The 112394-nt window shown below is 67.4% G+C and carries 96 protein-coding genes, 2 tRNA genes, 1 other RNA gene and 1 riboswitch (1 of these 100 only partly in view); of the genes, 52 read left to right on the forward strand and 47 right to left on the reverse strand.

The genetic code is table 11. From position 1 onward, the window contains the following. Positions 1-1096: the 5' portion of an aldehyde dehydrogenase gene (locus CHC02_RS03865; RefSeq protein ID WP_089390195.1), read on the reverse strand. Its footprint begins 398 nt before the window's first position; the window shows 1096 of its 1494 coding nt (coding positions 1-1096); the start codon lies at positions 1094-1096; the stop codon falls past the left edge of the window. A gap of 231 nt (positions 1097-1327) precedes the next feature. Here CHC02_RS03865 and CHC02_RS03870 point away from each other — a divergent pair, with 231 nt between their 5' ends. Together CHC02_RS03870 and CHC02_RS03875 are read left to right on the forward strand one after the other, a co-directional pair. Beyond that, positions 1328-2005 (forward strand): YceH family protein, encoded by a 678-nt coding sequence (locus CHC02_RS03870; protein ID WP_089390196.1) that lies wholly within the window; start codon positions 1328-1330, stop codon positions 2003-2005. Between the two features lie 97 nt (positions 2006-2102). After that, on the forward strand, positions 2103-2405 hold the full coding sequence (locus CHC02_RS03875) for a hypothetical protein (RefSeq protein WP_089390197.1): 303 nt from the start codon (positions 2103-2105) through the stop codon (positions 2403-2405). Positions 2406-2421: 16 nt separating this feature from the next. On the opposite strand, the gene CHC02_RS03880 is transcribed toward CHC02_RS03875, so the two are convergent. From CHC02_RS03880 to CHC02_RS03895, 3 genes are all read right to left on the reverse strand, one after another. Next, positions 2422-4041 (reverse strand): NADP-dependent glyceraldehyde-3-phosphate dehydrogenase, encoded by a 1620-nt coding sequence (locus CHC02_RS03880; RefSeq protein ID WP_089390198.1) that lies wholly within the window; start codon positions 4039-4041, stop codon positions 2422-2424. 297 nt (positions 4042-4338) lie between these two features. Then, on the reverse strand, positions 4339-5691 hold the full coding sequence (locus tag CHC02_RS03890) for a GntP family permease (RefSeq protein WP_089390200.1): 1353 nt from the start codon (positions 5689-5691) through the stop codon (positions 4339-4341). A gap of 74 nt (positions 5692-5765) precedes the next feature. Further along, a complete protein-coding gene (locus tag CHC02_RS03895) occupies positions 5766-6287 on the reverse strand; it encodes a gluconokinase (protein ID WP_089390201.1) in 522 nt (173 codons plus the stop codon). 204 nt (positions 6288-6491) lie between these two features. Here CHC02_RS03895 and gntR point away from each other — a divergent pair, with 204 nt between their 5' ends. The 3 genes from gntR to CHC02_RS03910 all read left to right on the forward strand — a co-directional run bounded on the left by gntR (position 6492) and on the right by CHC02_RS03910 (position 12048). Further along, the gene (gntR, locus tag CHC02_RS03900) at positions 6492-7526 is read left to right on the forward strand and encodes an HTH-type transcriptional regulator GntR (protein WP_089390202.1); all 1035 of its coding nucleotides are present in this window, start codon (positions 6492-6494) and stop codon (positions 7524-7526) included. A gap of 248 nt (positions 7527-7774) precedes the next feature. Then, complete coding sequence (locus CHC02_RS03905) at positions 7775-10432, forward strand: bifunctional diguanylate cyclase/phosphodiesterase (RefSeq protein ID WP_167364768.1); 2658 nt, start codon at positions 7775-7777, stop codon at positions 10430-10432. 284 nt (positions 10433-10716) lie between these two features. Then, positions 10717-12048: an OprD family porin gene (locus CHC02_RS03910; RefSeq protein ID WP_089390204.1), complete on the forward strand. Its 1332-nt coding sequence runs from the start codon at positions 10717-10719 to the stop codon at positions 12046-12048. 668 nt (positions 12049-12716) lie between these two features. Here CHC02_RS03910 and CHC02_RS03915 read toward each other — a convergent pair. The 14 genes from CHC02_RS03915 to CHC02_RS03980 all read right to left on the reverse strand — a co-directional run bounded on the left by CHC02_RS03915 (position 12717) and on the right by CHC02_RS03980 (position 29992). Beyond that, positions 12717-13184 carry a hypothetical protein gene (locus CHC02_RS03915; protein WP_139210167.1) on the reverse strand — a complete coding sequence of 156 codons (468 nt, stop codon included), beginning with the start codon at positions 13182-13184 and terminating at the stop codon, positions 12717-12719. Positions 13185-13670: 486 nt separating this feature from the next. Further along, a complete protein-coding gene (locus CHC02_RS29835) occupies positions 13671-14126 on the reverse strand; it encodes a hypothetical protein (RefSeq protein WP_139210166.1) in 456 nt (151 codons plus the stop codon). A 119-nt stretch (positions 14127-14245) separates the two neighbouring features. Further along, positions 14246-14677, reverse strand: coding sequence for a WapI family immunity protein (locus tag CHC02_RS29840; RefSeq protein ID WP_139210165.1), 432 nt, complete (start codon positions 14675-14677; stop codon positions 14246-14248). Between the two features lie 91 nt (positions 14678-14768). Further along, entirely contained in the window at positions 14769-15023 is a 255-nt protein-coding gene (locus tag CHC02_RS30470; protein ID WP_089390207.1) for a hypothetical protein, read from the reverse strand. A gap of 476 nt (positions 15024-15499) precedes the next feature. Next, positions 15500-15855, reverse strand: a transfer-messenger RNA (tmRNA) gene (ssrA, locus tag CHC02_RS03935). A 73-nt stretch (positions 15856-15928) separates the two neighbouring features. Further along, positions 15929-16606 carry a type 1 glutamine amidotransferase domain-containing protein gene (locus CHC02_RS03940; RefSeq protein ID WP_089390209.1) on the reverse strand — a complete coding sequence of 226 codons (678 nt, stop codon included), beginning with the start codon at positions 16604-16606 and terminating at the stop codon, positions 15929-15931. A gap of 105 nt (positions 16607-16711) precedes the next feature. Then, positions 16712-17722 (reverse strand): sodium:calcium antiporter, encoded by a 1011-nt coding sequence (locus CHC02_RS03945; protein WP_089390210.1) that lies wholly within the window; start codon positions 17720-17722, stop codon positions 16712-16714. 58 nt (positions 17723-17780) lie between these two features. After that, a riboswitch (yybP-ykoY riboswitch) is annotated at positions 17781-17956 on the reverse strand. 38 nt (positions 17957-17994) lie between these two features. Next, positions 17995-21270, reverse strand: coding sequence for an acetyl-CoA carboxylase family protein (locus tag CHC02_RS03950; RefSeq protein ID WP_089390211.1), 3276 nt, complete (start codon positions 21268-21270; stop codon positions 17995-17997). A gap of 139 nt (positions 21271-21409) precedes the next feature. Further along, positions 21410-21661 (reverse strand): hypothetical protein, encoded by a 252-nt coding sequence (locus tag CHC02_RS03955; RefSeq protein WP_009613086.1) that lies wholly within the window; start codon positions 21659-21661, stop codon positions 21410-21412. Between the two features lie 91 nt (positions 21662-21752). Then, complete coding sequence (locus CHC02_RS03960; protein WP_089390212.1) at positions 21753-23138, reverse strand: sensor histidine kinase; 1386 nt, start codon at positions 23136-23138, stop codon at positions 21753-21755. Next, complete coding sequence (locus tag CHC02_RS03965) at positions 23135-23809, reverse strand: response regulator (protein WP_089390213.1); 675 nt, start codon at positions 23807-23809, stop codon at positions 23135-23137. Before CHC02_RS03965 ends, CHC02_RS03960 begins: the two co-directional genes overlap by 4 nt. A gap of 304 nt (positions 23810-24113) precedes the next feature. Further along, positions 24114-26927 carry an FAD-binding and (Fe-S)-binding domain-containing protein gene (locus tag CHC02_RS03970; protein ID WP_089390214.1) on the reverse strand — a complete coding sequence of 938 codons (2814 nt, stop codon included), beginning with the start codon at positions 26925-26927 and terminating at the stop codon, positions 24114-24116. Between the two features lie 172 nt (positions 26928-27099). After that, positions 27100-28245, reverse strand: a complete 1146-nt coding sequence (gene lldD / locus CHC02_RS03975; RefSeq protein WP_089390215.1) for an FMN-dependent L-lactate dehydrogenase LldD — start codon at positions 28243-28245, stop codon at positions 27100-27102. Positions 28246-28315: 70 nt separating this feature from the next. Next, entirely contained in the window at positions 28316-29992 is a 1677-nt protein-coding gene (locus CHC02_RS03980; protein ID WP_089390216.1) for a lactate permease LctP family transporter, read from the reverse strand. 317 nt (positions 29993-30309) lie between these two features. Between CHC02_RS03980 and CHC02_RS03985 the strand changes: the two genes are divergently transcribed. Beyond that, positions 30310-31074: an FCD domain-containing protein gene (locus CHC02_RS03985; protein ID WP_089390217.1), complete on the forward strand. Its 765-nt coding sequence runs from the start codon at positions 30310-30312 to the stop codon at positions 31072-31074. Positions 31075-31164: 90 nt separating this feature from the next. Here the strand turns inward: CHC02_RS03985 and smpB are convergent, their stop codons facing one another. Continuing rightward, positions 31165-31644, reverse strand: coding sequence for an SsrA-binding protein SmpB (gene smpB / locus CHC02_RS03990; protein WP_089390218.1), 480 nt, complete (start codon positions 31642-31644; stop codon positions 31165-31167). A 232-nt stretch (positions 31645-31876) separates the two neighbouring features. Between smpB and CHC02_RS03995 the strand changes: the two genes are divergently transcribed. Further along, positions 31877-32311 carry a type II toxin-antitoxin system RatA family toxin gene (locus tag CHC02_RS03995; protein WP_058488394.1) on the forward strand — a complete coding sequence of 145 codons (435 nt, stop codon included), beginning with the start codon at positions 31877-31879 and terminating at the stop codon, positions 32309-32311. Then, on the forward strand, positions 32304-32612 hold the full coding sequence (locus CHC02_RS04000; RefSeq protein ID WP_089390219.1) for an RnfH family protein: 309 nt from the start codon (positions 32304-32306) through the stop codon (positions 32610-32612). The genes CHC02_RS03995 and CHC02_RS04000 overlap by 8 nt, the downstream gene beginning before the upstream one ends. Positions 32613-32673: 61 nt before the next feature. On the opposite strand, the gene CHC02_RS04005 is transcribed toward CHC02_RS04000, so the two are convergent. Next, complete coding sequence (locus CHC02_RS04005) at positions 32674-33207, reverse strand: outer membrane protein assembly factor BamE (RefSeq protein ID WP_089390220.1); 534 nt, start codon at positions 33205-33207, stop codon at positions 32674-32676. A 96-nt stretch (positions 33208-33303) separates the two neighbouring features. On the opposite strand from CHC02_RS04005, the gene fur reads away from it, so the two are divergent. After that, the gene (gene fur, locus CHC02_RS04010; RefSeq protein WP_009613072.1) at positions 33304-33708 is read left to right on the forward strand and encodes a ferric iron uptake transcriptional regulator; all 405 of its coding nucleotides are present in this window, start codon (positions 33304-33306) and stop codon (positions 33706-33708) included. A gap of 290 nt (positions 33709-33998) precedes the next feature. Here the strand turns inward: fur and recN are convergent, their stop codons facing one another. After that, on the reverse strand, positions 33999-35675 hold the full coding sequence (recN, locus tag CHC02_RS04015; protein ID WP_089390221.1) for a DNA repair protein RecN: 1677 nt from the start codon (positions 35673-35675) through the stop codon (positions 33999-34001). 170 nt (positions 35676-35845) lie between these two features. Here recN and grpE point away from each other — a divergent pair, with 170 nt between their 5' ends. The 9 genes from grpE (at position 35846) to CHC02_RS04060 (ending at position 46742) form a co-directional block, all read left to right on the forward strand. Continuing rightward, positions 35846-36409: a nucleotide exchange factor GrpE gene (grpE, locus tag CHC02_RS04020; RefSeq protein ID WP_089390222.1), complete on the forward strand. Its 564-nt coding sequence runs from the start codon at positions 35846-35848 to the stop codon at positions 36407-36409. 89 nt (positions 36410-36498) lie between these two features. Then, positions 36499-38415, forward strand: a complete 1917-nt coding sequence (dnaK, locus tag CHC02_RS04025) for a molecular chaperone DnaK (protein WP_089390223.1) — start codon at positions 36499-36501, stop codon at positions 38413-38415. Between the two features lie 122 nt (positions 38416-38537). Then, entirely contained in the window at positions 38538-39671 is a 1134-nt protein-coding gene (gene dnaJ, locus CHC02_RS04030) for a molecular chaperone DnaJ (RefSeq protein ID WP_089390224.1), read from the forward strand. An 80-nt stretch (positions 39672-39751) separates the two neighbouring features. Further along, on the forward strand, positions 39752-40558 hold the full coding sequence (gene dapB / locus CHC02_RS04035; RefSeq protein ID WP_089390225.1) for a 4-hydroxy-tetrahydrodipicolinate reductase: 807 nt from the start codon (positions 39752-39754) through the stop codon (positions 40556-40558). Positions 40559-40799: 241 nt separating this feature from the next. Further along, complete coding sequence (gene carA, locus CHC02_RS04040; protein WP_089390226.1) at positions 40800-41936, forward strand: glutamine-hydrolyzing carbamoyl-phosphate synthase small subunit; 1137 nt, start codon at positions 40800-40802, stop codon at positions 41934-41936. A gap of 26 nt (positions 41937-41962) precedes the next feature. Next, the gene (leuE, locus tag CHC02_RS04045; RefSeq protein WP_089390286.1) at positions 41963-42613 is read left to right on the forward strand and encodes a leucine efflux protein LeuE; all 651 of its coding nucleotides are present in this window, start codon (positions 41963-41965) and stop codon (positions 42611-42613) included. Between the two features lie 19 nt (positions 42614-42632). Then, positions 42633-45854, forward strand: a complete 3222-nt coding sequence (gene carB / locus CHC02_RS04050; RefSeq protein ID WP_089390227.1) for a carbamoyl-phosphate synthase large subunit — start codon at positions 42633-42635, stop codon at positions 45852-45854. Continuing rightward, positions 45851-46327 carry a transcription elongation factor GreA gene (gene greA, locus CHC02_RS04055; protein WP_089390228.1) on the forward strand — a complete coding sequence of 159 codons (477 nt, stop codon included), beginning with the start codon at positions 45851-45853 and terminating at the stop codon, positions 46325-46327. The genes carB and greA overlap by 4 nt, the downstream gene beginning before the upstream one ends. A gap of 10 nt (positions 46328-46337) precedes the next feature. Continuing rightward, positions 46338-46742 carry a DUF4149 domain-containing protein gene (locus CHC02_RS04060; protein WP_089390287.1) on the forward strand — a complete coding sequence of 135 codons (405 nt, stop codon included), beginning with the start codon at positions 46338-46340 and terminating at the stop codon, positions 46740-46742. A gap of 52 nt (positions 46743-46794) precedes the next feature. On the opposite strand, the gene CHC02_RS04065 is transcribed toward CHC02_RS04060, so the two are convergent. Beyond that, positions 46795-47109 (reverse strand): YhbY family RNA-binding protein, encoded by a 315-nt coding sequence (locus CHC02_RS04065; RefSeq protein WP_089390229.1) that lies wholly within the window; start codon positions 47107-47109, stop codon positions 46795-46797. Between the two features lie 79 nt (positions 47110-47188). On the opposite strand from CHC02_RS04065, the gene rlmE reads away from it, so the two are divergent. The 18 genes from rlmE to CHC02_RS04155 all read left to right on the forward strand — a co-directional run bounded on the left by rlmE (position 47189) and on the right by CHC02_RS04155 (position 64659). Next, positions 47189-47812, forward strand: a complete 624-nt coding sequence (rlmE, locus tag CHC02_RS04070; protein ID WP_089390230.1) for a 23S rRNA (uridine(2552)-2'-O)-methyltransferase RlmE — start codon at positions 47189-47191, stop codon at positions 47810-47812. Between the two features lie 198 nt (positions 47813-48010). Continuing rightward, a complete protein-coding gene (ftsH, locus tag CHC02_RS04075) occupies positions 48011-49930 on the forward strand; it encodes an ATP-dependent zinc metalloprotease FtsH (protein WP_024128095.1) in 1920 nt (639 codons plus the stop codon). Between the two features lie 9 nt (positions 49931-49939). Beyond that, positions 49940-50809 (forward strand): dihydropteroate synthase, encoded by an 870-nt coding sequence (folP, locus tag CHC02_RS04080; protein ID WP_089390231.1) that lies wholly within the window; start codon positions 49940-49942, stop codon positions 50807-50809. Continuing rightward, positions 50806-52146, forward strand: a complete 1341-nt coding sequence (gene glmM / locus CHC02_RS04085; protein ID WP_089390232.1) for a phosphoglucosamine mutase — start codon at positions 50806-50808, stop codon at positions 52144-52146. Before folP ends, glmM begins: the two co-directional genes overlap by 4 nt. A 65-nt stretch (positions 52147-52211) precedes the next feature. After that, the gene (tpiA, locus tag CHC02_RS04090) at positions 52212-52967 is read left to right on the forward strand and encodes a triose-phosphate isomerase (RefSeq protein ID WP_089390233.1); all 756 of its coding nucleotides are present in this window, start codon (positions 52212-52214) and stop codon (positions 52965-52967) included. Between the two features lie 2 nt (positions 52968-52969). Continuing rightward, on the forward strand, positions 52970-53362 hold the full coding sequence (gene secG, locus CHC02_RS04095) for a preprotein translocase subunit SecG (protein ID WP_074981335.1): 393 nt from the start codon (positions 52970-52972) through the stop codon (positions 53360-53362). 13 nt (positions 53363-53375) lie between these two features. Further along, positions 53376-53461 (forward strand) — tRNA-Leu (locus CHC02_RS04100). 89 nt (positions 53462-53550) lie between these two features. Continuing rightward, positions 53551-53627, forward strand: a tRNA-Met gene (locus tag CHC02_RS04105). A gap of 128 nt (positions 53628-53755) precedes the next feature. Continuing rightward, positions 53756-54214: a ribosome maturation factor RimP gene (rimP, locus tag CHC02_RS04110; RefSeq protein ID WP_089390234.1), complete on the forward strand. Its 459-nt coding sequence runs from the start codon at positions 53756-53758 to the stop codon at positions 54212-54214. A gap of 46 nt (positions 54215-54260) precedes the next feature. After that, the gene (gene nusA / locus CHC02_RS04115) at positions 54261-55742 is read left to right on the forward strand and encodes a transcription termination factor NusA (protein WP_089390235.1); all 1482 of its coding nucleotides are present in this window, start codon (positions 54261-54263) and stop codon (positions 55740-55742) included. Between the two features lie 27 nt (positions 55743-55769). Further along, the gene (infB, locus tag CHC02_RS04120; protein WP_089390236.1) at positions 55770-58301 is read left to right on the forward strand and encodes a translation initiation factor IF-2; all 2532 of its coding nucleotides are present in this window, start codon (positions 55770-55772) and stop codon (positions 58299-58301) included. A gap of 105 nt (positions 58302-58406) precedes the next feature. Continuing rightward, positions 58407-58796 (forward strand): 30S ribosome-binding factor RbfA, encoded by a 390-nt coding sequence (rbfA, locus tag CHC02_RS04125; protein WP_089390237.1) that lies wholly within the window; start codon positions 58407-58409, stop codon positions 58794-58796. A gap of 3 nt (positions 58797-58799) precedes the next feature. Next, on the forward strand, positions 58800-59714 hold the full coding sequence (gene truB / locus CHC02_RS04130; protein ID WP_089390238.1) for a tRNA pseudouridine(55) synthase TruB: 915 nt from the start codon (positions 58800-58802) through the stop codon (positions 59712-59714). A gap of 99 nt (positions 59715-59813) precedes the next feature. Next, positions 59814-60083 carry a 30S ribosomal protein S15 gene (gene rpsO / locus CHC02_RS04135; protein ID WP_009613036.1) on the forward strand — a complete coding sequence of 90 codons (270 nt, stop codon included), beginning with the start codon at positions 59814-59816 and terminating at the stop codon, positions 60081-60083. Between the two features lie 167 nt (positions 60084-60250). After that, positions 60251-62356: a polyribonucleotide nucleotidyltransferase gene (gene pnp, locus CHC02_RS04140; RefSeq protein ID WP_089390239.1), complete on the forward strand. Its 2106-nt coding sequence runs from the start codon at positions 60251-60253 to the stop codon at positions 62354-62356. A gap of 91 nt (positions 62357-62447) precedes the next feature. Further along, a complete protein-coding gene (locus tag CHC02_RS04145) occupies positions 62448-63866 on the forward strand; it encodes a hypothetical protein (RefSeq protein ID WP_089390240.1) in 1419 nt (472 codons plus the stop codon). 195 nt (positions 63867-64061) lie between these two features. Then, positions 64062-64412, forward strand: a complete 351-nt coding sequence (locus CHC02_RS04150) for a BON domain-containing protein (RefSeq protein WP_089390241.1) — start codon at positions 64062-64064, stop codon at positions 64410-64412. A gap of 49 nt (positions 64413-64461) precedes the next feature. Next, positions 64462-64659, forward strand: a complete 198-nt coding sequence (locus CHC02_RS04155) for a CsbD family protein (protein ID WP_089390242.1) — start codon at positions 64462-64464, stop codon at positions 64657-64659. A gap of 55 nt (positions 64660-64714) precedes the next feature. Here the strand turns inward: CHC02_RS04155 and CHC02_RS04160 are convergent, their stop codons facing one another. The 19 genes from CHC02_RS04160 to dksA all read right to left on the reverse strand — a co-directional run bounded on the left by CHC02_RS04160 (position 64715) and on the right by dksA (position 88234). Continuing rightward, a complete protein-coding gene (locus tag CHC02_RS04160; protein WP_089390243.1) occupies positions 64715-66166 on the reverse strand; it encodes a rhomboid family intramembrane serine protease in 1452 nt (483 codons plus the stop codon). 59 nt (positions 66167-66225) lie between these two features. Next, positions 66226-66525 (reverse strand): DUF2845 domain-containing protein, encoded by a 300-nt coding sequence (locus CHC02_RS04165; RefSeq protein WP_089390244.1) that lies wholly within the window; start codon positions 66523-66525, stop codon positions 66226-66228. Between the two features lie 14 nt (positions 66526-66539). Continuing rightward, positions 66540-66830: a DUF2845 domain-containing protein gene (locus tag CHC02_RS04170; protein ID WP_089390245.1), complete on the reverse strand. Its 291-nt coding sequence runs from the start codon at positions 66828-66830 to the stop codon at positions 66540-66542. Between the two features lie 11 nt (positions 66831-66841). Continuing rightward, the gene (locus CHC02_RS04175; protein ID WP_089390246.1) at positions 66842-70060 is read right to left on the reverse strand and encodes a DUF748 domain-containing protein; all 3219 of its coding nucleotides are present in this window, start codon (positions 70058-70060) and stop codon (positions 66842-66844) included. Between the two features lie 91 nt (positions 70061-70151). Continuing rightward, entirely contained in the window at positions 70152-70772 is a 621-nt protein-coding gene (locus CHC02_RS04180; RefSeq protein ID WP_089390247.1) for a response regulator transcription factor, read from the reverse strand. A gap of 77 nt (positions 70773-70849) precedes the next feature. After that, positions 70850-72028 carry an acetyl-CoA C-acetyltransferase gene (locus tag CHC02_RS04185; RefSeq protein ID WP_089390248.1) on the reverse strand — a complete coding sequence of 393 codons (1179 nt, stop codon included), beginning with the start codon at positions 72026-72028 and terminating at the stop codon, positions 70850-70852. 117 nt (positions 72029-72145) lie between these two features. Next, positions 72146-73024, reverse strand: coding sequence for an oxygenase MpaB family protein (locus CHC02_RS04190; protein WP_089390249.1), 879 nt, complete (start codon positions 73022-73024; stop codon positions 72146-72148). 94 nt (positions 73025-73118) lie between these two features. After that, positions 73119-75056: an acetate--CoA ligase gene (acs, locus tag CHC02_RS04195; protein WP_089390250.1), complete on the reverse strand. Its 1938-nt coding sequence runs from the start codon at positions 75054-75056 to the stop codon at positions 73119-73121. 465 nt (positions 75057-75521) lie between these two features. After that, complete coding sequence (gene pgi / locus CHC02_RS04200; protein ID WP_089390251.1) at positions 75522-77186, reverse strand: glucose-6-phosphate isomerase; 1665 nt, start codon at positions 77184-77186, stop codon at positions 75522-75524. Between the two features lie 68 nt (positions 77187-77254). Next, a complete protein-coding gene (gene panD, locus CHC02_RS04205) occupies positions 77255-77635 on the reverse strand; it encodes an aspartate 1-decarboxylase (protein ID WP_009613020.1) in 381 nt (126 codons plus the stop codon). A gap of 111 nt (positions 77636-77746) precedes the next feature. Next, entirely contained in the window at positions 77747-78598 is an 852-nt protein-coding gene (panC, locus tag CHC02_RS04210; RefSeq protein WP_089390252.1) for a pantoate--beta-alanine ligase, read from the reverse strand. Continuing rightward, positions 78595-79395, reverse strand: a complete 801-nt coding sequence (gene panB, locus CHC02_RS04215; protein ID WP_089390253.1) for a 3-methyl-2-oxobutanoate hydroxymethyltransferase — start codon at positions 79393-79395, stop codon at positions 78595-78597. Before panB ends, panC begins: the two co-directional genes overlap by 4 nt. A gap of 124 nt (positions 79396-79519) precedes the next feature. Further along, complete coding sequence (gene folK / locus CHC02_RS04220; protein ID WP_089390254.1) at positions 79520-80005, reverse strand: 2-amino-4-hydroxy-6-hydroxymethyldihydropteridine diphosphokinase; 486 nt, start codon at positions 80003-80005, stop codon at positions 79520-79522. Beyond that, positions 80002-81402: a polynucleotide adenylyltransferase PcnB gene (locus tag CHC02_RS04225; RefSeq protein WP_089390255.1), complete on the reverse strand. Its 1401-nt coding sequence runs from the start codon at positions 81400-81402 to the stop codon at positions 80002-80004. Before CHC02_RS04225 ends, folK begins: the two co-directional genes overlap by 4 nt. 757 nt (positions 81403-82159) lie before the next feature. Beyond that, positions 82160-83596, reverse strand: coding sequence for a sigma-54-dependent transcriptional regulator (locus CHC02_RS04230; RefSeq protein WP_089390256.1), 1437 nt, complete (start codon positions 83594-83596; stop codon positions 82160-82162). Positions 83597-83622: 26 nt separating this feature from the next. Next, complete coding sequence (locus tag CHC02_RS04235) at positions 83623-86574, reverse strand: sensor histidine kinase (RefSeq protein ID WP_089390257.1); 2952 nt, start codon at positions 86572-86574, stop codon at positions 83623-83625. Further along, positions 86558-86734, reverse strand: coding sequence for a hypothetical protein (locus CHC02_RS04240; RefSeq protein WP_003095129.1), 177 nt, complete (start codon positions 86732-86734; stop codon positions 86558-86560). Before CHC02_RS04240 ends, CHC02_RS04235 begins: the two co-directional genes overlap by 17 nt. 84 nt (positions 86735-86818) lie before the next feature. Then, positions 86819-87706: a tRNA glutamyl-Q(34) synthetase GluQRS gene (gene gluQRS / locus CHC02_RS04245; RefSeq protein WP_089390258.1), complete on the reverse strand. Its 888-nt coding sequence runs from the start codon at positions 87704-87706 to the stop codon at positions 86819-86821. A gap of 84 nt (positions 87707-87790) precedes the next feature. Further along, a complete protein-coding gene (gene dksA / locus CHC02_RS04250) occupies positions 87791-88234 on the reverse strand; it encodes an RNA polymerase-binding protein DksA (protein ID WP_089390259.1) in 444 nt (147 codons plus the stop codon). 190 nt (positions 88235-88424) lie between these two features. On the opposite strand from dksA, the gene CHC02_RS04255 reads away from it, so the two are divergent. Further along, entirely contained in the window at positions 88425-89597 is a 1173-nt protein-coding gene (locus CHC02_RS04255) for a pyridoxal phosphate-dependent aminotransferase (protein ID WP_089390260.1), read from the forward strand. After that, the gene (gene sfsA, locus CHC02_RS04260) at positions 89597-90304 is read left to right on the forward strand and encodes a DNA/RNA nuclease SfsA (protein ID WP_089390261.1); all 708 of its coding nucleotides are present in this window, start codon (positions 89597-89599) and stop codon (positions 90302-90304) included. The genes CHC02_RS04255 and sfsA overlap by 1 nt, the downstream gene beginning before the upstream one ends. Positions 90305-90309: 5 nt before the next feature. Here the strand turns inward: sfsA and CHC02_RS04265 are convergent, their stop codons facing one another. Both CHC02_RS04265 and CHC02_RS04270 read right to left on the reverse strand, forming a co-directional pair. After that, complete coding sequence (locus CHC02_RS04265) at positions 90310-90639, reverse strand: Rieske (2Fe-2S) protein (RefSeq protein ID WP_089390262.1); 330 nt, start codon at positions 90637-90639, stop codon at positions 90310-90312. A gap of 82 nt (positions 90640-90721) precedes the next feature. Beyond that, positions 90722-92932: a TonB-dependent hemoglobin/transferrin/lactoferrin family receptor gene (locus CHC02_RS04270; RefSeq protein ID WP_089390263.1), complete on the reverse strand. Its 2211-nt coding sequence runs from the start codon at positions 92930-92932 to the stop codon at positions 90722-90724. A gap of 187 nt (positions 92933-93119) precedes the next feature. Between CHC02_RS04270 and CHC02_RS04275 the strand changes: the two genes are divergently transcribed. The 5 genes from CHC02_RS04275 to CHC02_RS04295 are packed head-to-tail and all read left to right on the forward strand — an operon-like array spanning position 93120 to position 97776. Further along, positions 93120-94175 (forward strand): hemin-degrading factor, encoded by a 1056-nt coding sequence (locus CHC02_RS04275; protein WP_089390264.1) that lies wholly within the window; start codon positions 93120-93122, stop codon positions 94173-94175. Positions 94176-94185: 10 nt separating this feature from the next. Then, the gene (locus CHC02_RS04280) at positions 94186-95079 is read left to right on the forward strand and encodes a heme/hemin ABC transporter substrate-binding protein (RefSeq protein ID WP_089390265.1); all 894 of its coding nucleotides are present in this window, start codon (positions 94186-94188) and stop codon (positions 95077-95079) included. A 50-nt stretch (positions 95080-95129) separates the two neighbouring features. Continuing rightward, positions 95130-96113: a FecCD family ABC transporter permease gene (locus tag CHC02_RS04285; RefSeq protein WP_089390288.1), complete on the forward strand. Its 984-nt coding sequence runs from the start codon at positions 95130-95132 to the stop codon at positions 96111-96113. Beyond that, positions 96113-96880, forward strand: a complete 768-nt coding sequence (locus CHC02_RS04290) for a heme ABC transporter ATP-binding protein (RefSeq protein WP_089390266.1) — start codon at positions 96113-96115, stop codon at positions 96878-96880. Before CHC02_RS04285 ends, CHC02_RS04290 begins: the two co-directional genes overlap by 1 nt. Positions 96881-96891: 11 nt before the next feature. Continuing rightward, complete coding sequence (locus CHC02_RS04295) at positions 96892-97776, forward strand: ChaN family lipoprotein (protein WP_089390267.1); 885 nt, start codon at positions 96892-96894, stop codon at positions 97774-97776. 685 nt (positions 97777-98461) lie between these two features. Here CHC02_RS04295 and CHC02_RS04300 read toward each other — a convergent pair. The 3 genes from CHC02_RS04300 to CHC02_RS04310 all read right to left on the reverse strand — a co-directional run bounded on the left by CHC02_RS04300 (position 98462) and on the right by CHC02_RS04310 (position 101413). Next, positions 98462-99262, reverse strand: coding sequence for a Crp/Fnr family transcriptional regulator (locus tag CHC02_RS04300; protein ID WP_089390268.1), 801 nt, complete (start codon positions 99260-99262; stop codon positions 98462-98464). A 107-nt stretch (positions 99263-99369) separates the two neighbouring features. After that, entirely contained in the window at positions 99370-99642 is a 273-nt protein-coding gene (locus tag CHC02_RS04305; RefSeq protein WP_089390269.1) for a TfoX/Sxy family protein, read from the reverse strand. Between the two features lie 208 nt (positions 99643-99850). Next, positions 99851-101413 carry a bifunctional aminoglycoside phosphotransferase/ATP-binding protein gene (locus tag CHC02_RS04310; RefSeq protein ID WP_089390270.1) on the reverse strand — a complete coding sequence of 521 codons (1563 nt, stop codon included), beginning with the start codon at positions 101411-101413 and terminating at the stop codon, positions 99851-99853. A 219-nt stretch (positions 101414-101632) separates the two neighbouring features. On the opposite strand from CHC02_RS04310, the gene mrcB reads away from it, so the two are divergent. From mrcB to CHC02_RS04325, 3 genes are read left to right on the forward strand one after another with little or no spacing between them, the layout of a single operon-like run. Next, positions 101633-103954, forward strand: coding sequence for a penicillin-binding protein 1B (mrcB, locus tag CHC02_RS04315; protein ID WP_089390271.1), 2322 nt, complete (start codon positions 101633-101635; stop codon positions 103952-103954). 16 nt (positions 103955-103970) lie between these two features. Then, entirely contained in the window at positions 103971-104801 is an 831-nt protein-coding gene (locus CHC02_RS04320) for a tetratricopeptide repeat protein (RefSeq protein ID WP_089390272.1), read from the forward strand. Next, positions 104801-105130: a YqcC family protein gene (locus tag CHC02_RS04325; protein WP_089390273.1), complete on the forward strand. Its 330-nt coding sequence runs from the start codon at positions 104801-104803 to the stop codon at positions 105128-105130. The genes CHC02_RS04320 and CHC02_RS04325 overlap by 1 nt, the downstream gene beginning before the upstream one ends. A 10-nt stretch (positions 105131-105140) precedes the next feature. Here the strand turns inward: CHC02_RS04325 and CHC02_RS04330 are convergent, their stop codons facing one another. Next, the gene (locus CHC02_RS04330) at positions 105141-105587 is read right to left on the reverse strand and encodes a DUF4124 domain-containing protein (RefSeq protein WP_089390274.1); all 447 of its coding nucleotides are present in this window, start codon (positions 105585-105587) and stop codon (positions 105141-105143) included. Between the two features lie 402 nt (positions 105588-105989). Here CHC02_RS04330 and CHC02_RS04335 point away from each other — a divergent pair, with 402 nt between their 5' ends. From CHC02_RS04335 to msrQ, 6 genes are all read left to right on the forward strand, one after another. Then, positions 105990-107720: an acetolactate synthase 3 large subunit gene (locus CHC02_RS04335; RefSeq protein WP_089390275.1), complete on the forward strand. Its 1731-nt coding sequence runs from the start codon at positions 105990-105992 to the stop codon at positions 107718-107720. Positions 107721-107722: 2 nt separating this feature from the next. After that, on the forward strand, positions 107723-108214 hold the full coding sequence (gene ilvN, locus CHC02_RS04340) for an acetolactate synthase small subunit (protein WP_009612939.1): 492 nt from the start codon (positions 107723-107725) through the stop codon (positions 108212-108214). A gap of 47 nt (positions 108215-108261) precedes the next feature. After that, positions 108262-109278 (forward strand): ketol-acid reductoisomerase, encoded by a 1017-nt coding sequence (ilvC, locus tag CHC02_RS04345; RefSeq protein ID WP_089390276.1) that lies wholly within the window; start codon positions 108262-108264, stop codon positions 109276-109278. Positions 109279-109418: 140 nt separating this feature from the next. Continuing rightward, positions 109419-110237, forward strand: coding sequence for a CDP-diacylglycerol--serine O-phosphatidyltransferase (gene pssA / locus CHC02_RS04350; RefSeq protein ID WP_089390277.1), 819 nt, complete (start codon positions 109419-109421; stop codon positions 110235-110237). A 62-nt stretch (positions 110238-110299) separates the two neighbouring features. Further along, positions 110300-111313, forward strand: a complete 1014-nt coding sequence (gene msrP, locus CHC02_RS04355) for a protein-methionine-sulfoxide reductase catalytic subunit MsrP (protein ID WP_089390278.1) — start codon at positions 110300-110302, stop codon at positions 111311-111313. A gap of 5 nt (positions 111314-111318) precedes the next feature. Further along, complete coding sequence (gene msrQ, locus CHC02_RS04360; protein ID WP_089390289.1) at positions 111319-111927, forward strand: protein-methionine-sulfoxide reductase heme-binding subunit MsrQ; 609 nt, start codon at positions 111319-111321, stop codon at positions 111925-111927. The last annotated feature ends 467 nt before the right edge of the window (positions 111928-112394 follow it).

A 112394-nucleotide genomic window follows, 5' to 3' on the forward strand; every position in this document is an offset into this window, starting at 1 on the left:
GGGCGCCCTCGGCCTTGCCGGCCTCGATGTAGCCCAGCACCTGCTCCAGCTGGCGGCCGTCCACCAGGGCGCCGACGTTGGTCTGCGGGTCCAGCGGGTGGCCGGCCTTCCAGCCCTTCAGGGCCTCCACCACCAGGGGCACGAACTGCGCCTTGATGGACTTCTCCACCAGCAGGCGCGAGCCCGCGGTGCACACCTCGCCCTGGTTGAAGGCGATGGCCGCGGCGGCGGCTTCGGCGGCGGCCTGCAGGTCCGGGGCGTCGGCGAAGACGATGTTCGGGCTCTTGCCGCCGGCCTCCAGCCACACGCGCTTCATGTTCGACTCGCCGGCGTAGACCAGCAGTTGCTTGGCGATCCTGGTCGAGCCGGTGAACACCACGGTATCCACGTCCATATGCAGCGCCAGGGCCTTGCCCACGGTGTGGCCGTAGCCCGGCAGCACGTTGAGCACGCCCCTGGGCAGGCCGGCGTCCAGCGCCAGCTGGGCGATGCGGATGGCGGTCAGCGGCGAGCGCTCGGAGGGCTTGAGGATCACCGAGTTGCCGGTGGCCAGGGCCGGGCCGAGTTTCCAGCTGGCCATCATCAGCGGGAAGTTCCACGGCACGATGGCGGCGACCACGCCCACCGCCTCGCGGGTGACCAGGCCCAGTTGGTCGCGGGGGGTGGCGGCGACCTCGTCGTAGACCTTGTCGATGGCCTCGCCGCTCCAGCGGATGCTGTCCACCGCGCCGGGCAGGTCGACGTTCAGCGAGTCGCCGATGGGCTTGCCCATGTCCAGGGTTTCCAGCAGCGCCAGTTCCTCGGCGTGCGCTTCCAGCAGCTCGGCGAAGCGCACCAGCACGGCCTTGCGCGCGGCCGGCGCCTGCTGCGACCACGCGCCGGATTCGAAGGCGGCGCGGGCGCTCTGCACGGCGCGCTCGGCGTCGGCGGCGTCGCAGCTGGCGACCTTGGCCAGCAGGCGCCCGTCCACCGGGCTGATGCAGTCGAAGGTGGCGCCGTCGGCGGCGTCGAGGTACTGGCCGTCGATGAAGGCGCGGCCTTCGATGCGCAGTTGGCTGGCGCGGGCTTCCCAGTCGGCTCGGGTCGCTTGGGTCATGGCTTGGTTGCTCCTGCTCGTTGTTGTGGTGTGGGTGGCCGCCGGGTGGGCGAGCCGAATAATACATATGAGACCATATCTTAAGCGCTCGCCAGTGCCAATGGTCGCCTGCGACTCGCTGCCGGCCAGCTGCCTGTGGACCGGCCCGGCGTGAGGCCCGACGCCGCGGAAGGTGCCAAAGCCGTCGTGGGCGGCTAGGCTAGTGCCCTCCAAGCGATCTCTGGAAACGACATGAACGACGAAGCCACAAGCCTGCCCGAGCGCGAGCCCCTCGGCGCGGTGGACATCCGCGTGCTCGGCAGCCTGATCGAAAAGCAGCTGACCACCCCGGAAGCCTACCCGCTGACCCTCAACGCCCTGGTCACCGCCTGCAACCAGAAGACCAGCCGCGAGCCGGTGATGGACCTCAACCCCGGCCAGGTCGGCCAGGCCCTGCGCCGCCTGGAGGGCCTGGAGATGGTGCGCCTGGTGATGGGCAGCCGCGCCGACCGCTGGGAGCAGCGCCTGGACAAGGCGCTGGAACTGGTCAAGCCGCAGTGGGTGCTGCTCGGCCTGCTGTTCCTGCGCGGCCCGCAGACGCTCAACGAACTGCTCACCCGCAGCATGCGCATGCACGACTTCGACGACACCGAGGAAGTCCGCCACCAGCTGGAACGCCTGGCCGCGCGCGGTTTCGCCATGCAGCTGGAACGCCAGAGCGGCCAGCGCGAGGACCGCTACATGCACCTGCTGGGCAGCGCCGCCGACCGCGAGGCCGCCATCGCCGCCAGCGGCCGTGGCGCCTCGGCGCCGCGCGGCGAGCACAGCGTGCAGGACGAGGCGCGCATCCTCGAGCTGGAAGCCCGCGTGGCCGCCCTGGAGGAACGCCTGGCGCGCCTGGAGCAGGACCGCGACAACGGTCTGGATTGACACGCACCGCGGCCATGGAGACGGCCGGATAAGGATTCTTTAAGAATTCGTCCGCATAGTGCCAGGACCGTTTTCATGGCTGCACAGGGGAGCTTCCATGGGGCCTAGACCTTCGCAGGCGCTGCTGGTGTCGGTGCTGTGCCAGCTGTCCGAAAGCCAGCCGCGCTCGCTCGCCGAGCTGAGCGGCCAGCGCGAGAACAACCTGCTAGCGATCCGCGAGCTGTTCCGCCAGGGGCGCATCAGCGGCGTGCTGCGCGACGATCCCCTGGGCCTTGAGGACGACCAGGGCCCGCTGCTCTGCGATGCCGAGCGCCTGCGCCTGCGCCGCCCCTATGCGCTGCAGGTGGAGGAACTGAAGGAGCAGGCGGCGCCGCCGGTGGATGGCTTGATCCGCATCTGACGGCGCCTGCCTGGCTTCAGAAGATGTAGTCGGTGGTCAGGAAGTTCGACTCGCGGCCCTGGATGATCTCGCTGATCAGCGCCTTGTTGGCGGCGTTGAAGCGCGTCGCCACCAGGGTGCGGATGGAGAAGGTGCGCAGCGCGTCGTGCACCGACAGGGTGCCCTCGGCGGAGTTCTTGCGGCCGTTGAACGGGTAGGTGTCCGGGCCGCGCTGGCACTGGGCGTTGAGGTTGATGCGGCCGACCTGGTTGGCGAAGGCGTCCACCAGCCGGCCGACCTGCCCGGGGTCGTCGCCGAACAGGCTCAGCTGCTGGCCGTAGTCGGACTGCAGCACGTAGTCGATCACTTCCTCGAGTTCGCGGTAGGGCACCACCGGCACCAGCGGGCCGAACTGCTCCTCGTGGTACAGGCGCATCTGCGCCGTCACCGGGCTGAGCAGGGCGGGGTAGAAGAAGCTCTCGCGGGACTCGCCGCCGCCGGCGTTGATCACCTTGGCGCCTTTCTCCAGGGCGTCTGCCAGCAGGCCGTTCAGGTAGTCCACCTTGCCCGGCTCGGGCAGCGGCGTCAGCGCCACGCCCGGCTCCCAGGGCATGCCCGGCCTGAGCTGGGCCAGGCGCGCGCTGAACTTGTCGAGGAAGCCCTGCAGCACGCTTTCGTGGACGAACAGGATCTTCAGCGCGGTGCAGCGCTGGCCGTTGAACGACAGGGCGCCGGTGATGGCTTCCTCCACGGCGTTGTCCAGGTCCACCTGCGGCAGCACGATGCCGGGGTTCTTCGCGTCCAGGCCCAGGGCCGCGCGCAGGCGGTGCGGGCGCGGGTGCAGGCGCTTGAGGTCGGCGGCGCCCTTGTGCGTGCCGATGAAGGCGAACACGTCCACCTTGCCGCTGGCCATCAGCGCCGAGACGGTCTCGCGGCCTCGGCCGTAGATGATGTTGATCACCCCCGGCGGGAAGCTGTCGCGGAAGGCCTCCAGCAGCGGGCGCACCAGCAGCACGCCGAACTTGGCCGGCTTGAACACCACGGTGTTGCCCATGATCAGCGCCGGGATCAGGGTGGTGAAGGTCTCGTTCAGCGGGTAGTTGTAGGGGCCCATGCATAGCGCCACGCCCAGCGGCACGCGGCGGATCTGGCCGAGGGTGCCCTGTTCCAGCTCGAAGCGGCTGGAGCGGCGGTCCAGCTCCTTGAGCGCGTCTATGGTGTCGACGATGTAGTCGCAGGTGCGGTCGAATTCCTTCTCCGAATCCTTGAGGTTCTTGCCGATCTCCCACATCAGCAGGCGCACCACCGCCTCGCGCTGCTCGCGCATGCGCGCCAGGAAGGTCTCCACGTGCTGGATGCGCTCGGCCACCCGCAGGTTGGGCCACAGGCCCTGGCCATTGTCGTAGGCGGCCACCGCGGCGTCGAGGGCGCCCAGCGCGGCCTCGGCGTCCAGCAGCGGGGTGCTGCCGAGGATCACCTGCCGTTCGCCTTCGGCGGTCTTCAGGAAGATCGGGCTGCGCACCGGCGCCAGCGGGCCGTCCCAGCGGCGCAGCTCGCCGTTCACCAGGTAGTCGCGCTGCTCCACCGGCGCGTCGGGGCGCCAGGTCTCGGGGATGTCGTCGATGGCGGGGAACAGGGTGTCGAGGTTGTGGCTCATGGTTCCTCCCTCGGGGTGGGGCGCCAGGGCGCCCGAACTGAGGTTCCAGTGCGTCGCGCTGAAGGTGAATCGTTTCAGCTTGCACATGTCGGCAAGCCCGGTAAAGGGTTTTTCAGCGGGTCGGGACGTTCGGTCGCAGCGGCGCCAGGGGCGCGCCGAGCAACTCCTGCTGCTCGGCGTAGCGCTCGCGCACGTCGAAGTCGCGCGGCCAGTCGCGCGGTTCGGCGGGGCGGGGGCGGGCTGGGGTTGCGTGGCGGACATCGGCGGTACTCCTTTCACGGGGGAAGCCGGTGGTCCTCAGACCACCAGCGAAAGCAGCAGGATGAACACCAGGCCGACCACGGAGAGGATGGTCTCCATGGCCGTCCAGGTCTTGAAGGTCTCGGCGACGCTCATGTTGAAGTACTGCTTGACCAGCCAGAACCCGGCGTCGTTGACGTGGGAGAGGATCAGCGAGCCGGCGCCGGTGGCCAGCACCAGCAGCTCGCGGTTCACCCCGGGGATCATCCCCACCACCGGCACCACGATGCCGGCGCCGGTGATGGTGGCGACCGTGGCCGAGCCGGTGGCGATGCGGATCACCGCCGCCACCAGCCAGGCCAGCAGGATCGGCGAGATCTGCGCCTGCACGGCCAGGTGGCCGATCACGTCGCCCACGCCGCTGGCCACCAGCATCTGCTTGAAGCCGCCGCCGGCGCCGATGATCATCACGATGGCCGCGGTGGGCGCCAGGCTCTGGTCGAGCAGCTTGAGGATCTTCTGCGAGCCGAAGCCGCGGGCGTAGCCAAAGGTGTACAGGGCCAGCAGCAGCGCCAGGAGCAGGGCGGTGATGGGGTGGCCGATCATGTCCATCCAGGCGCGGAAGGCGTGGCCGTCGGGCAGCAGCACGTCGGCGAAGGTCTTCAGCAGCATCAGGAACACCGGCAGCAGCACGGTCAGCAGGGTGATGCCGAAGCTGGGCAGGTTGCCGGTCTCCGGCTCGTGGGCGATCTGCGCCACCAGCTCCTCGGAGGGGCTGCCGGGGATCACCCGGGCGATCCAGGCGCCGAACAGCGGGCCGGCGATGGCCGCGGTGGGCAGGGCGACGATCAGGCCGTAGAGGATGGTCTTGCCGATGTCGGCGCCGAACACGCCGATGGCCAGCAGCGGGCCCGGGTGCGGCGGTACCAGGCCGTGCACGGCGGACAGGCCGGCCAGCAGCGGGATGCCGATCTTGATCAGCGACACGCCGCTGCGCCGGGCGACGATGAACACCAGCGGGATCAGCAGGATGAAGCCGATCTCGAAGAACAGCGGGATGCCCACCAGGAAGGCCGCCAGCATCATCGCCCAGTGCACCCGGCGCTCGCCGAAGGCGTCGATCAGGGTGCGGGCGATCTGATCGGCGCCGCCGGACTCGGCCATCATCTTGCCGAGCATGGTGCCCAGGGCGAGGATGATGCCGACGAAGCCGAGCACCCCGCCGAAGCCGTCCTGGAAGGCCTTGACGATCTGCGCCACGGGCATGCCCGAGGTCAGGCCGAGGAAGCCGGCGGCGATGATCAGGGCGAGGAAGGGGTGGATCTTGAAGCGGGTGATCAGCAGGATCAGGCCGATGATGGTGACCAGCGCATCCAGCAGCAGGTAGGTGTCGTGGGACAGACCGAACATGGCGGGGCTCCCTTGTCGTTGTTTTTACGGGCGTTTTGGGATAGCGCTGTCTTCAGCGCGCGGCAAAAACTTGCTCAGGCCGGCTCGTGGGCGCGCCACCAGGCCAGGGCCTGTTCGACGATGCGTTCCACCGGCAGGGTGGCATCCACGGCGAGGGTCAGGGGTTCGTCGTGGGGTGGCTCCAGGGCGGCGAACTGGCTGTCCACCAGGGTCGCCGGCATGAAGTGCCCGGGGCGCTCGGCGACGCGGCGCGCGGCTTCGTCGCGGGGCAGTTCGAGGAATACCACGCCCAGGCCCGGCACGGCCTGGCGCAGGCGTTCGCGGTAGGCCAGCTTGAGCGCCGAGCAGGTCAGCACCGGGCGCTGGCCGGCGGCCACGGCCTGGCTCAGCAGCTCGGCCAGGGTGGCCAGCCAGCCGGCGCGGTCGTCGTCGGTCAGGGGGATGCCGGCGCTCATCTTGCGGATGTTCTCGGCCGGGTGGAAGGTGTCGCCCTCGATCTCGTGGGCGCCGCTGGCGCGGCACAGCGCCTGGCTGACGCTGGTCTTCCCGCAGCCGGAGACACCCATGATCAGCAGGGCGTGGATGGGGGGGAGCATATCGCACCTCGGTGGGGAGACAGCGCTGTCTTTGTAAGTCGAAGCCAAAAGCATGGGGCTGCCTCCGCTTTCTTGTCATTCTAGTGCTTGCGCATGGTGTCGGCGGTTTTTCCGCCGCAGCGCGACCCGGGGCTTTCAGGCAATTGCCGGGTTCGCGAGACAGCGCTACCTTAGTGCCTCGATTTTCGTTTGGCAAGCCAGCCGATGCCCTCCCCGAAGAAGAACGACAAGCACTCCCGCGCCAGCGGCCGCCCCACCCTGAACGAAGTGGCGCAGCGCGCCGGCGTCAGCCCCATCACCGCCTCCCGCGCCCTGCGCGGCGTCAGCAGCGTCGCCGAGGCGCTGGTGCTGAAGGTGCGCGAGGCCGCCGCCGAGCTGGGCTACGTGGCCAACCCCGCGGCGCGGGCGCTGGCCTCGGCGCAGAGCCACAGCGTGGTGGTGCTGGTGCCGTCGCTGTCCAACCAGCTGTTCGTCGACACCCTCGAAGCCATCCACGGCGTGCTGCGGCCCCAGGGCCTGGAGGTGCTGATCGGCAACTTCCACTACTCGCGCGACGAGGAGGAAGACCTGATCCGCAACTACCTGGCCTACCAGCCGCGGGGCCTGCTGCTCACCGGCTTCGAGCGCACCGAGAGCGCCCGGCGGATGGTCGAGGCCAGCGGCGTGCCCTGCGTCTACATGATGGACCTGGACCACAGCCCCGGCCTGCACTGCGTGGGCTTCTCGCAGATCGCCGCGGGCATGGCCGCCGCCGAGCACCTGCTGGCCGGCGGGCGCAAGCGCCTGGCCTATGTCGGCGCGCAGCTGGACCAGCGCACCCTGCTGCGTGGCGAGGGCTTCCGCCGCGCCCTGCAGAAGGCCGGCCGCTACGACCCGGCGCTGGAGCTGCTGACCCCGCGGCCGTCCTCGGTGGGCCTGGGCGGCGAGCTGTTCCGCCAGCTGCTGGCCGCGCAGCCGGACGTCGAGGGCATCTTCTTCGGCAACGACGACCTGGCCCAGGGCGCCCTGCTGGAGGCGCTGCGCCAGGGCATCGCGGTGCCGGAGCAGATCGCCGTGGTCGGCTTCAACGACCTGCCCAGCTCGGCCTACATGGTGCCGCGCCTGTCCAGCATCCGCACCCCGCGCGAGGCCATCGGCCGGCGTGCCGCCGAGACACTGCTGGCGCTGATCGCCGGGCGGCCGATCGCCGAGCCGGTGCAGGACCTGGGCTTCGAGCTGATGGTGCGCGAGAGCAGCTGACGAGGGTATTTCTGCCGATCTCGCGGCGTCCGCGGCCGCCGCGCTTCGTTTTCCGGGCCCGGCGGTCGCCTTGCTCCGTGGCCGGCCGGGCGCATCGCAGAGCGCCCCGCCCGTCGTTCGACGGCCGGTACTGGGGAATACCGCCGGTCTGCCGATAAGCATCGGGTACCCGACCGATGGTTGATTGGATGGTGGCTAGATGCCATAACCGGGTTCGATACTCCCGCTGCAGTCACAGACGGATCTACATGACCAGCAACTTCGATGTCTTCACCCACGCCCGGGGAGGCTCGCGCCGACAGCGCATCGGCGTGCTCTTCTATGCCGGCGTGCTGCTGGTGCTCACCCTGCTGGTCGGGCTGAGCGGCTGGAGCGTGTACCGCGACTACCGCAGCAGCACCGACCAGGTGCGGCAGAACCTGTCCGCCCTGGCCCGCTCCCTGGAGGGCTACATCAGCGCGCTGCTGCTGCAGAGCTACGGCAGCATCTACGCGGTGTCGGAGGACCTGCAGGGCCTGGCCGAGCGCGCCGACGCCCGGCAGGTGCGCGACAAGCTGGCGCAGGCGATGCGCTACGACCCGGTGTCGACCTACCTGTTCGTCCTGCGCGACGGCCACCTCTACGCCGTGGACGGCCACGGCCAGCCGGCCGAGGAACACCTGCGCCCGCTGCTCGCCCTGGGCGACCTGCCGGCCAGCGAGCGCCCGGCCTTCGGCCACACGCTGCGCGGCCCCAATGGCGGCTTCCTGTTGCCGATGTACGTCGGCCAGCGCGGCGCCGACGGCCGCACCCAGCGCGTCGGCGCGCTGATCGACACCGCCCGCGTCGGCGACCTGCTGCGCCGCCTGGGCCTGGCCGAGCAGATGAACGCCGGCATGATCGACAACTCCGGCACCGTGCTCTACCGCACCCCCGACGCCCTGAACATGATCGGCCGGCGCCTGCCGGAGTGGTCGCCGCTGTTCCCGCGCCTGGGCCGCCCGGACTTCGCCCTGGTCGAGGGCCTGGGCATCACCGGCGAGCCGTCGCTGTTCGCCGACGCGCCCTCGGCGAGCTTCCCGATCCACGCCGTGGTCGGCCAGGCCTCGGCCAGCTACCTGCTGCCCTGGCTCAAGCGCGCCGGCTTCAGCGCGGTGCTGCTGGCCATCTGCGCCCTGGCCCTGGGCCTGTCGGCCTGGCAGCTGCGCCGGCTGATCGGCGAGATCAGCCAGAACGGGCGCTTCTATCGCCAGCTGTTCACCAACATCAACGACGGCGTGCTGCTGATCGGCGTGGACGGCCGGGTGCGCGCCGCCAATGAGTGCGCCGCGCGCATGTTCGGCGTCGACACGCCGGACCGCCTGGTCGGCCTGCTGCCCTCGGAACTGTCGCCGGAGCGCCAGCCGGACGGGCGCCTGTCGCTGGTCGCCAGCCGCGCCAACCTCGAGGGCCTGCTCAGCGGCGAGCTGCACGAGGTGGACAGCGAGTGGCAGTTCCTGCGCCGCGATACCTACCTGCCGTTCGACTGCGAGGCGCACGCCACGCGCTTCAGCTGGCAGCAGAACACCCTGTTGCTGCTGGTGCTGCACGACATCACCGAACGCAAGCGCTACCTCGCCGAGCAGGAGTACCTGGCCAACCACGACTCGCTCACCGGCCTGCCCAACCGCTACTGGCTCGGCCGCCACATCGAGCAGCGCATCGCCCGCGGCGACGGGCGCTTCGGCATCCTGCTGCTGGACATGAACCGCTTCAAGGAAGTCAACGACACCCTCGGCCACCAGCACGGCGACAGCGTCCTGCAGCAGGTCGGCGCGCGCCTGGGCGCCTGGCTGCGGACCCAGGAGGCGGAGATCGCCCGCCTGGGCGGCGACGAGATGGCGGTGGTCAGCTGCGCCCTGGACGACGAGGGCGGCGTGCCGGGGTTGTGCCAGGGCATCGCGCGCATCCTGCGCCAGCCGCTGTCCGCCGGCGGCATCCAGCTGGAGCTGTCGGCCAGCATCGGCGTGGCCCTCTACCCCGACCACGGCGACACCCCCGGCGACCTGCTGCGCTGCGCCGACATCGCCATGTACCAGGCCAAGCACGGCCGCCGCGACTTCCTCCTGTACCAGCGCTGCGACGACACCTACACCCCCGAACGCCTGGCCCTGCACACCTGGCTGGGGCGGGCGATCCGCGAGGGCGGGCTGCAGCTGCACTACCAGCCCAAGGTGCGCCTGGCCGACGGCCAGGTGGTCGGCTTCGAGGCCCTGCTGCGCTGGCAGCACCCCGAGCGCGGCATGATCCCGCCCGGCGAATTCATCCCCATGGCCGAGTCCACCGAGCTGATCCACCCGCTCACCCGCTGGGTGCTGGACGAGGCCCTGCGCCAGCTACGGGCCTGGAGCGAGCACGGCCTGGAAACCTGCATGGCGGTGAACATCAGCGCCAACAACCTGCGCAACCCGCACTTCGTCAGCGAGCTGCAGGGCCTGCTGGCGCGCCACGGCATCGCCGGCTCCATGGTCGAGCTGGAAGTCACCGAAGGTACCCTGCTGGAGGACCCGGAGCTGGCCCTGCGCAGCCTGCAGGCGATCCGCGACCTGGAGGTGACGCTGTCGATCGACGACTTCGGCACCGGCTACTCGTCCCTGGCCTACCTCAAGCGCCTGCCGGTGCAGGTGCTGAAGATCGACCGCACCTTCGTCTCCGGCATGGCCGACAACTTCTCCGACGCCATGATCGTGCAGTCGACCATCGCCCTGGGCCACAACTTCGGCATGCAGGTGGTGGCCGAGGGCGTCGAGGACGCGGCCACGGCCGCCGCCCTGGCGCGGCTGGGCTGCGACATCGCCCAGGGCTACCACTTCGGCCGCCCGATGGGCGCCGCCCAGGTGATGGACTGGCGCCTGCGGCGGCAACTGGAAGTCTTCGGCCTGGGTTGAGACCGGTCCTCGGTCCTTGCCTCGATGCAGTAGTGCGCTACCACTATTACATTTTTGTTAAAAGACCTTTGCCTATATCCGGATTCAAATAGCCCTTCGATCCGGCATCATGTCCCCACTCCGCCAGGGGAATAGAGCGGGGCGCGGAAGTACTTCCACTACAGAAACATACATTCGCTCGGCCATGACTGTTACGCGTGGCTGAACATTTGTTCCTGCCTACAAGAAAAGCTGGCCATCACGCTTGCCACTGGCCGGCACTCCAAGACTCAAGGGGCAACTCCATGAAGCACCTCAAACGCAGCATGCTCGTGCTCGCCGTTTCCACCGCCGCCATGCAACTGGCCCATGCCGAACCCTTCGTCAGCGACCAGGCCGACGCCAAGGGCTTCCTCGAGGACAGCCACCTCGACCTGCTGCTGCGCAACTTCTACTACAACCATGACGGCAAGAACGGCGACAGCGACCAGCGCGACTGGACCCAGGGCATCTTTGCCACCTACAGCTCCGGCTACACCCAGGGCACCGTCGGCTTCGGCGTCGACGCCTACGGCTACCTGGGCATCAAGCTCGACGGCGGCTCCGGCACCGCCGAAACCGGCAACCTGCCGGTGGACCGCCACGGCAACCCGGAAGACGACTACGGCAAGGCCGGCGGCGCGCTGAAGGTGCGTGTCTCCAAGACCGAGCTGAAATTCGGCGACATGCAGCCCACCGCCCCGGTCTTCGCCGCCGGCGGCACCCGCCTGATGCCGCAGACCGCCAAGGGCTTCGCCCTGATGAGCAGCGAGCTGCAGGGCCTGGACCTGGAGGCCGGCCACTACACCGCCGGCACCAGCCCGGTGACCACCAGCCACACCGGCGGCATCTGGGCCACCTACGCCAACGTCGAGGCCGACAGCGCCGACTTCGTCGGCGGCCGCTACGCCATCACCCCGGACCTGAGCGTGTCGCTCTACGCCGCCGAGCTGGAAGACATCTGGCGCCAGTACTACGGCAACGCCAACTACACCCTGGCGCTGGGCGGCGACCAGTCGCTGGGCTTCGACTTCAACATCTACCGCACCAACGACTACGGCCAGGCCAAGGCCGGCCGCATCGACAACACCGCCTGGTCGTTCGCCACCGCCTACTCGTTCCTGCAGGCGCACACCCTGACCCTGGCCTTCCAGAAGGTGCAGGGCGACACCCCGTTCGACTACGTGGGCTTCGGCGACAACGGCGCGGGCGCCGCCGGCGACTCCATCTTCCTGGCCAACTCGGTGCAGTACTCCGACTTCAACGGCCCGGGCGAGCGCAGCTGGCAGGCGCGCTACGACCTGGCGATGGACACCTACGGCGTACCCGGCCTGAGCTTCATGGCCCGCTACATCAACGGCACCAACATCGACGGCGAGCACATGGCCAGCGACAGCCCGTACCGCGGCTACGGCTACGGCAGCGACGGCAGCCACCACGAGACCGACGTGGAAGCCAAGTACGTGGTCCAGTCCGGCCCGGCCAAGGACCTGTCCTTGCGCCTGCGCCAGGCCTTCCACCGCGGCAACGCCGACCAGGCCGAGGCCGACAACAACGAACTGCGGCTGATCGTCGACTACCCGCTGTCGATTCTCTGACGCGCCGCTCTCTTGGGGAAGTTGCCGCGCGATAAAAGCAGCTTCCCCAAGAGTTCCCCGCAGATTGTTACGTTTTCGCTGAAGGTGTTTCCCAGGACAGGGAATTTATCTGAAGCCGGCTGGTCGTTAACGTATTACCCATCTGATTCGGCCCGCCGTACAGCGGTTATTCCCGAATCCCTGCTCCTGACGTTGATTAAATCGTGATTGCTCAATTCAACGTCCTTCCAGCCGCTCCGCCAGGGGCGGTTTTTTTTTGCCCGAGAAGAACACCGTCCCGCTCCTGCACCACGCCATCCCCGTAGGGCGCATAACGCCTACGGCGTTATCCGCCACCATTCCCGGACACCGGCATCCCGGCCGACGGCGGATAACCGCGAACGGTTACTCGCCCTACGCCACCCCGTCCACGCCATTCCCGTGTAGAAGCGGACTCCGTCCGCGATAGCCGCAGGCCCCGGGTTCCTCTATTCGGCAGGGAAGTCTACTTGCCCGAGACGAGGAGGCCTGGTGCAGGCTGGTCATTGGGGCGAAGAGAGACTGATTGGAAGCCGCATCATGGTGATTCGTGTTCCGGCGCAGAGTCACCGGTGGCTGGAAGGGGGCTCGATGTCGCCAAGGTGGGTCGACAGCGCACAACGTGGAGTCCAGAGCCATCCTTTTTCGTTTCAAGCCGTGGTGTTCACCCCGGTTCCACTAGTGCTGCTGCCAGATTCCGTCAATGCCTCGGAGTAGGCGGCATAGGCGCTTGCCACCGCTGCGCTGGCGGTCGCGACACGCGCCCGGGCAGCTTGCTCCTGCACCTGGCGGGCCTGCTTCTCCTCCTCGGTCTGGTTGCCGCCGCCCTCGCTGACCTTGGCAAGTTCCTGTTCGGCTTCCTGCAGTTCCTTTTGCGCCTGTTCCACCGCCTCCTTGAGCTTCTCCAGCGTGCTGTCGGAGGTGCTGCTGGAAGTGCTGCTCCCTCCAGCACCACCCGCGCCACCGGCCTGCGCCAAACCGCTCGTATTGGTTTGGGACGAACTCGTTGCACTAGAAGCAGTGCTGCTGTCGTCACTCGTCGACGAGGTGGCGGTGGATGAACTGGATGAGGTGGTGAAGCGGAGATTCATGTTGCTGACGGACGAGATGCTGGACATCGGAAGGCTCCGGATCGTGATGGATACCCGACATGGCGGCCTTTGTAGGGAAACCTTTAGCGTGGTTTGTTAGCGGCTTGGTATCGATCTGGATACTTGATTTGGGAAAGGTGCGGATGGTGGAAAAGAGAGTGGAATATAGAAAGTTAATCCCCCTTTTCCGTGCGGCCGTGGCGATGGGTATCGCTTCGCTCAACCCATCCTACGACGGCGTTTCTCCTGCATCTGTGGGAGCAACTGTCTTGCGGCCTGCGCCGAGATGCTCTTCGTAGGAGCGAGCTTGCTCGCGAACAAACGCGGTGCCATGCGGTTCGCGAGCAAGCTCGCTCCTACGAAAATCTACGCCAGCCAGTGGTGTAGGACTTTGTCCGCGATAGCCACAGGCTTCGGCACGATTCGCGCCGTATCTGAGGCAGTTACAGGCTGTCTGTCGTGAATTGAGTGCGGGCTGAAGTTGCAGGCCGGGCCGCTCTAAGTCCGTCCTCTCTATGAGGGGTAAGTGATATCCACCCGGATCAAGGGCAGTTCATTGGCATCGAACGCGCAGTGATAAGAGTCGCCGATAGTGCCATCAGCATTGGCTTCTCGCTTGGGAAGAGGCTCGCATTTGAGTGTGTAGGTGATGCCGCCGTCCACAACGGAATAGCCTTTGGTTGCGTCCTGTGGCGAGAGAGAACCAACGAATCCCTGTGCGCCGGCCAATTCGATCACCGGCCCGCCGAATACATCGTATTTCTGCGTCTTCGAACATAGACGGCCATGGACGAGCCTGTTGCCGATGGTGTTGCTACCGTCGGTGCAGAAGCTGACTTGCAGCCATTTAGTCAGGGTGAACTGCTGCGTTGCCACTTCGGTTTTAGGTGCGGGCGGCGGTCCGCTTTGGCAAGCGGAAAGAAGAAGTGCGGTGGAGAGTATTCCTGTGACTTTCGCGGCGAGATTCATCGGCCATCCTCCATGAGCATTCAGAAATGACCATAGTGCAGCAACGGCCATGGAGGTGGAAGAAGGCCTCTGGGGAGTGACGTCTGAAACCGAACTGAGCACCATGGAGGCGAAGGCGCTTAGGTACGAACAGGGAATGCCTGGATTAAGTTTGAGAGCTCTCCCAGAGCTGAGCACAAATAGGTTTGATCAAGGGAGAATTTGAAGACGAGCCTGTGACCAATCCCGGCTTGGTCCATGGCTTCGCCGTTGATTTGGAAATGGCCCAGATTGTTGCAGGAAATTCGGAGTATCAACTGACCTTCCAACGGCTCAAAGGTGTAGTTCCCTTGAAGGCCGCCATGCAAGATGCGCAGTTCGCGATGCAACTCTTCGAGCTCTGACGTGAGAAGATTCGCTCGGAACTTACCCCGGAAAGCTCCAGCACGGATCGAAACCTCACAAAGCAGCCAGTTGTCATCAAAAAAATCACCCACTGGCGAGCGCTCATAGCCAAGAACTGTGAGGGTGAGCTGTTCGTTGTCGTTTATTCCTATCGTGAAGGAGTTCATGGTGAGGGGGCCGATTGGTTACTTGGCACATGGGGTTGTCATGAGGGAAAAGGGATAGATTTTTTACCTTAGTTCCCGCAGCCCCCATAGCTCAATCACCCCGCCCAAACTCATCGCCATCCGGCCTCGTCTGCCCAACCTCAGGCGCCACCTGCCCACTCGCTAGCCAAAGCGCGTACTGCGGATACAGGCGCACCAGTGCTTCCACCTCCTGGGTGCTGATCCGGGTTCGCTTGTCGTAGCGAACTGTTCGCCAGCGGGTGCCGCTGATCTCGGTGCGCTTCACCAGTTCGTCCAGGCCTGTCCTGTCGACAAGCGCTCTCACTCGGTCGTCTATCGAATCCATGCGAAATGGTATTTTACATTTGTAATATACAAATACCTCTGTGCTTTTCGTATATTACAAAAACGGATGAGGTAAGCCTTCTGGGTTGAGGAGCCCGGCGCCGCTGAATCACGCCCGAATAGTGCAGCAAAAAGCCATGGAGATGGAAGAAAGCCCACAGGGGGGAGTGCTATGAGCCAACCAGACCTGAATCTCGATCTATGCACCATCGAGGCTTTTGGCCGGATGTGCGTTTTGCCTGATGACCTAGTAGCCGAGTGGATCGGGGCTGGCGTACTACCGAGCCGGAGCATTGCCGGTATCTGCCTAGTCGACCTACGTAGGCTTTTCGCTGCGCAGCCTCGCGGCAAGGAGAGAATTTCGGTGTGTGGGAAATAGGCGGGAGACGCTGGGGCGAAGGAGGGGAAGGCTGCCAGCGATCGAGCAGGCACAAAAAAGGCACTTGCGTGAGTCGCCAAGTGCCTGATCTGTCTGTTTGGTGGAGCCGGGGGGATTTGAACCCCCGTCCGCCAGCTCTCCGCTATCGGTTCTACATGCTTAGCCATCTCTACTGAGTTAACTCCGCGCGGCCCGAGTGGCAGGGCGCTTGGAGCGAGCTGTATGAGTTTTAGCCGTTACGTCTACAGCGAACTTGGCGGCGATCCTGTTCTATCTGACAGACCTAATCTTCGGGTTTACAGGCATCCCCTAGGGTCTGCTGGCGCCCTTAGGCGGCCAGAGCGTAGTTGTCGTCGTTGGCAACTATGAATTGTGGCAGCGGATTTACGAGAACTGTCACCTACTCGGCATGCCCCTCAAGTTTTGTTACCGGCGTCGAATCCTAATCGGCCCCAAAACCCGTAAAGGTCGCAGCCAGTGTACGGCAAAGCCCCCGGCGCGTCCACCGGGGGGCTTGCAAGTGCCTGTCAGCCCAGGAGTTTCAGCACGGCTTCGGCCACCGCTTCGCTGGAGGCGGGGTTCTGCCCGGTGATCAGCAGGCGGTCCACTTCCACGTGGCTCTGCCAGTCGTCGGCCTTGCTGTAGCGGCCGCCCTTGGCCTTGAGTTCGGTCTGCACCAGGAAGGGCACCACGGCGGTCAGGCCCACGGCTTCTTCCTCGCTGTTGGAGAAGCCGGTGACGTGGCGGCCCTCGACCAGCGGCTTGCCGTCGCCGTTCCTGGCGTGGCGCAGCACGCCGGGGGCGTGGCAGACGGTGGCCACCGGCTTGCCGGCGTGGGCGAAGGCTTCGATCAGGGCGATGGAGTGCCTGTCCTCGGCCAGGTCCCACAGGGGGCCGTGGCCGCCGGGGTAGAAGATGGCGTCGTAGTCGGCTTCGTTCACCTCGGCCAGCCTGCGGGTGCTGGCCAGGGCGGCCTGGGCCTCGGGGTCCTTGCGGAAGCGCTCGGTGGCCGGGGTCTGGGCGTCGGGCTCGTCGCTCTTGGGGTCCAGCGGCGGCTGGCCGCCCTTGGGCGAGGCGAGCGCCAACTCGGCGCCGGCGTCCTTGAACACGTAGTAGGGCGCGGCGAATTCCTCCAGCCAGAAGCCGGTTTTCTTGCCGGTGTCGCCCAGTTGGTCGTGGGATGTGAGCACTACCAGGATCTTCATGGCCTCTCCTTGCATGCAGCGGTGTGACGGCAGGCGCCGGCCGGGCGCCTGGCGGAACCGTCAGTTTAGGCGCTGCGCCGCGGCTTGCACGCTGCGGCGCGGCGTTCAGCGGCCGAGGGTGATGGCCAGGTAGGCGACGTAGAGCGCGCCGTTGCCCAGCAGCACCCAGGCGGCGATGCCGTCGTGGCGGGCGTTGAGGCGCAGCCAGAGCGCCGCGCCGAGGGTCACCAGCACGCCGGTGAGCACTTCGATGCGCGGCTGCCAGGGCGTCAGCAGGATGCCGATGGCCGGCAGCAGGGTGCCCTGGAAGACCATGGCGCCGGTGATGTTGCCGAAGGCCAGGGTGTCCTTGCCGCGGCGCACCCAGAGGATGCTGTTGACCTTCTCCGGCAGCTCGGTGGCGATGGGGATGATCAGCAGCGAGAGCAGCAGGGCGGAGATGCCGAGCAGGCTGGACAGGCCTTCCACGCCGTGGATGAAGCCCTTGGCGCCGAGCACCAGCAGGGCCAGGCCCAGGGCCAGTTGCGCGACTATGGTGACGATGTTGGTCGGCAGGCCGATGCGCGACAGCCACATGGGGTTTTCCGCCGCGGTGCCGTGGCCGTCCTCCACCAGGTCGCGGGAGGCGCGCAGGGTGAGGGTGATGTAGCCGATGTAGGTGAGCACCAGCAGCACGCTCAGGCCGATGCGGTAGCTGTGCAGCTGCGAGGGCACGAACATCGCCACCGTGGCCAGGCAGAAGGCCAGGAGGAAGAAGTTGAGGTCGCGCAGCAGGCCGCTGCGCTCGGGCACCAGGCGCCCGCGCAGGCCGCGGCCACGGAGGACGAAGCAGGCCATCAGGCAGGTGGACAGGGTGGAGAGCATCAGCGGCGCGCCGAGGATGGCGCCCACGCCCACTTCTTCGTTCAGCGACACGTTGCTGGTGCCGGCGACCAGCGCCAGCAGCGGCACCAGGGTTTCCGGCAGGGCGGTGCCGATGGCGGCGAACAGCGAGCCGGTGACGCCTTCGGAGATGCCCAGGCGCTCGCCCAGGTGTTCCAGGGCGTTGGTGAAGAGTTCGGCGGCGACCAGGATGAGCAGCAGCATGCCGAGCAGTTCGAGGGCGAAGGTCAGCATGGGGCGCGCTCCTCGCGGGTGGAGGGCGACACGGGACGGAGGCGGTGCATCACGGTGGAACTCCCGGCCGGTGTAGTACCCATGACCATGCGCCTCCCCGGCCGTTGCGGAGGTTGCATGGTCAAAGGTCTTGCCAGGCTGTGCGCTGGCCACGCCATGGCCTGCCGGCCAAGGATGTTGACGTGGTCCCCGCCGGTGTTCCCGGACGGGCGGCTACTCCCCAATGACGCCGGGCATTCTAGCGGATTGCCCGGCGCGCTCAAGGGCCTGTTTCACCATGTGTCGATCAAAGGGCGCTTCTTGCCGGCGCGTTTCGCCGCTTTCGGCGTCGACGCCAGGCCACGCAGCAGCCAGCGGCGCGTCTCGGCCGGGTCGATGACGTCGTCGATCTCCAGGAAGCTGGCCATGTTCAGCCCCTTGCCGTGGCGATAGGCCGCAGCGACCATCTTGTCGAACAGCTTCTGCCGCTCCCCGGCGTCCTCCATGGCCGCCAGCTCCTTGGCGTAGCCCAGCCGCACCGCGCCCTCCAGGCCCATGGCGCCGAACTCGCCGCTGGGCCAGGCGATGGTGAACAGCGAGGCGTGGAAGCTGCCGGCGGCCATGGCCATGGCGCCCAGGCCATAGCCCTTGCGCAGCACCACGGTGAAGAAGGGCACGCTCAGGCTGGCGGCGGTGACGAACATGCGCGAGACGTGGCGCACCGTGCCTTGTTTCTCGGCCTCCGGGCCGACCATGAAGCCTGGGGTGTCGCACAGCGACAGCATCGGCAGGTCGAAGGCGTCGCACAGTTGCATGAAGCGCGCGGCCTTGTCGCCGGCCACGGCGTCGATGGCGCCGCCCAGGTGCGCGGGGTTGTTGGCGATCAGGCCGAAGGGCTTGCCTTCGATGCGCACCAGCGCGGTGATCATGCCCGGGGCGAACTGCCGGCGCAGCTCCAGCACCGAGCCTTCGTCGGCCAGGGTGGCGATGACCTGGCGCATGTCGTAGGCGCGCAGGCGGTTCTCCGGCACGGCGTGGCGCAGGTGGCGCTGGTCCGCGCATTGCCAGTCGGCGACCTCGCCCTGGAAGTAGGACAGGTACTGGCGGGCGATGCGCGTGGCCTCGGCCTCGTCCGCCACCAGCACGTCGATCACGCCGTTGGGGCCCTGTACGCTGCTCGGCCCGACTTCCTCGGCGGCGTAGCGGCCCAGGCCGCCGCCCTCGATCATCGCCGGGCCGGCCATGCCGATGCTGCTGTCGCGGGTGGCGATGATCACGTCGCAGCAGCCGAGCAGCGCGGCGTTGCCGGCGAAGCAGCGGCCGGAAACCACGCCCACCAGCGGCACCAGCCCGGAGAGCTTCGCCATGCCCATGAAGGTGGCGCAGTCCAGCCCGGCCACGCCCAGGTAGTCGCTGTCGCCAGGGCGCCCGCCGCCACCTTCGGCGTAGAGCACCAGCGGGATGCGCCACTGCTCGGCGAGTTGCAGCATGCGGTCGCTCTTCTTGTGGTTCATCACCCCCTGGGTGCCGGCGAACACCGTGTAGTCGTAGGCGATGGCCAGGCAGCGCGCGGCCTCCTCGCCGAACTGCGCGGCATTGACGCTGCCCAGGCCGGTGACCAGGCCGTCGGCCGGGCTGATCGCCTGCAGTTCCTCCAGGCTGCGCCGCCGCCGTTGCGCGGCGATGGCCAGGGCGCCGTACTCGATGAAGCTGCCGGCATCCAGCAGGTCGGCGAGGTTTTCCCGGGCGCTGCGCTTGCCGGCGGCGTGGCGCTTGGCGATGGCTTCCGGGCGCCGCTCGTCGAGGCCGATGGCATGGCGTTCGAGGACTTCGGCGAGGTCGGCGCGGATGTGTCCGAGGTCCAGCTCGCTGGCCTGGCCTTCGTCCAGCGCGGCCACTTCCGCCGGCTCGACGAACAGCAGCGGCGCGCCTTCGTCGAGGCTGTCGCCCGGCTCGGCGGCCAGGCTGTGGACGATGCCGCTGGCGCTGGCCTTGACCTCGAATTCCATCTTCATGGCTTCGACGATGGCGATCACCTGGCCGCTGGCCACGGCGTCGCCGGGGGCGGCCAGCAGGCTGACCAGCACGCCGGCGCCGGGGGCGTTCAGGGCGAGGCAGCCGGGCGGTGCCGCGTGGCTGCGCGTGGCCTGTTCGCCGCCGACGCTGCCCAGCCAGCGGTGCGGGTGCTCGCCGCCGGCAAGCAGCTCCGCCAGGTGGCTCTCGATGAAGCGGGTGCTCACCTGGTTGCCCGCCAGTTCCGGGCGGTGCAGCAGGTTGAGCAGCAGCGGGATGTTGTTGGCCACGCCTTCGATGCGGAACTCGCAGAGTGCGCGGTAGGCCTTGCGCAGGGCCTGTGGATAATCCGCCGCCTGGACGATCAGCTTGGCCAGCAGCGAGTCGTAGCCGGCGCCGGTGCGGTAGCCGGGGTAGCCGTAGCCGTCCACCCGCAGGCCGGGGCCGCTGGGCGGCTGGTAGGCGGCCAATACGCCGCTGGCCGGTTGCGGGGTGCCGTCGGCGGCCAGGCTTTCCAGGTTGATCCGCAGTTGCAGGGCGAAGCCGCGCGGGGCGGGGATATCTGCCTGTTGCAAACCCAGTTCGGCCAGGCTGGCGCCGGCGGCGAGGCGCAACTGGGCCTGGACCAGGTCGATGCCGGTGATGGCCTCGGTGATGGTGTGTTCCACCTGCAGGCGCGGATTGGCTTCCATGAACAGGAAGTCGCCGCTGTCCTCGTCGAGGAGGAATTCGAAGGTGCCCAGGCCGCGGTAGCGCACCGCTTCGGCCAGGCGCACCGCGGCGCTGGCGATGGCGCCGCGCAGGCGCGGGTGCAGGCCGGGGCTGGGGGCGATCTCCAGCAGCTTCTGGTTGCGCCGCTGCAGGCTGCAGTCGCGTTCCCACAGGTGGCTCACCTGGCCGCTGCCGTCGCCGATGACCTGGATTTCGATGTGCCGGGCGTGCTCCACCAGGCGCTCGACGTAGAGCGCGTCGTTGCCGAAGGCCGCGCGGGCTTCCGACTGGCAGCGCGCATAGGCTTCGGCGATGTCCTCGCGCCGGCGCACCGCGCGCATGCCGCGCCCGCCGCCGCCGGCCAGGGCCTTGATCATCATGCCGGCGCCGCCGGGCAGCTGGGCGAAGAAGCGCCCGGCTTCCTCCAGGCTGGTGGCGCGGTTGGTGCCGGCGGCCAGGGCCACGCCGTGCTGGCTGGCCAGCTCGCGGGCGCGGGCCTTGTCGCCCAACTGCTCCAGGACTTCGGCGTCGGGGCCGACGAAGCGCAGGCCGGCCGCTTCGCAGCGGCGGGCGAACCCGGCGTTCTCGGAAAGGAAGCCATAGCCGGGGTGCACGGCATCGCAGCCCTGGGCCAGGGCCACTTCGATCAGCTGGGCGATGTCCAGGTAGGCGGCGGCGCCACGCCCGCGCAGGGGCACGGCCTGGTCGGCCTGGCGGGTGTGCAGCGAGGCGGCGTCGTCCTCGGCGAAGACGGCGACGCTGCGGATGCCGAGTTCGGCGGCGGCGCGGGCGATGCGGATGGCGATCTCGCCACGGTTGGCGATCAGCAGGCAGGTGGTGGGCATGGGCGATTCCGCTTGTCGTTCTTCTGGCGTGGAATCGCTCCATCTTAGGGATGAAGCGGGGCCCCGGAACGAACCGGGGCCTCGCGAATGACGGGCCCTCAGCCCGGCTTATGACGCATGGCGCCCCACGCGGGGCGGGTCAGCTGCTGGACGAGGCCTTCAGCAGTTTCAGGGCTTTCTCGGTCATGGCGACGCAGGCCTGGGTATTGCCTTGTTCCTGGGCCTGGGCAGCTTTCTCCTGAAGACGCATGGCCTGCTCCTGCACGCTGTCGCTGCTGTTGGTGCTCTGCATGCTCTCGTCGATCCGCTGCAGGTTGTCGCTGCAGCGGTCGGCGGCGAACACCGGCGACGCGAGCAGCGCGGCACTGATGAACAGGATGGTGGTTTTCATGATGCGGTACCTGTACGGCTGAACATGACGCAGGCGGCGACTCGCCAGGCGAGCGGGGCCTGTACGGTGGACTGCGGTGGCCGTGCCGGGTTCAGGAAAGTTGCGCGGACGGCAGTTCCACCCGCACGCCCAGGCCGCGGCCGTCCAGGCCCGGGTGCAGGCTGATGCGGCCCTGGTGGATTTCCACCACGCGCTTGACGATGGGCAGGCCCAGGCCGCTGCCGCCGCTGCCGGAGGCGACGCCGGGGCTGCGGTAGAAGCGGGTGAAGATGGCGGCCTGCTCGGCGGCGGCCACGCCGGGGCCGGAGTCCAGCACCCACAGCTGCACCTGGGTGCCCTCGGTGCCCAGGCGCACTTCCACGCGGCCGCCCTCGGGGGTGTAGCGCAGGGCGTTGCCCACCAGGTTGCCGAGCATGATGCCCAGCCACACCGCCACGCCCATGACCTCGGCGCCCTGGTTCTCCAGTGTCAGCTCGATGCCCTTGTCGATGGCCTGGGGGGCCAGCTCGGCGATGGTTTCCTCGCTGAGCTGGCCGAGGTCGACGCGGGTGAAGGTTTCGTGCAGTTCCTCGTTGTCCAGGCGCGCCAGCAGGAGGATCTGCTCCATCAGCGTGCCGATGCGCTCGACGCTGCGGCTGACCTGCTGCAGGCCATGGGCGAGCACCGCCGGGTCGGAGGAGCGCAGCGCCACCTGGGCGTGGGTGCGCAGGCTGGCCAGGGGCGTGCGGATTTCGTGGGCGGCGTCGCTGGTGAGGCGGCGCTCGGCCTCCATGGCGGTGCCCAGGCGTTCGAGCAGCAGGTTGAGTTCGTTGACCAGGCTGTGCACTTCCACCGGCGCCCGGTTCAGCGCCAGGGGCTGCAGGCTGTGGGCGCCGCGCTGGTGCAGTTGCGCAGTGAGGATGCGCAGCGGCGCCAGGCCGTTGTTGACGCCGAACCACACCAGCAGGGCCAGCAGCGGCAGGGCCAGCAGCAGCGGGAAGAGCGCGCTGAGCAGCAGCAGGCGCAGGGTGTGGCTGCGGTGGTGGAGGTTCTCCACCACCCAGATGCGCGCGTTCTCGTCGCGGGTGCTCAACTGCAGGACGCGCCAGGTGATGCCGCCGTGGCTGATCTCGGAGAAGCCGGTCTCCAGGGCCTCCAGGCCGGAGGGCAGGCCCGCCGTGGCGAACAGCGGCTGGCCCTGGTACCAGAGGCTGTAGCCCAGGGCGGATTCGCGCCTGACCAGCGGCAGCCCCTCGATGGCCTTGCGGCTGCGGGCGATCAGCTCGCCCTGGCCGCCGGCGACGTCCACCAGGCGCAGGGCGGCCTCGCCGAAGTCGATCATGTCCTCGTCGTAGAGGCGGTCCACCTGCCGCGAGGCGAGGTGGTAGGTGAGGGTGCCGGCCAGCACCCAGCACAGGCTCACGCCGCCGATCAGCAGCAGCAGCAGGCGCCGGCTCAGCGAGCCGGCGCGGCGCGTGCGCCCGGGCGTGGCGCTCAAGGCGCGTCCTTGGCCGGGCGGTCGATGCCGTAGCCGATGCCGCGCACGGTGCGGATCAGCTCGTTGCCCAGCTTGCGCCGCAGGTGGTGCACGTGGACTTCGATGGCGTTGCTTTCCAGCTCGCCGTCCCAGCCGTACAGGGCTTCCACCAGCCGGGTGCGCGAGAGCACCTTGCCGCGCTGTTCCAGCAGCAGGCGCAGCAGGGCGTATTCGCGCGGGGCCAGCTCCACCGCCTCGCCGCCCAGGCTGACCTGGTGGGTGGCCGGGTCCAGGCGCAGCTCGCCGTGTTCCAGCACCGGCTGGGCGCGGCCGGTGTGGCGGCGGGTGAGGGCGCGCACGCGGGCCAGCAGTTCGTCGAGGTCGAAGGGCTTGCTCAGGTAGTCGTCGGCGCCGGCGTCCAGGCCGGCCACGCGGTCGGCGACCTTGTCGCGGGCGGTGAGGATCAGCACCGGCGTCATGTCGCCGCGCCGGCGCAGGCCGCGCAGCACCTCCATGCCGTCGCGGCGCGGCAGGCCGAGGTCGAGCACCAGCAGGTCGAATTCGTCGGTGGCCAGGGCCTGGTCGGCGGCCACGCCGTCGGTCACCCAGTCCACGGTATCGCCTTCCAGGCCCAGCCCGGCGCGGATGCCGTCGCCCAGCAGCGGGTCGTCTTCAGCCAGCAGGATTCTCATGTTCGCCCCCTTTTCGCGTGGTGCCGCCGCGGCCATCCGCAGCAGGATAGCCGCAGCGGCGGTTTCGCGGCAGAGGCTGGCAGGGCTCGCTTAACGTGGGGTTAAGGCGAGGGGAGGTGTTTCCTGTAGGAGCGGAAAGGTGGCAGGGGCGGTTAGTGGTGGCGATGGGTATCGCTTCGCTCAACCCATCCTACGGGAGCTCGCCGGGTTGTTGTGTGCCGGGGCAACGGCGGATAACCGCGAACGGTTATTCGCCCTACGTGAATCGCGGGCGGAGTCCGCTGTTTTCAATAGACAGTTGCTCCTATGCCTGTGCGCGAGGTCGGGTTACCCGGTCCACCAGGTAGACCACCCCGTGGTAGTCGATGCCGCCGTGGGCGCTCAGGCCTATCTCGCAGGTACGGCTGGTGGACACGCCTTCGTCGCAGTACTGCACCGCGTCCTTCAGGCTGCGCAGCGAGTGGGCGTTGAGTTCCGGGGTGGTGAAGCCCTTGTCGCCGGCGAAGCCGCAGCAGTGGATGCCCTCGGGGACCACCACTTCCCGGGCGCAGCGGCGCACCAGGTCGATCAGCGCCTGGCTTTCGCCCAGGTGCTGGGTGCTGCAGGTGACGTGCACCGCCACCGGCTTGTCCAGCGGCTGGAAGTCCAGGCGGTCGACCAGGTGGGTGCGGATGAACTTCACCGGGTCGTAGATCCGCAGCCGGCTGTCGGCCAGGTCCTGGACCAGGCGCAGGGTGCAGGGGCTGGTGTCGCAGTAGATCGGGTCGAGCCCGCCGCGGCTGGCCTGCAACAGCGCGGCCAGCAATTCGTCGCGCTTGTCATCGGCCTGCTGTTTGTAGCCCTTTGAGGCGAACGGCTGGCCGCAGCAGAGGTTGTCGGCGTTGTCCGGGAACACCACCTGGTAGCCGGCCTTCTCCAGCAGCTGGCGGGTCTTGTCGATCAGCGGCACCTGCTCCTCGTCGCCGGCCGCCGGGCCCATGGCGCGGGACACGCAGGCGGTCAGGTAGACCACCCGCGGTTTGTCGATATCGGCGGCCGCCTGCGGCGCGGTGAAGCGCACTGGCTGCGGCATGGCCGGCGTCCACTGGGGCACGCGGCTCTTGCTGGCGTGGCTGATGGACGCGCTGAGGCTGGCCAGGCGCGGCGCGCCAAGCAGCATGCGCGCGCCGTTGGCCGCGTGGAGCATGAAGCGCGTGCCCTTCATCGCCGTGGCGAAGTTGCGCGCCAGCCAGGTGGCGGTGCCGGCGTGGCGGGCCTGCTCGCCGCGCAGTTTCTTCACCAGCTCGCCGGTGTTGATGTTCACCGGGCAGCGCTGGGCGCACAGGCCGGTGGCGGCGCAGGTGTCGATGCCCTGGTACTGGTAGTCGCGCTCCAGTTGCGTGGTGTCGGCGCCGCTGCGGCGCCTGGCCTGGATGTCGCGCCACATGACGATGCGCTGGCGCGGGCTGAGGGTCAGGCCCCTGGACGGGCACACCGGCTCGCAGAAGCCGCATTCGATGCACTTGTCGACGATCGCGTCGGCGGCCGGCAGCGGCTTGAGGTTCTTCAGGTGCAGTTGCGGGTCGTCGGTGAGGATCACCCCGGGGTTGAGGATGCCCTGGGGGTCCAGCAGGCGCTTGAGCTGCCACATCAGCTGGTAGGCGTCGTGGCCCCATTCCAGCTCGACGAAGGGCGCCATGTTGCGCCCGGTGCCGTGCTCGGCCTTCAGCGAGCCGCCGTACTCCACCGCCACCAGGTGCGCCACGTCGTCCATGAAGGCCGAGTAGCGCGCCACCTGCTCGGGCGAGTCGAAGCCCTGGGTGAAGACGAAGTGCAGGTTGCCCTCCAGCGCGTGGCCGAAGAGGATCGCCTCGTCGTAGCCGTGCCTGTCGAACAGCTCGATCAACCGGTTGACGCCCTCGGCCAGCTGTTCGACGGGGAAGGTGACGTCCTCGATTATCACCGTGGTGCCGGTCTCGCGCACCGCGCCCACCGCCGGGAAGGTGTCCTTGCGGATGCGCCAGAGCTGGTTGTAGACCAGCGGGTCTTCGCTGAAGTCGACCTGCTTCTCCACCGGGAATTCGGCGATGGAGGCCATGATCTGCGCCAGTTGTTCGTGCAGCAGCGTCTGGGTGGCCGCGCGGGATTCGATGAGCAGCGCGCAGGCGCCGGCGGACAGGCTCTTCACCCACGCCGGCATGCCCTGCATGTTCTCCACCGAGCGCAGGCTGCGGCGGTCCAGCAGCTCCACGGCGGACACCGGCTGCTGCTTGAGCACCGGCACGGCCTTGCAGCAGGTTTCCACGTCGGGGAAGACGATGAGCGCGCTGGCCTTGTGCGGGTGGTCGGGCACGGTGTCGTAGGTCACTGCGCTGATGAAGCCCAGGGTGCCCTCGGAGCCGACCATCAGGTGGGTAAGGATGTCCAGCGGCTGGTCGTAGTCCACCAGGGCGTTGAGGGAGAAGCCGGTGGTGTTCTTCAGCCGGTACTTGTGGCGGATCTTCGCTGCCAGCTCGGTGTTGGCGCGGGTCTGCCGGCCCAGCTCGGCCAGGCCTTCGAGGATGTCGCCATGGCTGGCCTGGAAGGCCTCGACGCTGGCCGGGTCCTCGCTGTCCAGCAGGCTGCCGTCGGCCAGCACCAGGCGCAGGCCGGCCAGGGTGTTGTAGCTGTTCTGCGCGGTGCCGCAGCACATGCCGCTGGCGTTGTTGGCGACGATGCCGCCGATCTTGCAGGCGTTGATCGAGGCCGGGTCGGGGCCGATCTTGCGGCCGAAGGGCGCCAGCCAGGCGTTGGCCTGGGCGCCGACCACCCCGGGTTGCAGGCGGATCCGCTCGCCGCCGCCACGGATGTCGCGGCCGTTCCAGTTGTCGCCCAGCACCAGCAGCACAGAGTCGCTGACCGCCTGCCCGGAGAGGCTGGTGCCGGCGGCGCGGAAGGTCACCGCCACCTGCTGGGCGTGGGCGGCGCGCAGCAGGGTGCGCACCTCGTCTTCGCTCTCCACGCGGATCACCAGCTTGGGGATCAGCCGGTAGAAGCTGGCGTCGGTGCCGAAGGCCAGGGTCGAGAGCGGGTCGTCGAAGCGGCGCTCGCGGGGGATCAGGTGTTCGACCGTGTCGAGGAACGCGGCGGGCAGGCTCATGGCGGCTCCAGTCATCATCGGTGAGCGTGGACCGCTGGACGGCCCATCGGTGTTCTTTTGGGTCGAACGCGCGGGGGGCACGTTCTTTTGTAGGAGCGAGCTTGCTCGCGAACCCGGCGGGCTCGGCGCTGGGCAGGTTCGCGAGCAAGCTCGCTCCTACAGGGGGGCGCCTTCAGGCGCCGAGTTCGCGCACCAGCGAGTCGCGGGTGATTTCGCTGATCGACTTGGCGCCGGTGAGCACCATGGCCACGCGCATTTCCTTCTCGATCAGCTCCAGCAGGTTGCGCACGCCGGCCTCGCCATCCACCGCCAGGGCGTAGAGGAAGGCGCGGCCGAGCAGCACGCTGTCGGCGCCCAGGGCGATCATGCGGACCACGTCCAGGCCGTTGCGGATGCCGGAGTCGGCGAGGATGGTCAGGTCGCCCTTCACTGCGTCGGCGATGGCCGGCAGGGCGCGGGCGCTGGACAGCACGCCGTCGAGCTGGCGGCCGCCGTGGTTGGACACGACTATGCCGTCGGCGCCGAATTTCACCGCGTCCCTGGCGTCTTCCGGGTCGAGGATGCCCTTGATCACCATCGGGCCTTCCCAGAAGTCGCGGATCCACTCCAGGTCCTTCCAGGAAATCGACGGGTCGAAGTTGGCGCCCAGCCAGCCGATGTAGTCGGCCAGGCCCGTGGGGTTGCCGCGGTACCTGGAGATGTTGCCCAGGTCGTGGGGGCGGCCCAGCAGGCCGACGTCCAGCGCCCACTGCGGGTGGGTCATGGCCTGCCACATGCGCCGCAGCGGCGCGTTCGGGCCGCTCATGCCGGAGTGGGCGTCGCGGTAGCGGGCGCCGGGCACCGGCATGTCCACGGTGAACACCAGGGTCGAGCAGCCGGCGGCCTTGGCCCGCTCCAGGGCGTTCTTCATGAATCCGCGGTCCTTCAGCACATAGAGCTGGAACCACATGGGCCGGTCGATGGCCGGCGCCACTTCCTCGATCGGGCACACCGAGACGGTCGACAGGGTGAAGGGCACGCCCTTGGAGGCCGCGGCGCGCGCCGCCTGCACCTCGCCGCGGCGGGCGTACATGCCGGTCAGGCCGACCGGGGCCAGGGCCACCGGCATCGCCAGGGTCTCGTTGAACAGCCGGGTTTCCAGGCTCAGCTCGGACATGTTCTTCAGCACGCGCTGGCGCAGGGCGATGTCCGAGAGGTCCGCCACGTTGCGGCGCAGCGTGTGCTCGGCGTAGGCGCCGCCGTCGGCGTAGTGGAACAGGAAGGGCGGAATCTTGCGTTGGGCCGCGGCGCGGTAGTCGGTGGAGGCGGAAATGATCATCTGGCAGGGCACCGGTTGAGGTGGACGGTGAAGGCCGGGCCCCGTAGCGCAGGGGCCCGGCAGGTACAGCTTAGTGAACGAGCATGCCGGTGAAGACATAGGCCTGCAGCAGGGTGATCACGCCGATCACCGCGGCGAACAGCAGGCTGTGCTTCAGGGTGAAGCGGAACAGGTCGGATTCCTTGCCGACCATGCCGGTGGCGGCGCAGGCCACGGCGATGGATTGCGGCGAGATCATCTTGCCGGTCACGCCGCCGGTGGTGTTGGCGGCCACCAGCAGGGTGTCGTTGACGCCGATCTGGTGCGCGGTGGTGCCCTGCAGGGCGCCGAACAGCGCGTTGGACGAGGTGTCCGAGCCGGTCAGGAACACGCCCAGCCAGCCGAGGAACGGCGAGAAGAACGGGAAGGCCGCGCCGGTGCCGGCCAGGACCAGGGCCAGGGTGGTGGACATGCCGGAGAAGTTGGTGACGAAGGCGAAGGCCAGCACCATGCCGATGGACAGCACCGGCCACTTCAGCTCGACCAGGGTTTCCTTGAAAGTGGTCAGACCAGTTTTCGCAGCGATGCGCAGGATGAACATGGAGACGATCGCGGAAAGCAGGATCGCGGTGCCGGTGGCGGCCAGCGGGTCGAACTTGAACACCGCCGGCAGGGCGGTGGCGGCCGCGGCGATCGGCGGGCCCTTGAACACCAGCTGGTCAAGGCCGGGGATCGGGAAGTTGAACACCAGGCTGTAGAGCGCGCCGCCGGGCAGGAACATGGCCTTGAACGGCTTCAGCGTCCAGATGGTGACCAGCACGGTGAGCACCAGGAACGGCGACCAGGCCTTGACGATCTCGCCGACGCTGTAGGGCGAGGGCTCGGCGCGCGGGGCACCGCCACCGCCGGCGACGGCGGCGCCGCCGGAAACGCCGACCACTTCAGCGGCGCCGGCCGGCTGCCAGACCTTCAGGAACAGCGTCAGGCACACCAGGCTGATGAGCGCGGAGGTGATGTCCGGCAGTTCCGGGCCGATGAAGTTGGAGGTGAAGTACTGGCTGATGGCGAAGCTGCCGCCGGCGACCAGGGCGGCCGGCCAGGTTTCCTTCACGCCCTTGAGGCCATCCATCATGAACACCAGCCAGAAGGGCACCAGCAGCGACAGCAGCGGCAGCTGGCGGCCGGCCATGGCGCCGATCTTGAAGGCGTCGATGCCCGAGACCTGGCCGGCGACGATGATCGGGATGCCCAGGGCGCCGAAGGCCACCGGCGCGGTGTTGGCGATCAGGCACAGGCCGGCGGCGTACAGCGGGTTGAAGCCCAGGCCGACGAGCAGGGCGGCAGTGATCGCCACCGGGGCGCCGAAGCCGGCCGCGCCTTCGAGGAAGGCGCCGAACGAGAAACCGATCAGCAGCACCTGCAGGCGTTGGTCGGAGGTGATCGACAGGACCGAGCTGCGGATGATCTCGAACTGCCCGCTCTTCACCGTCAGTTTGTACAGGAACACCGCCGCGACGATGATCCAGGCGATCGGCCAGAGGCCGTAGAGGAAGCCGTAGAACGCGGCGCCCAGGGCCTTGCCGACCGGCATGCCGTAGGCGGCGATGGCGACGACGATGGAGAGGATCAGGGTGATGGTGCCGGCGACGTGGCCCTTGAGGCGGAACACGGCGAGGGCGAGGAAGAAGAAGACGATCGGGATCACGGCGACCAGCGCGGACAGGCCGAGGCTGCCGAGCGGGGTATAGATCTGCTGCCAGGTTTGCATGCTGTTTTGGCTCCTAATTGTTTTTTGATTGGAGTCTGGTGTTGCGCCGTGTCGTGGGTTTTGCGCCGCCCCGGCGAGGGTTGGCGGCAGGCGGACGACCGTCTCGGCGTATCTCGCAAAATTGGTAATACCAATTTACAAAAGCGAGCGCTCAGAGTAAAAGCATCCCTGTAGCCTGTCAATTTGCGGGGCTACAACTTTTGTCGGACCGGGCGATCCAGGCGATCGCCGGGCTTGTTGTGGCCGGCGCCGCTGGTTAGGCTGCCGCGCCTGTGGAACGGGGCCTTCCGCCAGGCGGGCAGAGAGGTGGGGAAAAGATGGCTTTCAATCAGGTACGGCAGCGCCGCTTGTCGGACGATATCGTCGAGCGCCTCGAGGCGATGATCCTCGAGGGCACGCTCAAGGCGGGCGAGCGCCTGCCGGCCGAGCGCCTGCTGGCGGAGCAGTTCGGCGTGTCGCGGCCGTCGCTGCGCGAGGCGATCCAGAAACTGGTGGCCAAGGGGCTGCTGGTCAGCCGCCAGGGCGGCGGCAACTACGTCGCGCAGGCCCTGGGCTCGACCTTCAGCGACCCGCTGCTGCACCTGCTGGAGACCAATCCCGAGGCGCAGCGCGACCTGCTGGAGTTCCGCCACACCCTGGAGGGCTCCTGCGCCTACTACGCCGCGCTACGCGCCACCGAGGTGGACCACCAGCGCCTGACCAGCGCCTTCGAGACGCTGCAGGCCTGCTACCAGCACAACGACAAGGTCAGCGACGAGGAGGGGGCGGCCGACGCCAGCTTCCATCTGGCCATCGCCGAGGCCAGCCACAACACCGTGCTGCTGCACACCATCCGCGGCCTGTTCGACCTGCTCAAGCACAACGTGGTGACCAACATCGGCGGCATGTACGCCCAGCGCGCGGAAACCCGCGAGCAGCTGATGAGCCAGCACCGCGAGCTGTACGAGGCGATCATGCAGGGCCGCGCGGAAGAGGCGCGGGAGATATCCCACCGGCACATTTCCTATGTGCGGGAAGTGCTGGAGGAGGCGCAGGACGAGGCGCGACGCCTGCAGCGGGCGCAGCGCAGGTTGGGGGTTTAAGAGCGGCTACAGGCTACAGGCTACAGGCTACAGGCTGCAGGCCACAGGCAAGAGCGGCTCTTACCTGCCGCCTGCCGCCTGCAGCCGCTTTCAGTCTTCCTTGCCGTGCCGCATCGCGCGCTGGATCTCGCGATTGGAATCGCGTTCCTTCTCGGTGTCGCGCTTGTCGTATTCCTTCTTGCCCTTGGCCAGGGCGATCTCGCACTTGATCAGGTGCTTCTTCCAGTACATCGACAGCGCCACGCAGGCGTAGCCCTTCTGCTGCACCGCGCCGAACAGCTTGCCCAGCTCGCGCTTGTGCAGCAGCAGCTTGCGCGTGCGCACCGGGTCGGCGATCACGTGGGTGCTGGCGGTGGTCAGCGGGGTGATGTGGCTGCCCAGCAGCCAGGCCTCGCCATCCTTGAGCAGGACGTAGCTGTCGACCAGTTGGGCCTTGCCGGCGCGCAGGCTCTTGACCTCCCAGCCGGCCAGGGCGATGCCCGCCTCGAAGCGTTGCTCGATGAAGTAGTCGTGCAGAGCCTTCTTGTTCTGCGCGATGGTCCCCTGGGGGTGTTTCTTCTGTTTAGCCATAGGCGGCGCATTATAGGGAGTCGCTCGCCGCGCCGCCATCGGGGGAATGGCTGTCTTTGGATTCCGCGATGCCGAAGTCGGTGTGCGACGCGGACGCATTTGCGGGTGCGGCGGGATGCGCGCTTGAGAGGGCGTGGCTAATCTCGGAGAATGCGCGCTGTTTTTTTGCACAGAGGGACGCCGGATCGCCCTGGAGCCGCTGGCGCCCTTCCACTGAAGAAGCGAGACCTCTATGAGCACGCATATCCAGCGTTCGGCCCTGCTGCCCTATCCCGCGAAGGCGCTGTACGACCTGGTCAACGATGTGGCGCGCTACCCGGAGTTCCTGCCCTGGTGCTCGGCGAGCAAGGTGCTGGAAGCAAGCGAAACGGCGATGCGCGCCGAGCTCAGTGTGGCCAAGGGCAACCTGTCGCAGCGCTTCAGCACGCGCAACGTGCTGGTGCCCGGGCAGAGCATCGAGATGAACCTCGAGGACGGCCCGTTCTCCGAGCTGCATGGCGTGTGGACCTTCAAGGCCCTGGGCGACAAGGCCTGCAAGATCACCCTGGACCTGACCTTCGACTACGCCGGCGCCCTGGTCAAGGCGACCCTCGGCCCACTGTTCACCCAGGCGGCCAACACCATGGTCGACGCCTTCTGCCAGCGCGCCAAGCAGCTGTATGGCTGAAGGGCGCAGCATCGCCATCGAGGTGGTCTGCGCGCTGCCCGAGCGCCAGCGCCTGCTGCGCCTGAGCGTGCCCTGCGGCACGCGGGTGCGCGAGGCGGTGAGGCTGTCCGGCATCGCCGCGCAGTTCCCCGAGCTGGACGTGCTCAACAGCCCGCTGGGCATCTTCGGCAAGGCGGTCGCCGATCCGGACGGGCGGGTGCTGGAAGAGGGCGAGCGGGTGGAAATCTACCGGCCGCTGATCGCCGACCCCAAGGAGGTGCGCAAGCAGCGCGCCGCCCGCGCCAGGGCCAGCAAGGGCTGAGCGAAACACGTGGACATGAAAAAGCCCGGTCGATGCCGGGCTTTTTTCATGGGTACGCGGGTTACTGCGGGTTGGTTTCCAGCGGTTCCGGCGTGGGCACGGCGACCGGCTTGGCCTCGTCGACTTCGCGCTGCAGCTGTTCTTCCACCGAGCCCGGCTTGGCCGGCTCTTCCCTGGGCTGCTCCGGCTTCTGCTGCTGCGGCTGCTCGGGCGAGGCGGGGGTGGTTTCCTTGCCGAGGATGGCCTCGTCGCGGCTGACGCCCGGGCGGAAGTCGCCGTTCAGGCCGATCAGCTGGTCGTTGCCGTTGAACATCAGGCTGACGCGCTCCTGCTGGCGCTGGCCGCCGCCGGGCTGGATGCTGTAGAGGTAGTCCCAGCGGTCGGGGTGGAAGGTATCCACGATCAGCGGGTTGCCCATGATGAAACGCACCTGCCGACGGGTCATTCCCGGCTTCAGTTGGTCTATCATGTCTTGTGTTACGACGTTGCCTTGCTGGATGTCGATCTTGTAGACCCCCGGGAACGAACAACCGGCGAGTGCGGCTAGTCCCATTGCGAATGCGAGACTGGTCAGCATGAGCTTGGTGTTTTGCATCGGGGGGTGACTTCCACTATCTTGGCTGGGCGACGAAACCCCGATCATACCCGCATTGAAGGATGCTGCGAAGCATTCCGCGCCGAGAAAGCACACATGGTTGAAAATAGCGAACTGCGCAAGGCCGGCCTGAAAGTCACCCTGCCGCGCGTCAAGATCCTGCAGATGCTCGATTCCGCCGAGCAACGCCACATGAGCGCCGAGGACGTCTACAAGGCGCTGATGGAGGCTGGCGAGGATGTCGGCCTGGCCACCGTGTACCGCGTGCTGACCCAATTCGAGGCAGCCGGCCTGGTGGTGCGCCACAACTTCGACGGTGGCCACGCCGTGTTCGAGCTGGCCGATAGCGGCCACCACGACCACATGGTCTGCGTGGATACCGGCGAAGTCATCGAGTTCATGGACAGCGAGATCGAGAAGCGCCAGAAGGAAATCGTCAAGGAACGCGGCTTCGAGCTGGTGGACCATAACCTGGTCCTGTACGTGCGCAAGAAGAAATAAAGCCTTGCAACGAACGGAAAACGGCGGCCCCAGGGTCGCCGTTTTCATTTTCAGGGGGATTTCAGGTGAGATTGGCGTGTGGGAGAGGACCTTGTCCGCGATAGCCGGAGGTTCCGGCGCGATTCGCGGATGAGATCCGCTCAGGTTGCCCATACGCCGTGCCCTCGTAGGGCGCATAACGCCTACGGCGTTATCCGCCGTTTTCATCGGGCAGCGGTGCATTGGCCGGCGGCGGATAACCGCGAACGGTTATTCGCCCTACGCCAAGCCATTCCCCGTGTAGGCGCGCGTCAACTGTGCAGCGCCCGGTCCACCATCTTGCGGGCGTGGGCCAGGGATTCCTTGGTCATGTCCACGCCGCCGAGCATGCGGGCGATCTCTTCTATGCGTTCGGCCTTCTTCAGGTTGGCCACCGCGGTGCGGGTTTCGCTGCTGCCGCGTTCCTTGTGCACGAACAGGTGCTGGTGGCCCTGGGCCGCGACCTGCGGCAGGTGGGTGACGGTCAGCACCTGGCCGCCTTCGCCGAGCCGGCGCAGCAGTTGGCCGACCACTTCCGCGGTGGGGCCGCCGATGCCGACGTCGACTTCGTCGAAGACCAGGGTGGGAACGCGCGAGGTCTGCGCGGTGATCACCTGGATGGCCAGGCTGATGCGCGACAGTTCGCCGCCGGAGGCCACCCGCGCCAGGCCCTTGAGCGGCTGCCCGGGGTTGGCGCTGACCAGGAATTCCAGCTGCTCCAGGCCGTTGGCCTGGGGTTCGGCGGCGGGGGTGTCGTCCAGCTCGATGGCGAAGCGCCCGCCGGGCATGCCCAGGCGTTGCATCTCGGTTTCCACCGAGGCGGCCAGCTGCGGGGCGGCCTGGCGGCGCAGGGTGCTCAGTTCCGCCGCCTTTTCCTGGTAGTGCCGCTGGTAGGCGGCCAGCTCCTCGGCCAGGCGCTCGGCGGCTTCGTCGTCGGCATTCAGCGCTTCCAGCTCTTCCAGCAGGCGCTGTTGCAGGGCCTGCAGGTCGTGGGGCTGCACGCGGTGCTTGCGGGCCAGGCCGTAGATGGCGTCCATGCGCTCTTCCAGTTGCTGCAGGCGGCCGGGGTCGGCGTCGAAGTTGTCGACGAAGCGGTTCAGCTCGCCCACCGCTTCCTCCACCTGGATCTGCGCGCTGGACAGCAGGTTGACCGCCTCGGCCAGCGCGGCGGGCTGGCTCTGGAAGGCGGTCAGGCGGTTGAGGCAGGCGGTCAGCACCGACAGCACGTTGCCGGCGTCGCTTTCGCTGCACATGTCCACCACCTGGCGGCAGGCGCCGAGCAGGGCGCCGGCGTTGCTCAGGGTCTTGTGCTCGGCTTCCAGCGCCTCCAGTTCGTTCTCGCCCAGGGCCAGGTTCTCCAGCTCGTCCAGCTGGTAGCTGAGCAACTGGTGGCGGGCGCGCTGCTCGTCGCCGCTGCGCGACAGGCGGTCGAGTTCGTGGCGCGTCTGCTTCCAGCGCTGCGCGGCCAGTTGCACCTGGCGGGCCAGGTCCTGGCTGCCGGCGTATTCGTCGAGCAGGCGGCGGTGGGTGTCGGCCTTGAGCAGCGACTGGTGCTCGTGCTGGCTGTGGATGTCGATCAGCAGCTCGCCCAGGGCCTTGAGGTCGCCCAGGGTGCAGGGCGTACCGTTGATGTAGCCGCGCGAGCGGCCCTCGGCGGTGATCACCCGGCGCAGGATGCACGGGCCGTCCTGCTCCAGGTCGCGCTCGGCGAGCCAGTCGCGGGCCTCGGCGATGGCGCCGACGTCGAAGCTGGCGAGGATGTCGGCCTTGTCCGCGCCGGGGCGCACCACGCCGCTGTCGGCGCGGTCGCCCAGGGCCAGGCCGAGGGCGTCGAGCATGATCGACTTGCCGGCGCCGGTCTCGCCGGTGATCACGGTCATGCCGGCGGCGAGCTCGAGATCGAGGTGCTCGACGATGGCGTAGTTGTGCACGGAGAGATGAACCAGCATGGGAGGCGGCTCCGGTGAAAAGGTCTGTTTATTTATACAGTATTTTTTGCCGCTGGCAATTCACCGCCCGCCCCTTGAACCCGCGCAAATGGCCCCCATATAGCCGGCAGAGCCGCGAGCCATTGGGTTCGCTTTGTTTTCAAAGGCTTTTTCTTTTTTAGGAGAGTGGCATGTCTGACGAGCAACAGACTCAGGATTCGCATCTGAACGAGCAGCCGGAACAGGTTGCCGGCGACGACCTGAACGCCCGCGTGCTGGACCTCGAGGAACAGCTGGCCGCGGCCAAGGACCAGAGCCTGCGCGTCGCCGCCGAGCTGCAGAACGTGCGTCGCCGCGCCGAGCAGGACGTGGAGAAGGCGCACAAGTTCGCCCTGGAGAAGTTCTCCGGCGACCTGCTGCCGGTGGTCGACACCCTGGAGCGCGCGCTGGAGATGTCCAGCCCGGACGACGAGGCGATCAAGCCGATGCGCGAAGGCATCGAGCTGACCCTCAAGATGTTCCACGACACCCTCAAGCGCTACAACCTGGAGCCGGTCGACCCCCACGGCGAGCCGTTCAACCCCGAGCACCATCAGGCGATGGCGATGGAGGAGAGCGTGCACCTGGAGCCCGGCAGCGTGGTCAAGGTGTTCCAGAAGGGCTACCTGCTCAACGGTCGCCTGCTGCGCCCGGCCATGGTCGTGGTCAGCAAGGCGCCGGAGCAAACCCCGCCTTCGATCGACGAGAAGGCTTGAAATCCGCCACCCGGTCCCCATCTGGGTAATCAACCGAGCACAAGGTCCGCAGCGGGATCAGCACGGAATCTAATTTCTGGAGAGTGAATATGGGCAAAATCATCGGTATCGACCTGGGGACCACCAACTCCTGCGTCTCCATCCTGGAAAACGGCAACGTCAAGGTGATCGAGAACGCCGAAGGCGCTCGCACCACCCCGTCGATCATCGGCTACGCCAACGACGGCGAGATCCTGGTCGGCCAGCCGGCCAAGCGCCAGGCGGTCACCAACCCGAAGAACACCCTGTACGCGGTGAAGCGCCTGATCGGCCGTCGCTTCGAAGAAGACGTCGTGCAGAAAGACATCAAGATGGTGCCGTACAGCATCGTCAAGGCTGACAACGGCGACGCCTGGGTCGAGGCCAAGGGCCAGAAGATGGCCCCGCCGCAGGTCTCCGCCGAAGTCCTGAAGAAGATGAAGAAGACCGCCGAGGACTACCTGGGCGAGCCGGTCACCGAAGCGGTCATCACCGTTCCGGCCTACTTCAACGACAGCCAGCGCCAGGCCACCAAGGACGCCGGCCGCATCGCCGGCCTGGACGTCAAGCGCATCATAAACGAGCCGACCGCGGCTGCGCTGGCCTACGGCCTGGACAAGGCCAAGGGTGACCACACCATCATCGTCTACGACCTGGGCGGCGGCACCTTCGACGTCTCGGTGATCGAGATCGCGGAAGTCGATGGCGAGCACCAGTTCGAAGTGCTGGCCACCAACGGCGACACCTTCCTGGGCGGTGAAGACTTCGACCTGCGCCTGATCGACTACCTCGTCGACGAGTTCAAGAAAGAGTCGGGCATCGACCTGAAGGGCGACCCGCTGGCCATGCAGCGCCTGAAGGAAGCTGCCGAGAAGGCCAAGATCGAGCTGTCCTCGACCCAGCAGACCGACGTCAACCTGCCGTACATCACCGCTGACGCCAGCGGCCCGAAACACCTGAACGTCAAGGTGTCCCGCGCCAAGCTGGAGTCCCTGGTGGAAGACCTGGTGACCCGCACCATCGAGCCCTGCCGCGTGGCCCTGAAGGACGCCGGCCTGGACGTGTCGAAGATCGACGAGGTGATCCTGGTCGGCGGCCAGACCCGCATGCCGCTGGTGCAGAAGACCGTCGCCGAGTTCTTCGGCAAGGAAGCGCGCAAGGACGTCAACCCGGACGAAGCCGTGGCCATGGGTGCCGCCATCCAGGGCGCCGTGCTGGCCGGCGATGTCAAGGACGTGCTGCTGCTCGACGTCACCCCGCTGACCCTGGGCATCGAGACCCTGGGTGGCGTGATGACCGCGCTGATCGACAAGAACACCACCATCCCGACCAAGAAGTCCCAGGTGTTCTCCACCGCCGACGACAACCAGGGCGCCGTGACCATCCACGTGCTGCAGGGCGAGCGCAAGCAGGCCGCGCAGAACAAGTCCCTCGGCAAGTTCGACCTGGCCGACATCCCGCCGGCCCCGCGCGGCGTGCCGCAGATCGAAGTTACCTTCGACATCGATGCCAACGGCATCCTGCACGTGGGCGCGAAGGACAAGGCCACCGGCAAGCAGCAGTCCATCGTGATCAAGGCCTCTTCGGGCCTGTCCGAGGACGAGATCCAGCAGATGGTGCGCGACGCCGAGGCCAACGCCGAGGAAGACCGCAAGTTCGAGGAACTGGCCGCCGCCCGCAACCAGGGTGACGCGCTGGTCCACGCGACCCGCAAGATGGTCACCGAGGCTGGCGACAAGGCCACCGCCGAGGAGAAGGCTGCCATCGAGAAGGCGCTGGCCGACCTGGAAGCTGCCGTGAAGGGCGACGACAAGGCCGAGATCGAAGCGAAGATGAACGCGCTGTCCCAGGCGTCCACCCCGCTGGCGCAGAAGATGTACGCCGAACAGCCGCAGCCGGGCGCCGAAGCCCAGTCCGGCGAGGCCGACCACAAGGCCGGCGACGACGTGGTCGACGCCGAGTTCGAAGAGGTCAAGGAGAACAAGTAAGCCTCGTGCAAGCTTGCGCTCCGGCGCACCGACCAGCGTGTCGGTGCGCATGAAACGTCACGCGGGGGCTTGCTCCCGCGTCGGCGTGTCTGGGGGAGAGGTTTTCAAGGTGCAAAGAATTTATGGCCAAACGTGATTTCTATGAGGTACTGGGTGTCGAGCGTGGCGCCAGCGACGCGGACCTGAAGAAGGCCTACCGCCGGCTCGCCATGAAGTACCACCCGGACCGCAATCCCGGCGACAAGGCGGCCGAGGATAAATTCAAGGAGGCCAACGAGGCGTACGAGATCCTGTCCGATGCCAGCAAGCGCGCGGCCTACGACCAGTACGGCCATGCCGGCGTCGACCCGCAGATGGGCGGCGGCGCGGGGGCCGGCTTCGGCGGCGCGAGCTTCTCGGACATCTTCGGCGACGTCTTCAGCGACTTCTTCGGTGGTGGCGGCGGTGGCCGGGGCGGCCGCGGCGGCCCGCAGCGCGGCGCCGACCTGCGCTACACCCTCGACCTGGACCTGGAGGACGCGGTCCGCGGCACCACCGTGACCATCCGCGTGCCGACCCTGGTCGGCTGCAAGACCTGCAGCGGCAGCGGCGCCAAGCCCGGCACCTCGCCGGTGACCTGCACCACCTGCGGCGGCATCGGCCAGGTGCGCATGCAGCAGGGCTTCTTCTCGGTGCAGCAGACCTGCCCGCGCTGCCACGGCAGCGGCAAGATGATCAGCGACCCCTGTGGCACCTGCCACGGCCAGGGCCGCGTGGAAGAGCAGAAGACGCTGTCGGTCAAGGTGCCGGCCGGCGTCGACACCGGCGACCGCATCCGCCTCACCGGCGAGGGCGAGGCCGGGGCCCATGGCGGCCCGGCGGGCGACCTCTACGTGGTGGTCAACGTGCGCGAGCACGACATCTTCCAGCGCGACGGCAAGCACCTGTACTGCGAAGTGCCGATCAGCTTCGCCGATGCCGCCCTGGGCGGCGAGCTGGAAGTGCCGACCCTGGATGGCCGGGTGAAGCTGAAGATCCCCGAGGGCACCCAGACCGGCAAGCTGTTCCGCCTGCGCGGCAAGGGCGTGGCCCCGGTGCGCGGCGGCGGCGCCGGCGACCTGATGTGCCGCGTGGTGGTCGAGACCCCGGTGAACCTGGACAAGCGCCAGCGCGAACTGCTCGAGGAATTCCGCAGCAGCCTGCAGGGCGACACCTCCCACTCGCCCCGCGCCAGTGGCTGGTTCGAAGGCATGAAGCGCTTCTTCGACGATCTATGACGTAGAGCTGCAAGCTGCAAGCCGTAAGCCTCAAGGGGCGGCGCTTGCAGCTTGCGGCTTGCAGCTTGGAGCTTTCAGTTATGCGACGTATAGCCGTAATGGGCGCCGCCGGGCGCATGGGCAAGAACCTGATCGAGGCGGTGCAGCAGACCAACGGCAGTGCCGGCCTGACCGCCGCTATCGACCGTCCCGACAGCACCCTGGTGGGCGCCGACGCCGGTGAGCTGGCCGGCCTGGGCCGCATCGGCGTGCCGTTGTCGGGCGACCTGGCGAAGGTGGTCGACGAGTTCGACGTGCTGATCGACTTCACCCACCCCACCGTGACGCTGAAGAACCTGGAGGTCTGCCGCAAGGCCGGCAAGGCCATGGTCATCGGCACCACCGGTTTCTCCGTGGAGGAGAAGGCCCTGCTGGCCGAGGCCGCGAAGGACATCCCGATCGTCTTCGCCGCCAACTACAGCGTCGGCGTCAACCTCTGCCTGAAGCTGCTGGACACCGCCGCCCGCGTGCTGGGCGACGAAGTGGACATCGAGATCATCGAGGCCCACCACCGGCACAAGGTCGATGCGCCGTCCGGCACCGCCCTGCGCATGGGCGAGGTGGTGGCAAACGCCCTGGGGCGCGACCTGGAGAAGGTGGCGGTCTACGGTCGCGAGGGCCAGACCGGCGCGCGCGAGCGCGAGACCATCGGCTTCGCCACCGTGCGCGCCGGCGACGTGGTGGGCGACCACACCGTGCTGTTCGCCGCCGAGGGCGAGCGCGTGGAAATCACCCACAAGGCCTCCAGCCGCATGACCTTCGCCCGTGGCGCGGTGCGCGCGGCGCTGTGGCTGGAAGGGCAGGGCAACGGCCTGTACGACATGCAGGACGTGCTCGGCCTGCGCTGAGAGCCTGCCGGCGAAATGCTGCGCGTCGGCATGGCGGGGTCCGAAGCGACCCGGCGGTAGCGCCATACGTCGTGCATAAGGTGGACCAATATGTCGCGTTTCTGTAAACTACAGATTTAGTGTGTCCACTAAAAGCAGCGCAGCATGAACCATACAAAAAGCGGGATGACCTCTTCTGATGTCATCCCGCTTTTTTACAACCTGCGCACGCCCAGCCAGGCTTGATTCACGGGAGGTCTTCTTGACTAAGCCAGCCATACTTGCACTTGCCGACGGCAGCATTTTTCGCGGTGAAGCCATCGGTGCCGACGGCCAGACCGTCGGAGAGGTGGTGTTCAACACCGCCATGACCGGCTACCAGGAAATCCTTACCGATCCTTCCTATGCCCAACAGATCGTCACCCTGACCTACCCGCACATCGGCAACACCGGGACCACCCCGGAAGACGCCGAGTCGAACAAGGTCTGGGCCGCCGGCCTGATCATCCGCGACCTGCCGCTGCTGGCCAGCAGCTGGCGCGACAAGCAGTCCCTGCCGGACTACCTGAAAGAGAACGGTACCGTCGCCATCGCCGGCATCGATACCCGCCGCCTGACGCGCATCCTGCGCGAGAAGGGCTCGCAGAACGGCTGCATCCTGGCCGGCGACGACGCCACCGAGGAAAGGGCGCTGGAGCTGGCGCGCTCCTTCCCCGGCCTGAAAGGCATGGACCTGGCCAAGGTGGTGTCCTCCACCGAGCGCTACGAGTGGCGCTCCAGCGTGTGGAACCTGGAAACCGACAGCCACCCGGAAATCCCCGCCGCCGAACTGCCCTACCACGTGGTCGCCTACGACTTCGGCGTCAAGCTGAACATCCTGCGCATGCTGGTCGCCCGCGGCTGCCGCCTGACCGTGGTGCCGGCGCAGACCCCGGCCAGCGAAGTGCTGGCGCTGAACCCGGACGGCATCTTCCTCTCCAACGGCCCCGGCGACCCCGAGCCGTGCGACTACGCCATCCAGGCCATCCGCGAGTTCCTCGACACCGAGATCCCGGTCTTCGGCATCTGCCTCGGCCACCAGTTGCTGGCCCTGGCCTCGGGCGCCAGGACCCTGAAGATGGGCCACGGCCACCACGGCGCCAACCACCCGGTGCAGGACCTGGATTCCGGCGTGGTGATGATCACCAGCCAGAACCATGGCTTCGCAGTGGACGAGGAAACCCTGCCGGGCAACCTGCGCGCCACCCACAAGTCGCTGTTCGACGGTACCCTGCAGGGCATCGAGCGCACCGACAAGGTGGCCTTCAGCTTCCAGGGCCACCCGGAAGCCAGCCCCGGCCCGCACGACGTGGCGCCGCTGTTCGACCGTTTCATCTCGGCCATGGCCGAGCGTCGCTGAGAGCTGCGAAGAGGTAAGCGAAGATGATGCCGACCCTGGGAATCACCGACCTGTGGACCTACGTTCTGGGTACGCTGTTCATCGTCCTGCTGCCGGGCCCGAACTCGCTGTTCGTGCTGGCCACCGCCGCCCAGCGCGGCGTCGCCGGCGGCTACCGGGCGGCCAGCGCGGTGTTCCTGGGCGATGCCATCCTGATGCTGCTGTCGGCCCTGGGCATCGCCTCGCTGCTCAAGGCCGAGCCGATGCTGTTCCTCGGCCTGAAGTACGCCGGCGCCGCCTACCTGTTCTACCTGGGCCTGGGCATGCTCCGCGGCGGCTTGCAGAAGCTGCGCCAGCCGCTGGAGCAGGCCGCCCCGGTGAAGGAGGTGGACGTCGCCCAGCCGTTCCGCAAGGCGCTGCTGCTGAGCCTGTCCAACCCCAAGGCGATCCTCTTCTTCGTGTCCTTCTTCATCCAGTTCGTCGACCCCGGCTATGCCTACCCCGGCGTGTCGTTCCTGGTGCTGGGCACGATCCTCGAGGTCATCAGCGCCCTCTACCTCAGTTTCCTGATCTTTTCCGGTGTGCGCCTGGCGGCCTGGTTCCGCCGCCGGCAGCGGCTGGCGGCCGGCGCCTCGAGCGGCGTCGGCGCCCTGTTCGTCGGCTTCGGCGTGAAGCTGGCCAGCGCAACCCTTTCCTGAATATTGCAACGAGAGTCCCATGCCCAAGCGTACAGACATCAAGAGCATCCTGATCCTCGGTGCCGGCCCCATCGTCATCGGCCAGGCGTGCGAGTTCGACTACTCCGGCGCACAGGCCTGCAAGGCCCTGAAGGAAGAAGGCTTCCGCGTCATCCTGGTGAACTCCAACCCGGCCACCATCATGACCGACCCGGCCATGGCCGACGCCACCTACATCGAGCCGATCAAGTGGCAGACCGTGGCCAAGATCATCGAGAAGGAGCGCCCCGACGCGCTGCTGCCGACCATGGGCGGCCAGACCGCGCTGAACTGCGCGCTGGACCTGGAACGCCACGGCGTGCTGGAGAAGTTCGGCGTCGAGATGATCGGCGCCAACGCCGACACCATCGACAAGGCCGAGGATCGCTCGCGCTTCGACAAGGCCATGAAGGCCATCGGCCTGGCCTGCCCGCGCTCGGGCATCGCCCACAGCATGGAAGAAGCCTACGGCGTGCTGGAGCAGGTCGGCTTCCCCTGCATCATCCGTCCGTCCTTCACCATGGGCGGCACCGGTGGCGGCATCGCCTACAACCGCGAGGAATTCGAAGAGATCTGCGCCCGCGGCCTGGACCTGTCGCCGACCAACGAGCTGCTGATCGACGAATCGCTGATCGGCTGGAAGGAATACGAGATGGAGGTTGTCCGCGACAAGAAGGACAACTGCATCATCGTCTGCTCCATCGAGAACTTCGACCCCATGGGCGTGCACACCGGTGACTCCATCACCGTGGCCCCGGCGCAGACCCTGACCGACAAGGAATACCAGATCATGCGCAACGCCTCCCTGGCGGTGCTGCGCGAGATCGGCGTGGAAACCGGCGGTTCCAACGTGCAGTTCGGCATCTGCCCGAACACCGGGCGCATGGTCGTGATCGAGATGAACCCGCGGGTGTCGCGCTCCTCGGCCCTGGCCTCCAAGGCCACCGGCTTCCCGATCGCCAAGATCGCCGCCAAGCTGGCCGTCGGCTACACCCTCGACGAACTGCAGAACGACATCACCGGCGGCCGTACCCCGGCCTCCTTCGAGCCGGCCATCGACTACGTCGTGACCAAGGTGCCGCGCTTCGCCTTCGAGAAGTTCCCGAAAGCCGATGCCCGCCTGACCACCCAGATGAAGTCCGTGGGCGAGGTCATGGCCATCGGCCGTACCTTCCAGGAGTCGGTGCAGAAAGCCCTGCGCGGCCTGGAAGTGGGCGTTGCCGGCTTCGATCCGAAGCTCGACCTGGCCGACCCGGAAGCCGAGGGCATCCTGCGCCGCGAGCTGACCGTGCCGGGCGCCGAGCGCATCTGGTACGTGGCCGATGCCTTCCGCGCCGGCAAGAGCATCGAGGAAGTCTTCGTCCTGACCAGGATCGACGAGTGGTTCCTGGTGCAGATCGAGGACCTGATCAAGGAAGAAGAGAAGGTCAAGACCCTCGGCCTGTCCGGCATCGACGCCGACCTGATGCGCAAGCTCAAGCGCAAGGGCTTCTCCGACGCGCGCCTGGCCAAGCTGCTCGGCGTGACCGAGAAGAACCTGCGCAGCCACCGCCACAAGCTGAAGGTGCTGCCGGTCTACAAGCGCGTTGACACCTGCGCCGCCGAATTCGCCACCGACACCGCCTACATGTACTCGACCTACGAGGAAGAGTGCGAGGCCAACCCGTCCGGCCGCGACAAGATCATGATCCTCGGCGGCGGTCCGAACCGCATCGGCCAGGGCATCGAGTTCGACTACTGCTGCGTGCACGCCGCGCTGGCGATGCGCGAAGACGGCTACGAGACCATCATGGTCAACTGCAACCCGGAGACCGTCTCCACCGACTACGACACTTCCGACCGCCTGTACTTCGAGCCGGTGACACTGGAAGACGTGCTGGAGATCGTCCGCGTCGAGCAGCCCAAGGGCGTGATCGTCCAGTACGGCGGCCAGACCCCGCTGAAACTCTGCCGCGCCCTGGAAGAAGCCGGCGTGCCGATCATCGGCACCAGCCCCGACGCCATCGATCGCGCCGAGGACCGCGAGCGCTTCCAGCAGATGGTCCAGCGCCTGAACCTGCGCCAGCCGGCCAACGCCACCGCGCGCAGCGAAGACGAGGCCCTGAGCCTGTCGAAGAACATCGGCTACCCGATGGTGGTGCGCCCGTCCTACGTGCTGGGCGGCCGGGCGATGGAAATCGTCTACCAGGAAGAAGAGCTCAAGCGCTACATGCGCGAGGCGGTGAAGGTCTCCAACGACAGCCCGGTGCTGCTGGACCGCTTCCTCAACTGCGCCATCGAAGTCGACATCGACGCGGTCTGCGACGGCGAGAGCGTGGTGATCGGCGCCATCATGCAGCACATCGAGCAGGCCGGCGTGCATTCCGGTGACTCCGCGTGCTCGCTGCCGCCGTACTCGCTGCCCAAGCACATCCAGGACGAGATCCGCGAGCAGGTCAAGAAAATGGCCCTGGAGCTGGGCGTGGTCGGCCTGATGAACGTGCAGATGGCCGTACAGGGCGAGGACATCTACGTCATCGAGGTGAACCCGCGCGCCTCGCGTACCGTGCCGTTCGTCTCCAAGTGCATCGGCGAGTCCCTGGCCAAGATCGCGGCCCGCGTCATGGCCGGCAAGAGCCTTGCCGAAGTCGGCTTCACCGAAGAGGTGATCCCGCCGTACTATAGCGTCAAGGAAGCGGTGTTCCCGTTCGCCAAGTTTCCTGGCGTCGACCCCATCCTCGGCCCGGAGATGAAGTCCACCGGCGAGGTCATGGGCGTGGGCGACAGCTTCGGCGAGGCTTTCGCCAAGGCCCAGCTGGGCGCCAGCGAAATCCTGCCGAACGCCGGTTGCGCCTTCATCAGCGTCCGCGAGGACGACAAGCCGCAGGCCGTCCAGGTCGCCCGTGACCTGGTCGCGCTGGGCTTCGAAGTGGTCGCCACCGCCGGTACCGCCAAGGTGATCGAGGCGGCCGGCCTGCCGGTGCGCCGGGTGAACAAGGTGACCGAAGGCCGTCCGCACGTGGTCGACATGATCAAGAACGACGAAGTCACCCTGATCATCAACACCACCGAAGGTCGCCAGTCGATCGCCGACTCCTATTCGATCCGTCGTAACGCCCTGCAGCACAAGATCTACTGCACCACCACCATCGCGGCGGGGCAGGCGATCTGCGAGGCGCTCAAGTTCGGTCCCGAGAAGACCGTTCGCCGGCTGCAGGATCTGCATGCAGGAATCAACGCATGAGCAAATTCCCGATGACCGTCCAGGGCGCCCGCGCCCTGGAAGAAGAACTGAAACACCTGAAGACCGTTCTGCGCCCGCAGATCACCCAGGCCATCGCCGAGGCGCGTGAGCTGGGCGACCTCAAGGAGAACGCCGAGTACCACGCGGCCCGCGAGCAGCAGGGCATGTCCGAGGCGCGCATCCGCGACATCGAGGCCAAGCTGTCCAACGCGCAGATCATCGACGTGACCACCATCCCGCATACCGGGAAGGTGATCTTCGGGACCACCGTGGACATCGCCAACGTCGAGACCGACGAGACCGTGACCTACCAGATCGTCGGCGACGACGAGGCCGACATCAAGCGCAGCAAGATCTCGGTCAACTCGCCGATCGCCCGCGCACTGATCGGCAAGACCGAGGGTGACGCGGTGCTGGTCAGGACCCCCGGCGGCGACGTCGAGTACGAGATCGTTGAAGTCCGCCACGCCTGAGTCGCGTCCGCTGAAAGCCGCCGCAGCCAGCTGGTTGCTGGCCCAGACCTTCTGGGTCGGCGGCCTCTGGCTGTTGCGTTTCGTGGTCCTGCCGGCGCTGCAGAAGGTCGGCCTGGCGCCGCTGCTGGTGCAGTCGGTGGCCGATGCGCTGACGCCGCTGCTGGTCGGTTTCGCCGGTTTCTGCGCGCTGCTGCAGGCGCTGGTGCTGGTGACGGCGCAGGGCCTGGGCAGCCTCTGGCGCGAGATGCGCGGGCAGCTGCTGCTGACCGTGCTGGCGATGGTGGCGAGCTACCTGCTGGTGAACCAGCTGGCGCCGGATGCCCAGCGCTGGCTGCTGTTCAACTACCTGGTGCTGGCCCTGTGCGGCGTGCTGCTGGTGCTGCAACCGGTGCCGGGGCGGGACGCGGCGCGCTGAGCGCCGGCCGGCGGGGCCTTGGCCAGGGCGCCTGGGCGCCCGGCCTGCGCTGTCACAGGCCGCTGTAGCGGCTGACGTTCGACAGGTTGCGGTTCGGCTTGGGATTGCGGCGGTAGACCAGGGCCATCTTGCCGATGGCCTGGACCAGCTCGCAGCTGCCGTTGCGGCACAGCTCGTCGATCAGCGCGCGGCGGTCGTCGCGCTCGGCGATGCGGAACTGTACCTTGATCAGTTCGTGATCGTTGAGCGCACGCTCGAGCTCGGCCATGACGCCTTCGGTAAGGCCGTTTTCGGCAACGGTCAATACAGGCTTCAGGTGGTGGCCGATAGATTTGAACTGTTTCTTCTGCTCCTGAGTGAGCGCCATAATCAGACCCCTGGGGAAAAAAGGCGGATATCTTACCCGAATTACGGTTCGACCGGGTGCCGCTCAGACGAGGTAATACGTGGCCCGTTCCAAGACTAGCCATCGCTGGCTGAAAGAACACTTCGACGATCCTTACGTGAAGATGGCGCAACGCGACGGCTACCGCTCGCGCGCCAGCTACAAGCTGCTGGAGATCCAGGAGAAGGATCGCATCCTGCGCCCGGGCATGACCGTGGTCGACCTCGGCGCCGCGCCGGGCGGCTGGTCGCAGGTCACCAGCCGGGTGATCGGCGACAAGGGCACGCTGATCGCCTCGGACATCCTGCCGATGGACAGCATCCCGGACGTCACCTTCATCCAGGGCGACTTCACCGAGGATGCGGTGTTCGCCCAGCTGCTCCAGGCCATCGGCGAAAATCCGGTGGACCTTGTGATTTCCGATATGGCCCCCAATATGAGTGGACTGCCCGCCGTGGACATGCCCCGGGCCATGTTCCTCTGCGAGCTGGCGCTGGATCTGTGCACCCGGGTGTTGCGCCCGGGCGGCGATTTCCTGATCAAGATCTTCCAGGGCGAGGGCTTCGACGCTTACCTGAAGATGGTCCGCGAGAATTTCGAGAAGGTGCAGATGCGCAAGCCGCTGTCCTCCCGCGACCGTTCCCGCGAGCAATATCTGCTCGCGCGGGGCTTCCGCGGGGCCTAGACTGCGACGAATGGGCCGTCTGTCCGTCCACTCCACGCAAGTAGGGCTTGTACCGGCTTGCGCCGGGGTTCATAAAGGGTTACAGACGCCTCCTACGTCGCTAGGGGTTGTGTAGTAATTTGGCCGGAAGGAGTCTGGCCGTCGTGTGAAGCGGTTTCCAGGGCGGAGCCGGCTTCAGAGGGTAATCAATTGAACGACATGGCAAAGAACCTGATCCTGTGGTTGATCATCGCGGCGGTGCTGGTCACCGTGATGAACAACTTCTCCAGTCCGAGCGAGCCGCAGACGCTCAACTATTCGGACTTCATCCAGCAGGTGAAGGAAGGCAAGGTCGAGCGGGTTACCGTCGACGGCTACGTGATCACCGGCAAGCGCCAGGACGGGGATACCTTCAAGACCGTCCGCCCGGCGATCCAGGACAACGGCCTGATCGGCGACCTGGTCAACAACAACGTGGTCATCGAGGGCAAGCAGCCCGAGCAGCAGAGCATCTGGACCCAGCTGCTGGTCGCCAGCTTCCCGATCCTGGTGATCATCGCCGTGTTCATGTTCTTCATGCGCCAGATGCAGGGCGGCGGCGGTGGCCGCGGCGGCCCGATGAGCTTCGGCAAGAGCAAGGCGCGCCTGCTGTCCGAGGACCAGGTCAAGACCACCTTCGCTGACGTCGCCGGCTGCGACGAGGCCAAGGAAGAGGTCAGCGAGCTGGTCGAGTTCCTCCGCGATCCGGGCAAGTTCCAGCGCCTGGGCGGCCGTATCCCGCGTGGCGTGCTGATGGTCGGCCCGCCCGGTACCGGCAAGACCCTGCTGGCCAAGGCCATCGCCGGCGAGGCCAAGGTGCCGTTCTTCACCATCTCCGGTTCCGACTTCGTCGAGATGTTCGTCGGCGTGGGCGCCTCCCGCGTGCGCGACATGTTCGACCAGGCCAAGAAACACGCACCCTGCATCATCTTCATCGACGAGATCGACGCCGTCGGCCGCCATCGTGGCGCCGGCCTGGGCGGCGGTCACGACGAGCGCGAGCAGACCCTCAACCAGCTGCTGGTGGAGATGGACGGCTTCGAGATGAACGACGGCATCATCGTCATCGCCGCGACCAACCGTCCGGACGTGCTCGACCCGGCGCTGCTGCGCCCGGGCCGCTTCGACCGCCAGGTGGTGGTTGGCCTGCCGGACATCCGCGGCCGCGAGCAGATCCTCAAGGTGCACATGCGCAAGGTCCCGCTGGGCGACAACGTCGACGCCGCGGTGATCGCCCGCGGCACCCCGGGCTTCTCCGGCGCCGACCTGGCCAACCTGGTCAACGAGGCCTCGCTGTTCGCCGCCCGCGCCAACAAGCGCATCGTCGACATGCGCGAGTTCGAGCTGGCCAAGGACAAGATCATGATGGGCGCCGAGCGCAAGACCATGGTCATGTCCGAGAAGGAGAAGAAGAACACCGCCTTTCACGAGGCCGGCCACGCCATCGTCGGCCGCCTGGTGCCGGAGCACGACCCGGTCTACAAGGTTTCCATCATCCCCCGCGGCCGCGCCCTGGGCGTGACCATGTTCCTCCCCGAGGAGGACCGCTACAGCCTGTCCAAGCGCGCCCTGGAAAGCCAGATCTGCTCGCTGTTCGGCGGCCGTATCGCGGAAGAGATGACCCTCGGCTTCGAAGGCGTCACCACCGGTGCCTCCAACGACATCATGCGTGCCACCCAGCTGGCGCGGAACATGGTCACCAAGTGGGGCCTGTCCGAGAAGCTCGGCCCGCTGATGTACGCCGAAGAGGAGGGCGAGGTGTTCCTCGGCCGCAGCGCCGGCAGCCAGCACGCCAACGTCTCCGGCGAGACCGCCAAGCTGATCGACCAGGAAGTGCGGCGCATCATCGACGACTGCTACGGCACCGCCAAGCGCCTGCTGGAAGAGAACCGCGACAAGCTGGACATGATGGCCGACGCGCTGATGAAGTACGAAACCATCGACGCCGACCAGATCGACGACATCATGGCCGGCCGCGTGCCGCGTGAACCGCGCGACTGGCAGGGCGGCGGTTCCGGCTCCTCCGGCTCGGCGACCGCCAGCCGCGACGAGGGCGGCCGCAAGGAAAACCCCATCGGGGGCCCCGCCGGCGAGCACTGAGAGCACTAGATGAGTTTCGAGCTGTACCCGACCCGGTTGCCTTGCGGCAACCGGGTTCTTGATTTAGGGCGTACCCATGTCATGGGTATCCTCAACGTCACCCCGGACTCCTTCTCCGATGGCGGCCGCTTCAGCCAGCGCGACGTCGCGTTGCGCCATGCCGCCGAGATGGTCGAGGCCGGCGCCAGCCTGATCGACGTGGGTGGCGAGTCGACCCGCCCGGGCGCGCGCCTGGTGTCGCCGACCGAGGAGCTGGAGCGCGTGGCGCCGGTGGTGGAAGCCATCGCCCGCGAACTGGACGTGGTGATTTCCGTCGATACCTCGACGCCCGCCGTGATGCGCGAGACCGCGCGCCTGGGCGCCGGGCTGATCAACGACGTGCGCTCGCTGCAGCGCGACGGCGCGCTGGATGCCGCGGTGGATGCCGGGCTGGCCGTGTGCCTGATGCACATGCGCGGCGAGCCGAGCACCATGCAGAACGACCCGCGCTACCCCGACATCCTGGCCGAGGTGCATGATTTCCTCGCCGAACGCATCGCCGTTTGCGAGGCGGCGGGGATCGCGCGCGAGCGCCTGGTGCTCGACCCCGGCTTCGGCTTCGCCAAGACCCAGGCGCACAACCTGGTGTTGTTCCAGCGCATGGAGCGTCTGCTGGAACTGGGCTGCCCGCTGCTGGTCGGAGTGTCGCGCAAGAGCATGATCGGCCGCGCCCTGGGGCGCGAGGTCGGTGACCGCCTGTATGGCAGCCTGGCGCTGGCGGCGCTGGCCGTGGCCAAGGGCGCGCGGATCATCCGCGTGCACGACGTCGCCGAAACGGTGGATGTGGTCCGCATGATCGATGCGGTGGAACAAGCTAAGGAAGAAGGACAGACAGCATGAGCAGGAAATATTTCGGTACCGATGGCATCCGTGGCCGCGTCGGCACGCCGCCGATCACGCCGGACTTCGTGCTCAAGCTGGGCTGGGCGGTGGGCATGGCCTTCCGCCAGCAGGGCAAGTGCCGCGTGCTGGTGGGCAAGGACACGCGGATTTCCGGCTACATGTTCGAATCGGCCCTGGAGGCCGGCCTGTCGGCCGCCGGCGCCGACGTGATGCTGCTCGGCCCCATGCCGACCCCGGGCATCGCCTACCTGACGCGCACCTTCCATGCCGAGGCGGGCATCGTCATCAGCGCCTCGCACAACCCCCACGACGACAACGGCATCAAGTTCTTCTCCGGCCAGGGCACCAAGCTGCCGGACGAAGTCGAACTGATGATCGAGGAACTCATCGACACCCCCATGACCGTGGTGGATTCCGCGCGCCTGGGTAAGGTCTCGCGGATCAACGACGCCGCCGGCCGCTACATCGAGTTCTGCAAGAGCAGCGTGCCCACCAGCACCGACTTCTCTGGCCTGCGCCTGGTCGTCGACTGCGCCCATGGCGCCACCTACAAGGTCGCGCCCAGCGTGTTCCGCGAGCTGGGTGCCCAGGTCTCGGTGATCGGCGTGCAGCCCAACGGCCTGAACATCAACGACAACTGCGGTTCCACCCACGTCGCCGCGCTGCAGGCGGCGGTCATCGCCGAGCAGGCCGACATGGGCATCGCCTTCGACGGCGACGGCGACCGCGTGATGATGGTCGACCACACCGGCGCGGTGGTGGACGGCGACGAGATTCTCTTCCTGATCGCCCGCGACATGCAGGAGCGCAGCCGCCTGCAGGGCGGCGTGGTCGGCACGCTGATGAGCAACCTGGGCCTGGAGCTGGCCCTGGCCGACCTGCAGATCCCCTTCACCCGCGCCAAGGTCGGCGACCGCTACGTGATGGCGGAAATGCTCGGGCGCGGCTGGCAGCTGGGTGGCGAGAACTCCGGCCACGTGGTCTGCGCCCAGCACACCACCACCGGGGATGCCATCATCGCCGCGCTGCAGGTGCTGATGGCGCTGAAGAGCCGCGGCCAGACCCTGGCCGAGGCGCGCCAGGGCATCCGCAAGTTCCCGCAGGTGCTGATCAACGTGCGCTACCAGGGCAAGGACGTCGATCCCATCGAGCATCCGGCGGTCAAGGAAGCCTGCGCGCGCGTCACCGAGAGCATGGCCGGCCGCGGCCGCGTGCTGCTGCGCAAGTCCGGCACCGAGCCGCTGGTGCGGGTGATGGTCGAGGGCGACGAAGAGAGCAGGGTGCGAGCCTACGCCGAACAGCTGGCGAAGGTCGTTACCGAGGTATGTGCTTGATTTCTCTTGTCAGTCTGCTTTTTGTCGAGTAACATCTGCGCCCACTTTGCTCAGCGAGGTACAGCATGCGTCGACCCTTAGTGGCCGGGAACTGGAAAATGCACGGTACCCGCTCCAGTGTTGCGGAGCTGATCAAAGGCCTGCGACAACTGGCTCTGCCTACAGGTGTCGACGTGGCGGTCCTGCCGCCCTGTCTGTACATCAACCAGGTCCTGCAGGGGCTGGATGGCAAGTCGGTTGCGGTTGGTGCGCAGAATTGCGCAGTCGAGCCGACGCAGGGTGCCCTCACGGGTGAGATTGCTGCCAGTCAGCTGGTCGATGCCGGTTGTTCCCTGGTTCTGGTGGGGCACTCCGAGCGCCGCCAGGTCCTGGGCGAAAGCGACGAGGTCATCGGTCGCAAGTTCGCGGCGGCGCAATCCTGTGGGCTGGTTCCGGTGCTGTGCGTGGGCGAGACCCGCGAGCAGCGCGAAGCCGGCAAGACCCTCGAGGTCGTGGGGCGCCAGCTGGGTTCGGTGATAGAGGATTTGGGCGTCGGGGCTTTCTCCCGCGCCGTAGTGGCTTACGAGCCCGTGTGGGCCATCGGGACGGGGCTGACCGCTTCGCCCGAGCAGGCTCAGGAAGTACATGCGGCCATCCGTGCGCAACTGGCGGCGGAAAATGCCGAGGTCGCCCGCGGGGTTCGCCTGCTGTATGGCGGTAGCGTCAAGGCGGCGAATGCGGTCGAGCTGTTCGGCATGCCGGACATCGATGGGGGGCTGATTGGTGGTGCCTCCCTGAATGCGGATGAGTTCGGTGCGATCTGTCGCGCCGCGGGAAGCTGAAGATGCTGGAAACAGTTGTAATCGTGATTCACCTGCTGATGGCGCTGGGTCTGGTTGTACTGGTCCTGCTTCAGCATGGCAAGGGTGCGGATGCCGGTGCTTCCTTTGGCGCCGGTGCCTCGGGTACCGTTTTCGGTAGCCAGGGCTCCGCGACCTTCCTCAGTCGTTTTACTGCTGTACTGGCTGCAGTTTTTTTCATTACCAGCTTGGGTTTAGCGTATTTCGCTAAAGAAAAAGCTGATATGATACGTCACATCGGACTTCCTGATCCGGCAGTGATGGAGCAGAAGCAGGAGAAGGTCCCGGCAACCTCCGACGTGCCGGCGACCCAGGGGCAGCAACAAGCCCCGGCAGCTGGCAACGGTGACGTGCCGGCAGCTCCTGAGCAGAAGTAAGGCAAAGGTTTTTGCCGAGGTGGTGGAATTGGTAGACACGCTACCTTGAGGTGGTAGTGGCCATAGGCTGTAGGGGTTCGAGTCCCCTCCTCGGTACCATATACGAAGCCCCGCATGCGGGGCTTTCGTTTCCGGTGCTTCGGTTGACCTGGATAAGGTGTAACCGTATAATTTCGCACCAGCTTTGACGCGGGATGGAGCAGTCTGGTAGCTCGTCGGGCTCATAACCCGAAGGTCGTTGGTTCAAATCCAGCTCCCGCAACCAGTTATGGCAGAGCCCCTTTTCAGGGGCTTTTTGCTAGCTGGACAGTCCGCGCCGCCGATGCAGGGCGGCCCTTTAGGGATGGGCGTTTCGCCCATTTTTCGTTTCTACGGCATACGCGAGGCGATCAGGTGTCGAGCAAGCTAGAACAGTTGCAGGCCTTGCTGGCCCCTGTGGTAGAGGCGCTCGGCTACGAGTGCTGGGGCCTCGAGTTCCTGTCCCAGGGACGTCATTCCCTGCTGAGGGTCTATATCGACAAGGCCGACGGCATCCTGATCGAGGACTGCGAAAAGGTCAGTCGTCAGGTCAGCGGCGTACTGGACGTCGAAGACCCGATCAGCGGCGAATACACCCTGGAGGTTTCCTCCCCGGGCATGGACCGTCCGCTGTTCACCCTCGAGCAGTTCGCCCGCTACGTTGGCGAGCAAGTGAAGATCAAGCTGCGCGTGCCCTTCGAGCGGCGGCGCAACTTCCAGGGCATCCTCCGCGGTGTGGAGGAGCAGGACGTGGTGGTCCTGGTGGAGGACCACGAATACCTGCTGCCGATCGATTCGATCGATAAGGCCAACATCATTCCCCGATTTGAGTGAGCCGCGGATCAAGCGGATTCCAATGGATTGAAAGGCGAGGCGTACGATGAGCAAAGAAGTACTGCTGGTTGTTGAGTCGGTGTCCAACGAGAAGGGCGTACCGCCCGGCGTGATTTTCGAAGCGCTGGAACTGGCTCTGGCGACCGCCACCAAGAAACGTTTCGAGGACGAGGTCGACCTGCGCGTGCAGATCAACCGCGCCAACGGCAACTACGACACCTTCCGCCGCTGGACCGTGGTCGAAGACGAGGACTACTCCAACCCGGCCGCCGAGCTGACCGTCGAGGACGTGCAGGAAAGCCATCCGGGCACCAAGGCCGGCGACGTCATCGAAGAGAAGATCGAGTCCATCGAGTTCGGCCGCATCGCCGCCCAGACCGCCAAGCAGGTCATCGTGCAGAAGGTCCGCGAGGCCGAGCGCGCCCAGGTGGTCGACGCCTACCGCGAGAAGGTCGGCGAGATCATCTCCGGCACCGTCAAGAAGGTCACCCGCGACAACGTCATCGTCGACCTGGGCAACAACGCCGAAGCGCTGCTGGCCCGCGACCAGATCATCCCGCGCGAGACCTTCCGCGTCGGCACCCGCGTGCGTGCCCTGCTCAAGGAAATCCGCAGCGAGAACCGCGGCCCGCAACTGGTCCTCTCGCGCACCGCGCCGGAGATGCTGATCGAGCTGTTCCGCATCGAGGTGCCGGAAATCGCCGAGCAGCTGATCGACGTCATGGCCGCCGCCCGGGACCCGGGTTCGCGCGCCAAGATCGCGGTACGCTCCAAGGACAAGCGCATCGACCCGCAGGGCGCCTGCATCGGCATGCGTGGTTCGCGCGTCCAGGCCGTCTCCGGCGAGCTGGGTGGTGAGCGCGTGGATATCGTGCTCTGGGACGACAACCCGGCGCAGTTCGTCATCAACGCGATGGCCCCGGCCGAAGTGGCGGCGATCATCGTCGACGAAGATACCCACACCATGGATATCGCCGTCGCCGAGGACAACCTGGCCCAGGCCATCGGCCGCAGCGGCCAGAACGTCCGCCTGGCCAGCCAGCTGACCGGCTGGACGCTGAACGTGATGACCGAGGCCGACATCCAGGCCAAGCAGCAGGCCGAGACCGGTGACATCCTGCAGCGCTTCGTCGACGAGCTGGATGTCGACGAGGAGCTGGCCCAGGTGCTGGTCGAGGAAGGCTTCACCACCCTGGAAGAAATCGCCTACGTACCGATGGAAGAGATGCTCAACATCGACGGCTTCGACGAGGACATCGTCAACGAGCTGCGCTCGCGCGCCAAGGACCGTCTGTTGACCAAAGCCATCGCGACCGAGGAAAAACTTGCCGACGCGCAACCGGCCGAAGACCTGCTCAGCCTCGATGGCATGACCAAAGAGCTGGCCTTGGACCTGGTGCTGCGTGGCGTAACCACCCGTGAAGATCTTGCCGAGCAGTCGATCGACGACCTGCTCGACATCGACGGCATGGACGAAGAGCGTGCCGGCAAGTTGATCATGGCCGCCCGGGCCCATTGGTTCGAGTAAGCATTCGCGGCCTGAGGAGAGAAATGCATGACGCAAGTCACGGTGAAAGAACTGGCCAAAACGGTCGATACGCCGGTCGAGCGCCTGCTGCAGCAGATGCGCGAGGCGGGCCTGCCGCACAGCAGTGCCGAGCAGGTAGTGACCGACAACGAGAAGCAGGCTCTGCTGGCGCACCTCAAGGGTAGCCATGGCGACCGCCTGGAAGAACCGCGCAAGATCACCCTGCAGCGTAAGACCACTTCCACCCTGCGGGTGGCTGGCAGCAAGACGGTGAGCGTCGAGGTTCGCAAGAAGAAAACCTACGTCAAGCGCAGCCCCGACGAGATCGAGGCCGAGCGTCAGCGCGAGCTGGAAGAGCAGCGCGCCGCCGAAGAGGCCGCTCGCCTGAAGGCAGAGGAAGAGGCCCGTCAGAAGGCCGAGGCCGAAGCCCGTCGCCAGGCCGAGGAAGCGGCCCGTCGCCAGCCTGAACAGGCTCCGCAGCCGGCTGCCCCCGCAGTCGCTGCCGAGGCGCCGGCCGTTGCCGCTGCGGCTGCCGCTCCCGCCGCCGCTCCGGCTGCCGGCGATGAGCGCAAGAAGGAAGCCGAAGTGCGCCGTCCGCCGAAGCGTGGCGAGGAAGACGAGCGTCGTGATCGCAAGCATGCCCAGCATCGCCCGTCGATCAAGGAAAAGGAAAAGACCACTGCTCCGCGCGTTGTCCGCTCCGGCGTGGATGACGATGACAGTTTCGGTCGTCGTGGCGGCGGTCGCGGCAAGTCGAAGCTGAAGAAGCGTAACCAGCACGGGTTCCAGAGCCCGACAGGACCGATTGTGCGCGAAGTGAGTATCGGCGAGACCATCACAGTTGCTGAGCTGGCTCAGCAGATGTCGGTGAAGGGCGCCGAAGTCGTCAAGTTCATGTTCAAGATGGGCACCCCGGTGACCATCAACCAGGTACTCGACCAGGAGACCGCCCAGCTGATCGCCGAGGAACTCGGCCACAAGGTCAAGCTGGTCAGCGAGAACGCCCTGGAAGAGCAACTGGCCGAGTCGCTGAAGTTCGAAGGCGAGGCGGTATCCCGTGCGCCGGTGGTGACCGTGATGGGCCACGTCGACCACGGCAAGACCTCGCTGCTCGACTACATCCGTCGCGCCAAGGTGGCCGCGGGCGAAGCCGGTGGCATCACCCAGCACATCGGCGCCTACCACGTGGAAACCGACCGCGGCATGGTCACCTTCCTCGACACCCCCGGCCACGCCGCGTTCACCGCGATGCGTGCCCGTGGTGCCCAGGCGACCGACATCGTCATCCTGGTGGTGGCGGCCGACGACGGCGTGATGCCGCAGACCCAGGAAGCCGTCCAGCACGCGAAAGCCGCTGGCGTGCCGATCGTGGTCGCGATCAACAAGATCGACAAGCCCGACGCCAACCCGGACAACATCAAGAACGGCCTGGCCGCGCTCGACGTGATCCCGGAAGAGTGGGGCGGCGACGCGCCCTTCGTGCCGGTCTCGGCGAAGATGGGTACCGGCGTCGACGAACTGCTCGAAGCCGTGCTGCTGCAGGCCGAAGTCCTGGAGCTCAAGGCCACCCCGTCGGCCCCCGGCCGTGGCGTGGTGGTCGAGTCGCGCCTGGACAAGGGCCGTGGCCCGGTGGCTACCGTGCTGGTCCAGGACGGTACCCTGCGCCAGGGCGACATGATCCTCTGCGGCGTCAACTATGGCCGCGTGCGCGCCATGCTCGACGAGAACGGCAAGCCGATCAAGGAAGCCGGCCCGTCCATCCCGGTCGAGATCCTCGGCCTGGACGGCACCCCGGATGCCGGTGACGAAGTGACCGTGGTCGCCGACGAGAAGAAGGCCCGCGAAGTCGCGCTGTTCCGCCAGGGCAAGTTCCGCGAGGTCAAGCTGGCGCGCCAGCAGTCGGCGAAGCTGGAAAACATCTTCGAGAGCATGGGCCAGGAAGAGAAGAAGACCCTCAACATCGTCCTCAAGGCCGACGTTCGGGGTTCCCTGGAAGCCCTGCAGGGCTCGCTCAGCGGCCTGGGCAACGAAGAAGTGCAGGTCCGCGTGGTCGGCGGCGGCGTCGGTGGCATCACCGAGTCCGATGCCAACCTGGCGCTGGCCTCCAACGCGGTGCTGTTCGGCTTCAACGTCCGTGCCGACGCCGGTGCGCGCAAGATCGTCGAAGCCGAAGGCCTGGACATGCGTTACTACAACGTGATCTACGACATCATCGAAGACGTCAAGAAAGCCCTCACCGGCATGCTCGGCAGCGATGTCCGCGAGAACATCCTGGGTATCGCCGAAGTGCGTGACGTGTTCCGTTCGCCGAAGTTCGGCGCGGTCGCCGGCTGCATGGTCACCGAGGGCCTGGTGCACCGCAACCGTCCGATCCGCGTACTGCGCGACGACGTGGTGATCTTCGAGGGCGAGCTGGAATCGCTGCGCCGCTTCAAGGACGACGTTGCCGAAGTCCGTGCCGGCATGGAGTGCGGTATCGGCGTGAAGAGCTACAACGACGTCCGCGTCGGCGACAAGATCGAAGTGTTCGAGAAGGTCGAAGTCGCTCGTACCCTGTAAGGGCAGACGAGCGTAATCGCAGCGCCCGGGCCGGCCATCCGCTGTCCCGGGCGTTTGCCGCTTATTCGTCCGGTGCCTTCGGGCTGCCGGAAGCAGGTTAGGAAAATGGCCAAAGAGTACAGCCGTACCCAGCGTATCGGCGATCAGATGCAGCGCGAACTGGCGCTGCTCATCCAGCGCGAGGTCAAGGACCCGCGCCTGGGCCTGGTGACCATCACCGGCGTCGACGTGGCGCGCGACCTGTCCCACGCCAAGGTGTTCATCACCGTGATGGGGCAGGACGACAATGCCGAGGTGATCAAGCAGAATACCTCGATCCTCAACGACGCCGCCGGTTTCCTGCGCATGCACCTGGGCAAGGCGATGAAGCTGCGCACCGTGCCGCAGCTGCATTTCAGCTACGACGCCAGTATCCGTCGCGGTGCCGAGCTGTCGGCGCTGATCGAGCGGGCGGTGGCCGAAGACCGTCGCCACGGTGGCGGTTCCGAGGAGTAAGGCGTGGCCCAGGTGAAACGTATCCGCCGTGCGGTCGACGGCGTGCTGGTGCTCGACAAGCCGCGCGGCATGAGCTCCAACCAGGCCCTGCAGAAGGTGCGCTGGCTGCTCAACGCCGAGAAGGCCGGGCACACCGGCAGCCTCGACCCCCTGGCCACCGGCGTGCTGCCGCTGTGCTTCGGCGAGGCGACCAAGTTCTCCCAGTACCTGCTCGATGCCGACAAGGGCTACGAGACCGTAGCCCGGCTGGGCGTCACCACCACCACCGGCGACGCCGAGGGCGAGGTGCTCGAGGAGCGCCAGGTGACCGTCGGTCGGGAGGCCCTGGAGGCCGTGCTGCCGCGGTTCCGCGGCGAGATAGAGCAGGTGCCGCCGATGTATTCGGCACTGAAGAAGGACGGCCAGCCGCTGTACAAGCTGGCCCGTGCAGGAGAGGTAGTGGAGCGCGAGGCGCGTTCTGTTACTATTGCGCGCCTGGAACTGCTGGCCTTCGAGGCGCCCTGCGCCACCCTGGCCGTTTCCTGCAGCAAGGGCACCTACATCCGCACCCTGGTCGAGGACATCGGCCGCGAGCTGGGCTGCGGTGCCCATGTGGCCGCACTGCGCCGTACCCAGGCGGGCCCCTTCGGCCTGGCCCAGGCGGTGACGCTGGATGAGCTGGTGCAGGCCCACGCCGAGGGCGGCAACGAGGCCCTCGACCGCTTCCTGCTGCCGGTGGATGCCGGCCTGGAACACTGGCCGCTGCTGCAGCTGTCCGAGCACAGCGCCTACTACTGGCTGCATGGGCAGCCGGTACGCGCACCCGAGGCACCGAAGTTCGGCATGCTGCGGGTGCAGGATCACGAGGGTCGCTTCATCGGTATCGGTGAGGTGACCGACGACGGGCGTATCGCGCCGCGTCGACTGATTCGGTCGTAAGGCCGGAAACCCGAGGGTGGCTGTCAACAGGCACGGTCACACCTCCTTTATGAACACAGGGAAAAGTCCCTGGCCTGTTACCTCAGAGGAAAGCCCATCATGGCACTGAGCGTCCAAGAGAAAGCCCAGATCGTAAACGAGTACAAGCAAGCTGAAGGCGACACCGGTTCCCCGGAAGTGCAGGTTGCCCTGCTGTCCGCCAACATCAACAAGCTGCAGGACCACTTCAAGGCCAACGGCAAAGACCACCACTCCCGTCGTGGCCTGATCCGCATGGTCAACCAGCGCCGCAAGCTGCTGGACTACCTGAAGAACAAGGACACTGCTCGTTACAGCGCCCTGATCGGTCGCCTGGGCCTGCGTCGCTAAGACGGCAAGCCTGAAGTGGGAAGCTGGGAGTCTGGAGTTGATGGGCGGTGCGAACCGGCCTTCGGCTTCGGGCTCCCGGCTTCTCGCTTTTTAGGGAATGTAATCGGGTCCGACTCCCGGCATTTCCACGATTTCCCCCAAGGCAACTAAGTGAAGGTAAAGACACCGTGAACCCGGTAACCAAGAAATTCCAGTTCGGTCAATCGACCGTAACCCTCGAGACTGGCCGCATCGCCCGCCAGGCCACCGGCGCCGTGCTGGTCACCATGGACGACGTCACCGTGCTGGTCACCGTCGTGGGCGCCAAGCAGGCCGACCCGAACAAGGGCTTCTTCCCGCTGTCCGTCCACTACCAGGAGAAGACCTACGCAGCCGGCCGCATCCCCGGCGGCTTCTTCAAGCGCGAAGGCCGTCCTTCCGAGAAGGAAACCCTGACCTCGCGCCTGATCGACCGTCCGATCCGCCCGCTGTTCCCCGAAGGCTTCATGAACGAAGTGCAGGTCGTCTGCACCGTCGTTTCCACCGGCAAGAAGACCGATCCGGACATCGCCGCCATGATCGGCACCTCCGCCGCCCTGGCGATCTCCGGCATTCCCTTCGCCGGCCCGATCGGCGCCGCCCGCGTAGGCTTCCACCCGGAAGTCGGCTACATCCTCAACCCGACCTACGAGCAACTGCAGAGCTCCAGCCTCGACATGGTCGTGGCCGGTACCTCCGACGCCGTGCTGATGGTCGAGTCCGAAGCCGACGAGCTGACCGAAGACCAGATGCTGGGTGCGGTGCTGTACGCCCATGAAGAATTCCAGGCGGTCATCCGCGCCGTCGCCGAACTGGCGACCGAAGCCGGCAAGCCGACCTGGAACTGGAGCGCCCCGGCCGAGAACACCGCCCTGGTCAACGCCATCAAGGCCGAGTTCGGCGCTGCGATCTCCGAGGCCTACACCGTCACCATCAAGCAGGACCGCTACGCCGCCCTGGACGCCCTGCGCGAGGAAATCGTCGCCAGGTTCGCCGGCGAAGGCGAAGGCCAGTACCCGGCCAGCGAAGTCAAGGACGTGTTCGGCCTGCTGGAATACCGCACCGTTCGCGAGAACATCGTCAACGGCAAACCGCGTATCGACGGCCGCGACACCCGCACCGTGCGTCCGCTGAAGATCGAAGTCGGCGTGCTCGGCAAGACCCATGGTTCGGCCCTGTTCACCCGCGGCGAAACCCAGGCCCTGGTCGTCGCCACCCTCGGCACCGCCCGTGATGCGCAGCTGCTCGACACCCTCGAAGGCGAGCGCAAGGACCCCTTCATGCTGCACTACAACTTCCCGCCGTTCTCGGTGGGCGAGTGCGGCCGTATGGGCAGCCCGGGCCGTCGCGAAATCGGCCACGGCCGCCTGGCCCGCCGTGGCGTCGCCGCCATGCTGCCGTCGCAGGACGAGTTCCCCTACACCATCCGCGTGGTTTCCGAGATCACCGAATCCAACGGCTCCAGCTCCATGGCTTCCGTGTGCGGCGCTTCCCTGGCGCTGATGGACGCCGGCGTGCCGGTCAAGGCGCCGGTGGCCGGTATCGCCATGGGCCTGGTCAAGGAAGGTGACAAGTTCGCCGTCCTGACCGACATCCTGGGTGACGAAGACCACCTGGGCGACATGGACTTCAAGGTTGCCGGTACCGCCAAGGGCGTCACCGCCCTGCAGATGGACATCAAGATCAACGGCATCACCGAAGAGATCATGGAGATCGCCCTGGAGCAGGCGCTGGAAGCGCGCCTGAACATCCTCGGCCAGATGAACCAGGTCATCGCCCAGCCGCGCGCCGAGCTGTCGGAAAACGCCCCGACCATGCTGTCGATGAAGATCGATCCGGACAAGATCCGCGACGTCATCGGCAAGGGCGGCGCCACCATCCGCGGCATCTGCGAAGAGACCAAGGCCTCGATCGACATCGAGGACGACGGCAGCGTGAAGATCTACGGCGAGACCAAGGAAGCTGCCGAGGCCGCCAAGCAGCGCGTCCTGGGCATCACCGCGGAAGCCGAGATCGGCAAGATCTACGTCGGCAAGGTCGAGCGCATCGTCGACTTCGGCGCCTTCGTCAACATCCTGCCGGGCAAGGACGGCCTGGTGCACATCTCGCAGATCAGCGACAAGCGCATCGACAAGGTCACCGACGTGCTCAAGGAAGGCGAGGAAGTCAAGGTCCTGGTGCTGGACGTGGACAATCGCGGCCGCATCAAGCTGTCCATCAAGGACGTTGCCGCCGCGGAAGCCTCTGGTGTCTAAGCGGTAGCAAAATGAAAAGAGGGCCCCTTGCGGGCCCTCTTTTTTTGCCTGGACAATGGCGCCTCGCCAGCACGCAAGGAAAGCCAGGCCGATGGACAAGCACTACTGCCACTACCACCAGGCACAGCCCGCCACCTGGTTCTGCCTGCCGTGCCAGCGCCACTACGGCGACTGCTGCGTGCCGCTGAACGCCGACGTGCCGGAATACGCCCCGGCCTGCCCGCTGTGCCGCAACGGCCTGCAGTACCTGGGCGCGGCCAACAGCGCCCAGCCGTTCTGGGAGCGCCTGCCGAAGTTCTTCGCCTATGCCCTGCAACCGGGCCCGCTGCTGTTCGCCGCGGCGCTCGCCCTGGCCAGCCTGTTCATGCCCAGCATGCTGCTGCTGTGGCTGGCCCTGCTGAGCGTGGCCACCAAGTACCTGCACAGCGTCATCGAGGCTGTCAGCCTGGGCAGCAACGACGCGCCCGGCCTGGGCGAGGCCTTCGACCTCTCCAGTCTGGGCGCCTTCCTGCGCCAACTGGCGGTGTTCGTCGTGGCCGCGGTGCTGCTCTGGCTGGCCGCGGACTTCGACAATCCCTCGCTGTTCTGGGTGGTGAACGTCGCCCTGGTGCTGGTGCTGCCGGCCAGCGTCATCCGCCTGGCCCTGGACAAGAGCCTGGGCTCGGCGCTCAGCCCGGTGGAAGTCGGCCAGGTGATCGGCGCCATGGGCTGGCGCTACCTGATCCTCTGCGTCTTCCTGTTCATCCTCTGGCAATCGCCGAACTACCTGGCCTGGCTGCTCGGCTTCGGCCTGCCCAAGGTGGTGCTGATGCCGGTGCTGGTGGCGCTGCTCGGCTACTTCGGCGTGGTGATGTGCGCGATGATGGGGTACGCCGTGTTCCAGTACCAGGGCGCGCTGGGCTACGCGGTGGCCGGCGATGACCTCGTGGAAGGCTTCCCCGAGGCCGAATGGCGTCGGCGCCGGGCCCTGGCCGAAGCCGAGGTGCGGGTGAAGGAAGGGCAGGGCGGCGCTGCCATGGAGACCCTGGCGGCGGCCCTGCGTCAGGACCCCGAGGACCTGCGCCTGAACGAGCGCTACCACCAGTTGCTGTACGGGCTGAACGAGCGCGACGCCTGCCTGGCCCACCTGGCCCTCTACCTGCCCCTGGCGACGCGGCTGAACCCGCAGCTGGCGGCCAGCGCCCTGCTCAACGCCCGGCAGTTGCAGGCCGACTACCTGCCGGACGACCCGCTGGTGTGCGAGCGCATCGCCGAGGTGCTGCTGCAACGCCACAAGGCCCGCGAAGCCCTCAGCCTGCTGCGCAACCTGCACCAGCGCTTCCCGCAGTACCCGCAGATTCCGCGGGCCTACCTGATGGCCGCGCGCGGCTTCGCCGAAGGCCTGGGGCAGCTCGAGCCGGCCGGCAAGCTGCTGGCGTTCATCCGCCTGCGCTACCCGGATTCGCCGCTGCTCGCCGAGGTGGCCAGCCTGGAACAGGTGCTGGAGAAGATGGCCCGCCAGGGCGGCTAGGGCCATGCAGTTTGCACGGCCAGGCGGGGCCTACTGTGCAAATTGCCCATGTCCCGGTATCGGTCTTTATATTTAACTTATTGAATAGAAAGGAGTTTATCTTTCCGCAAAAGCTGGCCCGGAGCTTGCGATATCCCTTGTGAAACTGCCGCCAGGCATGGTCGCAGTTCCTTGCAAAGTACAGGAGAGATCGCCATGAAACACCGTTTCAGCAAACTGGCCCTTGCCGCTGCCACCGCTTCCGCCCTGAGCTTCTCGCTCGCCAGCCCGGTGTTCGCGCAACCGACGACCCTCGCTGCGAATGACACCGTGCAGAAGACCGAGGAAGCGGTTTCCGATACCTGGATCACCAGCAAGGTGAAATCCAGCCTGATCGCCAACAAGGACATCAGCGGCACCAGCATCAAGGTGGAAACCAACAAGGGCGTGGTGTCCCTGTCCGGCACGGTCAAGACCGAGGCCGAACGCGACCTGGCGATCCAGACCGCGAAGGGCATCAAGGGCGTCACGGCGGTCTCCGCCGATGGCCTGAAGGCCGTGGACTGATTCATGTGGGCCCGGGTCGCCCCGGGCCCCCCGCGAACGGGAGTCCCCCATGAACACCGATGTGATCAAAGGCAAGTGGAAGCAGCTGTCTGGCACCCTCAGGGAGAAGTGGGGCAAGCTGACCGACGACGACCTGAAGGTGGCGGACGGACATGCCGAATACCTGGTCGGCAAGCTGCAGGAGCGTTACGGCTGGAGCCGTGACCGCGCCGAGCAGGAAGTGCGCGACTTCAGCGACCGCCTGTAACGCCGGGCGGCTTCGCACCAGGCCCCGTCGGCGCAAGCCGGCGGGGCCTTTTTCGTCAGCGCGCCAACTGCTCCTGGTAGAGCGCCAGCTGGCGCGTCTGTTCGGCCTCGGGGTAGCGCTGGCGAAGGAACTGCGCCAGTTCGCGCAGGCCCTGGCTGTCGCGCTGGGCGCCGAGGCGCTTGGCCAGTTGCAGCGTCATCTGCGGCAGTTGCGCCGGGTGCTGGCCGTTCTTCGCCAGGCGCCGCCAGGCCCCCAGGGCCCGTGGCCCGTCCTCCAGCTGCAGGAGCCTCTGCAGCAGGTGCAGTTGCACCACGGGGTGGGCCAGCTGGCGCTGTTTCTCCCCGGCGCTGTCGTCGGCCAGGCGGCGCAGCAGGCCGGCGGCCTCGTTCGGCGGCAGGGCGAACAATTGCTTGAGCACGGCGCCGAGCAGCGCGGCGTCCTGGCGGGACAGGGCCACGCCGTACAGGCGCTCCACCAGCAGCAGGCGCCCGGGGTGGCGCAGCAGCAGCTCCTGGCCGCGGCTCGCCGCCTGGTCCAGGGCGAAGCGGCCGATCAGCGCGTCCAGCGCCGCCAGGTCGCGCTTGAAGGCGGCGTCCGGGTCTTCCTTGGCCAGGTAGGCCTCGTCCACCTCCAGGCGCCCGAAGCGGCGCGGCAGCCACACCAGCAGGAAGCCCGAGGCCAGGCCGCCGAGGTGGGCGTAGTAGTTGACGTGGTCGGCGGCGCGCAGCAGGCCGTAGAGCTCCTTGCCCATCCACAGCGGCAGTATCCACAGCGCCGGCGCGCTGAAGTAGCCGAGCAGCGGCCCCAGCCAGTAGAAGAAGCGGATGCGCCGCAGCCCGTACACGCCGATGTACATGCCCATGAGCCCGGAGATGGCGCCGGAGGCGCCGATGCCGGTGACCCACACCGGGTCCAGCGCCCACCACAGCAGGCCGGAGCAGAGCCCGCTGACCAGGTACAGGGCCAGGTACTTCAGGCGCCCCAGGGCGATTTCCAGGGCGAAGCCGAAGATGAACAGGAACACCATGTTGCCGGCCAGGTGCCAGAAGTCGCCGTGCAGGAACATGGAGCCGAACAGCCCCTGCAGGCTGAACTGCGCGGGGATGAAGCCGAAGCGCAGCGAACTCAGGCGGTCGCGCGCGGCCTCGGCGCTGGCCCGCGCCGATTGCCAGGCCGGGTCCTGCTGGAAGGCCGGCTGGCCGCGCAGCTCATGGCCGAACTCCAGGTCGCGGAGGATCAGCCAGGCCAGGTCCTGGCGGCGCAGGCCCTCGATGGCGCGCTTCTGGTTGTCGTCCAGCTTCTCGCGGCGCGCCAGCGACTCGCCGAACAGCGCGCGCTCGCGGCCCAGCAGGTCCAGCTCCAGGTAGACGCCCACGGCCTGTTCCTGGCGGGCCCGGTCGCCACCCTGGTAGACGAAGAAGATCAGGCAGTTGAGCAGGATCAGCAGCAGCGTCACCAGCGGCGGCTTCTTCCAGTCCAGCGGGTGTTCGGCGGGCACGATGAGCATGGGCGACCTGTCCTTGGCAGTGATGGCGCGAGACTATCACCGGCATCGGGCGCTGTCTGTCAGTTGCTGCGCTTGCTCTGGATGGCGTCGATGCGGTTGCCGCGCAAGCGCACGAAGTACAGCATGCCGTTCCAGGGGCCGTAGATCCATTCCTCCACCCGCACCTCCTCGCGCTGCCCCCAGTCGCCGACGACGATGCGGTTGCCCAGGTAGGCGCGGTCCACTGGCTGGCCACAGCGCTCGAGCACGTCGCTGGCGCTGTCGCCGCTGCTGATCAGCCGGCTGCCGCAGCGCAGGCTGTCGGCCTGCGCCGTGGCGGCGAGCAGCAGCAGGGTGAGGGCGAGGAGGCTGGGGCGCATGCGGGCTCCGCGGGTCAGTCGCGCTTGAATTCGATGCGCTTCAGGCGGTTGGCTTCGAAGGTGAGGATGTAGGTGGCGCCGTTGCGCGGGCCGTACACCCATTCCTCGACCTTGAACTCGCGGCGGTCGTAGCCGCCCAGGGTGTAGCCGACGTCGTCGCGGTGGTCCGGCGCGCCGCACTTCTGCTCCACTTCCCAGGCGCGGTCGCCGACGCTGACCAGGGCGCTGCCGCAGCGCATGCTGTCGGCCCGGGCGGTGGCGCTGGCCAGCAGCAGGGCCGCGGCCAGCAGGGGCAGGAACTTCATCGGGGCGCGCCTCATTCGCTGTCGAGATGGAGCTGGGTGACGACCTCGCCGCCCTTTTCCGCCTCGGCCTGGCTGACGTCGATCAGGTAGATGCGATCATCCCCCAGGCCGCCCTTGGTGACCAGATAGTCCTTGATGTGCGCGCCGCGCTCCTGGGCCAGCTTGCGCAACAGCAACTGGCTGCCGCTCCAGGAGTCGAGCACCGCCTGGCGCAGCTTGGCGGTGCGCTCGTCCTTGTCCAGCTCCTGCCACTGCGCCGGCGGCTGTTTCTTCAGGCGCGTGCGGTAGATGCCTTCGAGCAGGGCCGGCTGCAGGTCTTCCGGCACCTCCAGTTGGCTGGCGTCGCTGGGCACCTTGTCGCCGCGGCGCTGCAGCATCTTGTAGTAGTTGTCGCGGAATTCCTGCTGCAGGCGCCGCTCGGCCAGCAGCGGGCCGTCGGCCGCGGCGGCGCTGACCCCTTCGACTTCCAGTTTCAGCGCCGGGCGCTGCTTGAGGGCGCCGGCGAGCTTGTCGAGGTTGCCCTGGGCGGCGGGCGTCAGCTCGCTGGAGCCGGCGGCGAAGGGCACGTTGCCCAGGTCCTCGTCGCCACCGCCGGCGGCCAGGCCGGCGATGAACTTGAAGGGCGCCTGCACGGCGCGCAGCACCAGGTTGCGCAGGGTCTGCCAGACGATGGGCATGACGCTGAACTGCGGGTTGTTCAGGTCGCCCTCCACCGGCAGCTGGATGTCGATGTTGCCGTTGGTGTCCTTGAGCAGGGCCACCGCCAGCTTCACCGGCAGGTCGACGGCGTCGGGGCTGTCGACCTTCTCGCCCAGCTGCAGGTGTTCCACCAGCACCTTGTTGTCGGCCTTCAGCTGGCCCTTGGTGATCTGGTAGTGCAGGTCGAGGTTGAGCCGGCCCTTGCGGATGCGGTAGCCGGCGAACTTGCCGGAGTAGGGCGTCAGGGTGGTCAGCTCGACACGCTTGAAGCTGGTGGCGATGTCCAGTTTCTCCAGCGGCGAGAAGGGGTTGAGGCTGCCCTTGATGGTCACCGGGGCGTACTTGTCGACCTTGCCCTTGATGTCGACGCTGGCCGGCTGCGGGTTGCGGTTGTCGAGGGTGCCGATCTCGCCGCCCAGTTGCTGGATGGCGGTGGCGAAGTCCGGGCGCAGGGTCAGGTCGGCGAAGTTGGCCGAGCCGTCGTTGATGCGGATGCCGCCGATGTGGATGCCCAGGGGCTTGTCGCTGCCGGCCCTGGCCGGGCTGGCGGCGCCCTTGGCCGCCGGCTGCCCGGGCTGGGTGATGATCAGCTCGCTGACGTTGGTGCTGCGGTCCTCGTTGATGATGAAGCGCGCGTAGGGCTGCTCGAAGGACACGCTCTGGATCACCAGGCTGTCGCCATGCTTGTAGGCCAGCCCGTCGAGGGTGAGCTTCTGCCATTTGACGAAGTCGCGGCTCTTGAGGGTGTCCAGGGTGTGCAACTGGCTGACCTCGGCGCTGCCGCCGACGCTGAAGGCCAGCGGCTCGGTGCTCTTGAGATCGACGTCGAGCTTGCTGGCGAGGAAGCCGCTGCGCAGTTCCAGGCGGATGAAGGGCTCGAGGTAGGACTGCGCCAGGCGCAGGTCGATGTCGCGGGTGGCGACCTTGAGTCTGGCGCTGGCCGGGTTGGGGATGACGCTGCCGCTGGCCTCGATCTGCCCGCGGTTGCCGATGCCGGTCTTCAGGCGCAGCTGCAGGGCCTGGGTCAGCGAGCTGTCGACGTCCTGCAGGTCGAGGTCCAGCGGGCCGACGTCCAGGGCCACCGGCTTGGCCGGCACGCGGTCGGCCAGGTACACCTTGTAGCCGCGCAGCTGGGTGTCGCGCAGCACCACGTGCCAGGGTTTCTGCGGCTCGGCCGGCTTGGCCGGCTCCGGCGGCGGGCTTGCCGGCTTGTCGGCGGCGGCCGCAGCCTGGTCGGCTTGGGCTTGGGCTTGGGCTTGGGCTTGGGCTTGGGCTTGGGCTTGGGCTTGGGCTTGGGCTTGGGCTTGGGTTTGGGCTTGGGCTTCAGGCTTGGCCTCGGGTTTCGCCGCGGCCCGGGTTTCGGTTTTCTCCGTCGGGGCCGTTTCGGCCTTGGCGGGCGCCGGGCTGGCCGCAGCCGCTACGGGCGTGGCGGCCGGGGCGGCGGTGTCGGGTTTCGCCGCGGCATCGGCCGCGGGCGCCGGCGGTTCGGCGGGGGCCGGGCTCGGTGCCGGCTTGCGCGCGGGCTTCTGGAAGTCGGCGAAGAGCTTCTGCCAGTCGAGCTGGCCGTCCTTCTCGCGGGCGGCCCAGGTTTCCAGGCCCTGGCTGCGGATCTGGCCGACCACCACCTCGCGCTTGGCCAGGTCCATGCTGGTATCGGCCACGTCGAGGCTGGCCAGGGTGACCAGCGGCTTGCCGGCCGGGCTCTTCAGGTCGAGGTCGCGCAGGTTGGCGCTGGTCTTCTCCAGCAGCAGCTGGGTGTCCTTGCTCAGATCGAGCTTGTAGTCGGTGGCGACGCTGAGGATGCCTTTCTGCAGTTCCAGCGGAACATTGTCGCGCACGTAGGGCCACCAGGCCTTGAGCGGGATGCCCTGGATCGACAGGTTGCCGCTGGAGGCGAGCGGGGTCAGGCTGAGGTCGCCCTTCCAGTCGACCTTGCCGCCGTGCGGGCCGGTGCCGCTGAGGGTCATCTGCGCGCCGCTGTCGGGCAGGGTGCTGAGGTTGTTCAGCTCGAAGCCCAGCGGGTCGAAGACGAAGTCCACCTGCTCGCTCGGGCGGTTGTCCTGGAAGTGCACGCTGCCCTGGCTCAGGGCGATGCGCTGGATGCGCAGCGGGAAGGGCTTGCTGTCCGGCTGCTCGGGCTTGGGCTCGCTGGGCGGCAGCTTGAACAGGCGGGTGAGGTTGAGGCTGCCGTCCTCGGCGAACACCACTTCGCCATGGGGCTTGTCCAGTTGCACGTCGGCCAGGTGCAGCTGGTGCGTCCACAGGCTGTCCAGTTCGAGGTTGGCGTAGAGCCGCTCGAAGGCCACCTGCTCCTGGCCCGGCGCGCCGATGCGCAGGCCCCAGACGTTCAGCTCCAGGCTGAAGGGGTTCAGTTCGATGCGCTCGATGTGCGCCGGCACGCTGGCGTACTGGGCCAGTTGCTGGTTGGCCACGCGCAGGGCGATGCCGGGGAGTGTCAGGAAGCCCAGCAGGCAATAGAGGAGGAACAGCAGCACCAGGGTGCCGATTGCGCGAATCAATCCTTTGGGCATAGCGGGAGTCGTCTTCCGTCGTGGCGTACCCTCGGAGTATGGCACGCGTGCAAAGTTCAAAATCCTGAGCCGTGGCAGTCGGTCGCGGCGATCAGGCCTGCAGGTTGTGCTGGCGGGCGAACTCCACCAGGTCCACCAGGCTGCTCAGCTGCAGTTTCTCGAGGATGCGCGTCTTGTAGGTGCTGACGGTCTTCTGGCTGAGGAACAGCTCCTCGGCGATCTGCTTGTTGCTCAGGCCGCGCACCAGGCTGCGCAGCACCACCAGCTCGCGCGGGGTGAGCATCGCCACCGGGTCGTCGCCGGGCTGCCCGGGCGCGCCCAGGGGGCGCTCGGGGAAGCAGCGGTAGCCGGCGACCAGCATGCGCGCGGCATTGAGGATGGCCGCGGTGTCCTTGTTCTTGCTGACGAAGCCGTGCCCGCCGGCGGCCTCCACGCGCCCGGCGTAGAGGCGCTCGTCCTGGGAGCTGAGCACCAGCAGGCGGATGTTCTCGTCGAAGATGTGCACCCGTGCCAGCAGGTCCATGCCGTCCATTCCCGGCAGGTTGAGGTCGAGGATGACCAGGTCGGGCTTCTGCTGGCGCACCAGGTTGAGCCCGGCGTTGCCGTCGTCGGCCTCGCCGACGATTTCGAACTGGGGGTCCTGGGCGAGCAGGGAGCGGATCGCCAGGCGCATGGCCGGGTGATCCTCCACCACGATGACGCGTTTGTTCATGGGCAATCCTTGAAGGCGCGATCCGCCCAATGAAGATAGCCCAGTTGGCGCGACCTTGCGGCCGCGCCTGGCGAGGCTCAGCGTTCCAGGGCCAGCGCGACGCCCTGGCCGCCGCCGATGCAGAGGGTGGCCAGGCCCTTCCTGGCATCGCGCCGGAGCATTTCGTGCAGCAGGGTGACCAGCACGCGGCAGCCGGAGGCGCCGATGGGGTGGCCGAGGGCGATGGCGCCGCCGTTGACGTTGACCTTGGCTGCGTCCCAGCCCAGTTCCTGGCCCACCGCCAGGGATTGCGCGGCGAAGGCTTCGTTGGCCTCGATCAGGTCCAGCTCGGCCAGCTGCCAGCCGGCCTTGTCCAGGCAGCGGCGGGTGGCGGACACCGGGCCGATGCCCATGATCGCCGGGTCGACGCCGGCATTGGCGTAGGCGGCGATGCGCGCCAGCACCGGCAGGCCCAGCTCGGCGGCCTTGGCGGCACTCATCAGCAGCACGGCGGCGGCGCCGTCGTTGAGGGTGGAGGCGTTGCCGGCGGTGACGCTGCCGTCCTTCCTGAACGCCGGCTTGAGCTTGGCCAGGGACTCGGCGCTGGTGCCGGCGCGGACCTGCTCGTCGGCGGCGAAGCGCAGCGGCTCGCCCTTGCGCTGGGGAATCTCGATGGGGGTGATTTCCGCCTCGAAGCGCCCGGCGGCGATGGCCTCGGCGGCCTTGCGCTGGGACTCGGCGGCGAAGGCGTCCTGTTCCTCGCGGCTGATGCCGTATTTCTCCACCAGGTTCTCGGCGGTGATGCCCATGTGGTAGTCGTTGAAGGCGTCCCACAGGCCGTCGACGATCATGCTGTCGAGCAGTTGCGCGTGACCCATGCGCAGGCCTGTGCGGGCCTTGGGCAGCACGTAGGGCGACAGGCTCATGCTCTCCTGGCCGCCGGCGACGATCACCTGGGCGTCGCCACAGCGGATGGCCTGGGCTGCCAGGTGCAGGGCCTTGAGGCCCGAGCCGCAGACCTTGTTGACGGTCATCGCCGGTACGCTGTTCGGCAGGCCGGCGGCGATGGCGGCCTGGCGCGCGGGGTTCTGCCCGGCGCCGGCGGTGAGGGTCTGGCCGAGGATGACTTCGTCGACCGCCTCGGGGGCCACGCCGGTCTGCTCGAGCAGGCGGCGGATCACCGCGGCGCCCAGTTCATGGGCCGGCAGGGCCGACAGGGAACCCTGGAAGCTGCCGATGGCGGTGCGGGTGGCAGCGACTATGACGACATCTTGCATGACACGAATCCTCAGCATGGGGCGGCGCGGGCCGCGGCGAACGAACCGGCATGGTTGCACAGCCCGTGCGTGGCGGGCCACTCCTCGAACCGGGTGGTCAGGCGCCGACCCCGAGGGTCAGCGCAGCGGCGGCAGGCCCATGCGCCGGCGCGCGCGGTGCAGCGAGCCGTTGCGCACCGCCCAGCGCAACAGCGGCACGCTGCGCTTCACGCTGGCGCGGATCAGCTGGCGCTGCAGCGGGCGCAGGGAGAAACCGAGCATGTCGGCGGCCCAGTCCGGCAGCAGGTCGATGCCGGCGCGCATCATCAGGGCGCTGAAGGGCCTGGCCAGGGAACTGGGCGCCGGGGCGTCGAGCAGTACCTCGACCACGTCGCGGGTGCGCTCGTTGTAGCGCAACCGGGGGCGCATGCGTTCCAGGTACTCGGCCACCTCCAGGCGCGAGCGCGGCACGTCGCGGGCGCCCAGGCGCTCGGCGACCAGGGCGATCTCGTCGTAGTAGCGGTCCTGCTCGCTGCCGGGCAGGTCGGGGTTCAGGTAGCGCAGGTGCGACTTGAGGAAGCAACTGACCTCGGCGACGTGCACCCAGGTCAGCAGGTCCGGGTCGCTGGCCGAATAGGGCGTGCCGTCGGGCAGGGTGCCGCTGACGCCGTCGTGGATGCGCCGCACCCGGGCGATCAGCTTCTCGGCGTCGGCCACCGAGCCGTAGGTGGTGGTGGAGATGAACTGGCCGGTGCGGCGCAGGCGCCCGAGCATGTCGGCGCGGAAATTGGAATGGTCCCACACCCCGCCGAGGGCGGCGGGGTGGAGCATCTGCAGGAGCAGGGCGCTGATGCCGCCGATGAGCATGGAGCTGAAGTCGCCATGGACCCTCCAGCAGGCCGAATCGGGGCCGAACAGCCCCGGGTCGCCCTTGGGGGATTCGAAGTCGACGCCCCCGAGGGCGAGTCCGGTCAGGCTCAGGACCTGGCTTTCGATATGACGGCGAACGGTTTCCATGGCGACGAGCTGCAAGCCTCAAGCGTCAAGCTACAAGTGGTGCACACCATAAGCTTAACCGCAGGCACCCTGCCTTGCAGCTTGCAGCCGCCCTTCACCTATTGATGCGATTGTCGATCAGCCCCTGGACCACGCCGGGGTCGGCGAGGGTCGAGGTGTCGCCGAGGTTGTCCAGCTCGTTGCAGGCGATCTTGCGCAGGATGCGCCGCATGATCTTGCCTGAACGGGTCTTCGGCAGGCCCGGCGCCCACTGCAGCACCTCCGGCTTGGCGAAGCTGCCGATCTCCTTGCTGACCAGCGCCAGCAGCTCCTGCTTCAATTCGTCGCTGGGCTCGGTGCCGTTCATCGGCGTGACGAAGGCGTAGATGCCCTGGCCCTTGAGGTCGTGGGGGTAGCCCACCACCGCGGCCTCGGCGATGCCGTCGTGCAGCACCAGGGCGCTTTCCACCTCGGCGGTGCCGATGCGGTGGCCGGAGACGTTGATCACGTCGTCGACGCGCCCGGTGATCCAGTAGTAGCCGTCCTCGTCGCGGCGCGCGCCGTCGCCGGTGAAGTAGTAGCCGGGGTAGGGCTTGAAGTAGGTGTCGACCATGCGCTGGTGGTCGCCGTAGATGCTGCGGATCTGGCTCGGCCAACTGGCCTTGATGGCCAGCACGCCGGCGCCGGGGCCGTCGATCTCCTTGCCCTGTTCGTCCAGCAGCACCGGCTGCACGCCGAAGAACGGCAGGGTCGCCGAGCCGGGCTTGAGGGAGGTGGCGCCGGGCAGCGGGGTGATGAGGATGCTGCCGGTCTCGGTCTGCCACCAGGTGTCGACGATCGGGCAGCGGGTCTCGCCGACCACGTGGTAGTACCACTCCCAGGCTTCCGGGTTGATCGGCTCGCCCACCGAGCCGAGCAGGCGCAGGCTGGCGCGCGAGGTTTTCTTCACAGGTTCCTCGCCTTCGCGCATCAGGGCGCGGATGGCGGTGGGCGCGGTGTAGAAGATGTTCACCTGGTGCTTGTCGATCACCTGCCAGAAGCGCGAGGCGTCCGGGTAGCTGGGCACGCCCTCGAACATCAGGGTGGTGGCGCCGTTGGCCAGCGGGCCGTAGACGATGTAGCTGTGCCCGGTGACCCAGCCGACGTCGGCGGTGCACCAGTAGATGTCCCCCTCGTGGTAGTCGAACACGTACTTGTGCGTCATGGCAGCGCCCAGCAGGTAGCCGCCGGTGGTGTGCAGCACGCCCTTGGGCTTGCCGGTGGAGCCGGAGGTGTAGAGGATGAACAGCGGGTCCTCGGCGTCCATGGGCTCCGGCGGGCAGTCCTCGCTGGCGCCGTGCAGGGCCTCGTGGTACCAGAGGTCGCGGCCCTCGACCCAGGGCACCTTGCCCTGGGTGCGCTGCACCACCACCACGCTGGAGACGTTCGGGCAGTCCTGCAGGGCCTTTTCCACGTTCTGCTTGAGCGGGATGTACTTGCCGCCGCGCACGCCCTCGTCGGCGGTGATCACGGTGCGGCAGTCGGCGTCGAGGATGCGGTCGCGCAGCGAATCCGGCGAGAAGCCGCCGAACACCACCGAGTGGATGGCGCCGATGCGCGCGCAGGCCAGCATGGCGTAGGCCGCCTCGGGGATCATCGGCATGTAGATGCACACCCGGTCGCCCTTCTCCACGCCGCGGCTCTTGAGCACGTTGGCCAGGCGGCAGACGTGGCTGTGCAGCTTGCGGTAGGTGATGTGGGCGGACTCGGCGGGGTTGTCGCCTTCCCAGATGATGGCGACCTGTTCGCCGCGCTGTTCCAGGTGGCGGTCGATGCAGTTGTAGGCGACGTTGAGCTGGCCACCCTTGAACCAGCTGGCCTGGCCACGGGCCAGGTCGCCGTGGTGCACGGAGTGCCAGGGCTTGAACCAGTCGAGCAGGGCCCTGGCCTGTTCGCCCCAGAACACGTCCGGTTGTTCGATGGATTGGCGGTAGAGGCGCCGGTAGCCCTCCTCGTCGAGGTAGGCACGCTGGCGAACGGCGTCCGGCACCGGGTGAGCGGTGATTTCGAACATGACGATATCCTTGTTGTTGTGATGTCTTGGTAAGGCGTCTGGCTCAAGACTGGGCCAATGCGCGGCCCGGTTCAAGCCTTGGAGGGATGGCCGGCATTTCGGCCGGGGGGCGTAGGGCGGATAACGCCTACGGCGTTATCCGCCGTTTGGCCTTGGTTCCCGGTGGCCCCGGGGTTGACCTGGGCGTTGGCTGTGGCCTCGGTGCATTGGCGGATAACCGCGAACGGTTATGCGCCCTCATGGTGATGGGTATCGCTTCGCTCCACCCATCCTACGAGAAGCCATGCCTCCCGGCGGATTGTAGGAGCGCGCCCTGCGCGCGAAATCGCGGGCAGGGCCCGCTCCTACAGGGGAATGCCATGCCTCCCAGTAACCTGTAGGAGCGGACTCCGTCCGCGATCCGCGGCGGAAATGAAAACGCCGTTTCCCCCTGCGGAGGAAACGGCGCTTTCCCAAGGCGGGAACTCAGCCGCGGTGACGGCCGCGGAAGTAGTCGATCAGGCCCTGGGTGGAGGCGTCCTCGGCAGGGCTCTCCTCGCTGCCGACCAGGCGCCCGTAGACGGCCTTGCCCAGCTCCTTGCCCAGTTCCACGCCCCACTGGTCGAAGGCGTTGATGCCCCAGAGGATGCTCTGCACGTAGACCTTGTGCTCGTACATGGCGATCAGCGCGCCCAGGCGGCGGGCACTGATGCGTTCCAGCACCAGGGTGTTGCTCGGGCGGTTGCCGGGGATCACCTTGTGCGGCGCCAGGCGCTGCACCTCGGCCTCGTCCAGGCCCTTGGCGCGCAGCTCGGCCTCGGCCTCGGCGCGGGTCTTGCCCTGCATCAGCGCCTGGCTCTGCGACAGGCAGTTGGCGTACAGCCACTGGTGGTGGTCGGCCACCGGGTTGTAACTGGACACCGGGACGATGAAGTCCGCCGGGATCAGCTGGGTGCCCTGGTGCAGCAACTGGTGGTAGGCGTGCTGGCCGTTGCAGCCGACGCCGCCCCAGATCACCGGGCCGGTGCCGGCGCTGACCGGGGTGCCGTCCTGGCGCACGCTCTTGCCGTTGGACTCCATGTCCAGCTGCTGCAGGTGGTCGGTGATGTTCCGCAGGTAGTAGTCGTAGGGGAGGATGGCGTGGCTGCGGGCGCCCCAGAAGTCGCCGTACCAGACGCCGAGCAGGCCCAGCAGCACCGGGATGTTGCGGGCGAAGGGCGCGCTCTGGAAGTGCTGGTCCATGCTGTGGGCGCCGGACAGCAGTTCCTTGAAGTTGTTGATGCCCACCGACATGGCGATCGGCAGGCCGATGGCCGACCACAGCGAGTAGCGCCCGCCGACCCAGTCCCACATGGGGAAGACGTTCTCTTCGCGGATGCCGAAGGCCACCGCCGCTTCCTTGTTGCTGGAAACCGCGATGAAGTGGCGGTACAGCTCCGCCTCGTTGCCGCCCTGGGCCAGGTACCAGGCGCGCGCGGCCTGGGCGTTCTTCAGCGTCTCCAGGGTACCGAAGGACTTGGAGGAGACGATGAACAGGGTGGTCTCGGCGTTCAGCTTGCTGGTCAGCTCGCGGAACTCGCTGCCGTCGATGTTCGCCAGGTAGTGGCAGCGCACGCCCTTCTGGGCGAAGGGCAGCAGGGCCTCGGAGACCAGTTGCGGGCCGAGGAAGGAGCCGCCGATGCCGATGTTCACCACGTCGGTGATGGGCTTCTCGGTGTAGCCGCGCCACAGGCCGTTGTGCACGTAGGCGACCAGCTCGGTCATCTGGTGCAGCACGCGGTGCACTTCCGGCATCACGTCCACGCCGTCCACCAGCACCTTGTCGCCGATCGGCCGGCGCAGCGCGGTGTGCAGCACCGGGCGGCGCTCGGAGGCGTTGATCACCTCGCCGCGGAACATCGACTGGATGGCTTCGCCCAGCTGCGCCTCTTCCGCCAGCTTGACCAGCAGGCCGAGGGTGTCCTCGCGGATCAGGTTCTTCGAGAAGTCGAGGAACAGGCCGCAGGCGCTCAGGGAGAAGCGCTCGAAACGCTTCGGATCGCTGGCGAATGCCTGGCGCATGCTGAAGTCCTGCAGATCCTTGCGGTGCTCGGCCAGTGCCTGCCAGCTCTGCAGGCGGGTGGCATCCAGCGGGGTGAGGTGGTGTTCCATGCTGTACCTTCGGGGGTGTGACGTGCGTTGGAGCGTGAAAAAGCCCGGGGGTTCCGGGCTTTGACGGGTCAGGCGAGCTGCACCGGGATGGCGTTGCTGGTGTGGCTGAGCTGGTTGCCCGGGGCCATGTAGAGCATGCGCGGCTGGTAGTTGGCGAGCTCGGCGTCGCTGTACTGAGCATAAGCGCAGATGATCACCCGGTCACCCACCTTGGCCTTGTGCGCGGCGGCGCCGTTGACCGAGATCATCCGCGAGCCTTCCTCGCCGCGGATGGCGTAGGTGGTGAAGCGCTCGCCGTTGTCGACGTTGTAGATCTGGATCTGTTCGTACTCGCGGATACCGGCGAGGTCCAGCCACTCGCCATCGATGGCGCAGGAGCCTTCGTAGTCGAGGACGGCGTGGGTGACTTCGGCGCGGTGCAGCTTGGCCTTGAGCATGATGCTGTGCATGGCGGGCGCTCCTGTTGTGGTGGGGCTTGGCGCGAACGGCGGCAGAGTATGCCCAACCTGTTACCCGGCCTCAAGCCGCGCGCGGCGCGGCCTGGGGCAGGCAACGGCGGGTCAGTCGAGCTGCAGCGGCAGGTTGTCGATCAGGCGGGTGTTGCCGAGGAAGGCGGCGGCCAGGACCACCACCTGCTTGTCGCCGGCATTGGCCGGGCGCAGGCCCAGGGCCTCGCGGATCTCCAGGTAGTCCACGCGCAGGCCGGCGGCCTCGATCTGCCGGCGGCCTTCCTCCAGCAGCGCCGGGAAGTCGCGCGAGCCGCCGCGCAGGGCCTCGGCGAGCTGCCGGAGGGTGCGCTGGATGACCGGCGCGCGGGCGCGCTCGTCCTCGTTCAGGTAGCCGTTGCGCGAGGACAGCGCCAGGCCGTCCTCGGCGCGCACGGTGGGTTCGCCGAAGATCTGCACGGGGATGTTCAGGTCGCGCACCAGCTTGCGGATCACCGCCAGTTGCTGGAAGTCCTTCTCGCCGAACAGCGCCATGTCCGGCTGCACCATGTTCAGCAGCTTGCAGACCACGGTGGCGACGCCGTCGAAGTGGCCCGGGCGGCTGCCGCCGCACAGCCCCTCGGAAACGCCGGGCACGCTGACCTTGGTCTGGCCTTCCATGCCGTCGGGGTACATCTCTTCCACGCCCGGAGCGAACAGCAGGTGGCAGCCGGCTTCCAGCAGCCTGGCCTGGTCGGCGGCGAGGGTGCGCGGGTACTTGTCCAGGTCCTCGCTGGGGCCGAACTGCAGCGGGTTGACGAAGATGCTGGCGACCACGAAGTCGGCACGCTGGCCGGCCTTGGCCACCAGGGCGGCGTGGCCGGCGTGCAGGTTGCCCATGGTCGGCACCAGGGCGATGCGCTTGCCTTCGCCGCGGGCACGGGCGACGGCGGCGCGCAGTTCGCGGACGGTCTTGACGGTGTTCATGCGGAGAATCCGTGTTCGGGGCCGGGGAAGGAGCCGTCTTTCACGGCCTTGACGTAGGCGGCGAAGGCGCCCTGGATGCCGTCCTGGCCCTGCATGAAGTTCTTCACGAACTTGGGCGCGCGGCCGGACAGCGACAGGCCGAGCATGTCGTGCATCACCAGTACCTGGCCGTCGGTGCCGGGGCCTGCGCCTATGCCGATCACCGGGATCTTCACCGCCTCGCTGATTTCCTGGCCCAGGGCGCTGGGCACGCATTCCAGCAGCAGCATGGCGGCGCCGGCCTGCTCCAGGGCGATGGCGTCGGCGCGCAGCTGGCGGGCCTGGGTTTCCTGGCGGCCCTGGACCTTGAAGCCGCCGAACAGGTTGACCGACTGCGGGGTGAGGCCCAGGTGCGCGCACACCGGCACGCCCATCTGCGCCAGGCGCACGATGGGCTCGGCCAGCCAGGCGCCGCCTTCGAGCTTGACCATGTGGGCGCCGGCCTGCATGACCTTGACCGCGTCGTCCAGCAGGCGCTGCAGCGAGGTGCCGGAGGCGAAGGGCAGGTCGGTGACGATCATCGCGCCCTGGTTGCCGCGTTTCACGCAGGCGGTGTGATAGGCCATTTCCTCGACCGTGACCGGCAGCGTGCTGTCGTGGCCTTGCAGCACCATGCCGAGGGAGTCGCCGATCAGCAGCATCTCCGCTCCCGCGGCGCTGGCCGCCTGGGCGAAGGTGGCATCGTAGGCTGTGAGCATCGCGATCTTCTCGCCGCTTTGCTTCAGGCCTTGCAGGGTGGTCAGGGTGACATCAGGCATGAAAACGGTCCTCGTTGGGCCGGCTGGCGCCGGCGCGGGGCACCTATAGTCCGTATGGGGGGAAGCGAAGTCAATCGCAGGTGTTACCGGACTGTTACGGCGTTACCGCCAACTGGGGTGACGATCAGGATAGCCGTTCGAGGCCCGTGAATGGGCAATCCGCCAGCAGTTCCGACAGGCTGCGGCCGCCGGGCAGGCGCAGCTGCGGCGCCAGGTCCGCCAGGGGGTAGAGGACGAAGGCGCGGGCGTGCATGTGGTAGTGCGGCACGGTCAGGCGCGGCTCGTCGAGCTGGCGCTCGCCGAACAGCAGGATGTCCAGGTCGAGGGTGCGCGGGCCCCAGCGCTCGTCCTTGCGCACGCGGCCCTGTTCCAGCTCGATGGCCTGCAGGGCGTCGAGCAGGGCGAGGGGGGCGAGGTCGGTGTCCAGGGCGGCGACGGCGTTGACGTAGCGCGGCTGGTCCGGCGGGCCCAGCGGGTCGCTGATGTAGAAGGGCGAGACCGCGGCCACCGTGGTCTGCGGGATGGCCCGCAGGGCCTCGATGGCGGCGCGCAGCTGGCCCAGGGGATCGGAGAGGTTGCTGCCCAGGCCGAGGTAGACGCGCTCGCTCACTCGTTGCCAGCCCCCTCGCTGCGCGGGCCACGGCGCCGGCGGTTGCCAGCGCCGCGGCGGCGCTTGCGCGGGGCGGCGCCGTCGTCCTGGCTGGCCGCCAGATTGCGGATCATGCCGCGGCGTTCGCCGTCGCTGGCGTCCTGGTAGTCCGTCCACCAGTCGCCGAGGCCGCCGGTTTCCTCGCCGGCGCTCTCGCGCAGCAGCAGGAAGTCGTAGCCGGCGCGGAAGCGCGGGTTTTCCAGCAGCAGGTCGGCGCGCTTGCCCTGGCGTCGCGGCAGGCGTTCCTGCATGTCCCAGATCTCGCGGATCGGGATGGTGAAGCGCTTGGGCACGGCGGTGCGCTGGCACTGCTCGCTGATCAGTTCGTGGGCGGCTTCCTGCATCGCCGGGATCGGCGGCATGCCTCGCTCCTGCAGTTGCGCCACGCGCGCCGGCAGGGCCGGCCAGAGCAGGGCGGCGAAGAGGAAGGCGGGGGTGACCGGCTTGCCCTGGTGGATGCGCGCATCGGTGTTGGCCAGGGCCTGGCGGATCAGCTTGCCGGTGTAGTCCGGGTCGCGGGCCAGGGCCTTGGCGCTGGCCGGGAACAGCGGGGCGAACAGCTCGTATTCGAGCAGCAGCTCGAAGGTGCGCTCGCCGCGGCCGCTGAGGAACAGCTTGAGCACTTCGTCGAACAGCCGCGCCGAGGGAATCTCGCGCAGCGCCGGCGCCAGCTTGCGGATGGGCGCGGCGCTGTGTTTCTCGATCTCGAAGTCCAGCTTGGCGGCGAAGCGCACCGCGCGCAGCATGCGCACCGGGTCCTCGAGGTAGCGCTGCTCGGGGTCGCCGATCAGGCGCACCAGGCGGTTGCGGATGTCGTGCACGCCGTGGGCGTAGTCGAGGATGCGCTCGTCGCTGCAGTCGAAGTACAGGGCGTTGATGGTGAAGTCGCGGCGCTGGGCGTCGTCTTCCAGGGTGCCGTAGACATTGTCGCGCAGGATGCGCCCGGCCTCGTTGCGCGAGGCCTGGTTGCTGTCGCCTTCGCCTTCTTCCTGCGGGTGGTGGGCACGGAAGGTGGCCACCTCGATGATCTCGCGGCCGAAATGCACGTGCACCAGCTTGAAGCGCCGGCCGATGACCCGCGCGTTGCGGAATTCGGCACGGACCTGCTCGGGGGTGGCGCTGGTGGCCACGTCGAAGTCCTTGGGGGTGATGCCCAGCAACTGGTCGCGGACGCCGCCACCGACGATGTAGGCCTGGTATCCCGCCTTCTGCAGCCGGTCCACCACGCTCACCGCATGCCGGCTGAACTGCTCGCGACGCAGCGGATGCTGGTTGCTGCCGACGATTTCCGGGGTGGTGCGGACTGCGCGCTTGCGGCGCAAGGGAGAGCGAAGGGAGGAGATCAGCTTTTTCAGCATGGAGGCACTATTGACAGGTTGGGGTGGATTGCGTCGCGCAACGCAGCGTGCCCTGGCCGGCGATCGCAGTCGGCGGGCAGCCCATCATGCTTGAAAAGCATGGTCAGCGGAAACAATCGTCAGTAAATCTGATGCGTTGTGTGTCCGAATGGGCTCGGATTCTAGCATCGGGGGGCGGGAGATAGGGAACGGGGAACAGCGAAGGGAGCAGGGGAGAGCGAGGAAAGCTACTGGGGGAGCCGAAGCTCCCCCCCAAGTAGGTGCGTGCTTTGTTCTTGTTATGATGCCGGGCTTGTTGTTTTTGTTTGTAGACCCGTCCTCGAGGCCAGTCGCTTCGAGGTATTCCCATTCGGGATCGACAAGAGCAAACGGATTGCTTTGGTCGCTGAGTGAGCAGTGATCTTTCGATCCAACCGATTCCGCCGCTGCCTCGAGGCAGTTTTATTGTTCTTCGATCGGTTGCGGGATTTCTCCCACCAGCTACTCTCCTCCAAAAGAATCAGTTAGCTGCGCCTCCGCGATTTTGTTTTTGTTGTGCTGGAGTCGTTACGTGTTGTTTTTGTTCTGTGGTTTCGTGCTTGTTATTGTTGTTGTACCAATAACAAAGCAGATGCCGTGCCAACTTTTGAGAATCCTTATTTTTCAAGGGTTTAGCTGTAGGAAGGGGTTTCGGGCAGGCACAAAAAAGCCGGGTTATCGTTACCGATGAACCCGGCTTTTGTTACGCGGGATGTCCGCGGTAACAGCCGCGCCCCACTCAGGAGTCGGCCGAGGCCCCCGATTTGCGCCGCGGAATGCCCAGGCGCTGGCGCCGTTCCCACAGGCATTTGCGGCTGATGCCCAGCTTGCGGGCCAGTTCGGTCTCGGTCATGTGGTCCTGGTGCTCGAGGACGAAATGCTGGAAGTAGTCCTCCAGCGACAGGTCCTCGGTGGGCTCGTGGTTGTTGGCCGCCACGGCGCTGCGCATCTCCGCCTCGTCGACGAAGTCGTCCTCCAGGTCGTCCAGCTCGATGTCGATGCCCAGCAGGTCGGCGGGGATTTCCTGGCCCTCGCTGAGGATCACCGCGCGCTCGATGGCATTCTCCAGCTCGCGCACGTTACCCGGCCACGGGTAGTGGCGGATGGCCTGCTCGGCCTCGTGGGAGAAGCTCAGCGGGACGCGCCCCATCTGCGAGCACTGGCGCGCCAGGAAGGCGCGGGCGATCTCCATCACGTCGGTGCCGCGCTCACGCAGCGGCGGCAGTTTCAGCGAGATGACGTGCAGGCGGTAATAGAGGTCTTCGCGGAACTGGCCGGTCTTGGCCAGCATCTTCAGGTCGCGGTGGGTGGCGGCGATCAGGCGCACGTCGACCTTCTGCGACTGCACCGAGCCGACGCGGCGGATCTCGCCTTCCTGCAGCACGCGCAGCAGGCGGGCCTGGGCCTCCAGCGGCAGTTCGCCGATCTCGTCGAGGAACAGGGTGCCGCCGTCGGCGGCTTCCACCAGGCCGGCGCGGCCGGCGCTGGCACCGGTGAAGGCGCCCTTCTCGTGGCCGAACAGTTCGGATTCGATCAGGGTTTCCGGGATGGCCGCGCAGTTCACCGAGATCAGCGGCGCCTTGGTGCGCTTGGACAGGTTGTGCAGGGCGCGCGCCACCAGTTCCTTGCCGGTGCCCGACTCGCCCTGGATGAGGACGTTGGAGTCGGTGGGGGCGACCTTGCGGATCTTCGAATAGAGCTCGAGCATCGGCGGGCAGGAGCCGATGATGCCGATCTCGCCGTCGGCCGGGGCGGCGTTGCCGTTACCGCGCTCGCCCGCGGGGCGGGCGTTGCCCCGTGCCTCGGCAGTGGCGCCGCGGCCTTCCTGGCGGTCCTTGAGGATACGCGCCACGGCCTGGAGCATCTCGTCGTGGTCGAAGGGCTTGGCGATGTAGTCCACCGCGCCCATCTTCATCGAGTCGACCGCCGAGCGCAGGCTGGCGTAGCTGGTCATGATCAGCACCGGGGTGCCCTGGGCCAGCTTGATCAGTTCGGTGCCGGGGGCGCCGGGCAGGCGCAGGTCGCTGACGATCATGTCGAAGGACGGGATGCTGTAGCGCTCCTGGGCCTCCTGGACCGAGCCGGCCTCGCTGACCTGGTACTGGTTGCGCTCGAGCAACCGTCGCAGGGCGGAACGGATGATGGTTTCGTCTTCGACGATGAGGATATGTGCCATGTATTCAGCTCTCTCGACGTGCTCGTCTACTGCTCGGCCGTCGGGCCAGGATGCCGCGGCAAGGTCACGCGGATGCGGGTGCCGCATTCGCGTTCCGGATCGGCCGGGCTGTCGATGGTGATCTGCCCATAATGCTCTTCCACGATCGAATAGACCAGTGCGAGGCCCAGGCCGGTCCCCTTGCCGGGGTCCTTGGTGGTGAAGAAGGGCTCGAACAGGCGGTCGATGATGGACTTGGGAATGCCGCTGCCCTCGTCTTCGACGATGAGGTCGACGGTGTTCTCCGAGGCTTCGCTGCGCACCCGTATGGCGCCACCGGGGGGGGAGGCGTCGCGGGCGTTGGACAGCAGGTTGATGAGTACCTGGGCCAGGCGCTGGGCATCGCCCTCCACCCAGTGGTCCGGGTCGCACAGGTTGAAGAACTGCACTTCGACGCTGCGCCGGTTCAACGATAGCAAACTGATGGCTTCCTGGGTGACATCGGCCAGGCACACCGGCTCGGCGGCCACCTGCTTGCCGCCGGCGTGGGCGAAGCTCATCAGCGACTGGACGATGCGTGAGACGCGCTTGGTCTGCTCGAGGATCTGCCCGCTGATCTCGGTCAGCTCGCCGTCGCCCTCGCGTTCCTCGCGCAGGTTCTGCGCCAGGCAGGCGATGCCGGTGATGGGGTTGCCGATCTCGTGGGCCACGCCGGCGGCCAGGCGGCCGATGGAGGCCAGGCGCTCGGAGTGGATCAGCTTGTCTTCCAGGGACTGCGTCTCGGTGAGGTCCTCGACCAGCAGGACCAGGCCGCTGTTGCCCGGCGCCAGGGGTTCCTCGATGGCTGCCTTGTGCAGGTTCAGCCAGCGCGTCTGGCCGTCGATCGCCAGGCGCTGCTTGTGCAGGTGCTGGTCGGGGGCCTCGATGAAGCCTTCCAGCAGGCCCTTCCAGGGTTCCGGCAGGGCCGACAGGCGCGAGCCCACCACGCGCTGCGCGGGCACCCCGGTGAGGTCCTCGATGGCGCGGTTCCACATCAGCACTTCCTGGTCCTTGGCCAGCGAGCACACGCCCATCGGCAGGTCCTGCAGGGTCTGGCGGTGGTAGCGGCGCAGGGCGTCCAGCTCGGCGGCCAGGCCGGTGAGCCGCGAGTGGTAGTCCTCCAGGCGGCTCTCGATGAAGTGGATGTCCTCGGTGACGTAGCTCTCGCTGTTGGCCTTGTAGGGCAGGAAGGTCTCGACCATGTCCTGGGCCACGCTTGGGCCCATCAACCCGGAGAGGTTGGCCTCGATGCGGTCGCGCAGGCGGCGCAGGGCGTAGGGGCGGCGCTCGTCGAAGGGCAGGTGCAGGTCGCGCAGGGCCTGTTCCACTTCCTTCTGCGCGGTCTTGGCGCCCAGCGGCCTGGCCAGCTGGCTGGCGAACTCCTGGGGCGAGACGGCGAGCAGTTCGCGGCGCTGCGGGCGGCGCACGTTGTCCACCGCGCAGGCTTCGGCGGCGCCCTTCTCCTCGTCGCTGGGCTCGCTGAACAGCGACACCAGGGTGAACACCAGCACGTTGGCCGCCAGCGAGGCGAGGGCGGCCAGGTGCCAGCTGGCCTCGTCGAGCACGTACAGCGAGTCGAACAGCGGGATGTGCAGGCTCTGCACGTTGCCCATCAGCGGCACCAGCATGGTGGCGCACCACACCAGCATGCCGGCCACCAGCCCGGCGATGAAGCCGCGGCGGTTGGCGGCCGGCCAGTAGAGCACCGAGAGCGCGCCGGGGAGGAACTGCAGGGTGGCGACGAAGGAGACGATGCCCAGGTTCGACAGTTCCTGCTCGGAGCCCAGCAGCAGGTAGAAGCCGTAGCCCAGCAGGATGATGGTGGCGATCAGCGCCCGCCGCGTCCATTTCAGCCAGCGGTAGATGTTGCCCTCGGCCGGCGGCTGGTACAGCGGCAGCACGAGGTGGTTGAGGACCATGCCCGACAGCGCCAGGGTCATCACGATGATCAGCCCGCTGGCCGCCGAGATGCCGCCGATGAAGGCGGCCAGCGCCAGGGCCGGGCTGTCCACCGCCATGCCCAGGCCGAGGGTGAAGTATTCCGGGTTGGTCGAGGCGCCCAGGTGCAGGCCGGCCCAGAGGATCGGCGGCACCGCCAGGCTCATCGGCAGCAGGAACAGCGGCAGGCCCCAGCTGGCGCTGAGCAGGGCGCGCGGGTTGAGGTTCTCGGTGAAGGTCATGTGGTACATGTGCGGCATGACGATGGCCGAGGCGAAGAACACCAGCAGCAGGGTGCGCCAGGGGCCCTCGGCCAGCGGCGTGTGCAGGGTGCTCAGGGCCTCCTGGTTCTGCAGCAGCCAGACCTCCAGGCCGTCGGGGCCGCCGAACACGCCGTAGAGGGCGAACAGGCCGATGGAGCCCAGGGCGACCAGCTTGACCAGCGACTCGAAGGCGATGGCCATCACCAGCCCCTCGTGGCGCTCGCGGGTGGCGATGTGGCGGGCGCCGAAGAGGATGGCGAACAGGGTGATCAGCGCGCAGAACGCCAGCGCCGCGCTGTTGGCGTCGGCGCCGTGGGTCAGCAGGCTGATCGAGTTGGTCACCGCCTCGATCTGCAGGGCCAGCATCGGCAGCACGCCGATCAGCATGAACAGCGTGGTCAGCGCGCCGGCCCAGGTGCTGCGGAAGCGGAAGGCGAACAGGTCGGCCAGCGACGACAGCTGGTAGGCGCGGGTGATGCGCAGGATCGGGTAGAGCAGCACCGGGGCCAGCAGGAAGGCCCCGGACACCCCAAGGTAGATGGCCAGGAAGCCGTAGCCGTACTGGTAGGCCAGGCCGACGGTGCCGTAGAAGGCCCAGGCGCTGGCGTAGACGCCCAGCGACAGGGTGTACACCAGCGGGTGGCGCACCAGGCGGCGCGGCACGTAGCCGCGCTCGGTGATCCAGGCGACACCGAACAGGGTGGTCAGGTAGACGGCGCTGATCAGGATCAGCTGGGTGAGGCTAAAGCTCGTCAGCATCGCGCTGGCTCTGCAGGATGAAGGTCACGACTATGAGAATCAGCCACAGCAGGTAAGGGCGATACCAGGCGCCGTTGGGGTCGATCCACCAGTCCATGATGGCGGGCGAGAACAGGTAGATGCCCACGACCAGGAGCAGCACCAGTCGGTAGATGTACATGTCATGCCTCTCGTTGTGCGGACGGCAGGCTACAGGCAGCCGATGGGCGCCTGCAAGCCGGGGCGCATGGCCCCACCCTCCATCTTAGAGCCGGGCGTCTTCCAGCGTCAGCACGCGGGGGATGCGCGTGGCGTCCCAGTGCGCCACGCCCCAGGCCAGCACCTCGGCCGGGGTGGCGCCGGCCAGTTCCGCCGGCGCGGCGTGGCCCAGGGCCCCGAGGGCGCGCAGCAGCAGCGGTGCGGCCTGCTCGGCGGCCAGCGGCGGCGAGCGATAGGACTTGCCCAGCTTGTGGCCGTCGGGCTGAACGATCAGCGGCACGTGCAGGTAGCGCGTGTGGGCCGCCCCGAGCAACTCCTGCAGGTACAGCTGGCGCGGGGTGTTGTCCAGCAGGTCGGCGCCGCGGACGATGTCGGTCATGCCCTGCCAGGCGTCGTCCAGCACCACCGCCAACTGGTAGGCGTAGAGGCCGTCGCGGCGGCGGATGACGAAGTCGCCCACCTCGCGGCCCAGGTGCTGGCGGAACTCGCCCTGGACGCGGTCGACGAAGGCGTATTCCAGTTCCGGCACGCGGATGCGGATGGCGACGTCGCCGTGCCAGTCGTGCCCGGCGTCGCGGCAGGTGCCGGGGTAGATGCCGCCGCTGCCTTCGAGCTGCTTGCGCGAGCAGGTGCAGGCATAGGCCAGGCCGCTGCGCAGCCACTGCTGGACCACCGCCGCGTAGGCGTCGCCGCGCTCGCTCTGGCGTACGACCGGGCCATCCCACTCGAAGCCGTAGCGTTCCAGTGTCTGCAGGATGGCGGCCTGGGCCCCGGGCATTTCCCGCGGCGGGTCGAGGTCTTCCATGCGCACCAGCCAGCGGCCGCCGGCGGCGCGGGCGTCCAGGTAGGAGGCGACGGCGGCGACCAGCGAGCCGAAGTGCAGGTAGCCGCTGGGGGTGGGGGCGAAACGGCCGATGTAGCGGGAATCGGGCATGGCGCAGGCTGGGGGTCGGGAGGCGGGGCGCCGCACGAACGCGACGGGGCGCCTAGGCGCCCCGTTCGCGAAAAGCCGCAGGCGTCAGGAGCCGAGCTGCTTTTCCTTGATTTCCGCGAGGGTCTTGCAATCGATGCAGAGGGTCGCGGTGGGGCGGGCTTCCAGGCGGCGGATACCGATCTCCACGCCGCAGGAGTCGCACCAGCCGTAGTCGTTGTCTTCGATCAGTTGCAGTGTCTCGTCGATCTTCTTGATCAGCTTGCGTTCGCGGTCGCGGGCGCGCAGTTCGAGGCTGAACTCCTCTTCCTGGCTGGCGCGGTCCGCCGGGTCCGGGAAGTTGGCCGCTTCGTCCTGCATGTGGTGCACGGTGCGATCGACTTCTTCCATCAGCTCAACTTTCCACTTGTTGAGGATGGCGGTGAAGTGGGCGCGCATGCGCTCGCTCATGTACTCCTCGCCCTTGGTTTCCTGGTAGGGCTCGAAGCCACGAATCAGTTGGCTGCTCTGCTGTTTTGCATTGGTGGGCATGTGTGGCCGCCTCTCACTCTCGCTAATCCTGTCGCGGATGGTCCCTCTCCGGCACCGCCGGCCCCGCGCTCGCAAGCGGGCGAACTTACCAGATCGATAATCGTGATGCTACTCCCGGTTGTCGAGCCTGCTGCCACCCGCTGATGGCTTGGTTAGAATCGCCTCTTCGTCGCAAAGTTCGGTATTTCCCATGGTTTCTTCCTTCAGTGCCCGCAGCCGCGCCATCGAACCTTTCCACGTCATGGCGTTGCTGGCGCGAGCCAACGAGCTGCAGGCCGCCGGCCACGACGTCATCCACCTGGAGATCGGCGAGCCGGACTTCAGCACCGCCGCGCCCATCGTCGCCGCCGGCCAGGCCGCACTGGCCGCCGGCCATACCCGCTACACCGCGGCCCGCGGCCTGCCGCAGCTGCGCGAGGCCATCGCCGGGTTCTACGCCTCGCGCTACCGCCTGGCCATCGACCCCGAGCGCATCCTGGTCACCCCGGGCGGTTCCGGCGCCCTGCTGTTGGCCAGCAGCCTGCTGGTCGACCCGGGCCGCCACTGGCTGCTGGCCGATCCCGGCTACCCGTGCAACCGTCACTTCCTGCGCCTGGTGGAGGGCGCCGCGCAACTGGTGCCGGTGGGCCCGCAGAGCCGTTACCAGCTCACCCCGGAGCTGGTGAACGCGCACTGGAATCAGGACAGTGTAGGCGCTTTGCTGGCATCGCCGGCGAATCCTACGGGCACTTTGCTGCACAAGGATGAACTGGCCGCGTTGTCGCAGGCCCTCAAGGCCCGTGGCGGGCACCTGGTGGTGGACGAGATCTACCACGGCCTGACCTACGGCGTGGATGCCAGCAGCGTGCTGGAAGTGGACGACGAGGCCTTCGTCCTCAACAGTTTCTCCAAGTATTTCGGCATGACCGGCTGGCGCCTCGGCTGGCTGGTGGCGCCGCCGGAGGCGGTGGGCGAGCTGGAGAAGCTGGCGCAGAACCTCTATATCAGCGCCCCGAGCATGGCCCAGTACGCCGCGCTGGCCTGCTTCGAGGAGGGCACCCTGGCCATCCTCGAACAACGCCGCGCCGAGTTCGCCCGCCGCCGCGACTACCTGCTGCCGGCCCTGCGCGACCTGGGCTTCGGCATCGCCGTGGAGCCGGAGGGGGCCTTCTACCTGTACGCCGACATCAGCGCCTTCGGCGGCGACGCCTACCGCTTCTGCCAGCACTTCATCGAGACCGAGCACGTGGCCTTCACCCCGGGCGTGGACTTCGGCCGCTACCAGGCCGACCACCACGTGCGCTTCGCCTATACCCAGAGCCTGGAACGCCTGGAGCAGGCGGTGGAGCGGATCGCCCGCGGCCTGAAGAGCTGGCGGCCCTGATGCGCTTCGCTCCGGAACTGGAGGAGGCGCGCCTGCTGCGCCGCTACAAGCGCTTCCTCGCCGATATCGAGACGCCCACCGGCGAGCAGTTGACCATCCACTGCCCGAACACCGGCTCCATGCTCAACTGCATGAGCGAGGGCTGCCGGGTGTGGTTCAGCCGTTCCTCCGACCCCAAGCGCAAGCTGCCCGGCACCTGGGAGCTGAGCGAGACGCCCCAGGGGCGCCTGGCCTGCGTCAACACCGGGCGCGCCAACCGCCTGGTGGAGGAGGCCCTGCTGGCCGGCAGCGTCGCCGAACTGGCCGGTTTCGCCGGGCTGCGCCGGGAAGTCGCCTATGGCGTGGAGAACAGCCGCGCGGACTTCCGCCTGGACTTCGCCGGCGGGCCGGCGTTCGTCGAGGTGAAGAGCGTCACCCTGGGCTTCGACGCCACGCCGGTGGCGGCCTTCCCCGACGCCGTGACCGCCCGCGGGGCCAAGCACCTGCGCGAGCTGGCGGCCCTGGCCCGCGCGGGCACCCGCGCGGTGCTGCTGTATTGCGTGAACCTGTCCGGCATCGAGGCGGTGCGCCCGGCGGAGGAGATCGACCCGGCCTATGCCGCCGCGCTGCGCGAGGCGCGCGACGCCGGCGTGGAGATGCTGGCCTATGGTGCCGATATCGACGTCAGCGAAATCCGCCTGAGCCGGCCGCTGCGCATCGAGTTGTAGGTCTTTCAGTCATCCTCGGGCAGGCTTATCCACAGGCCCCGCTCGTCCTCGCGGCAAGTCAGGCTGTCGAGCGCCTCGCCCAGGCAGGGGCCCTGGATGCATTCGCCGGATTCGACGAGGAAGAGCGCGCCGTGATGGGCGCACTGCAGCAGGCCGCCGCTGGCGTCGAGGAAGCGGTCGGCCTCCCACTCCAGGGGCACGCCGCGGTGCGGGCAGCGGTTGCGGTAGGCGTACACGCGGCCCTGGCGGCGCACGGCGAAGACCTTCAGGCCTTCCACCTGGAAGCCGCGGCTGCGGCCCTCGGCCAGTTCGCCCGGATGGCAGAGCAGGATCACCGCGGCGCTCCCGGCGCCGACAGCAGGGCGCGTGGCGCCCCCTGGCGACGGGATAGGGTGCACGTCCTTGTGCTGAAGCCGGTCAGATCTCCCAGATCAGGTTGGCCGCCGCATAGCGGCCGGGCTGGGTGTAACGGTCCAGGCTGGAGCTGTTCTCGGTGAGGCCGCGTACGTCGCCCCATTGCCAGTACTTCTTGTCGGTGAGGTTGAACAGGCCGGCGTTGAGGGTCACGCCGTCGGTGATCCGCACCCAGCCGCTGAGGTCGAGCAGACCGTAGCCGCCGGGCTTGAATTGGCTGGGGACTTCGTTGTCGTCGATGCGCTGCTTGGCCTGCACCAGGGTCCAGGTCAGCTCGCTGCCGAAACGTCCGCCGGGCGCATCATACCCCAAACCGAACACGCCCTTGAGCGGGTCGACGCTGTTGATCGGTTCGCCGGTTTCCTCGTCCTTGCCCCGTGCATAGGACACGGCGCCACGCAGGCGGGTGCCCTCGGGCAGGCCGGCGGCCAGGTGCAGGTCGAGGTCGCCGCGGGCCTCGGCGCCGCGGATGGTGACCTTGTCCAGGTTGGTGTACTGGTAGGTCAGGCGGCCGTTGCCGGTGGGGTCGTTGGGCAGGGTGACCTGCTCGATGAAGTCGTCGTAGCGGTTGTAGAAGAGGGCGATGCCGAAGCTGCCCATGGCGTACTTGCCGCGCAGGCCGAGTTCATAGCTGTCGCTGGTTTCCGGCTTGAGGTCGGTGTTGGCGATGGTCTGGTAGCCGATGGCGGTGTTGACGAACTCGCCGAAGATGTCCACCGGCTCGGGCGCGCGGAAGCCGGCGGCGTACTGCCCGTAGACGCTGTGGTGGTCGTCGATGCGGTAGGTCACGCCGAACTTGGGCGACAGCGCGTGATCGCTGAAGTTGGACGGGGCGGTGTCCAGCGGGTTGCTGTTGAGGTAGCGCTGGCTGACCTCCGGGCGCATCTCGTAGTAGTCATAGCGCAGGCCCGGCAGCAGGGTCCAGCGGCCGATGTCGATGCTGTCCTGGATGAACGCCGCGTATTCGTGGGTGACCGGATCGGGGAAGTCGCTGAGCGGGAAGGTTTCGCTGCCGAAGGCTGGCGGTACCGGTTGGCCATTGCTCTGGAAGGTCTCGCCGCCCTTGCGCAGGTCGCTGCTTTCCAGGCGCTTGAGGTCGAAGCCGTAGATCAGGTGGTGCTGGGTGTCGGCCAGGGCGAAGCGCTTGTCCAGCTGACTGTTCAGGCCCCAGAGTGTTTCCTGGTATTTCGAATCCCGCACGCGATCGCGCAGGCGGCCGCCGCTGAAGCGTTCCTGGTAGGTCTGCTGGCGGATCTGGCTGTCCTGGTAGTTGAGCTGCCATTGCACCTGGTCGGCCAGCGCGCTGTCGAGCTGGAAGCGGTGCTGCAGGCTGATGCGCTCGCGGTCGGTGCTGTCGGTGGCATCGGAGATGCGGGTGGCGCCGGTGGCGCTGTACTCGTTGAGCAGGCGGGTGTCGGCGTCGTCGGCATAGCGCTCGTAGGCCAGCTGCAGGCGGCTGCCCTCGGCGTAGTCCCAGCCGACCTTGGCCAGCAGGTTGTCGGTGCCGAAGTCCACCGGGTTGGCCTCGCCACGGGTGGCGCCGGTACCGCCCTGGCCGCCGAAGGTCTCGGTGTCGTGGCCGTCGCGGCGGCTGATGGTCAGCAGGCCGTCCAGCGGGCCCTGGCGCCCGGCGAAGGTGGCGCTGCCCAGCCAGCTGTCGTCGGAGCCGTCGTAGCCGGTCTTGAAGCGGGCGTAGAAGTCCTTGCCGTCCTCCAGGTAGTCCGCGGCGTCCTTGGTCAGGAAGCTCACCGCGCCGCCCAGGGCGTCGCTGCCGTACAGCGAGCTGGCCGGGCCGCGGAGTATCTCGACGCGTTTCACGGTGTCCAGATCGATGTAGTTGCGCCGCGCGTCCATGAAGGGGCCGAAGGCGAAGGCGCCGGGCACGCCGACGCCGTCCACCTGGGTCAGCACGCGGTTGCCGCCTATGCCGCGGATGGTGAAGCCCGACAGGCCGAAGCGGCTGCCGCTGCCGCTCACCGACACGCCGGGCTCGTAGCGCACCAGCTGCTTGATGTCGTTGGCGTTGTTGCGGTCGATGTCCTGCTCGGTCTGCACGCTCACGGTGCTGGGCACCGCATCCACGGGTTGCTCGCTGCGCGTCGCGGTGACCGTGGTCTCGCCGAGGGAAACCGCATTGTTCGCGAGGGCGAGTGAGGGGCTCAGCAACAACAGGGCCAGCCAGTGGCGGCGGGCGAACGGGGGCGTGATCGACATGGGGTACCTGTTTTTTTCTTGGAAGTGGCAGATGGCAAATGGCCGTTGGCAGAAGGCGGCGCAGACCATAATGCCTCTCAAATCTAAATGCAAATTATTATCAAATAGATTTATTAAATCCGTTGTGGCACAGTTCGTCGGTGCCGCCGCGATGCGGCAGGTCTCCCTGTGAACGAGGACTTCTGCGATGACTACCCTTTCCGCGCCGGCTTCCGAGCTGTACCGCGCCTGGCAGGCGCTGCGCGCCGAGAAACCGCGTCTGCGCGCCCGTGATGCGGCGCAACGCCTGGATGTGAGCGAGGCCGAACTGACCGCCAGCCGCCTCGGCGTCGATGCCGTGCGCCTGCGCCCGGAGTGGGCCGCGCTGCTGCCGGCCCTCGGCGAGCTGGGCCCGATCATGGCGCTGACGCGCAACGAGCACTGCGTGCACGAGCGCAAGGGGCCGTACCGGGAAGTCACCGTATCGGCCAACGGGCAGATGGGCCTGGTGGTGTCCCCGGACATCGACCTGCGCCTGTTCCTCGGCGGCTGGGACAGCGTGTTCGCCGTCAGCGAGGAAACCGCCCACGGCACCCAGCGCAGCATCCAGGTGTTCGACCGCCAGGGCACCGCGGTGCACAAGGTGTTCCTCACCGAGCACAGCGAAGTCGCCGCCTGGGCGCCGCTGGTGGAACGCTTCCGCGCCGAGGAGCAGAGCGAGCGCCTGGAGCTGCGCCCGGCCGAGGCCAAGGCCGCGCCGCTGGCCGATGACGCGATCGACGTCGCCTCCCTGCGCGAGGGCTGGGCGGCGCTGAAGGACACCCACCACTTCTTCGCCCTGCTGAAGAAGCACAAGGCCGCGCGCACCCAGGCGCTGCGCCTGGCCGGCCGCGAGTGGGCCGAGCCGCTGGACGTGGCCGGGCTGCCGCGCCTGCTGGAGGCGGCCAGCGCATCCCGCCTGCCGATCATGATCTTCGTCGGCAACGCCCACTGCATCCAGATCCACACCGGCACCGTGGACAACCTGAAGTGGCTGGACGACTGGTTCAACGTGCTGGACCCGCAGTTCAACCTGCACCTGAAGACCACCGGCGTGCGCGAGCTGTGGCGCGTGCGCAAGCCGAGCAGCGACGGCATCGTCACCAGCTGGGAGGCCTTCGACGCCGAGGGCGAGCTGGTCCTGCAGGTGTTCGGCGCGCGCAAGCCGGGTGTGCCGGAACTGGAAGAATGGCGTAGCCTCGCCGAATCCTTCACGGCCATCTGAGGAGGCAACCATGACTGCGCGTCCCCTGCTGGCCGGGCTGTTCGCCGGGCTGTGCCTCGCCGCCACCGGCGCCATCGCCGACACCCTGCCCAAGCGCTGGGTGAGCGCCGGCGGCTCGCTGAGCGAGTGGGTGGTGGCCCTGGGCGGCGAGCCCCGCCTGGTCGGCGTCGACACCACCAGCCTGCACCCGGCCAGCCTCAAGGCGCTGCCGAAGATCGGCTACCAGCGCCAACTGGCGGCCGAAGGCATCCTGGCGCTGAAGCCGGACATCCTCCTCGGCAGCGAGGAGATGGGGCCGCCGCCGGTACTGCAACAACTACGCGCCGCCGGGGTGCGGATCGAGACCCTGTCGGCCAAGGCCGATGAGCAGACCGTGCACGACAACCTGCTACGCCTGGGCGAACTGCTGGGTACGCCCGAGCAGGCCGGGAAGATGGCGGCGGACTTCCGGGCGCGCCTGGCGGCGCAGCAGGCCTGGGTGGGCAAGGCCCAGGCCGGCCAGGCCGCGCCGGGCGTGCTGCTGCTGATCGGCAACGCCGGCGGCAGCCTGCTGGTGGCCGGGCAGGACACCGCCGGCGACTGGATGATCCAGCACGCCGGCGGGCGCAACCTGGCCAGCCACAAGGGCTACAAGGCGCTTTCCGGCGAGGCCCTGACCGCCCTCGACCCGCAGGTGGTGGTGCTGGCCGACCGCAGCCTGGACGGCGACAAGGCGCGCGAGGCGCTGATGCGCCAGAACCCCGGGCTGGCCGCCACCCGGGCGGCGCGCGAGGCCCGCGTGCTGCTGCTCGACCCGACGCTGCTGGTCGGCGGCCTCGGCCCGCGTATTCCGGACGCATTGGCCAGCCTCTCCCAAGCCTTTTATCCTTCCGCGCAGGCCCTGAACCCGGAAGGTCGTCCTTGACTGCGAAGCACGCTGCCCGACCGCTGTTCCTGCTCCTTGGTTTCCTCCTGCTGCTGGTCCTCTGGCTGTCACTGGCCCTGGGGCCGGTCAGCCTGCCGCTGGGCGACACGCTGCGGGCGCTGGCGCGCCTGGCCGGGCTGCCGGTGTCCGCCGACGATCTCGGCCAGGCCGAACTGATCGTCGGGCAGATCCGCCTGCCGCGCACCCTGCTGGGCGTCGCCACCGGCGGGGTGCTGGCGCTGGCCGGGGTGGCCATGCAGGGGCTGTTCCGCAACCCGCTGGCCGACCCCGGGCTGATCGGCGTGTCCAGCGGCGCCGCGCTGGGCGCCGCCATCGCCATCGTCTTCGGCGCCTCCCTCGGCGGCCTGCCGGAAGCCTTCGCGCCCTACCTGCTGTCCGCCTGCGCCTTCGCCGGCGGCCTGCTGGTGACCGCGCTGGTCTACCGCCTCGGCCGCCACAACGGCCAGACCAGCGTGGCCACCATGCTGCTAGCCGGCATCGCCCTCACCGCGCTGGCCGGCGCGCTGATCGGCCTGTTCACCTACCTGGCCGACGACGCCACGCTGCGCACCCTGACCTTCTGGAACCTCGGCAGCCTCAATGGCGCCAGCTACCCGCGGCTGTGGCCGCTGCTGCTGGTCACGCTGCTGGTGGCCTGCTGGCTGCCGCGCCGGGTGGACGCGCTCAACGCGCTGCTGCTGGGCGAGTCCGAGGCGCGCCACCTGGGCTTCGACGTCGAGCGCCTGAAGGTCGAACTGATCCTCTGTACGGCACTGGGCGTTGGCGCCGCGGTAGCCGCGGCCGGGCTGATCGGCTTCATCGGCCTGGTGGTGCCGCACCTGCTGCGCCTGATCGTCGGCCCCGATCACCGGGTGCTGCTGCCGGCCTCGATGTTCGGCGGCGCCATCCTGCTGCTGCTCGCCGACCTGGTGGCGCGCCTGGCGCTGGCGCCGGCGGAGCTGCCGATCGGCATCGTCACGGCGCTGATCGGCGCGCCCTTCTTCCTTTACCTGCTGATCCGGGGGCGTTCCTGATGCTGGCGGCGGAAAACCTGACGGTGAAGCGCGGCCAGCAGGTCGTGCTGCAGGGCGTGAGCCTGGCGCTGCAGCCGGGCGAGGTGCTCGGCGTGCTGGGGCCCAACGGCGCGGGCAAGAGCACCCTGCTGGGGGCGCTGAACGGCGAGCTGCCACTGGCCAGCGGTAGCGTGAGCCTCGACGGCCGCGCGCTGGAGCAATGGCAGGGCACGGCGCGGGCACGGCGCTTGGCGGTGCTGCCGCAATCCTCGTCGCTGAATTTCGCCTTCAGCGTCGAATCCGTGGTGGGCTTCGGCCGCCTGCCCCACGACAGCGGCCGCCAGCGCGACGCCGAGATCATCGCCGAGGCCATGGCCGCGGCCGACGCCTCGCACCTGGCCGGGCGCAGCTACCTGGCGCTGTCCGGTGGCGAGCGCCAGCGCGTGCACCTGGCGCGGGTCCTGGCGCAGTTGTGGCCGGGCGGCGCGGAACAGGTGCTGCTGCTGGATGAGCCGACCTCGGCGCTGGACCCCCTGCACCAGCACACCACCCTGCAGGCCGTGCGCGAATTCGCCGGCCGCGGCGCCGCGGTGCTGGTCATCCTGCATGACCTCAACCTCGCGGCGCGCTACTGTGACCGCCTGCTCCTGCTGCACGACGGCCGCCCGCATCTGTTCGGCACGCCGGACGAGGTGCTGCGCGCGGAACCGCTGCGCCAGGTGTTCGGCCTGGACGTGCTGGTGCAGCGCCATCCCGAGCGCGGCCATCCGCTGATCGTTGCCCGTTGAAAGGAGTTCACGTGAAATACCTGCTGATTCCCCTGGTGGCGCTGCTGGCGGCCTGCCAGAGCCTGCCTTCCGCACCGCCCCTGCCGACCTGGCAGAGCCCCGAAGGCCGCGACAATGCCGAGTTGGGTGTCATCCGCGACCTGCGCAGCGGCCAGGCGCTGACTCCGGAACAACTGCTCGAACGCCTGGAGGCTGCGCCCCGCGTACTGGTCGGCGAGCAGCACGACAACCCCGACCACCACGCCCTGGAGCTGTGGCTGGTGCGCGCCCTGGCCCAGCGCCGCGAGCAGGGCAGCGTGCTGCTGGAAATGCTCAACCCCAACCAGCAGCAACGGGCGACGGCGGCCCAGGCGGCCAGCGCCGCCGGCAAGCCGCCGCAGGACCTGTACGCCGCGCTGGCCTGGCAGCCGGGCTGGGACTGGTCGCTCTACGGCCCGCTGGTGTCCTGGCTGGTCAAGCAACCGGCGCCGTTGCTGGCGGCCAACCTGGACCGCGGCGAGATCAAGCGCATCTACGGCGAACAGCCGGCCCTCGCCGGTACCCGCTCGACGGCCGAGGACGTGCGCCGGGTGCTGCTCGACGACATCCGCGAGTCCCACTGCGGCCTGCTGCCGGAAAGCCAGATGCCGGCCATGCTGGCGGTGCAGCAGCAACGCGACCGGCGCATGGCCGAGCGGCTGAAGGCGGCGCCCGCGCCCGCCGTGCTGATCGCCGGCGGCTTCCACGTCCGCCGCGACCTGGGCGTGCCGCTGCACCTGGAAGACCTGGGGGCGGGGGAGGGCACGCAGGTGCTGATGCTGGCCGAGGTGGGCAAGACGGTCTCCGCGCAACAGGCCGACTACGCCTGGTACACGCCGGCGCTGCCGCCGCAGGATCATTGCGCGAAGTTGCGTTGATGCGGGCATAGCCTGAGGTGCGAGCTCCTCTTTTGTAGGAGCGAGCTTGCTCGCGAAGGGTGCTCTACCGGAGGCTTCGGTGCCTGTTCTGAAGAACGCCCTCTCCCCAGCCCTCTCCCTTCAGGGAGAGGGCTGGGGAGAGGGAGCGGAATACCACCGAAACACCAACGCAGCTGGGAGCGCTGTTCGCAAGCAAGCCCGCTCCCACGAAAAGCCACCCAAACGCCAGGCAAAAAAAGACCCGGCGATGAGCCGGGTCGAAACCGTGATTAGCCTGATGAGGAGATAATCTGATCGTCCGACTGCGGTGGCCGCTCAGCTTACCGACTGGCCTCGCGACCAGTTGAGTTAATAATAACAATTATCATTCGCGAGTCAACGCTTTTTTCATCGCTCCGGCATTTCCCGGCGAACGGTCATGGGGAGGGGCGCCTGGAAAAATCGCGGGCAAAAAAAAGACCCGGCGGTGAGCCGGGTCTAAAACCGTGATTAGCCTGATGAGGAGATAATCTGATCGTCCGACTGCGAGTAGGGCTCTCAGCTTACCCGCCGACCTCGCGGCCAGCTGTGGTAATAATAACTATTATCATTTGTGAGTCAACAGCATTTCGCAAAAAAATTCCGCCATGCAGAAACGACGAAGCCCGGCGCATGGCCGGGCTTCGTCCTGGGGCTTCGGCTGGCGCTAGCCGGCGCCGAGCTGCAGGCGCAGCTGGGTGACCTCGCGGTTGAGCAGGTCGATGCGCCGCGCCATGCCCTCGATCAGGCTGTGGGCGATGCGCGGGTTGCTCTGCATCAGGCTGAGGAACTGGTCCTTGGGGATCACCATCACGGTGCAGGGCTCGCTGGCGACCACGCTGGCGCTGCGCTTCTCGCCGGTGAACACGGCCATGGCGCCGAAGATCTCGTCCTTCTGCACGTCGCCGACCTTCTGCCCGTCGACGAAGGCTTCGGCATGGCCCTCGATGATGATGAACACGTGCTCGGCATCATCGCCCTGCTGGATCAACTGGTCGCCGGCGGCGAAGTGGCGGAAGCCGGTGGAGGGGCGGATGTCCGGCTGCTTGAGGTGCGCCAGGGCATCGGAAAGCAGCGCGGTGTGGCCGATCAGGTAGTGCAGGAACAGCTCCTGGCGCTGCTCGTCGGCGTGGATGTGGTGGAACACGTCGCTGCGCGAGTAGGGGATCAGGCACAGCGGCTCGTCGCTGGTGTAGCGGCACGGCGGCAGGTCGATGCCCTGGCGCAGGCCCACCAGGTCGCCCTCCTGCAGGTAGAACAGCGGGCGTTCGTCGACCAGCGCGTGGAGCAGGCCGTTCTCGATCAGGAACAACTGCTGGTTGGGCAGCTCGGCCGCCAGGTCGTCGGTACGTTCCAGGCGGATGGGCTCCGCGCAGGGGGCTAGGCCGGAAAGCAGCTGGGCGGGAATCCCCTGCAGGCGGCTGATCAGCTGGTCGGCGTATGCCGGTTGTTCACCGAGTAGGTACATGGGCCGTGATTCCTTGGACGGACGTTGGCGGTCGAGGCGCACGAAGGGCCCTGAAACGATAGGGTTCTGGCCCGCTGCCGTAAATCATTTCCTGGAAGGCTTGTGAGCTAACTCTGATTCCTTTGGGGGAAAGTTTCCAACTGGCCCAGCAGGTCGGCCTTGTGCGCCGGTGGCAGGTCGTTCCAGTGGACGTCCAGCAGAGCCCCTTCGATGGCATAGAGCAGTACCTTGGAGGCCCTGAAGCCGCGGGCCCGAACGGCGCGGTAGGCGCCGACCGCCCCCAGGCGGCGCAGGTCGGAAACGTTGTGGATGCCCACGGCGTGCAGCCATTGGGCCGAGGTCTTGCCAAGATTCTTCAGGTGCAGCAGTTCGTCGTTCATCGTCGGTCCTTGCGATGCGGCACACGGGGTGGGTCATGCATGGCGGCGACGGCCGTGAACTGCTGGAGACGGCCGGCTCACTTGACGATGAAGTGTAGCGGGCCGCTGGCGGGACAATGTGGCTTTGTGACATCGGCGGGCGCCAAAGCGCCCTCGGCGTGACGAACGGCAGCCCGGGCATACTCGACGCCCGGGCTGGAGCCGGTTCTCAGAGGCCCGGCAGGCGCTGGCGGATGCTACTTACCAGGGTGTCCAGGCTGGCGCTGTCCTGGGTGTCGACGCGCTTGCTGTGGGCCTGCTCGTCGGCGTCCAGGGCCTCGCGCCCGGCCTGCTGGGCCTGCACCACCTCGAGGGTGGCGTCGGACGGGTCGCCGCCCTGCGCCTGGCGCTGGGCCAGCCAGCTGGCGATCACGTTTTCCGGCGCCTGGCAGTCGAGGATCAGGTAGGGCACCCCGGTGTCGTCGGCGATGTGGCGCGCGGCCTGGCGCTGGGCGTGCTTGAGGAAGGTGGCGTCGAGCACCACCGGGTAGCCGGCGCGCAGGATGTCGCCGGCCAGGGCGTTGAGGCGCTCGTAGGTGGCCGCGCTGGATTCGGCGTTGTAGATGCCGCCTTCCAGGGCGCCGCGCTGGGCGTCCTGCTGTTCGCCGAACAGGCGCTTGCGCTCCACGTCCGAGCGCAGGCGGATGGCGCCCAGGGCTTCGACCAGGCGCAGCGCCACCGAGCTCTTGCCCACCGCGGAAACGCCCATGGTCAGGGCCAGGAAGCGCGAGGGGATGGCGCTGTAGCTCTCCGCCAGGTTGGCGTAGTTGCGGTACTGGCGCAGGGTCGCGGCCTTCTGCACGGCGTCGTGCTGGTGGGCCAGGCTGAACAGGGCGATCTTGGCCCGCACCAGGGCGCGGTAGGCCTTGTAGAAGTTGAGGATTTCCAGGGACTGGTAGTCGCCGGTCAGCTCCAGGTACTGGCTGACGAAGCGCCGCGCGTGGCATTTCAGGCCGCGGTCCTCGAGGTCCATGGCGAGGAAGGCGTAGTCGGCGCAGACGTCGGTGAAGCGGAACGGCTCGTTGAACTCGATGCAGTCGAACAGCACCACCTGGCCGTCGATCAGCGCGGCGTTGCCCAGGTGGATGTCGCCGTGGCATTCGCGGACGAGGCCGTTCGCCTTGCGCGCCTGCAGCAGCGGCTCCAGGCGGGCGTAGGAGCTTTCGGCCCAGGCTTCCAGGGCATCCAGCTGCAGCAGGTCGGCCTTGTCGCCGAGCAGCGGGCGGATCTGCTCGAAGTTCTGCCGCACCGGCGCCATCACCGCCTCGGCCGACCCCTGCGGGTTGTCCTGCGGGACCTGCGGGGTGCGCAGGTGGAAGCCGGCGATCTGCTTCGCCAGGGCGTCGATGTGCGCGGAGGTCAGTTCGCCGCGCGCCTGCACTTCGCTGAGCAGCGCGTTCTGCGGGAATTCGCGGCACTTGAGCGCGTATTCGATCGCCGGGCCTTCGCCGCCCAACTGCGGCGCGGCCTCGCTGCCGGTGATCGGCAGCACGTCCAGGTACAGGCCCTCGGTGAGGCGCTGGTTCAGGCGCAGTTCTTCCTCGCAGAAGTGCTTGCGCGCGGCGAGGTCGGTGAAGTCGAGGAAGCCGAAGTTCACCGGCTTCTTGATCTTGTAGGCGTACTGGCCGGTGAGCAGGACCCAGGAGATGTGGGTTTCGATGACCCGCACCTGCTCCACCGGGTGGGGGTACAGGGCAGGGTTCTGCAGGGCAGCGATCAGAGTCTGGCTCACGGGATATTGTCCTTGGCTGTCCGGATTCGGGAGGCAGGCATTATGGCGGCATCGCCGGTGGCTGCAAACTTGCGCGGCGCCGCAGGCAACCAATCGGCCGGGCGCTGGTCGAAGCTGCGTCGCCATGGCCGGGGTTCCGCCGCGTGCCCGCGACAGAGCCCGGACGCCGCCTCGCTCGGCGTCTGTCCCCTGTGGATAAAGTACGTATAATGCGCCGCCATGACGCGTCCCCGATCCCCCCGTTCCCGTAAGAATCAAAAGCCCGCTCCGTCGCGCAAGTGGCTGGGCTGGCTGCTCAAGCTCAGCCTGGTAGGCCTGGTCGTGCTGGCCGGTTTCGCCGTGTACCTCGATGCGGTCGTCCAGGAGAAGTTCTCCGGCAAGCGCTGGACCATCCCGGCCAAGGTCTATGCCCGGCCGCTGGAGCTGTTCGTCGGCCTGAAGCTGAACAAGGACGACTTCCTCCAGGAACTCGGCGCCCTGGGCTACCGTCGCGACGGCGCGGTCAGCGGCCCGGGCATGGTGGCCGTCTCCGGCGGCACCGTCGACCTCAACACCCGCGGCTTCCAGTTCTACGAGGGCGCCGAGCCCGCGCAGCGCATCCGCGTGCGCTTCTCCGGCGACTACGTGGCCGGCCTGTCCCGCGCCGACGGTGCCAAGCTGGACGTGGCGCGCATGGAGCCGCTGCTGATCGGCGGCATGTACCCCTCGCACAACGAGGACCGTATCCTCATCAAGCTGGACGAGGTGCCGCCGTACCTGGTCGACACCCTGGTGGCGGTGGAAGACCGCGACTTCTGGTCCCACCATGGCGTTTCGCTGAAGTCCATCGCCCGCGCCGTCTGGGTCAACGCCAGCGCCGGGCAGCTGCGCCAGGGCGGCAGCACCCTGACCCAGCAGTTGGTGAAGAACTTCTTCCTGACCAACGAGCGCAGCCTCAGCCGCAAGCTCACCGAAGCCATGATGGCGGTGCTGCTGGAGCTGCACTACGACAAGCGCGAGATCCTCGAGGGCTACCTCAACGAGGTGTTCCTCGGCCAGGACGGCCAGCGCTCGGTGAACGGCTTCGGCCTGGCCAGCCAGTACTTCTTCAGCCAGCCGCTGTCCGAGCTCAAGCTGCCGCAGATCGCGCTGCTGGTGGGCATGGTCAAGGGACCGTCCTACTACAACCCGCGGCGCAACCCGGAGCGCGCCATGGAGCGGCGCAACGTGGTGCTCGACGTGCTCGCCGAGCAGGGCGTGATCACCCCCGAGCAGGCCACGGCGGCCAAGCAGGCGCCCCTGGGCGTGACCCGCCAGGGCAGCATGGCCAACAGTTCCTACCCGGCGTTCCTCGACCTGGTGAAGCGCCAACTGCGCCAGGACTACCGCGAGGAGGACCTGACCGAGGAAGGCCTGCGCATCTTCACCAGCTTCGACCCCATCCTGCAGTACAAGGCGGAAACCGCGGTCACCGAGACCTTCAAGCGCTTCGCCGGGCGCAAGGGCCTGGACCAGACGGAAACCGCGATGGTCGTGACCAACCCGGAGACCGGCGAGGTGCAGGCGCTGATCGGCAGCCGCGACTCGCGCTTCGCCGGCTTCAACCGCGCGGTGGACGCCACGCGGCCGATCGGCTCGCTGGTCAAGCCGGCGGTCTACCTGACCGCCCTTGAACGGCCCAGTCAGTACACCCTGACCACCTGGATCCAGGACCGGCCGTTCTCCATCAAGGGCAGGGACGGCCAGGTGTGGACGCCGAAGAACTACGAAGGCGACTCCAACGGCACCATCTTCCTCTACCAGGGGCTGGCGCGTTCGCTGAACCTGTCCACCGCCAAGCTGGGCCTGGACCTGGGCGTGCCCAACGTGCTCAAGACCCTCGAGCGCCTCGGCGTGCCGGTGAACTGGCCGGCCTACCCGTCGATGCTGCTGGGCGCCGGCGCCATGACGCCGATGCAGGTGGCGACCATGTACCAGACCATCGCCAGCGGCGGCTTCAACACCCCGCTGCGCAGCATCCGCAGCGTGGTCGCCGCCGACGGCCAGCCGCTCAAGCGCTATCCGTTCCAGGTCCAGCAGCGTTTCGACTCGGGCTCCATCTACCTGCTGCAGAACGCCATGCAGCGGGTGATGCGCGAGGGCACCGCGCGTTCGGCCTACAACCAGCTGCCGTCGAACCTGACCCTGGCGGGCAAGACCGGCACCACCAACGATTCCCGCGACAGCTGGTTCTCCGGCTTCGGCCAGGACTTGCTGGCGGTGGTCTGGCTGGGCCGCGACGACAACGGCAAGACGCCTTTCACCGGCGCCACCGGCGCGCTGCAGATCTGGACCAGTTTCATGCGCAAGGCCGACCCCCTGCCGCTGGACATGCCGATGCCGGATAATGTCAGCATGGCCTGGGTCGATCCGCGTACCGGCCAGGGCAGCGACGCCAATTGCCCGGGCGCCGTGCAGATGCCCTATATTCGCGGAAGCGAGCCGGCGCCGGGCGCCGGTTGTGGTAACAACCAGACGCCGGCCGGCGAGGTCATGGACTGGGTCCGTGGCTGGCTGAACTGAGGCGAGAGGATTCGAAGTGAGAAACGCATGGTTTGCCGTGGCTGCCGCCACGGCCGTGCTGTCCGGCTGCGCCACCCCGCAGCAGGGCGCCATCCCGGTGCGGGATGCCGGCACCGCGGTGTCCAACCAGGAGCGTGTGGGCTATTCCAATGCCAACCGCCCGGCCAGCGCCAATACCGCGCCGAGTGCGGCGTCGCAGCCGGCCGGTGATTCCGGGGTGACCGTGATGGTGCCCCAGGATGCCGGCATGGCGCCGATCCAGACCTTCCCGGCGCAGACCGGCGCGGCGCCTATCTCCACCGCTCCCGTCACCCCCGGCACGCAATATGGCAGCGCCCCGGCGGCGCCCACCGGCAGCGCGCCGAGCAACATCAGCGCCACCGGCGGCTTCAGCCAGCAGACCTACCAGCAGCCGGTCTACCAGCAGCAACAGCCCGGCTACCAGCAACAGGCCCCGGCCGCGCCGGTGCAGGCGCCGTCCGGCATTCCCTCGCGCAACGCGCCCCTGGCCGCCGACGAGCAGCTCGATGGCCCGGTCCTGGCGCTGCTCACCACCGCCCAGCAACAGCAGGGCAGCGGCGACCTCAACGGCGCCTCGGCCAGCCTGGAGCGCGCCCAGCGCATCGCTCCGCGCGAGCCGCAGGTGCTCTACAAGCTCGCCCAGGTGCGCCTGGCCCAGGGCGACGCCGCCCAGGCCGAGCAGGTGGCCCGCCGCGGCCTGTCGCTGGCCAACGGCCGGCCGACGCTGCAGGCCAGCCTGTGGGACGTGATCGCCAAGGCCCGCGAGGCCCAGGGTGACGCGGCCGGCGCGGCTACCGCGCGGCAGAACGCCAAGGCGACGCTGTGATGGACGGCCGCCTGCCTGCCATCGCCGACCAGCTCCTGCTGATCGAGCGGGAACTGCGCGCGCTGGCCATGTGGGAAGAGCAGCCGCCCTCGGACGAGGCGCTGGCCAGCCAGGAGCCGTTCTGCGTGGATACGCTGGAGCTGGAGCAATGGCTGCAGTGGATCTTCCTGCCGCGGATGAAGCTGATCATCGAGAGCGGCGCGGACCTGCCGCACGCCTCGGGCATCCGCTCCATCGCCGAGGTGGTCTACGCGAACGAGAGCGAGCGCATGCTCGCCCTGTTCGAGGCCCTGGGCGAGTTCGACCGGCTGATCGGCGAGGCGCCCTGAGCCACGCCGGTCAGTTGCAGTTCTTCTGCAGGTCCTGCTCGGTCTGGGTGATGCGGGCCTGCCGTTCTTCTTCCGGGATACGCCGCATCTCGCCGTCGTCGTCGGCCACCCGTACCCGCGGGTTGTTCTTCAGCTGTGCCAGGTTGGTGCGCAGGGTGTCGCAGTAGCGCGCGCGCTCGGCTTCCTGCTGGGCGACTTCCTGGCGCACCTTCTCGTCGGCCGCCTTCTGCTTGTCGCTGGCCGAGGGCGCGGCCGCCGGGGCCGGCCTGGGGGGCAGCGGGAAGCCCGAGGGCGGCGGGGCGACCTTGGTGTCCACGGTGGCGGCTTCGGTGCCCTGCGGCGGCTGCGCGCCGAAATGCGTGACACCCTGGGCGTCGACCCACTTGTATACCTGGGCGGCCATCAGCGGAGCACTCAGGGCGAACATCAGGGCGCCCATCACAATCGTCCGTCGCATGCGGTTTCGGTCCTTGGATGCGGAAACTGCGGGTAACTATAACCAAAAGTGTCGAGGCGTCCGCAGAGAAAGATCACAACCTGAGTCAGACACAAATCCATATATGGCTTGACTTGACGCGGCCGAATCAGAAGAATCCAAGGTTCGCTGCAGTGGGCCGGCCGCAAGCTGGTTTTACTCGGCAGACAAGAGGCGCTACCCGCGCCGCTAAGTTTCACCCTGCTTCGCGTTACCTCGCGCTGGGTGGAGGCCCTCCGTAACACACCAGGTGCGCCTCCAAGTTCTGCTCATTCGGCAGTCGACGTAGCCGGCGATTACATTCGCCCAATTGTCTGCCGGGCAGCCAACCAAGTTTCGGTCCCCCGCCCCTGGGAGATCGTTTAGCGTTCTAGAGGTGACAACGTGGAGCTTTTATCCGGCGCTGAAATGGTCGTCCGCTCGTTGCGTGACGAAGGCGTTAAGTACATCTACGGGTACCCGGGCGGTGCCCTCCTGCACATCTACGACGCTCTCTTCAAAGAGAACGACGTGACCCACATCCTGGTCCGTCACGAGCAGGCCGCCACCCACATGGCCGATGGCTACGCGCGCGCCACCGGCAAGCCCGGCGTGGTCCTGGTGACCTCCGGCCCCGGCGCGACCAACGCCATCACCGGCATCGCCACCGCCTACATGGATTCCATCCCGATGGTGGTGATCTCCGGCCAGGTGTCGAGCAACATGGTCGGCACCGACGCCTTCCAGGAAACCGACATGGTCGGCATTTCCCGGCCGATCGTGAAGCACAGCTTCATCATCAAGCACCCTTCGGAAATCCCCGAGGTCATCAAGAAGGCCTTCTACATCGCCCAGTCCGGCCGTCCGGGCCCGGTGGTGATCGACATTCCGAAGGACATGGGCGACCCGACCCAGAAGTTCGAGTACGCGTACCCGAAGAAGGTCAAGCTGCGCTCCTACAGCCCCGCGGTCCGTGGCCACTCCGGCCAGATCCGCAAGGCCGCCGAGCTGCTGCTGGCCGCCAAGCGCCCGATCATCTATTCCGGTGGCGGCGTCATCATGGGCAACGCTTCCGAGCCGCTGACGGAAGTGGCGCACCTGCTCAACGTCCCGGTGACCAACACCCTGATGGGCCTGGGCGGCTTCCCCGGCAACGACCGCCAGTTCGTCGGCATGCTCGGCATGCACGGCAGCTACACCGCCAACCTGGCGATGCACCACGCGGACGTGATCTTCGCCGTCGGCGCGCGCTTCGATGATCGCGTCATCAACGGCGAGACCGCCGCCAAGTTCTGCCCGAACGCCAAGATCATCCACGTCGACATCGACCCGGCCTCGATCTCCAAGACCGTCAAGGCCGACATCCCGATCGTCGGCCCGGTGGACAGCGTGCTGGCCGAGATGGCCACCATCCTCAAGGAAATCGGCGAGACCCCGAACAAGGAGGCCCTGGCCGCCTGGTGGAAGCAGATCGACGAGTGGCGCGGCAACCGCGGCCTGTTCCCCTACGACAAGGGCGACGGCAGCATCATCAAGCCGCAGAGCGTCATCGAGACCCTCTGGGAAGTCACCGGCGGCGACGCCTTCGTGGCCTCCGACGTGGGCCAGCACCAGATGTTCGCCGCCCAGTACTACCGCTTCAACAAGCCCAACCGCTGGATCAACTCCGGTGGCCTGGGCACCATGGGCTTCGGTTTCCCCGCGGCCATGGGCGTGAAGCTGAACTTCCCGGAGGCCGACGTGGCCTGCGTGACCGGCGAAGGCAGCATCCAGATGAACATCCAGGAGCTGTCGACCTGCCTGCAGTACGACCTGCCGGTGAAGATCGTCAACCTGAACAACGGTGCGCTGGGCATGGTCCGCCAATGGCAGGACATGCAGTACAACAGCCGCTACTCGCACTCCTACATGGAATCCCTGCCGGACTTCGTCAAGCTGGCCGAGGCCTATGGCCACGTCGGTATGCGCATCACCGACCTCAAGGACCTGAAGCCGAAGATGGAAGAGGCGTTCGCCATGAAGAACCGCCTGGTCTTCCTCGACATCCAGGTCGACACCAGCGAGCACGTCTACCCGATGCAGATCCGCGGCGGTGCGATGCGCGACATGTGGCTGAGCAAGACGGAGCGTACCTGATCATGCGACACATCATTTCCCTGCTGCTGGAAAACGAACCCGGCGCGCTGTCCCGCGTGGTCGGCCTGTTCTCCCAGCGCAACTACAACATCGAGACCCTGACCGTGGCGCCGACCGAGGACCCGACCCTGTCGCGCCTCACCCTGACCACGGCCGGCCATGACGAAGTCATCGAGCAGATCACCAAGAACCTCAACAAGCTGATCGAGGTGGTGAAGCTGGTGAACCTGTCGGAAAGCGCCCACATCGAGCGCGAGCTGATGCTGGTGAAGATCAAGGCCACCGGCGCCCAGCGCGCCGAGGTCAAGCGCACCACCGACATCTTCCGCGGGCAGATCGTCGACGTCACCAGCAGCGTCTACACCGTGCAACTGGCCGGCACCAGCGACAAGCTCGACAGCTTCATCCAGGCCATCGGCACCGCTGCGATCATCGAGACGGTGCGGACCGGGGTGACCGGCATCGCCCGTGGCGACAAGACTCTCAGCATCTGAATTTGAAAGACGGCCCACGAGGCCACTAGACCAGGGGAATTACCCAAATGCGCGTTTTCTACGATAAAGACTGTGACCTCTCCATCATCCAGGGCAAGAAAGTTGCCATCATCGGTTACGGTTCCCAGGGCCATGCCCATGCCTGCAACCTGAAGGACTCCGGCGTCGACGTCACCGTCGGCCTGCGTTCGGGCTCGCCGTCCGCCGTCAAGGCGCAGAACCACGGCCTGAAAGTGGCCGACGTGGCCAGCGCCGTCGCTGCCGCCGACCTGGTCATGATCCTGACCCCGGACGAGTTCCAGGGCCGCCTGTACAAGGAAGAGGTCGAGCCGAACCTGAAGAAGGGTGCCACCCTGGCCTTCGCCCACGGTTTCTCCATCCACTACAACCAGGTCGTACCGCGTGCCGACCTCGACGTGATCATGATCGCGCCGAAGGCCCCGGGCCACACCGTGCGCTCCGAGTTCGTCAAGGGCGGCGGCATCCCTGACCTGATCGCCATCTACCAGGACGCTTCCGGCAACGCCAAGAACGTCGCCCTGTCCTACGCCTGCGGCGTCGGCGGCGGCCGTACCGGCATCATCGAAACCACCTTCAAGGACGAGACCGAAACCGACCTGTTCGGCGAGCAGGCCGTTCTGTGCGGCGGTTGCGTCGAGCTGGTCAAGGCCGGTTTCGAAACCCTGGTCGAAGCCGGCTACGCGCCGGAAATGGCCTACTTCGAGTGCCTGCACGAACTGAAGCTGATCGTCGACCTCATGTACGAAGGCGGCATCGCCAACATGAACTACTCGATCTCCAACAACGCCGAGTACGGCGAGTACGTGACCGGCCCGGAAGTCATCAACGCCGAATCCCGCGCTGCCATGCGCAATGCCCTCAAGCGCATCCAGAACGGCGAATACGCCAAGATGTTCATCAGCGAAGGCGCCACCAACTACCCGTCGATGACCGCCTACCGCCGCAACAACGCGGCCCATGGCATCGAAGTCATCGGCGAGCAGCTGCGCGCCATGATGCCCTGGATCGCCGCCAACAAGATCGTCGACAAGTCCAAGAACTAAGGGCTTTCCGACACTCGAGGAAACGCGGCTCCGGCCGCGTTTTTTCGTTCTTGCGCAGGGTTCTGGTATAAAGCCTGTGCGCCCGGGCGTCCGTGCCCCGCGCTCGATCGTATTCCGCTGAGTTCCCTAAGGAAGTCTCCATGAGTGAAGGTCCCGAGGAGCCGAACAAGGCCTCCGAAGAAACCGAAAGCCTGCTGCCCATCGACGAGCACGTTGAGGAAGGGCACGACGCCGACGGCCGCAAGGTCCGCCACCGCGGCATCTACCTGCTGCCCAACCTGTTCACCACCGCGGCGCTGTTCACCGGCCTGTACGCCATCATCAACGCCATGAGCGGCGACTTCTCCAATGCCGCCATCGCCATCTTCGTCGCCATGGTCCTGGATGGCCTGGACGGTCGCGTCGCGCGCCTGACCAACACCCAGAGCGCGTTCGGCGCCGAGTACGACTCGCTGTCGGACATGGTCGCCTTCGGCGTGGCCCCGGCGCTGGTCGCCTTCGAATGGGCGCTGAGCAGCCTGGGCAAGGTCGGCTGGATGGTCGCCTTCATCTACGTGGCCGGTGCCGCGCTGCGCCTGGCGCGCTTCAACACCCAGGTGGGCAAGGCCGACAAGCGCTACTTCATCGGCCTGGCCAGCCCGGCCGCCGCCGCCCTGGTGGCCGGCACCGTGTGGGCTTTCGCCGACTTCGAGATCCAGGGCGCCAAGGTCTCCCTGCTGGTCGCGCTGATGGTCGCCGCCGCCGGCATGCTGATGGTCAGCAACATCAAGTACCACAGCTTCAAGGACCTCGACCTGCGTGGCCGCGTGCCCTTCGTGGCGATCCTGGTGGTGGTGCTGGCCTTCGCCGTGGTCTTCACCGACCCGCCGCGCATCCTGCTGCTGCTGTTCCTCGCTTATGCCGCGTCCGGTCCGGTGCAATACTTGTTGCAACTGCGCCGCCGTCGTCGCCCGAGCTGATGTAATTTCCCCCGGGCTCCGCAGTCTATTGGCGCACACAGCCAGTCGTTGCGGAGCCCGCCATGCTGATCCGTATTGCCCGACCCTCCGATTGCCACGAATCGGAAGTCACTCCCGAAGCCCTCTACCTTTCCCGCCGCCGTTTCCTCGCCGCCAGCGCGGCAGGTGCCGCCCTTGCCGGCCTGCCGGCCATGGGGTTGGCCGAGCCTTCCCGCTATGCCGATGTCGAGGCCGCGGCCAGCACGCCGGGCTGGTTCAGCGAAAAGCTCCCCTCGACCAAATGGGATGCCGTCACCGTGCAGGGGGAGAGCATCACCCCCTTCAAGGATGCGACCACCTACAACAACTTCTATGAGTTCGGCCCGGACAAGGGCGACCCGGCCGCCAACGCCGGCGCGCTGAAGACCGAACCCTGGTCGGTGGTGATCGATGGCGAGGTGGCGAAGCCCGGCAAGTACGCCCTCGAGGACTTCATCAAGCCCTACCGCCTGGAAGAGCGCATCTATCGCCTGCGCTGCGTGGAGGCCTGGTCCATGGTCATCCCCTGGATCGGCTTCCCGCTGTCGGAGCTGATCAAGCGCGTCGAGCCGACGGGCAATGCCAGGTACCTGCGCTTCGAGACCCTGGTCGACCGCGAGCGCATGCCCGGCGTGCAATCCAACTTCGCCCTGATCGACTGGCCCTACGTGGAAGGGTTGCGGATGGATGAGGCCATGCACCCCCTGGCGATTCTGGTCGTGGGCATGTATGGCCGCGTCCTGGCCAACCAGAACGGCGCGCCGCTGCGCCTGATCGTGCCCTGGAAGTACGGCTTCAAGGGCGCCAAGTCGATCATCCGCATCAGCTTCGTCGCCGAGCAGCCGAAGACCACCTGGGAAAGCCTGGCGCCCGACGAGTATGGCTTCTACGCCAACGTCAACCCGACGGTGGACCACCCGCGCTGGAGCCAGGCCCGCGAGCGGCGCCTGCCCAGTGGACTATTCAGCCCCAACGTTCGTCCCACCCTCATGTTCAACGGCTACGCCGACGAAGTGGCCTCGCTGTACGCGGGGATGGACCTGAGGAAGAACTACTGATGCAGATGCGCAATCCCGTGTGGCGCGCCAGCGTATTCCTGCTGGCGCTGTCGCTGCCGCTCTACTGGCTCTACCAGGCCTGGGCCTTCGCCCTGGGGCCGGACCCGGGCAAGGCGCTGGTGGACAACCTGGGGCAGGGCGGCCTGGTCCTGTTGCTGCTGACCCTGGCCATGACCCCGCTGCAGAAGCTGACGCGCTGGAACGGCTGGATCCTGGTGCGCCGGCAGCTCGGCCTGTGGTGCTTCACCTATATATGCCTGCACCTGTGCGCCTATTGCGTGTTCATCCTCGGCCTGGACTGGGCGCAGCTGGGCGTCGAATTGCGCAAGCGGCCCTACATCATCGTCGGCACCCTGGGTCTTCTCTGCCTGCTGCCCCTGGCGCTGACTTCCAACAAATACAGCATGCGCAAACTGGGCAGCGGCTGGAAGAAACTGCACCGGCTGGTCTATCTCATCCTCGCCCTTGGCCTGCTGCATATGCTGTGGGTCGTGCGTTCGGACCTCGAGCGCTGGTCGTTGTATGCCGCCGTGGGCGTATTCCTGCTGTTGCTGCGCCTGCCGCCGGTGGCGCGGCAACTGCCGGCGCTGCGAGCCCGTTTCGCATCGCGCTGAAGATTCTTTCAGAAAAGTGTTGACGGGCCTTCTGAAGTCCCTATAATGCGCACCACTCCCAGCGACGAAGCGCTGAAAGAGCTTGAAAATCAAGCACTTAAGTAGGCTAGAAGTTGGGGGTGGTGGTCAGGCGGGTGATTCACTTGCCGCCTTTGGGTTCGACAACTGCTCCGGCAGCGGGCCGAAAAGGAAGATCGCCGGGGTGCTTGACAGCGAATTTGAACGCTGTAGAATTCGCCTCCCGCTGACGAGAAGCTTCGGCCGATCGAAAGCGCAAGCGGTTGAGTAGGAACGAAAAATTCTGAAAATAACGCTTGACGGAATAAGAGGTTGGCGTAGAATGCGCGGCCTCGGTTGAGACGAAAGAATCAACCAACTGCTCTTTAACAAGTTGAATCAAGCAATTCGTGTGGGTGCTTGTGAGCTAAGACTGGTGATCGCAAGATTATCAGCATCACAAGTAACAC

The organism is Pseudomonas delhiensis, assembly GCF_900187975.1.
Classification (GTDB): domain Bacteria; phylum Pseudomonadota; class Gammaproteobacteria; order Pseudomonadales; family Pseudomonadaceae; genus Pseudomonas; species Pseudomonas delhiensis.

What these genes read in the sequence shown, in the direction of transcription:
- CHC02_RS03870 (WP_089390196.1), top strand. Translation starts at nt 1,328, where the DNA reads ATGAACGACGAAGCCACAAGCCTGCCCGAGCGCGAGCCCCTCGGCGCG.
- CHC02_RS03875 (WP_089390197.1), top strand. Translation starts at nt 2,103, where the DNA reads ATGGGGCCTAGACCTTCGCAGGCGCTGCTGGTGTCGGTGCTGTGCCAG.
- CHC02_RS03880 (WP_089390198.1), bottom strand. Translation starts at nt 4,041, where the DNA reads ATGAGCCACAACCTCGACACCCTGTTCCCCGCCATCGACGACATCCCC.
- CHC02_RS03890 (WP_089390200.1), bottom strand. Translation starts at nt 5,691, where the DNA reads ATGTTCGGTCTGTCCCACGACACCTACCTGCTGCTGGATGCGCTGGTC.
- CHC02_RS03895 (WP_089390201.1), bottom strand. Translation starts at nt 6,287, where the DNA reads ATGCTCCCCCCCATCCACGCCCTGCTGATCATGGGTGTCTCCGGCTGC.
- gntR (WP_089390202.1), top strand. Translation starts at nt 6,492, where the DNA reads ATGCCCTCCCCGAAGAAGAACGACAAGCACTCCCGCGCCAGCGGCCGC.
- CHC02_RS03905 (WP_167364768.1), top strand. Translation starts at nt 7,775, where the DNA reads ATGACCAGCAACTTCGATGTCTTCACCCACGCCCGGGGAGGCTCGCGC.
- CHC02_RS03910 (WP_089390204.1), top strand. Translation starts at nt 10,717, where the DNA reads ATGAAGCACCTCAAACGCAGCATGCTCGTGCTCGCCGTTTCCACCGCC.
- CHC02_RS03915 (WP_139210167.1), bottom strand. Translation starts at nt 13,184, where the DNA reads ATGTCCAGCATCTCGTCCGTCAGCAACATGAATCTCCGCTTCACCACC.
- CHC02_RS29835 (WP_139210166.1), bottom strand. Translation starts at nt 14,126, where the DNA reads ATGAATCTCGCCGCGAAAGTCACAGGAATACTCTCCACCGCACTTCTT.
- CHC02_RS29840 (WP_139210165.1), bottom strand. Translation starts at nt 14,677, where the DNA reads ATGAACTCCTTCACGATAGGAATAAACGACAACGAACAGCTCACCCTC.
- CHC02_RS30470 (WP_089390207.1), bottom strand. Translation starts at nt 15,023, where the DNA reads ATGGATTCGATAGACGACCGAGTGAGAGCGCTTGTCGACAGGACAGGC.
- CHC02_RS03940 (WP_089390209.1), bottom strand. Translation starts at nt 16,606, where the DNA reads ATGAAGATCCTGGTAGTGCTCACATCCCACGACCAACTGGGCGACACC.
- CHC02_RS03945 (WP_089390210.1), bottom strand. Translation starts at nt 17,722, where the DNA reads ATGCTGACCTTCGCCCTCGAACTGCTCGGCATGCTGCTGCTCATCCTG.
- CHC02_RS03950 (WP_089390211.1), bottom strand. Translation starts at nt 21,270, where the DNA reads ATGCCCACCACCTGCCTGCTGATCGCCAACCGTGGCGAGATCGCCATC.
- CHC02_RS03955 (WP_009613086.1), bottom strand. Translation starts at nt 21,661, where the DNA reads ATGAAAACCACCATCCTGTTCATCAGTGCCGCGCTGCTCGCGTCGCCG.
- CHC02_RS03965 (WP_089390213.1), bottom strand. Translation starts at nt 23,809, where the DNA reads ATGAGAATCCTGCTGGCTGAAGACGACCCGCTGCTGGGCGACGGCATC.
- CHC02_RS03970 (WP_089390214.1), bottom strand. Translation starts at nt 26,927, where the DNA reads ATGAGCCTGCCCGCCGCGTTCCTCGACACGGTCGAACACCTGATCCCC.
- lldD (WP_089390215.1), bottom strand. Translation starts at nt 28,245, where the DNA reads ATGATCATTTCCGCCTCCACCGACTACCGCGCCGCGGCCCAACGCAAG.
- CHC02_RS03980 (WP_089390216.1), bottom strand. Translation starts at nt 29,992, where the DNA reads ATGCAAACCTGGCAGCAGATCTATACCCCGCTCGGCAGCCTCGGCCTG.
- CHC02_RS03985 (WP_089390217.1), top strand. Translation starts at nt 30,310, where the DNA reads ATGGCTTTCAATCAGGTACGGCAGCGCCGCTTGTCGGACGATATCGTC.
- smpB (WP_089390218.1), bottom strand. Translation starts at nt 31,644, where the DNA reads ATGGCTAAACAGAAGAAACACCCCCAGGGGACCATCGCGCAGAACAAG.
- CHC02_RS03995 (WP_058488394.1), top strand. Translation starts at nt 31,877, where the DNA reads ATGAGCACGCATATCCAGCGTTCGGCCCTGCTGCCCTATCCCGCGAAG.
- CHC02_RS04000 (WP_089390219.1), top strand. Translation starts at nt 32,304, where the DNA reads ATGGCTGAAGGGCGCAGCATCGCCATCGAGGTGGTCTGCGCGCTGCCC.
- CHC02_RS04005 (WP_089390220.1), bottom strand. Translation starts at nt 33,207, where the DNA reads ATGCAAAACACCAAGCTCATGCTGACCAGTCTCGCATTCGCAATGGGA.
- fur (WP_009613072.1), top strand. Translation starts at nt 33,304, where the DNA reads ATGGTTGAAAATAGCGAACTGCGCAAGGCCGGCCTGAAAGTCACCCTG.
- recN (WP_089390221.1), bottom strand. Translation starts at nt 35,675, where the DNA reads ATGCTGGTTCATCTCTCCGTGCACAACTACGCCATCGTCGAGCACCTC.
- grpE (WP_089390222.1), top strand. Translation starts at nt 35,846, where the DNA reads ATGTCTGACGAGCAACAGACTCAGGATTCGCATCTGAACGAGCAGCCG.
- dnaK (WP_089390223.1), top strand. Translation starts at nt 36,499, where the DNA reads ATGGGCAAAATCATCGGTATCGACCTGGGGACCACCAACTCCTGCGTC.
- dnaJ (WP_089390224.1), top strand. Translation starts at nt 38,538, where the DNA reads ATGGCCAAACGTGATTTCTATGAGGTACTGGGTGTCGAGCGTGGCGCC.
- dapB (WP_089390225.1), top strand. Translation starts at nt 39,752, where the DNA reads ATGCGACGTATAGCCGTAATGGGCGCCGCCGGGCGCATGGGCAAGAAC.
- leuE (WP_089390286.1), top strand. Translation starts at nt 41,963, where the DNA reads ATGCCGACCCTGGGAATCACCGACCTGTGGACCTACGTTCTGGGTACG.
- carB (WP_089390227.1), top strand. Translation starts at nt 42,633, where the DNA reads ATGCCCAAGCGTACAGACATCAAGAGCATCCTGATCCTCGGTGCCGGC.
- greA (WP_089390228.1), top strand. Translation starts at nt 45,851, where the DNA reads ATGAGCAAATTCCCGATGACCGTCCAGGGCGCCCGCGCCCTGGAAGAA.
- CHC02_RS04065 (WP_089390229.1), bottom strand. Translation starts at nt 47,109, where the DNA reads ATGGCGCTCACTCAGGAGCAGAAGAAACAGTTCAAATCTATCGGCCAC.
- ftsH (WP_024128095.1), top strand. Translation starts at nt 48,011, where the DNA reads ATGGCAAAGAACCTGATCCTGTGGTTGATCATCGCGGCGGTGCTGGTC.
- folP (WP_089390231.1), top strand. Translation starts at nt 49,940, where the DNA reads ATGAGTTTCGAGCTGTACCCGACCCGGTTGCCTTGCGGCAACCGGGTT.
- glmM (WP_089390232.1), top strand. Translation starts at nt 50,806, where the DNA reads ATGAGCAGGAAATATTTCGGTACCGATGGCATCCGTGGCCGCGTCGGC.
- tpiA (WP_089390233.1), top strand. Translation starts at nt 52,212, where the DNA reads ATGCGTCGACCCTTAGTGGCCGGGAACTGGAAAATGCACGGTACCCGC.
- secG (WP_074981335.1), top strand. Translation starts at nt 52,970, where the DNA reads ATGCTGGAAACAGTTGTAATCGTGATTCACCTGCTGATGGCGCTGGGT.
- nusA (WP_089390235.1), top strand. Translation starts at nt 54,261, where the DNA reads ATGAGCAAAGAAGTACTGCTGGTTGTTGAGTCGGTGTCCAACGAGAAG.
- infB (WP_089390236.1), top strand. Translation starts at nt 55,770, where the DNA reads ATGACGCAAGTCACGGTGAAAGAACTGGCCAAAACGGTCGATACGCCG.
- rbfA (WP_089390237.1), top strand. Translation starts at nt 58,407, where the DNA reads ATGGCCAAAGAGTACAGCCGTACCCAGCGTATCGGCGATCAGATGCAG.
- rpsO (WP_009613036.1), top strand. Translation starts at nt 59,814, where the DNA reads ATGGCACTGAGCGTCCAAGAGAAAGCCCAGATCGTAAACGAGTACAAG.
- CHC02_RS04145 (WP_089390240.1), top strand. Translation starts at nt 62,448, where the DNA reads ATGGACAAGCACTACTGCCACTACCACCAGGCACAGCCCGCCACCTGG.
- CHC02_RS04150 (WP_089390241.1), top strand. Translation starts at nt 64,062, where the DNA reads ATGAAACACCGTTTCAGCAAACTGGCCCTTGCCGCTGCCACCGCTTCC.
- CHC02_RS04155 (WP_089390242.1), top strand. Translation starts at nt 64,462, where the DNA reads ATGAACACCGATGTGATCAAAGGCAAGTGGAAGCAGCTGTCTGGCACC.
- CHC02_RS04160 (WP_089390243.1), bottom strand. Translation starts at nt 66,166, where the DNA reads ATGCTCATCGTGCCCGCCGAACACCCGCTGGACTGGAAGAAGCCGCCG.
- CHC02_RS04165 (WP_089390244.1), bottom strand. Translation starts at nt 66,525, where the DNA reads ATGCGCCCCAGCCTCCTCGCCCTCACCCTGCTGCTGCTCGCCGCCACG.
- CHC02_RS04170 (WP_089390245.1), bottom strand. Translation starts at nt 66,830, where the DNA reads ATGAAGTTCCTGCCCCTGCTGGCCGCGGCCCTGCTGCTGGCCAGCGCC.
- CHC02_RS04175 (WP_089390246.1), bottom strand. Translation starts at nt 70,060, where the DNA reads ATGCCCAAAGGATTGATTCGCGCAATCGGCACCCTGGTGCTGCTGTTC.
- CHC02_RS04180 (WP_089390247.1), bottom strand. Translation starts at nt 70,772, where the DNA reads ATGAACAAACGCGTCATCGTGGTGGAGGATCACCCGGCCATGCGCCTG.
- CHC02_RS04185 (WP_089390248.1), bottom strand. Translation starts at nt 72,028, where the DNA reads ATGCAAGATGTCGTCATAGTCGCTGCCACCCGCACCGCCATCGGCAGC.
- CHC02_RS04190 (WP_089390249.1), bottom strand. Translation starts at nt 73,024, where the DNA reads ATGGAAACCGTTCGCCGTCATATCGAAAGCCAGGTCCTGAGCCTGACC.
- acs (WP_089390250.1), bottom strand. Translation starts at nt 75,056, where the DNA reads ATGTTCGAAATCACCGCTCACCCGGTGCCGGACGCCGTTCGCCAGCGT.
- pgi (WP_089390251.1), bottom strand. Translation starts at nt 77,186, where the DNA reads ATGGAACACCACCTCACCCCGCTGGATGCCACCCGCCTGCAGAGCTGG.
- panD (WP_009613020.1), bottom strand. Translation starts at nt 77,635, where the DNA reads ATGCACAGCATCATGCTCAAGGCCAAGCTGCACCGCGCCGAAGTCACC.
- panC (WP_089390252.1), bottom strand. Translation starts at nt 78,598, where the DNA reads ATGAACACCGTCAAGACCGTCCGCGAACTGCGCGCCGCCGTCGCCCGT.
- panB (WP_089390253.1), bottom strand. Translation starts at nt 79,395, where the DNA reads ATGCCTGATGTCACCCTGACCACCCTGCAAGGCCTGAAGCAAAGCGGC.
- CHC02_RS04225 (WP_089390255.1), bottom strand. Translation starts at nt 81,402, where the DNA reads ATGCTGAAAAAGCTGATCTCCTCCCTTCGCTCTCCCTTGCGCCGCAAG.
- CHC02_RS04230 (WP_089390256.1), bottom strand. Translation starts at nt 83,596, where the DNA reads ATGGCACATATCCTCATCGTCGAAGACGAAACCATCATCCGTTCCGCC.
- CHC02_RS04235 (WP_089390257.1), bottom strand. Translation starts at nt 86,574, where the DNA reads ATGCTGACGAGCTTTAGCCTCACCCAGCTGATCCTGATCAGCGCCGTC.
- CHC02_RS04240 (WP_003095129.1), bottom strand. Translation starts at nt 86,734, where the DNA reads ATGTACATCTACCGACTGGTGCTGCTCCTGGTCGTGGGCATCTACCTG.
- gluQRS (WP_089390258.1), bottom strand. Translation starts at nt 87,706, where the DNA reads ATGCCCGATTCCCGCTACATCGGCCGTTTCGCCCCCACCCCCAGCGGC.
- dksA (WP_089390259.1), bottom strand. Translation starts at nt 88,234, where the DNA reads ATGCCCACCAATGCAAAACAGCAGAGCAGCCAACTGATTCGTGGCTTC.
- CHC02_RS04255 (WP_089390260.1), top strand. Translation starts at nt 88,425, where the DNA reads ATGGTTTCTTCCTTCAGTGCCCGCAGCCGCGCCATCGAACCTTTCCAC.
- sfsA (WP_089390261.1), top strand. Translation starts at nt 89,597, where the DNA reads ATGCGCTTCGCTCCGGAACTGGAGGAGGCGCGCCTGCTGCGCCGCTAC.
- CHC02_RS04270 (WP_089390263.1), bottom strand. Translation starts at nt 92,932, where the DNA reads ATGTCGATCACGCCCCCGTTCGCCCGCCGCCACTGGCTGGCCCTGTTG.
- CHC02_RS04275 (WP_089390264.1), top strand. Translation starts at nt 93,120, where the DNA reads ATGACTACCCTTTCCGCGCCGGCTTCCGAGCTGTACCGCGCCTGGCAG.
- CHC02_RS04280 (WP_089390265.1), top strand. Translation starts at nt 94,186, where the DNA reads ATGACTGCGCGTCCCCTGCTGGCCGGGCTGTTCGCCGGGCTGTGCCTC.
- CHC02_RS04290 (WP_089390266.1), top strand. Translation starts at nt 96,113, where the DNA reads ATGCTGGCGGCGGAAAACCTGACGGTGAAGCGCGGCCAGCAGGTCGTG.
- CHC02_RS04300 (WP_089390268.1), bottom strand. Translation starts at nt 99,262, where the DNA reads ATGTACCTACTCGGTGAACAACCGGCATACGCCGACCAGCTGATCAGC.
- CHC02_RS04305 (WP_089390269.1), bottom strand. Translation starts at nt 99,642, where the DNA reads ATGAACGACGAACTGCTGCACCTGAAGAATCTTGGCAAGACCTCGGCC.
- mrcB (WP_089390271.1), top strand. Translation starts at nt 101,633, where the DNA reads ATGACGCGTCCCCGATCCCCCCGTTCCCGTAAGAATCAAAAGCCCGCT.
- CHC02_RS04325 (WP_089390273.1), top strand. Translation starts at nt 104,801, where the DNA reads ATGGACGGCCGCCTGCCTGCCATCGCCGACCAGCTCCTGCTGATCGAG.
- CHC02_RS04330 (WP_089390274.1), bottom strand. Translation starts at nt 105,587, where the DNA reads ATGCGACGGACGATTGTGATGGGCGCCCTGATGTTCGCCCTGAGTGCT.
- ilvN (WP_009612939.1), top strand. Translation starts at nt 107,723, where the DNA reads ATGCGACACATCATTTCCCTGCTGCTGGAAAACGAACCCGGCGCGCTG.
- ilvC (WP_089390276.1), top strand. Translation starts at nt 108,262, where the DNA reads ATGCGCGTTTTCTACGATAAAGACTGTGACCTCTCCATCATCCAGGGC.
- pssA (WP_089390277.1), top strand. Translation starts at nt 109,419, where the DNA reads ATGAGTGAAGGTCCCGAGGAGCCGAACAAGGCCTCCGAAGAAACCGAA.
- msrP (WP_089390278.1), top strand. Translation starts at nt 110,300, where the DNA reads ATGCTGATCCGTATTGCCCGACCCTCCGATTGCCACGAATCGGAAGTC.
- msrQ (WP_089390289.1), top strand. Translation starts at nt 111,319, where the DNA reads ATGCGCAATCCCGTGTGGCGCGCCAGCGTATTCCTGCTGGCGCTGTCG.